Origin of the sequence: Fischerella sp. JS2 (genome assembly GCF_032393985.1) — a bacterium.
Lineage (GTDB): Bacteria > Cyanobacteriota > Cyanobacteriia > Cyanobacteriales > Nostocaceae > Fischerella.
This window is the reverse complement of sequence record NZ_CP135918.1, coordinates 749,731-865,073: the sequence shown is the minus strand read 5'-3', so window position 1 is coordinate 865,073 and position 115,343 is coordinate 749,731. Positions and strand designations below refer to the sequence as shown.

91 protein-coding genes and 4 pseudogenes (2 of these 95 only partly in view) are annotated in these 115,343 nt (G+C 40.4%); 54 read left to right on the top strand and 41 right to left on the bottom strand.

What is annotated here, in order from left to right:
- From RS893_RS03665 to RS893_RS03635, 7 genes are all read right to left on the bottom strand, one after another.
- Positions 1-2,433: the 5' portion of a GAF domain-containing sensor histidine kinase gene (locus RS893_RS03665; RefSeq protein ID WP_315791857.1), read on the bottom strand. It extends 318 nt beyond the left edge of the window; only the first 2,433 of its 2,751 coding nucleotides appear in the window; it begins with the start codon at positions 2,431-2,433; its stop codon lies beyond the left edge, outside the window.
- 670 nt (positions 2,434-3,103) lie between these two features.
- On the bottom strand, positions 3,104-3,298 hold the full coding sequence (locus tag RS893_RS03660; protein WP_315789913.1) for a DUF2949 domain-containing protein: 195 nt from the start codon (positions 3,296-3,298) through the stop codon (positions 3,104-3,106).
- A gap of 510 nt (positions 3,299-3,808) precedes the next feature.
- A complete protein-coding gene (locus RS893_RS03655) occupies positions 3,809-4,351 on the bottom strand; it encodes a DUF192 domain-containing protein (RefSeq protein WP_315789912.1) in 543 nt (180 codons plus the stop codon).
- A 155-nt stretch (positions 4,352-4,506) separates the two neighbouring features.
- Positions 4,507-5,193, bottom strand: coding sequence for a response regulator transcription factor NblR (gene nblR, locus RS893_RS03650; protein WP_016867160.1), 687 nt, complete (start codon positions 5,191-5,193; stop codon positions 4,507-4,509).
- Between the two features lie 363 nt (positions 5,194-5,556).
- On the bottom strand, positions 5,557-6,474 hold the full coding sequence (locus tag RS893_RS03645) for an NAD(+) kinase (RefSeq protein WP_315789911.1): 918 nt from the start codon (positions 6,472-6,474) through the stop codon (positions 5,557-5,559).
- A 123-nt stretch (positions 6,475-6,597) separates the two neighbouring features.
- Positions 6,598-7,578, bottom strand: a complete 981-nt coding sequence (locus tag RS893_RS03640) for an SDR family oxidoreductase (RefSeq protein WP_315789910.1) — start codon at positions 7,576-7,578, stop codon at positions 6,598-6,600.
- Between the two features lie 148 nt (positions 7,579-7,726).
- Positions 7,727-7,834 carry a cytochrome b6-f complex subunit PetM gene (locus tag RS893_RS03635; RefSeq protein ID WP_016867158.1) on the bottom strand — a complete coding sequence of 36 codons (108 nt, stop codon included), beginning with the start codon at positions 7,832-7,834 and terminating at the stop codon, positions 7,727-7,729.
- 252 nt (positions 7,835-8,086) lie between these two features.
- Here RS893_RS03635 and pdxA point away from each other — a divergent pair, with 252 nt between their 5' ends.
- Positions 8,087-9,196 (top strand): 4-hydroxythreonine-4-phosphate dehydrogenase PdxA, encoded by a 1,110-nt coding sequence (gene pdxA, locus RS893_RS03630; RefSeq protein WP_315789909.1) that lies wholly within the window; start codon positions 8,087-8,089, stop codon positions 9,194-9,196.
- 567 nt (positions 9,197-9,763) lie between these two features.
- Here the strand turns inward: pdxA and RS893_RS03625 are convergent.
- Entirely contained in the window at positions 9,764-11,392 is a 1,629-nt protein-coding gene (locus tag RS893_RS03625; protein ID WP_315789908.1) for a TAXI family TRAP transporter solute-binding subunit, read from the bottom strand.
- Positions 11,393-11,846: 454 nt separating this feature from the next.
- Between RS893_RS03625 and RS893_RS03620 the strand changes: the two genes are divergently transcribed.
- Positions 11,847-12,302, top strand: coding sequence for a rhodanese-like domain-containing protein (locus tag RS893_RS03620; RefSeq protein ID WP_315789907.1), 456 nt, complete (start codon positions 11,847-11,849; stop codon positions 12,300-12,302).
- 118 nt (positions 12,303-12,420) lie between these two features.
- Here RS893_RS03620 and RS893_RS03615 read toward each other — a convergent pair whose 3' ends face one another.
- Positions 12,421-13,050, bottom strand: a complete 630-nt coding sequence (locus tag RS893_RS03615; protein WP_315789906.1) for a ribonuclease H-like domain-containing protein — start codon at positions 13,048-13,050, stop codon at positions 12,421-12,423.
- 129 nt (positions 13,051-13,179) lie between these two features.
- Positions 13,180-13,722 carry a CAP domain-containing protein gene (locus tag RS893_RS03610; RefSeq protein ID WP_315789905.1) on the bottom strand — a complete coding sequence of 181 codons (543 nt, stop codon included), beginning with the start codon at positions 13,720-13,722 and terminating at the stop codon, positions 13,180-13,182.
- Between the two features lie 409 nt (positions 13,723-14,131).
- Here RS893_RS03610 and RS893_RS03605 point away from each other — a divergent pair, with 409 nt between their 5' ends.
- From RS893_RS03605 to RS893_RS03565, 9 genes are all read left to right on the top strand, one after another.
- Positions 14,132-14,881 carry a carbonic anhydrase gene (locus RS893_RS03605; RefSeq protein ID WP_315789904.1) on the top strand — a complete coding sequence of 250 codons (750 nt, stop codon included), beginning with the start codon at positions 14,132-14,134 and terminating at the stop codon, positions 14,879-14,881.
- Positions 14,882-15,101: 220 nt separating this feature from the next.
- Positions 15,102-15,407 carry a glutaredoxin family protein gene (locus RS893_RS03600; protein WP_315789903.1) on the top strand — a complete coding sequence of 102 codons (306 nt, stop codon included), beginning with the start codon at positions 15,102-15,104 and terminating at the stop codon, positions 15,405-15,407.
- 168 nt (positions 15,408-15,575) lie between these two features.
- Positions 15,576-17,075 carry a UDP-N-acetylmuramoyl-L-alanyl-D-glutamate--2,6-diaminopimelate ligase gene (locus tag RS893_RS03595; RefSeq protein ID WP_315789902.1) on the top strand — a complete coding sequence of 500 codons (1,500 nt, stop codon included), beginning with the start codon at positions 15,576-15,578 and terminating at the stop codon, positions 17,073-17,075.
- A gap of 116 nt (positions 17,076-17,191) precedes the next feature.
- Positions 17,192-18,562, top strand: coding sequence for a DICT sensory domain-containing protein (locus tag RS893_RS03590; RefSeq protein ID WP_315789901.1), 1,371 nt, complete (start codon positions 17,192-17,194; stop codon positions 18,560-18,562).
- A 97-nt stretch (positions 18,563-18,659) separates the two neighbouring features.
- The gene (locus tag RS893_RS03585; protein ID WP_315789900.1) at positions 18,660-19,535 is read left to right on the top strand and encodes an oxaloacetate decarboxylase; all 876 of its coding nucleotides are present in this window, start codon (positions 18,660-18,662) and stop codon (positions 19,533-19,535) included.
- Positions 19,536-19,731: 196 nt separating this feature from the next.
- On the top strand, positions 19,732-20,907 hold the full coding sequence (locus RS893_RS03580; protein WP_315789899.1) for an AbrB family transcriptional regulator: 1,176 nt from the start codon (positions 19,732-19,734) through the stop codon (positions 20,905-20,907).
- A gap of 361 nt (positions 20,908-21,268) precedes the next feature.
- Positions 21,269-21,934: a phosphoribosylanthranilate isomerase gene (locus tag RS893_RS03575; protein ID WP_315789898.1), complete on the top strand. Its 666-nt coding sequence runs from the start codon at positions 21,269-21,271 to the stop codon at positions 21,932-21,934.
- Between the two features lie 9 nt (positions 21,935-21,943).
- Entirely contained in the window at positions 21,944-22,813 is an 870-nt protein-coding gene (locus tag RS893_RS03570; RefSeq protein ID WP_315789897.1) for a DNA adenine methylase, read from the top strand.
- Between the two features lie 267 nt (positions 22,814-23,080).
- Positions 23,081-23,896, top strand: coding sequence for a DUF1838 domain-containing protein (locus tag RS893_RS03565; protein WP_315789896.1), 816 nt, complete (start codon positions 23,081-23,083; stop codon positions 23,894-23,896).
- A 99-nt stretch (positions 23,897-23,995) separates the two neighbouring features.
- Here RS893_RS03565 and RS893_RS03560 read toward each other — a convergent pair whose 3' ends face one another.
- The 3 genes from RS893_RS03560 to pheT all read right to left on the bottom strand — a co-directional run bounded on the left by RS893_RS03560 (position 23,996) and on the right by pheT (position 27,489).
- The gene (locus RS893_RS03560) at positions 23,996-24,412 is read right to left on the bottom strand and encodes a hypothetical protein (RefSeq protein ID WP_315789895.1); all 417 of its coding nucleotides are present in this window, start codon (positions 24,410-24,412) and stop codon (positions 23,996-23,998) included.
- A gap of 230 nt (positions 24,413-24,642) precedes the next feature.
- Complete coding sequence (locus RS893_RS03555; RefSeq protein WP_315789894.1) at positions 24,643-24,912, bottom strand: YciI family protein; 270 nt, start codon at positions 24,910-24,912, stop codon at positions 24,643-24,645.
- A gap of 141 nt (positions 24,913-25,053) precedes the next feature.
- Complete coding sequence (gene pheT, locus RS893_RS03550; RefSeq protein WP_315789893.1) at positions 25,054-27,489, bottom strand: phenylalanine--tRNA ligase subunit beta; 2,436 nt, start codon at positions 27,487-27,489, stop codon at positions 25,054-25,056.
- An 11-nt stretch (positions 27,490-27,500) separates the two neighbouring features.
- On the opposite strand from pheT, the gene RS893_RS03545 reads away from it, so the two are divergent.
- On the top strand, positions 27,501-27,701 hold the full coding sequence (locus RS893_RS03545) for a hypothetical protein (RefSeq protein WP_315789892.1): 201 nt from the start codon (positions 27,501-27,503) through the stop codon (positions 27,699-27,701).
- A 270-nt stretch (positions 27,702-27,971) separates the two neighbouring features.
- Here RS893_RS03545 and RS893_RS03540 read toward each other — a convergent pair whose 3' ends face one another.
- Positions 27,972-29,363, bottom strand: a complete 1,392-nt coding sequence (locus RS893_RS03540) for a response regulator (RefSeq protein WP_315789891.1) — start codon at positions 29,361-29,363, stop codon at positions 27,972-27,974.
- Between the two features lie 603 nt (positions 29,364-29,966).
- Between RS893_RS03540 and RS893_RS03535 the strand changes: the two genes are divergently transcribed.
- From RS893_RS03535 to RS893_RS03440, 20 genes are all read left to right on the top strand, one after another.
- The gene (locus tag RS893_RS03535) at positions 29,967-30,641 is read left to right on the top strand and encodes a vWA domain-containing protein (protein ID WP_315789890.1); all 675 of its coding nucleotides are present in this window, start codon (positions 29,967-29,969) and stop codon (positions 30,639-30,641) included.
- A gap of 48 nt (positions 30,642-30,689) precedes the next feature.
- A complete protein-coding gene (locus RS893_RS03530; protein WP_315789889.1) occupies positions 30,690-31,472 on the top strand; it encodes a PP2C family serine/threonine-protein phosphatase in 783 nt (260 codons plus the stop codon).
- A 53-nt stretch (positions 31,473-31,525) separates the two neighbouring features.
- Positions 31,526-33,706, top strand: coding sequence for a tetratricopeptide repeat protein (locus tag RS893_RS03525; protein WP_315789888.1), 2,181 nt, complete (start codon positions 31,526-31,528; stop codon positions 33,704-33,706).
- 592 nt (positions 33,707-34,298) lie between these two features.
- On the top strand, positions 34,299-35,072 hold the full coding sequence (gene rfbF, locus RS893_RS03520; protein WP_315789887.1) for a glucose-1-phosphate cytidylyltransferase: 774 nt from the start codon (positions 34,299-34,301) through the stop codon (positions 35,070-35,072).
- 62 nt (positions 35,073-35,134) lie between these two features.
- Entirely contained in the window at positions 35,135-36,346 is a 1,212-nt protein-coding gene (gene lhgO / locus RS893_RS03515) for an L-2-hydroxyglutarate oxidase (protein ID WP_315789886.1), read from the top strand.
- Positions 36,347-36,663: 317 nt separating this feature from the next.
- Complete coding sequence (locus RS893_RS03510) at positions 36,664-37,692, top strand: SDR family oxidoreductase (protein ID WP_315789885.1); 1,029 nt, start codon at positions 36,664-36,666, stop codon at positions 37,690-37,692.
- Between the two features lie 356 nt (positions 37,693-38,048).
- On the top strand, positions 38,049-38,600 hold the full coding sequence (gene rfbC / locus RS893_RS03505) for a dTDP-4-dehydrorhamnose 3,5-epimerase (RefSeq protein WP_315789884.1): 552 nt from the start codon (positions 38,049-38,051) through the stop codon (positions 38,598-38,600).
- 244 nt (positions 38,601-38,844) lie between these two features.
- Positions 38,845-40,158 carry an NAD(P)H-dependent oxidoreductase gene (locus RS893_RS03500; protein ID WP_315789883.1) on the top strand — a complete coding sequence of 438 codons (1,314 nt, stop codon included), beginning with the start codon at positions 38,845-38,847 and terminating at the stop codon, positions 40,156-40,158.
- 950 nt (positions 40,159-41,108) lie between these two features.
- Positions 41,109-42,209, top strand: coding sequence for a glycosyltransferase (locus RS893_RS03495; RefSeq protein ID WP_315789882.1), 1,101 nt, complete (start codon positions 41,109-41,111; stop codon positions 42,207-42,209).
- Between the two features lie 24 nt (positions 42,210-42,233).
- Complete coding sequence (locus RS893_RS03490) at positions 42,234-44,465, top strand: polysaccharide biosynthesis tyrosine autokinase (RefSeq protein ID WP_315789881.1); 2,232 nt, start codon at positions 42,234-42,236, stop codon at positions 44,463-44,465.
- A 1,357-nt stretch (positions 44,466-45,822) separates the two neighbouring features.
- Positions 45,823-46,572: a heterocyst development glycosyltransferase HepC gene (gene hepC / locus RS893_RS03485; protein WP_315789880.1), complete on the top strand. Its 750-nt coding sequence runs from the start codon at positions 45,823-45,825 to the stop codon at positions 46,570-46,572.
- 183 nt (positions 46,573-46,755) lie between these two features.
- Positions 46,756-48,603 carry a heterocyst formation ABC transporter subunit HepA gene (gene hepA, locus RS893_RS03480; RefSeq protein ID WP_315789879.1) on the top strand — a complete coding sequence of 616 codons (1,848 nt, stop codon included), beginning with the start codon at positions 46,756-46,758 and terminating at the stop codon, positions 48,601-48,603.
- 53 nt (positions 48,604-48,656) lie between these two features.
- The gene (locus RS893_RS03475) at positions 48,657-49,484 is read left to right on the top strand and encodes a class I SAM-dependent methyltransferase (RefSeq protein WP_315789878.1); all 828 of its coding nucleotides are present in this window, start codon (positions 48,657-48,659) and stop codon (positions 49,482-49,484) included.
- Between the two features lie 195 nt (positions 49,485-49,679).
- A complete protein-coding gene (locus RS893_RS03470; RefSeq protein ID WP_315789877.1) occupies positions 49,680-50,654 on the top strand; it encodes a glycosyltransferase family 2 protein in 975 nt (324 codons plus the stop codon).
- 280 nt (positions 50,655-50,934) lie between these two features.
- Positions 50,935-51,909, top strand: a complete 975-nt coding sequence (locus RS893_RS03465; protein ID WP_315789876.1) for a glycosyltransferase family 2 protein — start codon at positions 50,935-50,937, stop codon at positions 51,907-51,909.
- 77 nt (positions 51,910-51,986) lie between these two features.
- Positions 51,987-52,871 carry a glycosyltransferase family 2 protein gene (locus tag RS893_RS03460; protein WP_315789875.1) on the top strand — a complete coding sequence of 295 codons (885 nt, stop codon included), beginning with the start codon at positions 51,987-51,989 and terminating at the stop codon, positions 52,869-52,871.
- Positions 52,872-53,072: 201 nt separating this feature from the next.
- Positions 53,073-54,227: a glycosyltransferase family 4 protein gene (locus tag RS893_RS03455; RefSeq protein WP_315789874.1), complete on the top strand. Its 1,155-nt coding sequence runs from the start codon at positions 53,073-53,075 to the stop codon at positions 54,225-54,227.
- Positions 54,228-54,554: 327 nt separating this feature from the next.
- On the top strand, positions 54,555-55,589 hold the full coding sequence (locus tag RS893_RS03450) for a glycosyltransferase family 2 protein (protein ID WP_315789873.1): 1,035 nt from the start codon (positions 54,555-54,557) through the stop codon (positions 55,587-55,589).
- Positions 55,586-56,554 (top strand): glycosyltransferase family 2 protein, encoded by a 969-nt coding sequence (locus RS893_RS03445; RefSeq protein ID WP_315789872.1) that lies wholly within the window; start codon positions 55,586-55,588, stop codon positions 56,552-56,554. Before RS893_RS03450 ends, RS893_RS03445 begins: the two co-directional genes overlap by 4 nt.
- A gap of 188 nt (positions 56,555-56,742) precedes the next feature.
- Positions 56,743-58,170 carry an O-antigen ligase domain-containing protein gene (locus RS893_RS03440; RefSeq protein WP_315791856.1) on the top strand — a complete coding sequence of 476 codons (1,428 nt, stop codon included), beginning with the start codon at positions 56,743-56,745 and terminating at the stop codon, positions 58,168-58,170.
- 55 nt (positions 58,171-58,225) lie between these two features.
- Here RS893_RS03440 and RS893_RS03435 read toward each other — a convergent pair whose 3' ends face one another.
- The 5 genes from RS893_RS03435 to RS893_RS03415 all read right to left on the bottom strand — a co-directional run bounded on the left by RS893_RS03435 (position 58,226) and on the right by RS893_RS03415 (position 63,655).
- A complete protein-coding gene (locus tag RS893_RS03435; protein WP_315789871.1) occupies positions 58,226-59,608 on the bottom strand; it encodes a cytochrome P450 in 1,383 nt (460 codons plus the stop codon).
- Positions 59,609-59,675: 67 nt separating this feature from the next.
- Positions 59,676-61,046 carry a cytochrome P450 gene (locus RS893_RS03430; protein ID WP_315789870.1) on the bottom strand — a complete coding sequence of 457 codons (1,371 nt, stop codon included), beginning with the start codon at positions 61,044-61,046 and terminating at the stop codon, positions 59,676-59,678.
- Positions 61,047-61,244: 198 nt separating this feature from the next.
- The gene (locus RS893_RS03425) at positions 61,245-62,105 is read right to left on the bottom strand and encodes a DUF5331 domain-containing protein (RefSeq protein WP_315789869.1); all 861 of its coding nucleotides are present in this window, start codon (positions 62,103-62,105) and stop codon (positions 61,245-61,247) included.
- A 141-nt stretch (positions 62,106-62,246) separates the two neighbouring features.
- The gene (locus RS893_RS03420; protein WP_315789868.1) at positions 62,247-62,534 is read right to left on the bottom strand and encodes a (2Fe-2S) ferredoxin domain-containing protein; all 288 of its coding nucleotides are present in this window, start codon (positions 62,532-62,534) and stop codon (positions 62,247-62,249) included.
- 146 nt (positions 62,535-62,680) lie between these two features.
- Complete coding sequence (locus tag RS893_RS03415) at positions 62,681-63,655, bottom strand: cysteine synthase A (RefSeq protein ID WP_315789867.1); 975 nt, start codon at positions 63,653-63,655, stop codon at positions 62,681-62,683.
- Positions 63,656-63,910: 255 nt separating this feature from the next.
- Between RS893_RS03415 and RS893_RS03410 the strand changes: the two genes are divergently transcribed.
- The 3 genes and pseudogenes from RS893_RS03410 to RS893_RS03400 all read left to right on the top strand — a co-directional run bounded on the left by RS893_RS03410 (position 63,911) and on the right by RS893_RS03400 (position 68,653).
- Positions 63,911-64,207 (top strand): hypothetical protein, encoded by a 297-nt coding sequence (locus tag RS893_RS03410; RefSeq protein WP_315789866.1) that lies wholly within the window; start codon positions 63,911-63,913, stop codon positions 64,205-64,207.
- 25 nt (positions 64,208-64,232) lie between these two features.
- A pseudogene (locus RS893_RS03405) lies at positions 64,233-66,314 on the top strand (dynamin family protein).
- A 131-nt stretch (positions 66,315-66,445) separates the two neighbouring features.
- A complete protein-coding gene (locus RS893_RS03400; protein ID WP_315789865.1) occupies positions 66,446-68,653 on the top strand; it encodes a dynamin family protein in 2,208 nt (735 codons plus the stop codon).
- Positions 68,654-68,859: 206 nt separating this feature from the next.
- On the opposite strand, the gene RS893_RS03395 is transcribed toward RS893_RS03400, so the two are convergent.
- On the bottom strand, positions 68,860-69,498 hold the full coding sequence (locus RS893_RS03395; RefSeq protein WP_315789864.1) for a peroxiredoxin: 639 nt from the start codon (positions 69,496-69,498) through the stop codon (positions 68,860-68,862).
- Between the two features lie 191 nt (positions 69,499-69,689).
- Here RS893_RS03395 and RS893_RS03390 point away from each other — a divergent pair.
- Positions 69,690-70,082 (top strand): annotated as a pseudogene (locus RS893_RS03390) (DUF3370 family protein); the annotation flags it as partial.
- 22 nt (positions 70,083-70,104) lie between these two features.
- Here RS893_RS03390 and RS893_RS03385 read toward each other — a convergent pair.
- Positions 70,105-70,434: a TMEM14 family protein gene (locus tag RS893_RS03385; RefSeq protein WP_315789863.1), complete on the bottom strand. Its 330-nt coding sequence runs from the start codon at positions 70,432-70,434 to the stop codon at positions 70,105-70,107.
- An 82-nt stretch (positions 70,435-70,516) separates the two neighbouring features.
- Here RS893_RS03385 and RS893_RS03380 point away from each other — a divergent pair, with 82 nt between their 5' ends.
- From RS893_RS03380 to RS893_RS03365, 4 genes are all read left to right on the top strand, one after another.
- Positions 70,517-71,872, top strand: coding sequence for an ATP-binding protein (locus tag RS893_RS03380; protein WP_315789862.1), 1,356 nt, complete (start codon positions 70,517-70,519; stop codon positions 71,870-71,872).
- Positions 71,873-71,896: 24 nt separating this feature from the next.
- Positions 71,897-73,159, top strand: coding sequence for a tellurite resistance TerB C-terminal domain-containing protein (locus tag RS893_RS03375; RefSeq protein WP_315789861.1), 1,263 nt, complete (start codon positions 71,897-71,899; stop codon positions 73,157-73,159).
- Between the two features lie 200 nt (positions 73,160-73,359).
- On the top strand, positions 73,360-74,685 hold the full coding sequence (locus RS893_RS03370; RefSeq protein WP_315789860.1) for an ATP-binding protein: 1,326 nt from the start codon (positions 73,360-73,362) through the stop codon (positions 74,683-74,685).
- An 872-nt stretch (positions 74,686-75,557) separates the two neighbouring features.
- Positions 75,558-75,851: a hypothetical protein gene (locus RS893_RS03365; protein ID WP_315789859.1), complete on the top strand. Its 294-nt coding sequence runs from the start codon at positions 75,558-75,560 to the stop codon at positions 75,849-75,851.
- A gap of 301 nt (positions 75,852-76,152) precedes the next feature.
- Here the strand turns inward: RS893_RS03365 and RS893_RS03360 are convergent, their stop codons facing one another.
- Positions 76,153-78,120, bottom strand: a complete 1,968-nt coding sequence (locus RS893_RS03360; RefSeq protein ID WP_315791855.1) for a tetratricopeptide repeat protein — start codon at positions 78,118-78,120, stop codon at positions 76,153-76,155.
- Positions 78,121-78,699: 579 nt separating this feature from the next.
- Here RS893_RS03360 and RS893_RS03355 point away from each other — a divergent pair.
- The 7 genes from RS893_RS03355 (at position 78,700) to RS893_RS03325 (ending at position 84,105) form a co-directional block, all read left to right on the top strand.
- Positions 78,700-78,912 (top strand): hypothetical protein, encoded by a 213-nt coding sequence (locus RS893_RS03355; RefSeq protein WP_315789858.1) that lies wholly within the window; start codon positions 78,700-78,702, stop codon positions 78,910-78,912.
- Positions 78,913-79,794, top strand: coding sequence for a bile acid:sodium symporter (locus RS893_RS03350; RefSeq protein ID WP_315789857.1), 882 nt, complete (start codon positions 78,913-78,915; stop codon positions 79,792-79,794). It begins immediately after the preceding gene.
- Positions 79,795-80,109: 315 nt separating this feature from the next.
- Positions 80,110-81,864 carry a mechanosensitive ion channel family protein gene (locus tag RS893_RS03345; RefSeq protein WP_315789856.1) on the top strand — a complete coding sequence of 585 codons (1,755 nt, stop codon included), beginning with the start codon at positions 80,110-80,112 and terminating at the stop codon, positions 81,862-81,864.
- Positions 81,865-82,027: 163 nt separating this feature from the next.
- Positions 82,028-82,957, top strand: a complete 930-nt coding sequence (locus RS893_RS03340) for a MarC family protein (RefSeq protein ID WP_315789855.1) — start codon at positions 82,028-82,030, stop codon at positions 82,955-82,957.
- A 69-nt stretch (positions 82,958-83,026) separates the two neighbouring features.
- Positions 83,027-83,194 carry a hypothetical protein gene (locus RS893_RS03335; RefSeq protein ID WP_315789854.1) on the top strand — a complete coding sequence of 56 codons (168 nt, stop codon included), beginning with the start codon at positions 83,027-83,029 and terminating at the stop codon, positions 83,192-83,194.
- Positions 83,195-83,204: 10 nt separating this feature from the next.
- Positions 83,205-83,633, top strand: a complete 429-nt coding sequence (locus RS893_RS03330; protein WP_315789853.1) for a YidH family protein — start codon at positions 83,205-83,207, stop codon at positions 83,631-83,633.
- Between the two features lie 55 nt (positions 83,634-83,688).
- Positions 83,689-84,105 (top strand): YidH family protein, encoded by a 417-nt coding sequence (locus tag RS893_RS03325; protein WP_315789852.1) that lies wholly within the window; start codon positions 83,689-83,691, stop codon positions 84,103-84,105.
- A 130-nt stretch (positions 84,106-84,235) separates the two neighbouring features.
- Here RS893_RS03325 and RS893_RS03320 read toward each other — a convergent pair whose 3' ends face one another.
- From RS893_RS03320 to RS893_RS03290, 7 genes are all read right to left on the bottom strand, one after another.
- Positions 84,236-85,738, bottom strand: coding sequence for an arylsulfatase (locus RS893_RS03320; protein ID WP_315789851.1), 1,503 nt, complete (start codon positions 85,736-85,738; stop codon positions 84,236-84,238).
- A 151-nt stretch (positions 85,739-85,889) separates the two neighbouring features.
- Positions 85,890-86,894 carry an HAD family hydrolase gene (locus RS893_RS03315; protein ID WP_315789850.1) on the bottom strand — a complete coding sequence of 335 codons (1,005 nt, stop codon included), beginning with the start codon at positions 86,892-86,894 and terminating at the stop codon, positions 85,890-85,892.
- A 107-nt stretch (positions 86,895-87,001) separates the two neighbouring features.
- Positions 87,002-89,341 (bottom strand): arylsulfatase, encoded by a 2,340-nt coding sequence (locus RS893_RS03310; RefSeq protein ID WP_315789849.1) that lies wholly within the window; start codon positions 89,339-89,341, stop codon positions 87,002-87,004.
- A 163-nt stretch (positions 89,342-89,504) separates the two neighbouring features.
- Entirely contained in the window at positions 89,505-90,476 is a 972-nt protein-coding gene (locus tag RS893_RS03305) for a formylglycine-generating enzyme family protein (protein ID WP_315789848.1), read from the bottom strand.
- 26 nt (positions 90,477-90,502) lie between these two features.
- A complete protein-coding gene (locus RS893_RS03300) occupies positions 90,503-90,913 on the bottom strand; it encodes a DUF1622 domain-containing protein (RefSeq protein ID WP_315789847.1) in 411 nt (136 codons plus the stop codon).
- A gap of 86 nt (positions 90,914-90,999) precedes the next feature.
- Positions 91,000-91,182, bottom strand: coding sequence for a hypothetical protein (locus RS893_RS03295; protein WP_315789846.1), 183 nt, complete (start codon positions 91,180-91,182; stop codon positions 91,000-91,002).
- A gap of 24 nt (positions 91,183-91,206) precedes the next feature.
- Positions 91,207-91,263, bottom strand: coding sequence for a DUF202 domain-containing protein (locus tag RS893_RS03290; RefSeq protein WP_315791854.1), 57 nt, complete (start codon positions 91,261-91,263; stop codon positions 91,207-91,209).
- A gap of 1,140 nt (positions 91,264-92,403) precedes the next feature.
- Here RS893_RS03290 and msrB point away from each other — a divergent pair.
- Together msrB and bchE are read left to right on the top strand one after the other, a co-directional pair.
- Positions 92,404-92,904: a peptide-methionine (R)-S-oxide reductase MsrB gene (gene msrB / locus RS893_RS03285; protein WP_315789845.1), complete on the top strand. Its 501-nt coding sequence runs from the start codon at positions 92,404-92,406 to the stop codon at positions 92,902-92,904.
- 496 nt (positions 92,905-93,400) lie between these two features.
- The gene (bchE, locus tag RS893_RS03280; protein WP_315789844.1) at positions 93,401-94,984 is read left to right on the top strand and encodes a magnesium-protoporphyrin IX monomethyl ester anaerobic oxidative cyclase; all 1,584 of its coding nucleotides are present in this window, start codon (positions 93,401-93,403) and stop codon (positions 94,982-94,984) included.
- A 113-nt stretch (positions 94,985-95,097) separates the two neighbouring features.
- On the opposite strand, the gene RS893_RS03275 is transcribed toward bchE, so the two are convergent.
- Together RS893_RS03275 and RS893_RS03270 are read right to left on the bottom strand one after the other, a co-directional pair.
- On the bottom strand, positions 95,098-98,943 hold the full coding sequence (locus RS893_RS03275; RefSeq protein WP_315789843.1) for a caspase family protein: 3,846 nt from the start codon (positions 98,941-98,943) through the stop codon (positions 95,098-95,100).
- Positions 98,944-99,457: 514 nt separating this feature from the next.
- On the bottom strand, positions 99,458-100,486 hold the full coding sequence (locus RS893_RS03270; RefSeq protein WP_315789842.1) for a VOC family protein: 1,029 nt from the start codon (positions 100,484-100,486) through the stop codon (positions 99,458-99,460).
- A gap of 472 nt (positions 100,487-100,958) precedes the next feature.
- On the opposite strand from RS893_RS03270, the gene RS893_RS03265 reads away from it, so the two are divergent.
- Positions 100,959-103,151, top strand: coding sequence for a diguanylate cyclase (locus tag RS893_RS03265; RefSeq protein WP_315789841.1), 2,193 nt, complete (start codon positions 100,959-100,961; stop codon positions 103,149-103,151).
- A gap of 188 nt (positions 103,152-103,339) precedes the next feature.
- Here the strand turns inward: RS893_RS03265 and RS893_RS03260 are convergent, their stop codons facing one another.
- Complete coding sequence (locus RS893_RS03260) at positions 103,340-103,828, bottom strand: CHAT domain-containing protein (RefSeq protein WP_315791853.1); 489 nt, start codon at positions 103,826-103,828, stop codon at positions 103,340-103,342.
- A gap of 360 nt (positions 103,829-104,188) precedes the next feature.
- Between RS893_RS03260 and RS893_RS03255 the strand changes: the two genes are divergently transcribed.
- Positions 104,189-104,731: a hypothetical protein gene (locus tag RS893_RS03255; RefSeq protein WP_315789840.1), complete on the top strand. Its 543-nt coding sequence runs from the start codon at positions 104,189-104,191 to the stop codon at positions 104,729-104,731.
- Positions 104,732-104,759: 28 nt separating this feature from the next.
- On the opposite strand, the pseudogene RS893_RS03250 reads toward RS893_RS03255, so the two are convergent.
- The 6 genes and pseudogenes from RS893_RS03250 to RS893_RS03225 all read right to left on the bottom strand — a co-directional run bounded on the left by RS893_RS03250 (position 104,760) and on the right by RS893_RS03225 (position 110,036).
- A pseudogene (locus tag RS893_RS03250) lies at positions 104,760-107,123 on the bottom strand (CHAT domain-containing protein).
- Positions 107,120-107,458, bottom strand: a complete 339-nt coding sequence (locus tag RS893_RS03245; protein ID WP_315789839.1) for a hypothetical protein — start codon at positions 107,456-107,458, stop codon at positions 107,120-107,122. The pseudogene RS893_RS03250 and the gene RS893_RS03245 overlap by 4 nt, the downstream one beginning before the upstream one ends.
- A gap of 138 nt (positions 107,459-107,596) precedes the next feature.
- The gene (locus RS893_RS03240; RefSeq protein ID WP_315789838.1) at positions 107,597-107,776 is read right to left on the bottom strand and encodes a hypothetical protein; all 180 of its coding nucleotides are present in this window, start codon (positions 107,774-107,776) and stop codon (positions 107,597-107,599) included.
- 238 nt (positions 107,777-108,014) lie between these two features.
- Positions 108,015-108,536, bottom strand: a complete 522-nt coding sequence (locus RS893_RS03235) for a POTRA domain-containing protein (RefSeq protein WP_315789837.1) — start codon at positions 108,534-108,536, stop codon at positions 108,015-108,017.
- Between the two features lie 29 nt (positions 108,537-108,565).
- Positions 108,566-108,922 (bottom strand): annotated as a pseudogene (locus RS893_RS03230) (caspase family protein); the annotation flags it as partial.
- Between the two features lie 334 nt (positions 108,923-109,256).
- The gene (locus tag RS893_RS03225; RefSeq protein ID WP_315789836.1) at positions 109,257-110,036 is read right to left on the bottom strand and encodes an MBL fold metallo-hydrolase; all 780 of its coding nucleotides are present in this window, start codon (positions 110,034-110,036) and stop codon (positions 109,257-109,259) included.
- A 46-nt stretch (positions 110,037-110,082) separates the two neighbouring features.
- Between RS893_RS03225 and RS893_RS30205 the strand changes: the two genes are divergently transcribed.
- Together RS893_RS30205 and RS893_RS03215 are read left to right on the top strand one after the other, a co-directional pair.
- Complete coding sequence (locus RS893_RS30205) at positions 110,083-110,208, top strand: hypothetical protein (RefSeq protein ID WP_396336420.1); 126 nt, start codon at positions 110,083-110,085, stop codon at positions 110,206-110,208.
- Positions 110,209-110,484: 276 nt separating this feature from the next.
- Positions 110,485-110,739, top strand: a complete 255-nt coding sequence (locus RS893_RS03215) for a hypothetical protein (RefSeq protein WP_315789835.1) — start codon at positions 110,485-110,487, stop codon at positions 110,737-110,739.
- 142 nt (positions 110,740-110,881) lie between these two features.
- On the opposite strand, the gene RS893_RS03210 is transcribed toward RS893_RS03215, so the two are convergent.
- Together RS893_RS03210 and RS893_RS30200 are read right to left on the bottom strand one after the other, a co-directional pair.
- A complete protein-coding gene (locus RS893_RS03210) occupies positions 110,882-111,352 on the bottom strand; it encodes a DUF4870 domain-containing protein (protein ID WP_315789834.1) in 471 nt (156 codons plus the stop codon).
- 245 nt (positions 111,353-111,597) lie between these two features.
- Positions 111,598-111,774 carry a DUF1822 family protein gene (locus RS893_RS30200; protein ID WP_396336419.1) on the bottom strand — a complete coding sequence of 59 codons (177 nt, stop codon included), beginning with the start codon at positions 111,772-111,774 and terminating at the stop codon, positions 111,598-111,600.
- A gap of 269 nt (positions 111,775-112,043) precedes the next feature.
- On the opposite strand from RS893_RS30200, the gene RS893_RS03205 reads away from it, so the two are divergent.
- A complete protein-coding gene (locus RS893_RS03205; RefSeq protein WP_315789833.1) occupies positions 112,044-112,634 on the top strand; it encodes a fasciclin domain-containing protein in 591 nt (196 codons plus the stop codon).
- 75 nt (positions 112,635-112,709) lie between these two features.
- Here RS893_RS03205 and RS893_RS03200 read toward each other — a convergent pair whose 3' ends face one another.
- On the bottom strand, positions 112,710-115,343 hold the 3' portion of the coding sequence (locus RS893_RS03200; RefSeq protein ID WP_315789832.1) for a CHAT domain-containing protein. 186 nt of this gene lie beyond the right edge of the window; the window shows 2,634 of its 2,820 coding nt (coding positions 187-2,820); its start codon lies off the right edge, out of view; it ends in the stop codon at positions 112,710-112,712.

Genomic DNA, 115,343 nt, shown 5'->3' with positions numbered 1-115,343 from the left:
ATCAATTGCATTACTCAAAATATTAAAAAAGACTTGATTGAGTTTACCCGGATAGCATTCAACAACTGGTAATTCACCATACTCTTTAATAATTTGAATTTGAGGATTGCGATTTTTAGAATCAAGTCGGTGTTGTAAGATTAACAGGGTACTATCAATTCCTGCGTGCAAATCGACACGTTTCATCTCAGCTTCATCAAGGCGTGAGAAGTTTCTTAAAGAAAGGACTATATCACTAATACGTTTCGCACCGACTTGCATGGATTCTAAAATTTTGGGCAGATCCGTTAGCAAAAAATCGAAATCTATTTCTTGCGATCGCTGGAAAATTTCCGAGCCTGGTTGAGGACAATATTCTTGATATAAGCGTAATATCTCTAGAAGATCAAATGTGTATTGATTAGCGTATACTAAATTGCCAGCAATAAAACTAATCGGATTATTGATTTCATGGGCAATACCAGCAACCATTTGCCCTAGAGAAGACATTTTTTCACTTTGAACAAGTTGGGTTTGGGCTTTTTTCAAGTTTTCTAAAGAAACTTGCAGGGCACGTTGAGCAGCTGAACGTTCAGCAATTTCTATTAATAATTGCTGATTGGCATCTTTTAAAGCCTTGGTTCGCTTATCGACTTGAATTTCTAATTCATCCTTAGCCTGAGCCAGCGATTTTTCTGCTAATGCTCTTTCTTGGTGGAGAGCAACTGCTGCTGCTGCTGCTGCCAATAGATCTACTTCTAAGGAATCCCAGGGACGTGCTTCTTGACAATTATCAAAACCTATGAATCCCCAAAATTCACTATTTACCATTAGAGGTAAAACTAGAATGGAGAGAATATGATGAGTAGCCAGTATACCTTGTTCTGGCTGTGGAAATTCAGTAGCAAGACCTGCAACAATATCACCTTTTGCTAACAATTCAATCCAATGGGGAAAAACCTCTGGTAAGGGTAAATTTGATAAAGCTGGATTATTAATACCTCCAGCACACCATACGCCACGTTGATAGGTAAACAACTGTCCTGAGTGATCTCGATAGTTCTCGAACAAGTAAACGCGACTAGCGCCAGAAGCTTGCCCTAATGGTTCTAAAATATGGGTGTAACAACTCCCATCTGTATCATCAGCTAATAATCGTCGCTGTACTTCTACTAGTATTGCTAAATAACGTTCTCGCTTCGCCAAAGCAGCTTCAGTCTGTTTGCATTCTGTGATGTCCATTAACAAGCCATCCCAGAGAATGTCGCCATTTGCTAGTTTCTCTGGACGAGAAGCACCAGAAAGCCATTTCAACTTACCACTAGGACTTATAAAACGTCCTTCCCACACCCAAGGCTCTAAAGTTTCGGCTGAGATAGCGATCAACTCATCTAAACTGTAGCGATCATCAGGGTGAACCTGTGATAGTAACAGTTGTGCATTTTGTTGGATCTGTTCTGATTCTAATTCAAACATTTCCCAACAATAGGAACTGACGTAGGGAAAATTCATCGCACCGTCAGGATGTAAGACAAACTGATAAATCATCCCTGGCATGTGAGTTGTAAGTTTGTGAAACTTGGCTTCACTTTGCCGTAGCGCTTCTTGTGCTTTTTGACGCTGGCTGGCTTCCATTGCCAAGGTTACTAAATCAGCTATACAACCCCCAAAATTTTGTTCTTCAATAGTCCAATGGCGCACACCCCCGGTAAACTCGTGGCAAACTACACCGATCATTTCCCCTTCTAACCAAATGGGTGCATCTAACATAGATGTGACGCCAACCGCAGGCAAATATGCTGTGCCAAATTCATAGGTACGCGGATCGCTATAGGCATCATCTGCGGCAATAGTACGCTCTGTTTGTAAAGCTTGAAAGTATGCTGGATAGTTGACTGCTGCTAGTTCTGCGCCATTGCTGTGGCGGTTGGGGGTTTGTTCGTAGAGGTTAAGGCAGTGAATTTTGGAGCGATCGCGATTGTACAGCCAGACGCTGACACGTTCTACCCCCAAAGTGCTAGCAGCAGTTTCTGTAATTTCATCTAGAGCAGTATTAAAATCGCCTTGTGCCATAGTTTTACTCTTAGCCAGTGCTAACAAAACTTGATTTTGTTGCTCCAAGCGAGTATGAGTACGACGTAGACTAAGTTGACTGCTTTGTTGTTCAGGGAGATGACTAAAAGTACAAATTGTTTGCTCTTTATAATCTTGAGGTTGAGTATTTACCAGTAACCAAATATAACTACCATTTTGGGGATGAGCAATACCTAACACCAAATTTTCTTGTTGCGAAAGCAGTAGTTTTGGATTAGTAAATGCTGTTTCCCCTGCTTGCACAACTTGCCAATTAGCACCAAAAGCAGTAGTTCCCAAGAGTTCTGTTTCTGTGCGATGCAGCAACTTACAACCTAGCACATTGCAAAAGAGAATTTCTGCATTTGCACCCAGTAGCATTAAGCCAACTGGTATTTGCTGGACTAAAGAAGAAGGATTAGATGATAAACACACAGGAATCAACAGGCGTCAAGACACGTAGGCATTAATAGGGATTTTAATTGTACTTTTGTTCCTAGTTCCTTACAAAGGAGGATAGATAGAACAATACAAAACTATGCATATTTATACAGTTTTTACGAAGGAAAAGGCTAGATTAAGTATTTTTAGTTTAATAATACATTCTTTATGACAAATAAATAACCGAAAAAATACGGTTGTTGATAACATTAAAATCAAAAAAAGACCAAATTTTAAATATATTTAAGCAAACCAATCATAAGATCTTCGGTATATTTTCTTACTATCTCATTAGGATCAAAATTTTTATATCCTCTTTTCTATTCTTCTGTGAAAAGAGCAAAGCTTTTCAACAGTTTTACCCTTGCATAAGTGCATTCTTTCAGTCACGGGGATTTTCACCAACAACAACCAACAACCAACCTATAACAAACAGCTAACAAAAAATTATTAAGTAATTTAAAGAGCGGGCTGAATTATCAACCCGCTCTTGTAACTTTTATAAGTGAAACAGTATAAATTACTCAGGCTAGTTTTCCTTATTGCAAGCCTTCGTAAAAGGCAAATTTCATGCCACATATTTTATTCTCCTGAATGATCTACTCCTAATCTATGCCGCAGTCTCCAGCCAGTCATAGATTTGTTCTAACTGTTCAAGGGTTATCAACCCATACTGCCAAAGAATCATTGGCAAAGGCCCAGGGTCTTGCTTACTATGACGAAGCGCAACGTCAATAGAGGCAGTAGAAATTGCCAAATCCTCTTGTAGAAAACGAATTAGTTGTGTGTAGTTAGATGGTAGCATTTTGCAGTTCACCCCCTTACGTATTGTGTATGCTCGCCCCTGAGACTACTGTTTTTCAGTAGATTTTAGCAAGTCTTTGGTAAATCACTAATTTTACACAATCAACAGAGTAAGTGCTGTTTGTGTATATAGTGTTTTTAAAACAAAGTACCTTTGAAGTTACTAATTGTAGCGCTACTTTCACCTTTAAATATCCAGTAGCTGACTTAGCTAAATCGGATTTATCCTTTTTACCTCAGTTGCTTAGCTAAATACACCTGTAGTCAGAAGGATTCCTTAGCTAAATAATCCCTTATTGGCGAATCTTTACACGTACGCCAAAAGATAGATTTTAGTTACAGAATGCTAAAATGCAGGCCCCAGCTTGAAGACGTCGGGGTCTATTTGTTTGACACTGTATTAAATCTTAACGTCACTATTAACTTTTTTACCAGGTACTTGATTATTTTTTGACCAAAAAAATTTAAGTATTATTTTATCAAGATTTTAACATTATCATTTGAATTCTTATCACCGCAAATTTCCTGCCTGCAAGAAATCAATTTTGATACTAGTGCCTTTCTTTAACCCCAGTTCTTCGGCTCGTCCAGAACGTAGTTCAATTACCTGATCTACTTGGGTTTTAGGGCCATACGTGGGACAGGGATCAGCATTGCAAGGTGGAGCAGTAGTAACCATTTGCACAACGCCTTTTCGCAGAAAAACCATATCTAAAGGTACAGGTACGTTTTTCATCCAAAAACTAACTGCCATTGGTGTAGGAAATTGAAACAACATCCCTCGATTTGGACTTAAAGCAGGTCGGTACATTAATCCCATCGCCTGTTGTTCTGGAGTTTGCGCCACTTCCAGATCGATTATGGCGCCATTGGGAACAACAGCCCGAGCAGAAATAGGTAACTGCTGACCCTTGCTTGTATCAATTGATAATTGTTCAGTTTTCACTGATTGAACTTGAGAACTAGGTGTATTTGTAGAAGATTTTACTTGTATGGGAGTTGAACAGCCTATTAGCAGCACACTCAGAAATATTGAAAACATGATTTTAGTCATTGGTCATTAGTCATTGGTTATTTGTCATTCATCAATGGTTATTCTCGGTGAGATATGGTCAATCATCTTTCGCTCCCTAATCCCCACAGGGAACCCCGAGTTCCCCCTTGTCCCCCACACTCCTTACACTCCCTATCACCCGATCTCCCCATTCCTTACGATTCTCTCAAAACATAACCAACACCACGCACTGTTTGAATCAGGCGCTTTTGTCCTTCGTCTTCTATTTTCAAACGTAGGTAACGAATATACACTTCTATCACATTTGATTCACCCATGAAGTCATAACCCCAAACATTTTCCAAAATCTGTTCACGAGTTAGTACTTCACGTGGATGTTCCATAAGATATTTAAGTAATTCAAATTCTTTCATTGTTAGGTCGATCGCCCGTCCATTATAGATAGCGCGACGGGTAGCGATGTCTAAAACCAAATCAGCAAAACGTAACTGTTCTGTCGTGTCTACATCAGGTTTTAAATAGAGGCGAATTAAATTTAAAAAATCCTCGGAACGGTAGGGTTTAAGAAAGTAATCATCTGCTCCTGCTTCTAAGCAAGCTACGCGATCATCAACTGTATCCCGTGCCATTAAGACCAGTACAGGCGATCGCACTCCGGTAGTTCTCAGATTTTTACATAAAGAGAGTCCAGATTCTCCTGCTAGCATCCGGTCGATCACAACCAAAGCTGGTTGGCGATCGCGGCTTTGTTGCAAACCATTTACCCCATCATGAGCCACAACAGAATCATAACCAGATTCTTTTAAGTCAAAAGCGATCTGATTAGCCAGACTCTCATCGCTTTCAATCACCAAAACACAGGGGTTGTGAGCAAGCGTCATATGGATTAGATTTTAGATTTTAGATTTTAGATTTGACAAATGTTCTAATAAACACTTGTACATTTAGATATAAGCGTAATTTACAATTTTTTAGTGATAAATAATATCCTAAAGTTGACACGCTATCTCAAATGTTTTAGCACGTCAAACTATAGGTTTAGCAATAAAAAACTCTACATGCAGAAAATTTAATCTCTTATTTAAGATTTGGGTAACGGGTAATTGGTAATTGGTAATTGGTCAATGGTCAATAGTCAATGGTTAGCAGTTAGTGGTTGGTTGTTGGTAATTTCCAATGCTCAATGCCAACTCACACCCCTCACACTCCCCATCACCCGATCACCCCAATCCCCGATCCCCTGATCATGGCAACTCCACCGACGTAGGTTTAGCAATATGTGGCAAACCCCAACCGAGTTTTTCTCTTAAAACTCGGAAGAATTCTGGCGGTTGCAGGCGGATAAACTTAGCACAATATTGCGATCGCTCTACATTGACGCGATCGTCTGGCAAAACATAACACCCACCATTGCCATCAACTACCATCACCAATCGAGGAGTATTGACTGGGTAAATATTGACTGGTTCCGTATCAGGAAACACCAATGCTCTTGATGCCAAGGAATGGGGACAAATAGGCACTAACTGTAATGCTGGTACACCTGGAGTCACAACCGGACCGCCAGCACTCAATGAATAGGCAGTAGAACCTGTTGGCGTAGAAATAATCACACCATCAGCAGCAATATCAACTGGTGCGTGACGACCCACTGCAATTTCAAAATGGCACATCGAGGTTAGTGGTTCCCGATGTAACACCATTTCATTCAAGCAGAGGGCTTCCCACTGTATTGAATCTCCCCGAAACACTTTGACAGTGAGCATTGCTCGCTCTTCAACTTCATACTTATCCGCCATTAGTTGCTCTACTGCTTGGGGCAGTTGATTGAGGTAAGTTTCGGTCAAAAATCCCATATGACCTGTATTTACAGTCAGCATGGGGATACTACAATGAGCAACTAAACGTGATGCTGCCAAAACAGTGCCATCGCCCCCTAGTACGATCGCAAATTTTGTTTCTGAGTCAAAACCAGGAGGTGTTAAACCCTCAATAGGTGTGTGGCATATAGGACTCTCTGGGGTAGAGTAACCCAACATACCACCGATGCCAGTTGTGATGCAGACATCCCAACCGTGGGCGGTGAACTTTTCTTTAAGTTCGATAGCGACGCGGCCTGCTATCGGTTTCACGTCGTTGTAGATAATGCCTACTTTCGGCACACTCAAATATCCAATCTTTAGGCGCTGCTCTTTATTATGTTAATCGTGACACATTTTAGTCAATTTAGTCATTAGTCATTGGTTGTTTGTTGTTTGTTGTTTGCTACAACCAACCACCAACCACTAATTATCAACTTTTTTAAAAGGAGTCTTTTTCTCTTTTTTCTTTTTATTTTTTTCGTAGTCTAGCTCTTTCAGCTTCTTGAGAATACGGTTGAAGTACTCTTGCAAGTAGCTTTCGAGGGTTGTGGTGTCTTTAGCATCAAAGCCAAAGACTTGGTATGCTTCTTCCATTGGAGCATTGAGAGGTTTGCCACTGGCCAGTACTTCTGTAAATGCCAGCCTGTCTGCTACATTCCATCCCCACTGGAAGAACCGTAGCATTTTGCGGACTGTACGTAGTAAATTGATTGGCATTCGTGTGACTCTAGCTTCTCTGCCTGATAGACGTTCGCACAAGTTAATTATTTCTTCTGCACTCCAAGCACGAGTACCTACAACCGGGAAAGTTCGCTTTTCAGTTTCTGGTACACTTAGTGCCCGAATTGCAAATTTAGCTATATCTTGAGTATCCATGTAGGCAATGGGTGAAGATTCACCTGTTACCCAAACTGGCTGATTTTCTAAAATAGGAATGCCATATTGACCAATCAAGCCTTGCATAAAACCAGCTAGTCGCAATATGGTGTAATTTAAGCCCGACTCTGCCAAATAAATTTCTGTACACCGCTTAATTTCCATCAGTGGTACTTCTGGGTATTTATCGGCATCCAGTATGGAAAAGAATATAAAACGCTCTATACCTGCTGCTAAACACGCTTGAATTAAGGATACTTTGCCCTCCCAATCCACTTGTTTAATACTTAAGGAATCGGTAGGACGGGAGGTAGCCGCATCTATGACTGCGGTAACACCTTCTAATGCAGTTTTTAATGTTTGGGGGTAGCACAGGTCTCCCGGTACAAGTTCCGCACCCCATTCTTTGAGAAATGCGGCTTTCTTAGCACTCCGGACAAGACAACGTACTTTATACCCCTCATCAATGGCACGACGGGCCACTTGTCTTCCCAAGGTGCCAGTGGCACCGACTATTAATAACGTCATGAGGGTTATTTGCGAAACTTAAACTTTTATGAATAAAATCTTAACAGAATCGCATGAACAAACAAAAGTTTACATTCTTTTTAACATGATGACACGAGCGAGAGACTACAGCACAGCCTCTCGGTCTTAAAGGTTTTCAGAGCAAAAATTACTCTTCTTCTGCGCCCTGAACTTTTAGTAACAAAGTACCTAAAGCCCAACCTACAAAAATTAAGCCAAAGGATAGTAGAGCTGCATTGAACATTTCGCCGCCCATTTGTTGTAGTTCTCCTTTACGAATTATTGAATTAAGTTAAGTCTACCAGAGCCTTTCCGAACTGCTGTTAGAATTAAACTAATTATGAAGTATTGTGACACAGATTCTCACAGGATTTGAGATTTTGGATTGTTGAGATTTTGGATTGGGGTATTCGCGTAGCGTCCCGGAGGGAACCTTAAAGCTTTTCAAGATGGATTGGATTTCAATCTAAAATCCAAGATCTAAAATCTCAAATTTCTGGAGTGTCAAATGTCTCAGTCTCAATCTCATCAAAACAACTTTATATCACCACCACAGCAACGTCCACGCCTAGCCCTAACGTTGGGAGACCCAGCCGGAATTGGACCAGAAGTAATTTTAAAAGCTTTAGCAGACCCGGAAGTAAGTAAGAATTTTGATGTGACGGTTGTAGGTAGCCAAGATTTACTTTTGGAAAATTACACCAAAGTTCTTGTCAGTGGGAATTTAGTACCTTTAGCTAATCCAGAAAACTTATCCATTTTGGATGTACCGTTAGAGGAACAAATTAAAAACGAAATTTTGATTGGGATAGGTAATGCGGGAAGTGGTGCAGCTAGTTTCGCCTATATGGAATGTGCGATCGCCCATACTCAAAAAGGTGAATTTGATGCGATAGTTACCGCCCCAATTGCCAAATCTGCTTGGAAAGCAGCAGGATACGATTATCCAGGGCAGACAGAACTCTTAGCTGAAAAATCAGGTACAGACAGATATGGCATGTTGTTTGTAGCGCGATCGCCCCACACTGGCTGGACGCTACGATGTTTACTTGCTACTACACATATACCTTTATGTCAAGTACCTGAAGTATTAACATCAGAATTACTGACAAAAAAACTTGATTTGCTAGTCGAGTGTTTAGAGCAAGATTTTGGTCTTGATAATGGCAAAATTGCGATCGCGGGTTTAAATCCCCACAGTGGTGAACAAGGACAACTCGGACGTGAAGAACAAGATACTATTATTCCTTGGTTAGAGCAAGAACGCCAAAAACGCCCACAATGGCGTCTAGATGGCCCAATTCCACCCGACACAATGTGGGTAGATTCAGGTAAAGCCTGGTACAGTGACGTTGAGTCAACTAAGATCGCAGACGCTTACCTGGCACTTTACCATGACCAAGGTCTAATTCCCGTCAAGTTAATGGCATTTGACCGTGCCGTCAATACATCTATAGGTCTACCTTTTATTCGTACCTCCCCAGATCACGGTACAGCATTTGATATTGCTGGTAAGGGAATCGCCGATGCAACCAGCATGAAAGCAGCAATTAAGTTAGCAGGCGAACTGGCGGGGGTGAGAGTGCAAAGAAGAGGTGGAGTGATGGGGAGTGTGTAGACGTGCCTTCTTCGGCTTAAGGTAAGGGTGGAGTAGTGAACAACCAACAACTAATCACTAACTACATTTTTTATAGTGTTGCTTCATTAAGAAAATGTACCCATGAAGCACCTGAGTTTTTAGCAGCTTTAGCAAGACGTCGATCAGCTGTCCATTTATCTTGCTCTTTCCTACTCAGCAAGAGCAAGATAAATGGACAGAAACTTTATCAGCAATGCTTCGGTGCTTTTCCCAAGTATCACCTACTGGGGGTACTTCAGATAAATTGAGTTTTTTTTAGTTTGTTGATAATTGTTTGGAAGCGGTACGTTGACAGTAACCAAGTTTCTGTTGGAGGTTTGAGCAGACATGAAATATCTCAATGTTTTTCTGTCTCATGGACACTCTAAACTAGCACTTAATTAATACATAATAGTTACAGTGATATTACTTAGAAATTTATATGTGTCTCTGAGATTGCCTCAAAACATTGTAACAGTAACTCTGTTTGAAGAGTAGCGATCGCAAATAATTAACAACACTTCTACATAGTTTTGTAGCATTTTTAAACGCGATCACAAAGTCCTTTTATTTTCGTTCAATCACATCTCTTGTGGTTTTGTATGCTTCCACAAAAGTTCGATAGGATTCTTGAGAAATATTTTCGGCGATTAAGTCACTAGCTACTTGTTCAAGAATTTGGTCTAATTCTTTTTGCAGTAAATCTTTGCTGATAGTTTTATCTTGTAATAATGCTACGACTGCCTTAATATACTCCGCAGAAATTTCTCTTTGTTTTTGCTCAATTTCTTGATAGGAAATTTCTTTTTCTCTTTCTATTGCTTCTCTAGTAGTTTTATAAGCTTCATTAAAAGTACGAAATGATTCTTGGGAAATTCTTTCAGCAATTAAAGCTTGGGCTGCATTTTTAAAAGTATCATCAAGTTGTTTTTGTCTATCTTCCAGCTTACCTATACCTTTATCCATCAATTTGATTGCTCTATTAATATAATCATCAGCCTTATCTTTTTTACTACGTTCCACCCATAATTTTAATTGCCTTAACCAGGAAACTACTAAGAGGAAAATGGTTAAAATTAAAGCTAAAAAATCTGCATATTCCTGGACAAAAGAGGGTTTATCTCGTTCGTAAAAAGTAATTGCCCCTGGATGAATGGGAATACCTGTACCGTCGTTATCTCTAGGACGTCTAATGCTAGCAACTAAAGGTTTGACTTCGACATGATTTTCAGCGATCGCATCTGCTATTTCTTGACGATTTTCAAATATAATGCGTGTAATTTCTCGAATTACATTATTGTCGATTTTTTCGCTAGCCACTAATAGCCGATCTACTGCGACTGTATCTAATTCAGCCAAAGGCATAGGCGGATTACCTCTGTATGCTCCTTGGGGAATTTTCGCACTTTCAAAGGCAGGATACTTGATTTTCATTGCTTGTGCTTGGGCAATTGGTAGCAAGCGCCCATCTTGATCTTGGACAAGCTTGGCAATACCAAGATTACCTAAAGCGCGGACACGAAACAGTGCATCTGCTCTTTTTGATTTAAAATCTTCTTCTGCTTGCCTATCATCGTAATAATTACTTTGCGAACCTAAAATAACCACATCTGGTTTATCTTTTTTTACCAATCCATAATGTTCTGCAATTTTCAAAAAAGATTTATATTGTCCACCTTTAGCAGGTAAAGCAATAGTTTTACCTCGCAGTTGCTCAAATTTCTTAATATTGGGGTCTCTAACAACTAACTGAAACAAATCTTGATACAACACTGCCATAGCCCGTGGAGAGGATTTCATTTGAGTAGTCGCTGAGTGAGATTGACGGCTTTCAATCAGATCCATCTCTTGCCCAATAACATCTGCTTGAGCCGTTACTAAATCAGCTTTTCCTTCCTGTAGCATTTCGAGATTTTGTGTTGTACCGCCTGTTGCAACTAATTTAATATTAATGTTAGAGTTTTTTTCTACCACCTTTTGAATAGCTTCGCTAATAATATAGCTTTCTCCTTCTGGATCTCCCGCAGCCAAAGTAAGTTGGGGAGCAGTGAGGCGGACAATTATATTCCAGATAATAAATAAGACTAAACCAACGCTGGCAAAACCAAGGCTAAGAAATACTAATTTTGATTGGGGATCAAGTTTTTCAAAAAAACTGATAAAACCCAAATGATTAGGATTTTTAGATGTTGCCATACATGTAAAAGTTTATTTAATAAATCATTTGTTTATAAAATATGTTAATGTATTATATTTGACAAATGTTTAAAATTAGGTTAAATATTAAAAATTCTCTATAAACTCACTAACTACAAAATTGCATAAATTCATAGTGCAATTCCTGTACCTAAACCTGCGTCCCTTTGCGTTCTTCTTGGCGATCCTCTGCGTTTAAAAACATAAGGAATTGATGCAAACCAGAAGATATTTTTAAATAAAGCAATATACCTTTAGATAGAAAGGCATAAATTTATCAGCTTCATTCCCAAGAAAGAGAAATTTTAGTAGGTTTTTTAGGTACATTTTGGTCAGTCAATCAAAATACTGCATAAGCACTGGGAAACTTAAATCCAGAGGATGCTTTGTCTGTTAACGTCTTGGCGTTCTCAGGCTTTGGTAATGTGCTTCATCTAATGAACGAGGAAAAATTATGGATAACAAAATTGTAGAAAATATTATTCCTTCCCAACCCCCAATTGAATCACAGTCAGACGCCCATGTATTGAAGTCTCGTTTAGAGTGGGGAGAACCTGCTTTAACAATTCTAGATGTACGCGATCGCCAAGTTCACAACCAAGGTCACATCACAGGTGCGATGCCAATGCCAATGAATGAATTGGTAGATCGGGCAACAGCAACCATCGCAAAAAGCCGTGATATCTACGTTTACGGTAGCAATGATGAAGAAACAGCCCAAGCCGCACAGTTGTTGAGAAACGCTGGCTTTGAACATGTATCTGAACTTAAAGGCGGTTTGCCTGCATGGAAAGCAATTGGTGGTGCAACTGAAGGTTTTGTAGAAGCACAAGTTCCTCCCAGTGCTGGTGCATACAACGTTGTTGATCGGATGAAAGAACACACAGAACAATCAGAAAAAGATGTATAGATATTAGTTGATAGTCATTGGTCATTAGTCATTGGTCAGTAGTCATTAGTCATTGATTAGTAGTCACTACTTCTTACAACAGACAGATGACAAAGGACAAATGACAAATGACCAAAAGTTAATGTTCAAACACATCCTTGAATTGCAATAAATCCAGGGAAACAATAGTAGGTAAACACTGAAAGCATTCTTGAGCTAACTGTAAACGTTCTTCTCGTTCCAGCATCGCGATTAATTTTTGCTGAACTTTGAGTAAGTAGCGCACATCATTAGCAGCATAACTGAGTTGAGCTTCCGTAAGTTGAACAGCATTTCCCCAATCAGAACTTTGGGAGCTTTTATCTAATTCTACTTGTTCTAGTTCTAGTACCACATCTTTCAACCCATGACGTGGTGTGTAAGTACGGGCTAATTTACTAGCAATTTTGGTACAAAAAACTGGATTGACATGAATACTGAGATGGTAACGTAATGTAGCAACATCGAAACGGGCAAAGTGAAACACCTTAACGATATTTGTCGCTTCTAGTAATTGTTTCAGGTTAGGGGCTGTGGTTTGTCCTTTGGCAATCCGCAGAGCAGTAACTTGTCCTTGGCTATTGCACAATTGTACCAAGCATAAGCGATCGCGCTGCGGTATTAATCCCATTGTTTCTGTATCAACAGCGATCGCCTCAGCTTGTAGATAATGGGATAGAGTAGTATCGCTCAGATCGCGATCACAGACTTGAAATTCTTGTAATTCCATGAATTGTTACAACAATAAATGCAGTGTCTGCTGGAGAAAAACCCCATTAGACACTACATTATTGTAGTTGTTGGTTAGTACAGACGCGATTAATCGCGTCTGTACATTAATCACCAACAAAGCAACCATCTATCGATTCCGAATGAAAATTTGTGTCAAATAGACTTCACCTTTACTATTGGTCGCAACACCAATTCCAGTCAAATTATAATTGCCTTTAATGTTGATCAGATGGTCAGGACTTTTAATCCAGCCACTAACAGCTTCTGCTGCTGGATCGCTATATCCTTGGTTATAAGCAACATTTTCGGCTGCACTTGTGTAACGAAGAGAAATTGCATTAACTCGTTTTTCAAATCCTTTATGGCTAAATGGGACTTTACCTCTAGCCATATTTTGACTATGAATTCTTGCTTGTTTAGAGATATTCGCATTTAGAGTTAGTTTTTTTAGACCTAGAGAAATTCGATAGCGATTAATTCGATCAAAAACTGATTTTTCCAAATCAGTGGTTTTGAAAGTCACAGTAGATGCAACCTGAGATGATGGACTCAGTAACGCTTGACTTGCGAGTAATTTTTTGGTTGAAGTGTGGCCTAGTGAAGTGGTTGTTAACCAACCAGCAAGGACAAGCATACTTAAAGCAGTGCCAAAAGCAGACTGTCGGATCATGAACGATTACTTAAGTAGTGTAATAGAGTTATGAGACACGCACCCTGGAATTTTGTTTCTTGATATACTCGTATATTTTTCAGTATTCAAGAATTTTCCATATGTTTGCCTATCCCGATTTTGGCGTTAATTACAGTTAATTACAATCCTATAACTGTAAAGTAATTCCGAATCAAAAATGAAAAATTCAAAAAGTTCAATAAACACATAATTTTATTCCAGTATTTGCACTTAATTAAATCTACTGTTTTTTCTACATCCTTATATCCTTATACCTTTACACCTTTTTTATTGAAAATTAAATAACTCTTAAATCGTTTCAATACTTACTATTGAAAGCTGGAAAAGTTGTTATCTTCCTGAGCAAATAAAGCTTTAAGCTGGTAGATTCCATTATTGAGCTAAATGAATGAGTCGAATTAATGGATTTGTTGGACGTCGTCATTTCCTAAAACTGGCAGGCATAGGAAGCGTTGGGATGATGGCCAGTGTTGCTGGTTGTGACATTTCTGCCAACTTCAAGCAAGCGATCGCCCCCAAAACAACTTTGGCTGATGCCATAGCAGCCAATCGCAATCCAGTTAATCCTGAACAAGCTTTAAAACGTCTACTGGATGGAAATCAACGCTTTGTACAGCAAAAGCGTCAATATCCCGATCAATCTCTAGAACGCATACGACTGGTTGCTCAAGCCCAGTATCCCTTTGCTGCTATATTAGGCTGTGCAGATTCTCGAGTCCCGACAGAAATTATTTTCGATCAAGGATTGGGGGATTTGTTTGTAGTGCGAGTAGCTGGCAACGTTGTCTGTGACATAGTTATAGGCAGCCTAGAGTATGCCACCGCAGTCTTGGGTTCTCAACTAATTGTAGTTTTGGGTCACAAAAGATGTGGTGCAGTTGAAAAGGCACTTCAAGAGCAACCCATTTCTGGCAGAATGAGCTTAATAGTTGAAGGTATCAAACCAGCTGTAGAAACAACAAAATTTACTACAAAAAATTTACAAGATAATGCAGTTATAGCTAACATCAAATATCAAGCAAATAAACTACAAGAATATTCCACAACCTTATCTAGACTTGTTCGTCAAAATAAGCTTAAAATTGTTGGCGCTCGTTATGATCTCGATACTAGTAAAATCTCTATTGTTTATTCTTGATCTCTTCTCAGACTCCAAATAAAAATAACTCCAGCTAAGAATCAAAGTCTTACCAACTAAGTAAAACGTTTCATGAGTTCGTAGCGAAAAAATACTCAGCGTCCCTCTGTGTTTTAGTTGCAACTGAAATATCAAGATTTTTTGAATTTTGCAAAATTAATTCTAGCAAGCACAATAATAAAAGTTTGTTGCTTGGGAATGTCAAAATTGGTAAAGACAAATGCGACTAATTTTATATAGCAAGCCAGAATGCCATTTATGTGAAGGATTGCAGGAAAAGTTAGAACAAATTGTAGAGATGGGAAATTTTCCTTCTTTACAGCTAGAGATTCGAGATATTACTACCTGTGAGGATTGGTTTGAGGCTTACCAATATGAGGTTCCGATCTTGTTTTTAGCCCATCGATCAAATAGCGCACAGGATGCCCATCCCACCAGCACACAAGAGAGTATGCAACTCATACCCCGTCCTTCTCCCCGTGCATCAGTGCAGCAGTTGGAAAATTTACTCCGGAAGTATCTATAGCTCTTTGTATAAAAGGGAAAATAGTGCAGAATAAAGCGCAAGCTATGGGTTAGGAACTTGAAGCTAGAGGCTAGAAGCTAGCAATTTGGGATTTTGAATCAATCCAAAATCCCAAATCTAAAATTTCTTTCCCTAGTCTGTAGTCCCTTTTTTGAAGAGGTTCACAACATGAAACTGCGGGAGTTATTAGCTACTGTAGAAGGGATTTTGCATTTACCTGAACATCCAGCAATGGATAGTCAGGTAACAGGATTAACAACAAATTCTCATGCAACCAGTCCAGGAGATTTGTTTATTGGTATGCCCGGAACACGGGTTGATGGTGGGGACTTTTGGCAAAGCGCGATCGCATCTGGTGCTGTAGCGGCAATTATATCTCCTCATGCAGCCCAAAAACACCCTCCCACACCAGAGGCTTGTGTAATTACTGCTACAGATATGACAAAAGCCTGCGCCCAAATAGCCAAAGTTTTTTATGACTATCCAGGGCAAAAACTTAAACTTGTGGGCGTCACAGGTACAAACGGTAAAACCACAACTACCCATTTGATTGAATATTTCCTTAACCAAGCAAATAAACTTACAGCTTTAATGGGTACTCTCTATACTCGTTGGCTAGGGTTTACCCAAACTGCTGTTCACACCACACCATTTGCAGTCGAACTGCAACATCAGCTAGCAGCAGCGATCGCTGCTGGTAATGAGTATGGTGTGATGGAAGTTAGTTCCCACGCTTTGGCCCAAGGACGAGTCATGGGTTGCCAGTTTGAAGTCGGCGTATTTAGTAACCTTACCCAAGATCATCTTGACTTCCACCGCGACATGGAAGATTACTTCGCGGCGAAAGCTTTACTATTTAATTGTGATTATCTCAAAGGGCGGGCAATAATTAACGCCGACGACGCCTACGGACAGCGATTAATTGTATCTTTAGATGCAGATAAAGTTTGGAGTTATAGTGTTAGCAATTCTACTGCTGATTTATGGATGAGTGATTTAAGTTACGAACCAAATGGTGTTAGCGGGAAACTCCATACACCAAAAGGTGATGCCACTTTTCGTTCGCCCCTAGTCGGTCAATATAATCTCGAAAATCTTTTGGCAGCAGTAGGAGCAGTTTTACACTTAGGTTTAGATTTAGAATTGGTGGTATCTACAATACCAGAGTTTCCGGGGGTTCCCGGACGCATGGAAAGAGTACAGGTGAATCCACAACAGGACATCAGCGTCATCGTAGATTATGCTCACACTCCTGATAGCTTAGAGAACTTGCTCAAAGCTTCGCGTCCGTTTATTCCTGGTAAGATAATTTGTGTGTTTGGTTGCGGAGGAGATAGGGATAGGACTAAGCGCCCGAAAATGGGTAAAATAGCCGCTGAACTAGCTGACGTAGCAGTCGTAACATCCGATAATCCCCGTACTGAAGATCCAGAACGGATTTTGCAGGACATCTTAGCAGGAATACCGGAAACAGTTCAGCCCATAGTAATCTGCGATCGCGCTACTGCCATTCGTAGTGCTATTTTAGAAGCACAACCCGGAGACGGTGTTTTGCTAGCTGGTAAAGGTCACGAAGATTACCAAATTCTCGGAACTGAAAAAATCCACTTTGATGACAGAGAACACGCACGCGACGCACTAGACGAAAGGCTAAGGGCTATAGCTTAGAAATTAGGGATTAGGGATTGGAAGGAGGACAACTAATCAGTTATCAGTTATCAAATTAAACTGGTAACTGTTAACTGATTCATGCTCAATGACAAATGACAAATGACAAATAACAAATGAATGTTTCTCTAGTTCGGGAACTATCAATATATCAACTGGCTTTGGATGTACAAACGCCTCCTTCGGTTTCATCTGTTACTCCTGCTAATTTGCTATCACTATTGAAGTCACAAATTGACTTACTAATAGAACAGCAAATTCCCGCAACTTTATGGGTAAAGCTGCCACCAGGAAAAATTTGGCATTCAGAAATTCAGCGTTACCAACAGCGTATTGATAATGCTGGGGTTGTTTATCATTGCCATGTTGGAGAGGTAGGAATAGAGGGAGTTGATAAAGAAAATCTCAAACCATATTCCCCATCTCAACAAGGTCTGCGATTCTTACCAAATCAGAAGCGGCGAGAATATTTTTTAATAGTTTTATCAGTAAACTTTTGCAGCTTAATAGTTACTGAACGAGCAATTAAAAATCATAAAACTTTATTGACAATATTTACTTTTGATCCAAAAATTATCCAACAGGTATTAGATAGTATTAAACAGGCAATAGTGCCAGAAGATTCGGCGATCACACCAGATCATTCGATTTGTGCAAGTGTGTCTGAACCAGCACTGATGAGTCAATTGCTGACAAAACAACTCCAATGCCAAGAAGAAATCAACCGTCAAATTATTGCTAAACGGATTGCCAAGATAGAACAGCAAAAACAAGCACTACACAATAGTTTGCAACTTAAAGATGAATTTTTAAGCAATGTCTGTCATGAACTGCGTACACCTCTGACGCACATGAAGACTGCCTTAAGTCTATTAAATTCGCCTAATCTCAAAAATCCACAGCGTCAGCGCTACTCCCAAATGCTCAGCACCCAATGCGATCGCCAAAATTCACTCATTCATGGTGTATTGGAACTGGTGCAAATCGAACGCAATTTGGAAGCAATGAACTTAGAAGCAGTATGCTTAGCAGACATTGTACCTGGAGTAGTTAGTACCTACCAGCCTCTAGCACAAGAAAAAGGCATTATGCTAGCCTACACCGTACCTACAGAACTCCCTGCTGTTTGGTGTGTCAGTGGAGGACTGAGGCAAATTGTCATTCATCTACTTTCTAATAGCATCAAATACACTCCCAATGGAGGTCAAGTTTGGGTTTGGGGAAGGCTTCAGGGCGACTATGTTCAATTAGAATTTCGTGATAGTGGTATCGGTATTAGCGAAAGCGAAATTCCCAAAATTTTTGACCGCTTTTATCGTGTGCGTCCCCTACCTTCAGAAGACCCTGGTGGTGCAGGTTTGGGTCTAACAATTGTACAGCAACTACTACGAGGCTGTGGAGGCTCTATTTCTGTCAAAAGCAAACCTTCCGAAGGTTCCACGTTTACAGTTCAGTTAGCGGCTGTCGTTGAAAAATATAGTAAGTAGAGGAGGGAGGTGGAGACATGGAGGACAAGGGAAATAAGTTACTATATTACTCCTCACACTCCCCACCTCCCCACCTCCCCTACCCCCATATAAACTTATGTCTTCTGGAAAAAAACTACGAGATTTGCTAAAGAGCCCAGGTATTATGATCATTCCTGGCGTTTACGATTGTTTGGGAGCTAAATTAGTAGAAAAACTAGGCTTTAATGTTGTAGCAACTAGCGGTTTTGGTATTGCCGCATCTACTCTTGGACTGCCTGACTATGGTTTTCTAAGTGTGACTGAAATGCTCTATAGTGTAGGGCGAATTGCTAAGAGTGTGAGCATTCCTCTAATCGCAGATATGGATACTGGCTATGGCAATGTCTTGAATGTGATTCGCACAGTTCAAGATGCGGTGCAGTTGGGACTGGCAGGGATAATTTTAGAAGACCAAGAGTGGCCAAAAAAGTGCGGTCACTTTGAGGGTAAACGAGTGATTCCGATGAAAGAACATGTCGGAAAAATTCAAGCAGCATTCCAAGCGCGGGGTGATAGCAGTTTGGTGATCATTGCTCGCACTGACGCTCGCGCTCCTCTAGGATTAGAAGAAGCTATGCGGCGTGGTCGTGCTTACGTTGAGGCTGGGGCTGATGTGTTATTCGTAGAAGCACCCCAATCTGTGGAGGAACTGCAAACTATAGCTTCTAATTTTGGTGATGTGCCTTTGGTAGCCAATATTGTTGAAGGTGGCAAAACTCCTTCACTTTCTGCCTCCGAGTTAGAAAAACTAGGCTTTAAGATAGTGTTTTTTCCACTTACAGCCTTACTAGCAGTCACAAAGGTAATGACTGCTTGTTTGAGTCAGTTGAAGGAACAAGGAACCACAGCTAACTTCCATGAGTTAATTAGCTTCCAGGATTTTCAAGAACTCATGGATGTTCCTAAGTATTTGCAACTTGAGCAGCAGTTTGGCATGGGGAAGGGAGTGTGAGGGGTGTGGGGAGTGTGTAGACACGTAGCGGCTTAAGGTAAGGGTGGAGTCTGAGGGGTGAGGAAGATAAGGGGGACACGGGAGAAAACCAACAAACAACCAACAACCAACAACCAACAAATAACAATTTTCACAGATGCATGTATTGTACGATCGCGCTAGTTTGGTTACTAGTCGATTTAAGAAACACTTTTTAATGAATCAAAATTTAATTGTTGTTCCTCATCAGAAAGATAGTACGACAACGAATCCCATTGTTAGCCAACAACAGCTATTTATTAAGCAACTCCAGATCCTGATAGCAGAACTACTTTTGGCAATACCCTTTGGTTTAGCTTTGTTTCGCTTCAATTTTGGTGGTATTTCTTGGATTTTTGGCGGAATTATTTCTGGTGCAGCGATATTCCAGACATCCCGAGTTATTTATAACTATTTGCCTAAACCTAACCGGACTGCTAGAGAGATTGGAATGGTATTAGTGGGCATAACTATCGGCACTTCTAATGCCCATGCTAATTTAGCTAGTATTAGTGCTGGTGTTCCAGTTTTTGTTTGCCTCACCTTGTTTTTACTATTATGTGGAGGTTGCATTGGCTACATTTATTCCAGTTTGAGCAAAACCAATCTTTTGACAGCAATGCTAGCTACAGTTCCTGGCGGTGTAGGGGTAATGTCAGCTATCGCCGCAGATTACAATAAAAATGTCACTTTGGTAGCATTAGTACAGGCACTGCGGGTAACAAGCGTAGTTTTTCTCATACCCTTAATTGCTAAAGCCACAAATCATACCTCAGTTCAATCACCGATATCCTCTACTGTCGAGTCATACTCTTTTGAGTTACTCTTATTGGTGTTGGTTATCAGCGCATTAGCAGTTTATATAACGAAATTACTGAAAGTTCCTGCTGCCCCTTTTTTTGCATCATTACTAGTAGGAATAGCATTTAATCCTATTCTCAATTGGCTATCTTTTGTAGATGATATCTCGTTTACCCCACCAGTTGTAATCAAGTTACTCGGTCAAATGTTGCTGGGAATTACTATCGGTGAGTATTGGGGTGAAAAACCTGCTTTCCCAAAACGAACTATAGGATACGCTATCATTTCAGTCGCGATGACTCTTGCTGCTGGGGTAGCCGCGACTTTGCTTGCCATGCAATTAACGTCTTGGGACTGGCTAACTTGTCTGTTAGTAACAGCACCTGGAGGATCTGCGGAAATTATCTTAGTTGCTTTGACACTAGATCATAATGTAGAAATTGTGACAGCCGGCCATGTTGTGCGACTAATCGCTATTAATAGTTTTCTACCGATTTGGATTTTTCTATTTCGTCATTTTGACAATAAAGAAGACAGGAGAGAAACCATATAAAACCAAGTATTTGTTTGTGTTTGAATAACATTAACAGATGACATAGCCGCATCCCTGTAAATTTATCTGTATTCATCAGTGTGTATCTGTGTACATCAGCGGTCATTTTTTAAAACATAATTACGCCTAACGTGAATTGAAAAAGCAATATAAGGGTTTTTGGCAAGTGTCCAGAGTTTGATTTGGTTAACGAACACCGATGAACACGGATGAACACAGATAGATTATCGGTGTGTATCTGTGTTCATCTGTGTACCCTGCACCGAAGCCTATGAGCGCGTCTACGATTCTAAAAACATGATTTTTGCCATAGTTTTAATTCACATTAGGCGTAACATAATTTTAAACGTCAATTGGAACAATGGAAAGAACAAAAATACCAAGAGTCAAGATTTGCTGTATCAACAGCATTGAGGAAGCATGGACTGCTATTAATTGCGGTGCATCTGCTCTTGGTTTAGTTTCAAAAATGCCTAGTGGCCCTGGTATTCTCACTTTTGAGAAAATCGCAGAAATTGCCGCTTCAGTTCCACCACCAATAGCTACCTTTTTGTTAACTTCTAGCCAAGATGCCCAGGAAATTATAGAGCAATCAAGATACTGCGGTACAAATACTGTGCAGATATGCGATCGCTTAGCATCTGGAACTTACCAAGACATCCGCCAGTCTTTGCCTGGAATCTCGATAGTGCAAGTTATTCATGTGAGTACCGAAGAATCTATCCAAGAAGCGATCGCTGTCGCAACTTATGTAGATGCGATTCTTCTAGACTCTGGCAACCAATCATTATTGGTGAAAGAATTGGGGGGGACAGGACGCATCCATAACTGGAATTTAAGCGCCATAATTCGTAAAAAACTAAACGTACCAATCTTCTTAGCAGGAGGATTAAAACCTGAAAATGTAGCTTTGGCTGTTCAACAAGTCGGCCCATTTGGATTAGATGTGTGTAGTGGGGTTCGCAGTGATGGTAAATTGGATGCGAATAAACTCAAGCGGTTTTTCCAAGAGTTAAAAATTTACTGATAATATTTTATGTTGAAAAGCCCGCTACGTTACCCTGGTGGCAAGTCCAAAGCACTAAATAAAATTGCTGAGTACTTACCAGATAATTTTTCGGAATTTCGAGAACCTTTTATAGGTGGTGGTTCTGTATTTATATACCTAAAACAAAAGTTTCCAAACCAGAAATTTTGGATTAACGATTTAAACCCTGAACTATACTGTTTTTGGAAAGTTGCTCAAACAAATTTACCTCAGCTAGTTCAAGAAGTCTGTCTGATAAAAGATAAATATACAGACGGTAGATTATTATTTCAAGAATTGATCAGCATAGAATCTACAAATAATTTAACTGAACTTGACAGGGCGGTACGTTTTTTTGTCCTCAATAGAATTACCTTTTCTGGCACTATTGAATCAGGTGGATTTTCACAAGAAGCTTTTCATAAAAGATTTACTTACTCATCAATTGAAAGTTTAGAAAAATTAGAAAATATTTTAACAAATGACGTTAAAATTACTAATTTAGATTACAGTGACCTTTTAATCCCAGAAGGAGAAGAAGTATTTCTGTTTTTAGATCCTCCTTATTTTGTTGCTACTAAATCAAAACTTTATGGTAAAGCTGGAAACTTACACACTTGTTTTAACCATCAAAAATTTGCTGAAATAGTGCAACAATGCCATCATAATTGGCTGATAACTTATGATGATTCTCCCACAATCAGAGATAATTTTAAATCAAAGAATATCTGTGCATGGGAATTACAGTATGGAATGAATAACTACAAGCAGAGTGAAGCAGCCAAAGGAAAAGAATTAATTATAACTAATTATCAACATCCAAGAAAAAATATCAATTCAGCCTCAACAGTTGAGCTTGAGTTTATCGAACTAACTTAGTCAGATATTAGACAAAAAATTAGTTAACATCCGAAACTCTGCGACCCCACCGAAGCTTTGAGCCTCGCTATCGCGAGGATCTTACGCTAACGGAGGAAACCTCCGCACCCTTCGGGAAGCCGCGCAAAGCGCGTCTACAAACTTCTCTCTGCGCTTACCTTTGCGTCCCTGGTGCGTTTAAAAACACTCAAGTTGTACCCAAAAGTCTTCTGGAACAAAACCTTCACCTAAAAAGGTATTGTTTAATAAGTAGTCAGGAGCCACAAAATGGTTGCCCAAAATCAAGAATTAGAAGCCTCATACTGGGTGAAAACTCGCTCTTCACTTGATCCTGCTGAATCAAGCTTTTTAAGCTGGACAGGTAAAATATACGCTTTTGTTCCAGGTGAAAAACGCACACTCTTATTTAAAATGGTTGGCATGAGTGTGAGCAGATGTATTTCCACTGAAGCGGGTTGCTGGGATTTTACCTCTAGAGAATTGACTTATTACCTCAATCCCGAAACAGAAGAGATTTTGCATACATGGGATAATCCCTGGACGGGGGAAACAGTTCCAGTAATGCACGTTGCGAATAACCCAGTGCAAGGTCATTTTAAAGGCAAGTTTCCAGCCCAAGTAGATGATGAGAGTACAACTTTTGTATTTGATATCTTTCCTACTTATCCCAACCCCTTACTAGAAGATGAGAAATTAGCTCAATATAGTCCCCAACCCACTTATCAAGCCGCAGAGTTATTTAAAATTACTGTTCCCACCACAGATTTATTCAATTTGGAATTACCTTCGGTTTTTCAACTGAGACTGAGTTGGGATAGGATTGGCCAATGGCTACCTTGGATGAAAATGGGCGATCGCTCTGGTTATCTCATCTACAGTGCTTATGGTAGCAAAGTCAAAGGCCTCGACGAATTACCGCAACTACTCAAAGACGAAATTAATACTCGTGTTCCTCTATACAAAAATGCTCCGAAATCCTTTTTAGATGTCGAAGACATGACTTCTTGGCTTTACTTCCAACAAAATTTAGATGCTTATTTAGCTGGTGAAAGATTCCCTCTACCAGCACCAGAAGAATACTAACACCAATTTGAATTATGTAGTGTTTACCGTTGCCGAAAACAGAGAAATTTTGTGGAGCGCACGGCTGTGCGCCCCTACTTTAAGTATGTAATTTTTGAATTACTGCCTTTTGCCATTAGTGAGGACATTGATTGCTCCACCTGCGGCTGCACCATCAATGGCATCACCAACAACATGTCTGGTGTTACCACGAAGGATTGTGCCAGTTACTGCACCCGCAGCTGCGCCGACTCCAACATCTTGAACCACGTTACGGTTTTGACGGTTTTTGTACTGACGTCTAGTACCATGAACGGCGTTGACAGCAGCCCCAGACGCCGCCCCCTTGATGGCATTGTTGACGACAGAACCACGTCCTCTAATAGCGCCAGAGACTACACCAGCGCCGGCTCCAATACCAATGTCTTGTAGTATGTACTCATCAGCAGCAGCAGGTTTAGCAGGAACAAAACTAGCACCTACTAAACTTGTAGCCAATAAGCCGGGTAAAACTGTGCGTTTAAAAATTTTGTTCATAGACCTACCTTCTCAACTCAATATTTAGTGATTTACAAACAGTCAAAGTTGAGACAGTTTTGTTTGACCATACTTTTAGTCTAGGCAATAGCAAGTTTTTTTGCATGAGAAATCTTTCATGATAACCGTACAAAAAACTGAGGTAGTAGAAGAAATTTAGACATTATTTGTTCCTGCATCTTTTGTATTTTTAGGAATACAGCCCTGTCTACTACCTTTTGCCATAATATCTAAAATGCCTGAATCCACTCTTTGATAGAGTATTCAGTCCAAATTCCGTTTTGCCAATAAGGATCATTTTCTACCAATTGACGCACAGCATCTTCGTTGTCAGCTTCGTAAATACCAAAAACTTTTGTTAAATCTTTGGTGGGGCCAATAGTAATTAGTACACCAGATTCTTTTTGTTTTGCTAATCCATCTAGATGAGCTTGACGATAAGGGGCACGTTTCTCAAGGACATCTTCACAGTAAGTTCCCCACATGATGTATTTAGTCATATTTTTTCTATTCCAAAGATTGTTAGTAGTTAGTAGGTAATGGGTAATTGCTAATTGCTAATTGGTAATGGGTGATTGGTAATTGATCGTTGTTATTAGCCATCAACCACTATCCACTAACCACTAACCACTAACTAATAATTAACTTCTCAAAGCAACACCAAATTTTTCGACCAATGTATCACGGACTTTTTGATGCACGGGTTCAACTTCTGCATCAGTGAGAGTGCGATCGCTAGCTCGATAAATGAGGCGGAATGCTAAACTCCGTTGTCCTTGCGGTACATGTTCGCCCCGGTATTCATCAAATAGTTCCACAGATTCGAGTAAATCTTTACCTGCTTTAGTAATTGCTTTTTCAATTTCGGCAACTGTCACTTTCACAGGTGCAAAGAATGCAATATCTCTATCTGTAGCTGGATAGGTAGAATAAGGTTTAAAAGTAGGTACGATGATTTCATCTTGATCTAGTGCATCCAACAGCACATCTAAATCTAGTTGAAATACGTAAACTGCTTCTGGCAAACTTCTTTCGTGTCGCAGTTGGGGATGTAACTGCCCAAAGATACCCAATCTGTTACCCCGAATCCACAAAGAGGCGGTTCTACCTGGATGCAAACGCTCGTCACGGCAATCTGGTTGATATTCCACCTCCAAACCCAGGCGCTGAAATACACTATCCAAGATGCCTTTGGCTTCGTACCAAGTCATGGGTTGCTCACGCCCACTACTTGTCCACTTGCTAGATCTGCGATCGCCTCCTAAAATCCCTGCTATGGCATCTGCTTCCTGCAAGCCGTTTTCTTCTTGCCAAAAAATTCGCCCAACTTCAAATCCATTGAGCGCCCCATTGCCTTGTTCTAAATTATACACATAAGCATCAATCAACCCAGAAAGCAAATCTGTGCGTAGGGCTGAATACTCTACAAATAAAGGATTTGCTAATGCTATTTGTCTATCTTCTCCTGGCTTCACTAAGGAGTAGTGCATTAATTCTGTTAATCCTTCACCCCGGAAACATGCCCGCAACTGACGCAGTATGTCTACATCAAAAGGCAAATAACCTGCTCCTGACTTTTCTGGCAGAGTGTCGCAGAAACGATTATAGCCATAGAGACGGGCAATTTCTTCGATTAAATCAATTTCCCGTTCTAAGTCACGGTAACGGTAGGGTGGTACTGTCACTGTCCATTTGCGCTCACCGGCACTCTTGAGTTGACATCCTAATGCCGTTAGAGTACGCTCTACATCCTCAGCTTGTATTTCTCCGGGTTGTTCACCTAAATCAACAGGCCCCAACACCTGATTCACCCGATCTAAACGTAGTTCAATCGAACGTGTCCAAGTTGATGGATCAGGGCGGCTATCCGAAATTTCCTGAGTTACGAGACTTCCTTGGGTAAGTTCGGTAATCAGAGTTAAGGCGCGGCGTGTAGCTATTTCCAAGCCTGCACTATTTATACCCCGTTCGTATCGAGATGAAGATTCACTTCTTAACCCCACACTGCGAGAAGAACGGCGAATGACTACGGAATCAAACAAAGCTGCTTCTAGTATCAGATTTTGCGTACCTTCATGGACTTCGCTTTCTTCACCACCCATCACACCAGCTAAAGCAACTGGTTTATCGTTAGCGGTAATCAGCAAGTTCTGGATGGAGAGGGTGCGAGTTTGTCCGTCTAGAGTTTTGAGGGTTTCTCCGGCGTTAGCAAAACGCACACCAATAGCTAGTTTTTCACTTCTGGCTATAGAAATAAGGCGATCGCGATCAAAAGCGTGTAGTGGCTGTCCCCATTCCAACAATACATAATTAGTAATGTCCACTACATTATTAATTGGTCTAACTCCCGCAGCCCGCAAACGCTGTTGTAACCAATCAGGAGAAGGGGCAATTTTTACCTGTTCAATTACTGTACCAATATAGGTAGGGCAAGCTTGCGTATCAGCTACTTTAATAGCTAAATTTCCTGCACCTTGGGAAACCGAAACTTCACCAGGTTCAGGAATCGTCAGTTTTGCACCCGTCAGCGCTGCAACTTCCCGCGCTATACCCACCATACTTAAAGCATCAGCACGGTTAGCAGTAGCAGTCACATCCAAAATGACGTCATCCAAACCCAACAACGGACGCACATCACTACCCAATTGCAGATTCTCTTGGGTAAAAATATGAATTCCGTCTACATCGCTTGGCAAACCCAGTTCTTTTAAAGAACAAATCATGCCATTAGATGGGACGCCACGCAGTTTTGCAGGTTTAATTTTTAAATCAATATTTGGTAGATAAGTACCTACTGTAGCAACTGGTACATAAATATCTGCCCGGACATTGGGGGCGCCACAGACAATATTTAGAGTTTCTCCTGTACCGATATCAACTTGACAAACACTTAATTTATCAGCATTGGGATGGGGTTGGCGCTCAAGCACTCTCCCAATCACAACACCATTAGCCCAAGTGCGGCGATCTTCAATATCTTCTACCTCAAACCCTGCCATTGTCAAGGTTTGAGCTAATTCTTCGCTTGCTAGTTTTACCTCAACTAGTTCCCGCAGCCATTTAAGAGAAATACGCATGGAATGTGTGCTTGTGCGAAATCAGATCTGAAATTCAGAATGCAAAGACTATTTTAGAATTAATCGACAGGATTCCTCATCCATTAGCAAAAGCAATTGCGTTTGATTTGAAAAATGGGTGTGGGGGAAATGAAGATATTTTGGGGAGTTTTTACGTAAATCCTGGCGATCGAGGAGCAAATCAGGAGCAAACTCATGATCCATCTGTGTAGCCTTCGGGAGCTACTTGCACGTCTACATCAGTGTATATCTGTGATATCTGTGTTGATTCGATTTTTCATCTAATGTAGATGGCTCAATCAAAGATAAGTTTACTAAAGTAGACTTAAGCTATCAGTTCCAAATTTATTTGATACCAATCTGATTATGTAAGTTTAGTTTTGAAAGTGGGTAATGCTAGCCTTGTCAAGGTATAACCATCAAAATCAAATTATCTTTATATCTTTTCCTCAACAAGAGTGCGTTCTCTATAATTTTGTGCTTCAAGTCAAATGCATAAACACCATTTTGAGTAAATCTGCACGCGTAAATGGTTTAGTTAAATATCCCGATGCACCTACAAATCTAGCTCTAACTTTATCTATAATTCCCTTGCTACCTGTAACCATCACAATCGGAGTCTCTTTAAACATGGAGTTATTACGGATAATGCGACATAATTCATAACCATCAATTCCTTCCATGTTGAGATCCAATAAAATCAAGTCTGGTTTGTGTCTAATTACTGCCATGACTGCTTTGAGTGGATCGCTGATTGTCACTACAGAAAATTTTTCTTCTTCTAAAAAACGACTAATTTCTTTTAGAAATGTTGGACTATCATCTATAGAAATAATTTTATATTTTTTGCGGATATTTGCAGGAGCAGGAATAGCTTGTTGTAGAGTAGAGTTGATGTTAATTGGACTTGTGAATTCTTGTAATTTTTTTCTTCTCGCCTGAGTAATGTGTGCTAATTGTTGAGAATTTGTTTGAGTTTTTGTATTACTATTTTCTATTAATGATGTATCTACTAATTCTTGATTTTTTAATACAGTTATACGATTATTTTCTATTACCTGCTCAAAAGTTTTCGGTAATTTATCAAAAGGCGGGTCTGGTTCATGTAATAAAATTGAGCCATTTAAAATGTAAGGATACAAAGTTTTCAGCACATGTATTTCATCTTGGTTGATAATTACTGCGAGATGACGTAGGCTAAAACCTTTGATCCATTCACTTATATTTTGCTGTATTTCTGGTAAATTTGTTTGTGAGGTTAGAGTTTTTACCCGCAGATATGGACGCTGATAAGGTGATGAAATATGCGGTGCAAAAGACTGCCAATCTTGCAACCTCCCTTGACAACGTTCTATCAGTTTCCCAACATCTAGTCTACAAATGATTGGCATTCGCTCTGGATTTTCTTTTAATTCATAATTACCTTGTTTAATTAATAAAAAGGATTCAATTACTTCTTTTGCCAATTCTTGAATCAATACGGCTGCTTGCGTAGGGTTAAGATGTTTTTGACTAACTAACCAGCAAATAGCTTGATATTCAGAAGGACGTTGATAACTGATAGATTCTTCAGAATTTGAACTATGGTATTCTATGGACTGATTATAAGAATCAGGTTCAAATTGTAGACGTAATTGGACACGAGTTTCACTACTTAGGGTAGGAATGCGATGACTGAGGCGACGCAAATGACGTTCGAGTCTATCGAAGGGTTCGATGGAATGGGTAGCAAATGTAATTTTGCCTTGGTCAATAAAAATAGACCAGGTAACTGAGTTACTCAAGGCTTGTAAATAAGTACTGTCAGAACAGTTGGATAATTGTCTTAACAAACTTAGAGGATGTAGATTTGTGAATGTGCCGTAATTATTCATTTCCTTAGAGAATTTACAGGAAAATAGCAGTTTGCTTGTGCATTCGCATTCTTCGGCAAATGTTGCATCTTGTTATTTCTAATTTCTTTACAAAAATATTTTCTTGACTTGTCATGTATATCTTACAAGCTAGAAAAGCTACTCTCAGGAGAGTTGTTAAATTTTGTATAAGTAATAGAACAAGTGTTTTATATTTTTGTTTTGATTGGTTCTGTATTTTTATACAAATTTCCTGAATATTGATGAGAACGCTAATAATGCTTAATTACTTTTATCTAAAATATGAATCTTCTACATGAAATCTTTAAATTATCCCGTTAGCTCAGTTACGCAGTTATTGTATTCTGTAAATTATACGTATAAGTTATTTTAAATTAAGCTTCTACAGACAATGCCAAAGCTCAATAACTTCTCTTTTTCTCCACTAACTCCGAGGGAGTATTTTTGAAAAAATTTACGTAATTTGGCAGTTGCGAATTGTTTTATAACTAGTAAACTATCCAAAAATCAAAAGACATCTAGGTAGTCTTACCAACTCTAGAAACTATATACTTTGAGATCCAGGAAAATAATAGTTTGAAGCTAAATATAACACGAAAAGTTATGACCGATACATTAAGACTTGATGAAGTCGTTGAGTTTGCTGAGAACCCAGAACCCCGTTGTCCTTGCGTGTTACTACTTGATACCTCTGGCTCAATGCAAGGTATGGCAATCAATGCCCTAAATGAAGGATTACTAAGTTTTAGGGATGAGTTAATTAAAAATTCCTTAGCTTCCAGAAGAGTAGAAGTAGCAATAGTTACTTTTGATAGCCATATCAATGTCGTACAAGACTTCGTAACCGCTGACCAGTTTAATCCCCCCATCCTAACCGCACAGGGATTAACAAATATGGGTGCTGGTATCCACAAAGCTTTAGACTTGATTCAAGAACGCAAAGCTCAGTATCGTGCCAATGGGATTGCTTACTATCGTCCTTGGGTATTCATGATTACTGATGGAGAACCACAAGGCGAAGCAGATAACTTAGTAGACCAAGCAGCAAAAAGACTACAAGCCGATGAAGTAAACAAACGTGTTGCTTTTTTTACGGTAGGTGTGGAAAATGCTAATATGGCACGCTTAAGTCAAATTGCTGTGCGTACCCCCTTAAAGCTAACGGGATTAAACTTTGTTGAGCTGTTTGTCTGGTTATCTGCCAGTATGTCAGCGGTTTCTCATTCTAAAGTAGATGAGCAGGTGGCGCTACCTCCGATTGGTTGGGGTTCTGTTTGATGTAAGATTGCATCTTTTGTACTTACACAGCTGTTAGAAGATTAGTTTATGAAAACTTCAACAAAGACACCTCAATGGCGGGTAGTTGCCGCATCAGTATGTGGTACAAGCCATATGAAAAACAAGCAGCTGTGTCAGGACGCTCACCACTTTGTAATATTGCCTGATAATGTCTTGGTGGTGTCAGCAGCTGATGGCGCGGGTTCAGCGATTTTAGGGAAAGTCGGGGCAATGGTTGCAGCAGAAACGGCAGTAGCAACCATCTGTACTCATCAAGAAGTTTCCCGACGCACTTTGGTTGAGGATGCTTTTGTGCGATCGCTCTTAACTGACGCTATAATAGCCGCCAGAAAAGCTGTAGAAGCAGAAGCTATTGCCTGTAATAAACAACCCCAAGATTTAGCCAGCACCCTAATTGTTCTAGTCGCCACACCAGAAATTGTGGCAGTGGCACAAGTAGGCGATGGTGTGGCAGTAGCAAAGGATCGCATCGGCAACTTGATTGCCTTAACTATGCCTGACAACGGCGAATACATGAATGAAACCACTTTTTTGGTTTCCCCAGGCGCGATGGAAAAAGTCCAGGTCAAGGTGTGGCGTCAGTCAGTTGTCAACATCGGCGTCCTCACTGATGGATTGCAGTTGCTGGCAATGAATATGGCTGTTAGTGCGCCTCACAAACCCTTCTTTCTTCCTTTGTTTGACTTTGTTGCCAGTGCCGAAGATAAAATTATCGCCAAAGAGCAACTGGTGAAATTTTTGCGTTCAGACCGGATCACCCAACGCACAGACGACGATCTAACGTTAGTTATTGCGGCGTTAACCGATTAGCAATATTATTGCTATTTAAAATTACATACACCTTCCCTATCATTAAATATATCATGCAGGTACTACGTTATCTTCCCAACCAAAAAATTGTTCATCTTAATCTCACCGTCAGTTTAGGACGTGGTGGTGAAGCATGTATTTATACAGTGCCAACTGATGCCAGTGCAGTGGCGAAGGTTTATCACAAGCCATCTGAGGTGCAAGCACGGAAACTGGAGGTGATGCTCAATCACCCGCCAGAAAACCCCACGGCTAGTCTCGGACACATCTCCATCGCTTGGCCTACAGAACTTTTAAGAGCAGCAGATGGTAGCGATCGCATCGTCGGCTTTTTAATGCCCCGAATTCGGGGGATGCGTCCGATTATCGACTTTTACAACCCAAGAACCCGTCGCCAACACTGTCCCCTATTTAGCTATCAATACCTGCTTCGCACTGCTCGTAACTTAGCAGCAGCCTTTGCAGCTTTACACGCTAGCGGCTATTGTGTGGGTGATGTAAATGAGTCAAATATCCTCGTCAGTGACACAGCTTTAGTTACAGTTGTGGACACAGACTCATTCCAAGTTTACGACCCGGATCATGATTTCGTGCATCGTTGTCCCGTTGGTAAACCAGAATTTACCCCCCCAGAACTACAGAATAAAACCTTTGCCAAGTGCGATCGCGCTGTTCCCCATGATTTATTTGGTTTAGCAGTGCTAATCTTTCAACTGTTGATGGAAGGTACTCATCCATTTTCTGGGATCTACCAAGGCGCAGGTGAACCACCACCCTACGAAGCACGCATCGCAGCTGGTCATTTTACCTACAGCCAAAACCGCAGCATACCCTACGTACCCACCCCAATTGCTCCTCCTTGGAAAATTCTTCACCCCAGCTTGCAAGAACTATTCCTGCGTTGTTTTGAAGACGGTCATAGCAACCCTCTGTTACGTCCCAGCGCTCAAAGTTGGGTATTGGCCTTAGCGGAAGCTGAAGATGCTTTGATTAGCTGTAGCACTAATCCCCAACACCGTTACAGCAATCACCTAGAAATTTGTCCCTGGTGTGAACGTAGCCTGCGATTAGGTGGACGTGACCCCTTCCCATCTCCACAGGTAATTGCTACAAGAGAACACCTCAAACCCCGCATTACCACTAGAAGGCGTACTTCCGATACTCGTCGTTTTCCCCAAACAGCAGCGATTTCATTCCAGCAACATAACTATTACACTCCAATACCTCCACGTAAGGTTCGTGTTTATAAATCATCTAATAAGGCTGGGTTATATTCTGTTATTTTTGCCTTGCTTGGCATTGGTACGTTCTTTTATTTGGACTTAACCAATGATTTAACCAGTAGTTATCTACGTAAAGATTCTTTAGCTCAACAAAGTTTGATTGAGTCGCGTGACAATCATCTGAATTTGAGTTTTGCTGATTACTACAAACAGGGTCATGCTGCTTACAAAGTCAAAAAATATGATCAAGCAATTGAAAACTTTACCCTCGCAATTAAGCAGCAACCTCAACACGCCAAAGCCTTTGTCAACCGGGGGAATGCTCATTACAATCTCAAAGATTACGACGCCGCGATCGCTGATTACAATCAAGCAATTAAAATAAACCCCAAAGAAGTAAAAGCTTATGTTAATCGTGGCAATGTTTATTACATGCAAGCTGAATATAGCACCGACCAAGATAAAAACTATAATTTAGCCCTTGCTGATTTTAATAGTGCCCTGCGTTTAAATCCTAACGAAGTTGAAGCTTATATCAGAAGGGGTATTGTCCGCGCTCAAAAGGCCAAATATAGCGGTGACTCGCAGCTAGATTATCAAAAAGCGATCGCTGATTTTAACCAAGCAATTAATCTCAATCCATCCAGAGCAGAAGCTCATTATCAGTTAGGACTTGTCCGCTATCAAATTGCCCAATATAGCAGCAACTTTGAACAAGAATACACCAAAGCAATTTCTGACTTTAGCAGAGCATTAAACATCAATCCGCGATTGTCAAAAGTTTATCTGAAGCGAGGAATTGTCTACCATGAACTTGCTCAGTATGGTGGGAACGAATCTCGCTCCCAGCAAAGCAAAGCAGTAGAAGATTTACAAATGGCTGCAAAAATTTCTCTTGAGCAAGATGACGAGGAAAGTTATCAACAAGCACTAAGCAGCATTTGCATAGTTGTTGAAAATAAATGTGACACTATGTTCCAGAATGCAACTTTTTCCCAGAAAGCTCGTTAATAACAACTTCAAAAATAATATAAAATAGCAGCCGATTTGGATTTAGAGAGAGGAAAGTTTTTTCTATACAAACGGCAGCTATATTATTCAGCTATTAAGCTTAAAAAATTTGGGCTTTTAGCTAATCTGTGGTTTTTATGACTACCTTAATCCTATTAATCTTATATTCGCTGGAATACTTAATATTGTCGCGTAGGCTGGTAATTGGTAAAGGAAAAACCAATGACCAAAAGCAAAACATAATATTGTAGGCAACTATCCAAATGTTATATAAAAAACAGAAATACAGAAAGTAATCTATTTATTTTAGCCTATCTAGACTCTTCAAATATGCATTAATTTTTACTATTTTAGGCTAGACATTTTATGTTTTTATGGGGATTTTATTCAAAAATATAATTTGTCCTGATAGCTACGAGCTTTTCCATTTTTTTACACATACAAGCAGTTAATTTACCTGACCTTCATACTTATCTAACAAAATACGGTTAGATTGTATACTGAGAAAAACAGCAATAAATAATGCTTTGTCTTCACTGGGAAACGTTTGAATATCTAAAATTCATCTACCTAAAACTTTAGAGGCTATTGCATGAAAGCAGTAATTTTGGCTGGAGGACTTGGTACGCGCATTAGCGAAGAAACCAGCATCAAACCTAAGCCTATGGTGGAAATTGGTGGTAAGCCAATATTGTGGCATATCATGAAAATCTACTCTGCTCATGGTATTAATGATTTCATTATTTGCTGTGGTTATAAAGGATACGTAATTAAAGAATATTTTGCTAATTACTTTTTACACATGTCAGATGTGACATTTGACATGCGCTTTAATCAAATGAATGTACATTTGGGTAATGCTGAACCTTGGCGTGTCACTTTGGTAAATACAGGTGATAACACCATGACTGGTGGTAGATTAAAGCGAGTCAGAGAACATATAGGTAATGAAACTTTTTGCTTCACCTACGGTGACGGTGTCAGTAATGTAAATATTACAGAATTAATCAAATTCCATAAAGAACAAAAAACTTTAGGAACACTCACTGCTGTACAACCACCTGGACGATTTGGTGCAATTGTTTTGGGAAGCGAACAAACCAAAATCACCAGTTTCCATGAAAAACCAGAAGGTGATGGTGCTTGGATTAATGGTGGTTTTTTTGTATTAGAACCAGAAGTCATCAACTTTATTGCTGATGATTCTACGGTGTGGGAAAAACAACCATTAGAAAAACTGGCTGAGATGGAACAGTTGTCTGCTTTTAAACATGACGGCTTTTGGCAGCCAATGGATACCCTCAGAGATAAAAATTATTTAGAAGATTTATGGAATAAGAACAAAGCGCCTTGGAAAATATGGTAGATGATCTCAACTATGAACAAAAATCAATTCATAATTCATAATCCATAATTCAGAAAATACCAATGTACGATTTTGCAATTATAGGTGGAGGCATTGTTGGTCTTTCCACCGGTATGGCCTTAAGCAAAACCTATCCTAAAGCCAAGATTCTAGTATTGGAAAAAGAAAAGCAATGGGCTTTTCATCAAACTGGTAACAATAGTGGTGTCATTCACTCTGGTATTTACTATAAACCAGGGAGTTTTAAAGCGAAATTCTGCCGTGATGGTTGTCAATCTATGGTGGAATTTTGTCAAGAACATAGGATTGATTATGAAGTTTGTGGCAAGGTAATAGTTGCTACCAATGAAAGCGAATTACCAGGCTTAGAAAATTTATACAAGCGTGGTTTAGAAAACGGCATTAAAGTTAAGAGAATTAGCCCCGAAGAAGTCAAAGAATTTGAACCTCATGTTACCTGTGTCGGTGGAATTTACGTATATTCTACAGGTATTGCTAACTATAAGCAAGTTTGTCTCAAGTATGCGGAAATAATTGCTCAACAAGGAGGAGAATTACGACTCAACACAAAAGTTGAAAAAATAGTTCCCAGTGGTAATAATCAAGTACTAGAGACAAATAACGGTACTTTTGAAACTCGGTTTGTAATTAACTGTGCTGGTTTGCATAGCGATCGCATTGCTAAATTAGGTAAAGTAGACCCCCAGGCTAAAATAGTACCTTTCCGGGGTGAATATTACGAGTTAATACCGGAAAAACGCTATCTTGTCAAAGGTTTAATATATCCAGTTCCTAATCCCGACTTTCCTTTCTTAGGCGTTCATTTCACTCGGATGATTGATGGTACTGTCCACGCCGGACCGAACGCCGTTTTGAGTCTCAAACGGGAAGGTTATAAAAAGACTGACTTTGACTGGCGTGACTTTGCTGAAGTCATGACCTATCCTGGTTTTTGGAAACTAGCAGCTAAACACGCTGATGAAGGAATCAAAGAAATTGTTCGTTCCTTTAGTAAAGCAGCCTTTACTAGAAGTTTGCAAAAACTAATTCCCGAAGTTCAATCAGAAGATTTAATTCCCACCCACGCTGGAGTTCGCGCCCAAGCGTTAATGAATGACGGTAAGTTAGTCGATGACTTTCTGATTATTCATGGACAAAATACCGCCCATGTATGCAATGCACCTTCCCCAGCGGCCACTTCTTCGATTGAAATTGGTAAAGCCATAGTTGCTCAAATTCCTCAACCGCAGCATCTTCAAACCACATTAGCCTAGTCACATAAGTGCTTATTCCCGTAAGGTTGGCAAGGTGGCAAACCAATAGACGTAACAGTGGCTTCAAGTTAGAGTAGGTTGGTGATTTTTTATCAACCACTCAGACTCTCAGACACAAAAAATTTTGGCATTGCATAATTGCGGGATACGAGTTGGAATTTGTGCCAACACTAATTACTGGGTCTGGGCGTCATCGTGTCAGCCTCAATCATCTTAATTATTCAGCAATGCCAAATTTTTTATCCCTTTTGCTGTATTCGCCTAAGTTATTTCTAATCGTATCAAATCATCTAATCAACACATAAGGACTTTTCACAATGAAGATTCTTGTCACAGGAACAGAAGGTTATCTCGGTTCATTATTACCTCCTTTGTTAATTCAAAAAGGGCATGAAGTTATCGGTGTAGATACTGGTTTTTATAAAGTAGGTTGGTTATATAACGGAACTGAACTAACAGCTAAAACCCTTAACAAAGATATTCGTCACATCACCTTAGAAGACTTGCAAGGTGTCGAAGCAGTAGTTCACATGGCGGAACTCTCTAATGATCCAACTGGACAGCTAGCACCGAATATTACGTATGATATTAATCACAAAGGCTCAGTTCGTCTTGCTAACCTAGCAAAAAAAGCAGGTGTACGTCGGTTTGTTTACATGTCTTCCTGTAGTGTTTATGGCGTAGCAACCGAAGGAGACGTCACTGAAGAATCTCCTGTGAATCCTCAAACAGCCTACGCAGAATGTAAAACCCTAGTAGAACGAGATATCAAACCACTTGCTGATGATGACTTCTCTCCTACCTTTATGCGAAATGCTACCGCCTTTGGTGCTTCCCCCAGAATGCGCTTTGATATTGTTTTAAATAACTTAGCAGGTCTAGCGTGGACTACTAAAGAAATCAAAATGACTAGCGATGGTACACCTTGGCGTCCGCTAGTTCATGCCTTAGATATTTGTAAGGCTATTGTTTGTACTCTGGAAGCTCCTCGCGATATTGTACACAACCAAATTTTTAACGTCGGTGATACTGCTAACAATTATCGAGTTAAAGAAATTGCGGAAATTATTGCCGATACCTTTCCTGGATGTAAATTAAGTTTTGGTGAACAAGGAGCCGACAACCGCAGTTATCGAGTTTCTTTTGAGAAAATCAATAGCATCTTACCTGGCTTTAAGTGTGATTGGAATGCTCAACTAGGCGCTAAACAATTATTCGATTTGTTTAGCAAAATTGACATGACTGAGGAAGTTTTCTTATCTAGAGGCTTTACTCGGTTGAAGCAACTAGAGTATCTGATTCGTACACAACAAATTGACCAAGATTTCTTCTGGACTAAATATTAACTAAATAATTTGATTGGTAAGATAAAATACTTGCAGATTCTGAATCAAATAACTTTGCTTGGTTCTGCAAATTTTACCAATCATTTTTTTGTAGAAATATTAGATTATGTGTATCTCTAGAAAATCGTATAGGAAAGACTATACGCTATCCCTATCTATAATCGGGCAAATTTGTTAGCTCAGCAATTCAAATCAAATGGCTTGCTGGCTAAACGACTAAAGCTTTCTACTTTATTACTGATATGATACTTTTTCCAAACCAAAGTTATTAAACATATCATAATTAGTTGGTAGTCAGTAGTCAATTACTAATTTACTATCCACTAACCTACTTTATTCACTCTACGAGGTTGCTCATGATTTTCACCAAAACTGAACTCAAAGACGCATACATTATTGATTTAGAAGAAAAACACGATCACCGTGGTTTTTTTGCCCGTACTTTCTGTGCTAAAGAATTTGAGGCACATGGTTTAAAGCCAGTTGTGGCTCAATGCAATCTTTCTTTTAACCACAAAAAAGGAACTTTGCGGGGAATGCATTATCAAGTTCCCCCAGCAGCAGAAACAAAGTTGATTCGTTGCACTAAAGGCGCTATCTATGACGTAATTATTGATATGCGTCCGGAATCTCCTACCTTTTTACAACATTTTGGTGTAGAACTAACCGCAGAAAATCATTGTGCTTTATATGTACCAGAGATGTTTGCTCACGGCTATCAAGCACTTACCGATGGAGCAGAAGTCACATATCAAGTTGGTGAGTTCTATACTCCAGGATATGAAAGAGGTTTGCGCTATGACGATCCTTTCTTTAACATTCAATGGCCTTTAGAAGTGACAGAAATTTCCAAAAAAGATTTGAATTGGCCTTTAATGTCAATGATGAGCGTTGGTGGTTCTAAATAACAAAATTTATGTTTGATGGTAATTGCAGCTGACCAAACAATCATTTTTTATAAATCGACCACCAATCAACACCGATGCATACTAATAGACATATAGATTTTCTATATGCATTTAATGTTATTTGTTGGTGACTGCTTTTTTAAATAAAATTGGTTTGTTTAGTTTTTCAGTTATATCAGACATAATTTTGTCCAATTTTTATCTGGCGAAAGTAATACAAAAGGATTAGCAAGGAGTTTAGGTAATGATTATTGTTGATCGCGCTTTAGCTGCTCGTGCAGAAGCAGGTAACCCCGTAAAAGTAGGTATGATTGGTGCAGGTTTTATGGGTCGGGGAATTGCTAATCAAATTGCTAACTCTGTTCCTGGTATGGAGTTAGTAGCTATCTCCAACCGCAACATTGATGCAGCGAAGCGGGCTTATTCAGAAGCAGGTATTGAAAATTTTCAAGTCGCGAATACTGTGACGGAATTAGAAGATGCGATCGCGAATGGAGGCTATACAGTCACCGAAGATGCAATGTTACTTTGCCGCGCCGAAGGTATTGATGCCTTAATAGAAGTTACTGGCGCTGTGGAGTTTGGCGCTCATGTAATCATGGAAGCGATCGCCCATCGTAAACATGTGATTATGATGAATGCGGAACTTGATGGCACGGTGGGCGCAATTTTGAAAGTTTACGCTGACAAAGCTGGTGTGATTCTCACCGCCTGCGATGGCGACCAGCCAGGGGTACAAATGAACCTCTACCGCTTTGTGAAAAGTATTGGTCTGACTCCTCTGTTGTGTGGTAATATTAAGGGCTTACAAGATCCTTATCGTAACCCCACTACCCAAGAAGCATTTGCCAAGCGTTGGGGGCAAAAAGCCCACATGGTTACTAGCTTCGCCGACGGCACAAAAATTTCCTTTGAGCAGGCGATCGTTGCCAACGGTACAGGCATGAAGGTTGCTAAGCGGGGAATGCTGGGATACAGCTTTGATGGTCATGTCGATGAAATGACCAAAATGTATGACGTTGACCAACTTAAGGAACTTGGCGGTATCGTTGATTATGTAGTTGGTGCAAAGCCAGGTCCAGGAGTATTTGTATTTGCGACTCACGATGATCCCAAGCAACGTCATTACCTCAACTTGTACAAATTAGGTGAAGGGCCTCTATATAGCTTCTATACTCCTTACCACCTCTGTCACTTTGAGGTGCCGTTGTCCGTGGCTCGGGCTGTTCTGTTCCAAGATTATGTCTTAAGTCCCTTAGGCGCTCCCATTGTTGATGTTGTCACCAATGCCAAAATAGACCTAAAAGCAGGTGAAACCTTGGATGGCATTGGTTATTACATGACCTATGGACAGTGTGAAAACTCTCATGTAGTTCAACAGCAAAATCTCTTACCAATGGGTTTAGCTGAAGGATGCCGTCTCAAACGAGATATTCCTAAAGATCAAGTCCTGACTTACGATGATGTGGAGTTGCCAGAAGGTAGACTTTGTGACAAACTTAGAACTGAGCAAAATGCTTATTTCGCTTCGTCTAAAACCTTGACAGCTGTTGGGTAATTAAAGTAGCGCCAAATAAAAGCAAAATAAAAATATTGTTTTGTTTATGTAAAGACGCGAAACTTCGCGTCTTTGCTATACAGGTAAGAATATTGCGATCGCTTCTCTAAACCATGTGAAGTACCTACAGACTGCGCTTATACCATTTCCCTTGTCTTGTCCTCCTTGTCTCCCTGGCTGCCAAATAAATCTCTTGCAAAAGTCTAACTAACCCTCTCAATTACTCCAACTAACCCTCTCAATTACTGCGCAAGGTGGTAATAAATCTTACTCCCTCCCTGAAATGGGAGGGTTAAGGAGGGGTTATTTTTATTTTTGCAAGAGGTCTGTTAATGAAATATCTGCAAAAAGAATAAAAATTTATAATAAACGAATGTATTCTTAGTGAATATCCCCTCCAACATAGGGTAAATTGGGGTATCTCATTAGTAAATCCCACAAAAATTAAAGTTTTTGTAAACAAGATCATATAATACTAAACTTTTTCTCCCATTTCAAGGAAAATCTCGGTATGAACACTTTAAAAACACCAATCAAAAAATCACTGATGCCAATTTTCAATAAATTACCACTAAAGCTACTTGACAAGCTAGTAAGGTACTCCTTAGAAAATTCTTTGAATTGGTCAATCGGTAACAATACAGTTAAAAAAACATCATATATCCTTATTATCTAGATAAGCACAATGCATAGCTCGTCTAACTTGAGGGTGAAGTCCTAGAAACCCTTACCCAAGCGATCGTTTCTTGTTTGTACAGGCTAGGGAACTTCATCAAAAATTTATAAAAACCGGAATTTACAGGGAACTTTTAAAACTTGAAAGTCATATCAGGATTTTCTTATGCACAGATTGTATTTAAAGATGTGTTAACGAATAACTAAGCATGAGTATGGTGTTAAGAATTTATTTTTCAGTTAATGCTGTTGTATAGACTCAACTTACAAAGAATATGAAAGTAGCTTTAGTCCATGATTACTTAACCCAGCGAGGGGGCGCAGAAAGAGTCTTTGAATTACTTTGTAAACGCTACCCCCAAGCAGACATCTACACGTCTTTGTATGACCCCCAACAAACAATCGATTTGGGTGAACGGATTGTCAATACAACTTTTTTGCAAAATATTCCTGGCGCTGCTAAATATTTTCGCCTCATGGCTCCTTTTTATTTTCCAGCCTTTCGTGCTTTAGACTTACAGGAATATGATTTGATAATTAGTAGTAGCACTAGTTTCGCTAAAGCAGTGCGAAAAAGCCCTTCAGCAAAGCATATTTGCTTTTGTCATAACATCACTCGTTTTTTATGGGATACAGAAACATATTTACGGGAGTACGGAGATTATAGATACTTTGCTCCTTTAATCGAACAAGTTTTTCAAGTGATGAGAAAGGTGGATCTTGCATATGCACAAGAACCAGACCTTTACATAGCAAATTCCAGCGTTGTAGCCCGTCGTATTCAAACTACTTACGGCAAAAAAGCTATTGTTATTAATTATCCTATTGATACTAGTAAATTTGTTTTTACAAAGTCCAAAGAAGATTACTATCTAGCCTCAGCTCGGATGATCAGCTACAAACGTCTTGATATAATAGTCGAAGCTTTTAATTGGCTGGGATGGCGATTATTAATATCAGGAGATGGTCCAGAGCGAGAACGCTTACAATCGAAAGCTCTTAGTAATGTAGAGTTTTTAGGACACGTCCCAGATGCCCAACGTACACAATTGTTCGCTAAAGCTAGCTCCATTATAGTAGCAGCTCTAGAAGATTATGGATTAGTTCCAGTAGAGGCAAATGCTAGTGGCACACCGGTAATTGCCTATGGAGCAGGTGGAGTATTGGATACTCAAATACCTGGTAAAACTGGTGTATTTTTTAAGAGGCAAACACCTGAATCCATTCAAGCAGCTCTACTAGAAGCCAGGGAAATTGATTGGGATTACGAAGACATTCGTAATCATGCAGTGGCAAACTTTTCAGAGGAAGCTTTCTTTAGTAAAGTTGACCAAGTTGTTGATCAAGCTTGTAATTTAAACATTTCACTAGTTTGACTTGTTAGCTGAGGGATAGTAAACGTGATTCAATCCAGTCTGAGTCCCCATGTAAATCCAGTTAATGAAACAGAACCGGGTTATGGGCAAATCTTTGCGGTACTCATCCGCAGACTTCCTTGGTTTTTAGTAGTATTTATCACTTGTATTGCTGGTGCGGCTTTGATCACCAAAAGAACACCACCAACATACAAAAGCTCAATGCAACTGTTGGTGAAACCTAACTATGAAGGTAATACACAAGGAACACCAACTACAGGAAGTTCTTTTACCGATTCTAACGTTGTAATTGATACTGCGACTCAGTTGAATATCATGCAAAGCTCGGTGCTTATTCAACAAGCAGTTGACAAACTCAAGCCAGAGTACCCAGATATAACAGTAGACGAGATTCAGAGCGCTTTGGTATTAAATCAATTAAGAACAAGAGAAGACAATCTTGCCACCAATATTTTTCAAGCGGAATATACCGATACAGATCCAGATAAAACACAAAGAGTTCTAAATGCAATTAGACAAGTATATTTGGAATACAACCAACAACAACAAGCTGAGCGTTTAAGAAAAGGTCTAAGAGTTGTCCAACAACAGTTAAGAGACACCGTAGAAGAAGTCAATAGAGCAGAAGCAAACTTACAGCGCTTTCGTAGAAATCAAAATTTAATTGACCCAGAAGCACAGGCAAAATCTCTAGAAGATAATTTAAACGCTATTCTTCAGGACCGACGCACAACTCGCGCTCAATATGAAGAGGCAAAAGCTCGTTATGCATCTTTGCAACAACAGTTGCAAAGTACTCCACAAAATGCCCTTGTAGAGGCTCGTTTAAGTCAGTCTACCCGCTATCAAGCATTACTCAACGAAATCCAAAAAACGCAATTAGCCTTAGCACAGGAACGCTTGCGCTTTACTGATCAAGCTCCCAGTGTGATCAAGCTAGTAGAACAACTGCAACAACAGAAAGAATTGTTGCAACAAGAAGCAGGAAATACTTTAGGAGCACAACAGGCTAATGTCAATGCCTCAGGAGGTAATCTGCTTAACCAAGGGCAGAAGAGCGAAATTGACCTGACTCTTGCTGGTCAGTTAGTAGAAACACAAACCAATTTACTCGCCTTGGCAGCTCGTGACCAAAGTTTAGCCCAAAAAGAACAACAGGTACGTGATGAACTCAAAGGTTTTCCAGCCAAATTAGCTGAGTACAGTCGCCTACAACCTCAAATTCAACTTGGTCGTGAAAGACTGCAAGAACTGTTAAAGGCACAACAACAGTTACAGCAGGAACTTGACAAAGGAGGATTTAACTGGCAAGTTGTAGAGCCACCCCGCAAGGGTATCTTTATGGGCCCCAACCTCAAGCAAAATTTGATGTTGGGTGCAGTTGTTGGGCTGATGTTAGGAGGTGTTGCTGCCTTTATTCGTGATGCATCTGATGATTCTGTTCATACTACTGCTGAATTAGAAAGGCAGACTGCTTTACCAGTATTGGGAACTACTCCCAAACTGCCACCTGCTAAAACTAGAGAATCAGTCTTCAAGTTACCCTTTGGTAAGCCAGAGGTACTTGCACCTTGGACAATTCAGGTTCTGCAATCCCCTCCACGTTGGGAATCACTGGATCTGATTTATAAGAATATTGAACTTTTAAATTCAGTTTCCACCTTCAAATCTTTGATGGTGACTTCGGCGTTACCTGATGAAGGTAAATCAGGTTTGGCTTTGGGTTTAGCAATGAGTGCTGCTCGTTTACACAAACGAGTATTACTCATTGATGCTAACCTACGCGCTCCCAACTTGCACAAACAACTCAATCTTCCTAACGAACAAGGACTTTCCACTTTACTGGTGAGTGAGTCTACTCTACCCAATCAAATTAGTATTCCTTCTGCTGGCTCATCCTACATAGATATTTTGACAGCTGGTCCCGCACCAGCCGACCCAGCTAATTTGTTGAGTTCCCCCCGCATGGAAGAATTGATGGCTGCCTTTGAAGAGAACTATGATTTGGTAATTGTAGATGCTCCTCCGGTTCTCGGTTTAGTAGATGCTCTACTCACAGCCTCAGCTTGTCGTAGTGTGGTCATGGTAGCCAGTATTGGTAGAGTCACAAGGACTCAACTAGCACAAGCTACAGCTATGCTTAGTAGATTAAATCTCATTGGTGTTGTAGCAAATGGAGTATCAGATTCTGGCAGCACCTATGTACCTTATGCAAAACAACACTCACTTGCATTGCAAAGAGCAATAGAAGAATAGCCAATCGAAATTAATGGTTCACAGTTAGCGCTACTTAAGGGTAGCGCTAATTTTTCATTAGATCTTTTCAGAAAGGAATTATAACTTGTCCATTGGAATACTTGTATAGAGTTCGGTTAATCACTAATAACAAAAAACCTCACCCCTAGCCCCTCTCCTTGGTAAGGAGAGGGTTGACGAAGGCTATTAATTTTACATCTAGCTCGAAAATAGGGATTGAGGATTAACTTAACAGCAAACCGATAATCTATCGGTGTCCATCTGTGTTTATCTGTGTTCGTTAATTTTTCATCCCCTCGTTGTGGGCAATAGCCCGTGTAGTTCTAGCTTGAAAATAAGGCAGAGGGCATAAGGGATAAGAATTTTCATGTTTAGTTGTGTACCAATATTCATGATTGACTGTTTTGCAAATGGTTGTAGAGGTGTAGGAGTTAAATTTTTATTTCCTTGTCATAAGCATAATTGCCTATGGAGCCTAGTTAGCTTTTAGCCCTAAATTTATTTGAGGGCGGGATATTTGCTTTGCAAGACAGATATGAAGCGAGTACTTGCGATCGCGAGTGCGTGCTGCAACAGATGCAATAAACACAATTTTTCTCCTACACCCTTACACTCCCATACCCCCTTTTTGAAAACAGGTGCACAGGTGGCGATCGCCTGAATGGAACAAACAAGTCAAATCCGTCAAATCCTCACCTCTTCTGCCTCCTGCCCTCTGCCTTCTTACTTAAGAGTACCTAACTGTATTACTCTATTACTCTCAAGCCTATCGTCCTCCGTGTGTAAATGCTGACCTTAACATTTTATGTAGTACGTGAACTAAAACTTCCAAATTAAGCAATGCTTTCTCTGCCTGAAATTATATTTGTTCGTAATAATTAAAATTTTGTGAATTGCTAAATTATTTTTCAAGAAAAATCATTTACGTAGTTTCATCACAGAAGAAATTCATAGTAACTTAATATTTTTTTGTGAAACACGCAATCTCTTTAAAGAGTAAATAAAGAATTTATTTTTATGACCGCGATTCTTACTGAGTCTTATATCCTAGATATTGAAGCACATTGATTCCAAAATTAAAAGTACAAAATGAAAAAAAAATTCAAGTTTAAAAACGTATTTTTTAGATCAATCAAAAGATAAACGATATCTTTAACTTCTTATAAATATCTAGCTTATCAAACAGGAATTTAATAAACAAGATGTGTAGATGTCTATATGACAATTCATCTTGTTTTTTAATTAAATAATCCCTAGTTTGATTCTAAATAAAAGAGTGAGAATTAAGATCAGATTCTTTGGCGCAAAGGCCTTTGATATCAGGTCAGTAATCTACCATAAGTATAACTTAAAACATATGACTACTTCAATAATTTCATCTTTAGACACTTGCTACGGTGAAACTCAAACACAAAGAGATGATCACCACCCATACTGCACACTTGTATGGCGACGGGATCAGTTGTTAGTAAAGCCTTTAGGAAAATTAAAGCAACCATATCTGCCTGTATTAGATAATGAGCAATTACTAGTAGAATGCTTAAAACATTCTTCAGTTAAGTTAGTTCGTATAGATCCAAAACTAGGGGAAGCGAAGCTGAACCTTTGGGCTAATGCCTGTGAGCAAGCATCTAAGCCTATATACTTACGTATAAACTCTGGTAAAAATTACTATATATCAGAAAGTCCTCTATTGAAAGCCTTGAAGCGGCTAGGAGATAGGATTGTCGCCTTATTGTTGTTGCTAGTAATAAGTCTGATCGCATTAGGATTAGGATTATTAATGCAGCTGTCTTCCTCAGAACCGATTTTGGAGAGGGAGTGGCACGTTGGCGAACGGGGTAGGTTATTTCGGGGATTTAAGTTTCGCACCACACCAGTAAGTAAAAAAACAGGATTACACAATCTGCCATTGATATTAAATGTACTACGGGGTGAAATGAGTTTAACAGGACCCCGTTGCTGGACATTAGCAGAAGCGCTAGAGCTAAGTGTCAAAGAACAACAACAGCTAAATCAACTACCAGGAGTTGTGGGTTCATGGCAGGTAGAGGAAGCAGAGTCCAATCAGTTGATTTTGGATTCAGTAAATAGCTTTGAACTGTAATGTTCGTATACTTGCTGGTCTATGTAGAGTAGGATGTAATCATCCTACTTCTTACTACATCTAGAACTAGGAAAATGACATAGATATTCTCTAATATTTCTCATCCGCTTGATAGTTGCTTCATGCTTGAGTGCTAAAGATTTAACGTGTATGCGCTACTATCCCGAACTTTTATAGAAAATTATGCCCCGACAAATATCTCTGTTAACCCGTAGGTTAGTGCAAGCTACTAGTTTTTGGAAAAATAACCGCTTCATTTTACGAGAGTTTAAGCATTTCCGACGACTTGTAATTGCTGCTTTGGTTTTCTCGTTTTTGGCAGCAACTTTTGAAGGCTTCGGTTTGGGTTTTTTACTTGCTTTTCTACAAAGTTTAACAAGCCCAAATGCCGAACCTGTAAAAACAGGTATTCAATGGTTTGATGTCTCTATTTTAGGAGTAAATGCTTCTGCTACAGAACGACTATATAGAATATCAGCATTAATCATCTTTACTACTTTTATACGTATTTCCTTAAGCTATACTGCCCAGATTTGCAACCAGTTTTGTGAAGTTCATTTGGCAGATAACTTATGTAAACGTATTTTTGAACAGTTACAAGCTCAAAGCTTAGTCTACTTTGCCAAAAAGCGATCTGGTGAATTAATCGATATTCTGACTACTGAAATTTTAAGAGTGAGACAAATTTTTGGAGGTCTAGCTTTTCTGACCACCAGGGCTTTAACTCTACTGATTTATTCTATATCGCTGTTTGTCTTATCATGGCAATTAACAGTTGTTTCATTTCTATTATTTAGTTTGATAGGAGTTGGTGTTTCCACACTGAACAAACGAATTAGAGAAATTAGTTTTGGTATTTCTATTGCTAACGGCAAATTTACTGCAACTTCTTTAGAATTTCTCAACGGTATTCGTACAGTTCAGGCATCTTCGACTCAAGACTTTGAGCGCAAGAGATATTATCAAGCTAGTGAAAACGTCGTCAAAGCGTGGAAAAAAAACTTTTTAATTTCTAATATTCCTAAACCAGTAGCAGAAGCTTCATCGACAATGATCATGGTTAGCATGATTATTTTTGTCGTGACCAGTGGCTTCATGCAAATTGGCGAATTATTAACTTTCTTTTTTGTGCTATTTCGGATCATCCCGATTATTCAAGACTTGAATGGAACGACAGCTTTTATCAGTAGCCAAGGAGGAGCAATAGATAATATTCAAAATTTGCTTAAACCTGATGATAAAGTTTATTTTCAAAATGGCAAAATTGAGTTTCGGGAGTTGCAAAGAGCAATTGATGTAGTTTCTGTAGATTTTGGTTATGATCGCGAGAATTTAGTCTTGCATAACATCACACTTTCCATCGAAAAAGGCAAAATGACAGCACTGGTTGGATCTACTGGTGCAGGAAAATCAACCCTAGCTGATTTAATCCCTCGCTTCCACGATCCCACAGAAGGAAAGGTTTTGGTCGACGGAGTTGATGTACGAGAATTTGAAATTGATTCTTGGCGACGCAAAATGGCCGTAGTCAGTCAAGATACATTTATTTTTAATACCTCTATCCGCAACAATATTGCCTACGGTACACCAGGGGCAACCGAAGCAGAAATTCGAGAAGCCGCACGCTTAGCAAATGCACTTGATTTTATCGAAGAAATGCCCGAAGGTTTTGATACAGTGTTAGGCGATCGCGGTGTGCGGTTATCCGGAGGACAAAGGCAACGAATAGCCATTGCTAGAGCTTTATTACGCAATCCCCAAATTCTCATTTTAGATGAAGCCACAAGTGCTTTAGATTCAGTCACAGAGAGGTTAATTCAAGAATCTCTGGAAAAACTTTCTGCTGGTCGAACAGTGATTGCGATTGCTCACCGCCTTTCTACAATTGCCAAAGCAGATAAAGTAGTTGTGCTAGAACAGGGTCGAATTGTAGAACAAGGCAAGTATCAAGATTTACTCGAGCAACGTGGTAAACTCTGGAAATATCACCAGGCTCAGTACGAGTCTAATCAGGGTAGCTCTACAACTTAGTCTGAATTTAGTAAATCCCTGCTATTTATATCAATCCCTATATGGAGCAACATATGGAGCAACTATCTACAACTCAAACTTCTCAAGTAGAAAATTCTGACTATCAAACACAAACTCTCCTGCAAACCAGCATCGCTGCTGGGCATTTGGGAGCAAATGCGATCGAATACAGCAAGGAGATGTCTGATGAGGAAGAACACCAGCAATTTCAATGGGCTAGTCAAAAAATTTCCTTGCTGATTGAAACACTCAAGCAAATACCCAACCGCAAACGGGTAGCAGATATTGGGTGTCGTACTGGTGGACAAGCAGCCTACTACAAAGCCCAAGTCGGTGAGATTACCGAAATGCATGGCTTTGACATTTCCGAAGCGCCCTTAGAGGTAGCTAAAAGAGCTGGTATCCTTACGCATGTTTGGGTAAGTGGAGAATCTGCTTGTCCTGTAGAAGATAACTTCTTTGATGTGATCATTGCTGGTGACATTATTGAACACTTAATGGACACCGACGTATTTTTACAAGAATTGCGGCGTGTACTTCGTCCAGGTGGATATTTGCTGATCACTACTCCCAACATCGCTTGGTGGTGGAATCGTATCCGTCTGTTATTTGGTAAAGTTCCTGCTAATATTGCTTCAGTTTCTTTTCGGGCTTCTCTTGATCCAGCTGTAGACTGCAAGCATCTACGCGTCAGTGTTAATAGCGAATGGTTGCACCTATTTGCACTACATGATTATGAGTGTGTATCAATTACTGGGTACAACTATCCTAAATTATTGCGCTGGCCTTTCAACTTTTTTGATCATCTGCTTCAGCGCGATCCCTCGCTGGCACACAGCAATCTGTTTGTGTTGAGAAAACCGCTTTCCCAAAGCTGCTAAAGCAGGATTCAATCTAGCCTTCTGTAAATTTCAGGAGGCTTTTATAAAAATCAGTGTCTATATTGACATTTGCCCAAAAAAGTAGAGTTGGCTAGATACTGACTCTACTAATAAATAAAACCTCACTGCTCCTGAAAATTTTGCTAACAAATTAACCCATCTATAAGCTTTAAACCCTAATTTATACAACTAAAAATGTTAGTTACCGTAATTATTTCTAACTATAACTACGCTCGCTACCTATCTGCGGCAATAGAATCGGTTTTGGCACAAACTTACACAAACTTTGAAATCATTGTTGTTGATGACGGTTCTAAAGATCATAGCCATGATGTCATCAACCAATACGAACAGCGATCGCCACATCAGGTGAAAGGTATTTTTCAAGAAAACCAAGGACAAGGTGCTGCATTTAACACAGGATTTGCAGCAGCAAGAGGTGAGATCATTGCCTTTTTGGATGCCGACGATGTTTGGAAGCCCAATAAATTACAACGTATTGTTGAGGCATTCCAAGACTCAAACACAGTTGGCGTCATGCATCAATTGGAAAGTATCGATGCTGAAGACAAATTACTAGATACAAATTATACAAGAGGTCGAGTCCCCAATATAGAATTAGCACAATTGATCCTAGATACAGGTAATGCTTGGTACTATCCTCCCACTTCTGCCTTAGCTTACCGTCGCAATGCTTTAGCAAAAGTAATGCCAATCGATACAAAAACTTGGCGGTTGTGGGCTGATGGTTGTCTCGTTTATTGCACTGCTTTTTTAGGTACAATTCAATACCTCAAAGAAGTTTTGGGTAGTTACCGCCTACATGGTAAAAACTATCACGCTAGCCAACAAAATCCGGTGTTAACTAGTGAAGAGCAAGCTAGTTGGCAAGCGGCAATGGAGACTACTAACCAAGGGGTAAATGCCTTTTTAGAGCGTATAAATTATCCTGCTAGAGTCAACCTGATGCGGAACCTTGACTACCGACGTACTCTTTATTACTGGCAAGGCAAATGGAATGCACGGGAAATGCTGGCTATTTCTAGTATGATTATGCGCTATCCTTTCTACACTCCTACAGAGCGAGTATATTTCCTTTTGCGATTTCTACTCAAGAGTATAGGCTTGATAATGCGACCGCATTCCCAGTTAGAAAAAATATCAACTTAGTAGTAAAAGATACTTAATCAATAACACAGTAAAACTACCATCAGACTATTTACTAAACATACTTAGCAATATTTCCCAGGGACACCAGTAGTTCGTAGTTTGCTCACGCAAAAAACCCTTCAGTAAATCTTCACATTTTTGCTCAAATTCAAGCAGCCCTCACCTATAGTCAATGCCTTCGTGTTGTGCGATCAGCTTCTCGCTTATTCTTATTAAGAAGTACACTTTCGTTACTACGAAAAACCACACCTGATACCTAATTGCATACATAGTTAAAACTATGAATATCAATTCTCAATCACAAACTCCCTTAGTAAGCATTATTACCCCGACCTACAACCGTCCAGATTACTTAAAGCAAGCTCTCAAAAGTGCTATCAGCCAAACCTATCAAAATATTGAAATTATTGTTTCTGACAATTGCAGTCCGGAAAATCCCCAAGCAATTGTGGAATCATTTAATGACCCACGTATCCGTTTCTCCCGCAATGAAACTAACTTAGGTATGCTCCCTAACACCATTAAAGCTTTTAAAATGGCACGGGGAAAATATGTTGCGGCTTTGCTTGATGACGATTTATGGGAAGAAGATTTTTTAGAAAAACTTGTTCCTCCATTAGAAGCAAATCCGAATTTAGTCCTAGCTTTTTGTGACCATTATGTAATTAATGCTGATGGCACAATTGATTATGAACTGACAGAACATTGTTCGCAATTATTTAAACGGGCGGAGTTATCTGAAGGTATTTACCAACCTTTTTATAAACTTGGTTTAGTAGATCAAGCAGTAGCTTCAGCAATGGCTGCTGTTATTCGTAAAGATACCATAGATTGGGATAGTATTCCTCCAGAAGTAGGTGGATCATGGGATGTTTATTTAACTTATTTGTGTTGCCGTACAGGCATGGGAGCCTACTATTGTCCTCAAAAATTAACCAGATACCGCAGGCATGATCAAACAGAAACAATGCAAAGCGGTAAACGCAATTACCAAGCGAAAATCCGTAAATCTCAGGCAGATATATTTTGCTTGGAGATATTTATGCAAGATGAAAATCTCCAAGAGTTTAAAATCTATTTTCAACAGCAATGGGTAAAAGTCAGTACAAGCTTAGGAATTGGCTTATTGCGAGCTGAACAAACTAAACAAGCACGTCCATATCTTTGGCGTTCCTTACGTCAACAGTTGAATTTACGGACTATAGCTGCATTGATGCTGAGTTTTACTCCTCCGAAAATAGCCGCTAAGTTTTAAAAAAATACGGAAATATTTCTGGCTATTTGAATATCTAAAACATGTAGTTATTTATTAATATATAGAGGTAAAAATAAATGCGAGTTTCCGCTTGCGTCACAACTAGAAATCGTACAGAATCATTAGATATTTGCCTACAAGCACTGTGGAATTCTCAAATCAAACCCCATATGGTAGTTGTTTCTGACGACTCTACCGACCCTGAAGTACAACAGGCAAATTACCAAGTTGTGCAGAAATATCCAGGCACAATTTATATCCAAGGGCCTCGTCGTGGTGTCTGTGCCAACCGCAACAATGCAGTTAATGCCATCCCAGAATCGGAAACTGACTTTGTTGCTTTTGTTGATGATGATATTTTGGTACAGCCAGACTTTTTTAGTTTGGCGATCGCAAAATATTTGCAAATGTCAACACAAGAGAAAAATTCAACTATTTTAACAGGTACTAGCAAAAACGACTCCGTCCAATTTTTTCCAGCTAGACTCACATTCCAAGGGCATTTTTTACCCACTCATGATACTCCTCAAACTGTAGTTATTCACGCGACTTTATTCCCCAAACAATTTTTTACCCAAGAACAGTGGGATGAAAATATATTTTTTGGTTACGAAGATGCTGAACTCGCTTTGCGAGCAATTAAGCGTGGTTACAAGATTTTATATTGCCCAGAATTACAGGCAGATATTAATCCAGTAGAAAGCGTTTTAGCAACGGGTACAATTGCTACTGGTATTGGTGGAATTAACAATTATGATTTACATGTCGAAGCAGCTCGACTTTATATTGGCATCAAACGCTATAAAGATTTGTTCCCCAATCCTTTGAAATTAATAGCATTTGTGTTCATATACTTTTTACAAATGTCAAAATACTTGTTAGAACACAAAGCTATCCATGCTTGGCCAGAAATTGTGCGTCGTTCTCATATCCAAAGATTATTACTGCCATCTGAAACTTGAAAATTATTAAAGAAGGCAGAGGGCACAAAGAAGCTCACAGTGTAGGTTTTTCATACAAGGGTGAGCTAGAACTCTTATTTGAGGGCAGTTATAAGCTTTTTCTTCCTTGTCCTTCTTGTCCCGCTTCCAAGGTTTTTATAAAAAACCTACACTTGTCAGCGTTCCCCGTTCCCTTTTACTTTTAGAGGATAGTTAAACATCGTGAAACTTTGCATTGTTACCCACAATGTTGTTAAAGGTAATGGTCAAGGTCGGGTCAATTATGAAGTCGTCTGGGAGGCAATTCGTCGGGGTTATCATGTGACTCTAGTAGCCAGTGAAGTGGCATCATCGTTACAGCAGCATAGCCAAGTGAGATGGATTTGTGTTTCAGTTCAAGGCTGGCCGACAGAAATTCTTCGCAACATGATTTTCTCTTGGCGGAGTGGTAACTGGTTGCGTCAACATCGTTCTGAGTTTGATTTAATTAAAGCCAATGGTGCAATTACAACCTTTCCGGCTGATGTAAATGCAGTGCATTTTGTACATAGTTCTTGGCTGAAATTCTCCAGTAAGGGAACTATGCCTAAGTCTGTGAAGAATATATTAAATCCACGCTCAGTTATATACGGTTTTTACCAATGGCTATACACAGCTATGAATGCACGTTGGGAAAAATTAGCTTTTCAGCAAGCACAGGTAGTTGTAGCAGTCTCTGATAAAGTTGGTAAGGATTTGTTGACAATTGGTGTACCGCCAGAACGCTTACAAGTAATCGTCAATGGCGTTGATCTGCAAGAGTTTTCACCCGGAGTAAGCGATCGCCAAAAATGGAACCTCCCCCAAAATGTACCTTTAGCGCTGTTTGCTGGGGATATTAGAATTCCTCGTAAAAATCTGGATACGGTCTTACATGCCTTGGTCAAAGTACCAGATTTGCATTTGGCAGTTGCGGGAATTACTGAAGGTAGCCCCTATTTGCAACTGGCGGCATCTCTGGGGTTAAATGAGCGAGTGCATTTTCTGGGACTTTGCCGTGATGTCCCGGAGTTGATGAGAGCAGTAGATTTTCTGGTCTTTCCTTCCCGCTATGATCCTTTTGGATTAGTAGTGATTGAGGCTATGGCTTGTGGATTACCTGTGATTACGGCCGTGACTACAGGTGCAGCAGAATTGGTGCAGCCAGAAGCGGGCATTGTGCTATCAGATCCTAATGATACCGAAGCTTTAATACAGGCACTATCGTCTTTAACAAGCGATCGCACCTTGCGGAGTCAAATGGGTAAGGCAGCCCGGACTATTGCTGAACAACATAGTTGGCAGTTGATGGCAAAGAGTTACGTAGATTTATTTGAAGAGTTAGTTAAATCAATTTAAAGATCAAAAAAAGTAGTAGGAAATAGCACTGTTGAACATGAATATTGACTTGATATATTTCTAACAACAAGATATCTATATTAATGAACCACAAAAGGTACAAAAAACGAAGGATTTAACAGTTGATTTTTAATTGGTAATACCAATCCTCTATAAACTTGCACTTCATGGATAACTCTGTCTTCGTTTGCGTTCTTGGCGCTCTCGGCAGTTCTTTATAAATATTAAGTGCATCTTCAATAAAGAAATAGTATTAGAGGGTAATTGAGTTACTTTCACCCTCTTTACTTTTAGCTTATACACTTTTACTTTTTAAAATATATTCCTATGCCAGAATTACCATCAGTTGCTATTTGTATCCCTACCTATAACCAAGCTCAATATCTGCTAGAGTCTGTAGGTACTGCCGTAGCTCAAACTTATCCAAATGTAGAAGTCTGGGTTGCTGATAACGCCAGTACTGACAATACACCAGAGGTAATGGCACAGTTATGTCAGCAATTTCCTCAAATTCGATATTATCGTCATTCTGAAAATCTGGGAATGACCCCTAACTGTAATTGGGTTTTGAGTCAGCCCAAAACCGATTATGTGATCCGCCTTGATTCAGATGATGCGATCGCACCTCGTTATGTAGAGACTTTAGTAACTCTCATGCAAAAATATCCAGAGGCTGGCTGGGGTCATGTCGCCACTCAGGAAATTGACGAACGGGGCCAAAAACGAGCCATCCGTAGAGTCGTAAGAAAGCATGAGTTTCAAAGTGCAGATGATGCACTACAAGCATCAGTTTCGGGACTGCGGACTGCTTCTAGCATTTTTATATTTAAAGCTCAAGCTTTGCGAGAAGTTGGGTTTTATGGCGATGGCAGCCTTAAGTACAGCGAAGACTATGATTTAGCAGTGAGAATGTCCGATGCTGGATATGGCAATGTCTACTCGGATGATATCTTAGCTGAGTACCGCGTTTGGACAGATACCCAAAAAATACGTCCCAAGCGCAAAGGTGATCAACTGCAAGCTTATGTTTGGATTTACAAAAAAAGCTTCATGCCTGCCTTTCAAAGAAGAGGTTGGGATACCAAAGTTATTGATAAATGTCGGCAAAAGATGGCATTGATTCATGCTGCTGCTTGTTTTTCTCCGATTTTCACAACCGCAGAAAGAGCAGAACTAATTGCTTTATTAAAAGAATTGGGTGATTCGCCGGCATTGCGGTTGCGTATTTTTGCTTGCTCCTTTGGTCTTGGTCCGATGTTTGATTGGCAACATCACATGGAATTAAAATTAAAAGGTATGGTTAAAGGCTGGTTAAGTTGGCTCAAAAGTTCTTCAAAAGTTAGCGCAGGTGTCAGCCCATGATGATAATCAGCGTCATGATTCCTACCTACCGTCGTCCCCAGGATTTGGCGCGGTGTCTGGAAGCACTAGAGCAACAAACTCGTCAACCCGAACAAGTTGTGGTAGTGGTGCGTGACACAGATACTGATACTTGGTCTTTTCTCCAAGATTATCATCCCCAAGCCTTCAGCTTAGAAGCAGCGACAGTAAAAGTCCCTGGTGTAGTTGCCGCAATGAATGTAGGTTTAGATGCAGCCAGGGGAGATATGATCGCCATCACCGATGACGATGCTTCACCCCATCCAGATTGGTTGGCACGCATAGAAGCCCACTTTTTGTCTGATACTCACATCGGTGGTGTCGGTGGTCGGGATTTGGTGTACGTGGGTAATGAACTCATCTATAAAGGTGAGTCAGAAGTAGTAGGAAAATTACAGTGGTATGGACGTGTAATAGGCAACCACCACAAAGGTATCGGTGCAGCGCGAGAAGTAGACGTACTCAAAGGTGTGAATATGGCGTATCGTCGTAGTGCGATCGCCGGGCTACGCTTTGATGAACGTATGCTTGGTACAGGAGCGCAGGTACACTTTGAATTGGCATTTAGCCTAGCATTGCGGAGTCAAGGCTGGAAACTCATTTATGATCCCCTGATAGCTGTGGATCACTACCCAGCCCGGCGCTTTGATGAAGACCAACGTAATAACTTTAATCACCTTGCCTGGAAAAACGCTGTACACAATGAAACCCTAGCCCTACTGGAATACTTACCACCTTTGAGGCTAGTGATATTCATACTTTGGGCTACAGTTGTTGGTACACGTACGGCTTTTGGTTTGCTACAGTTATTGCGATTTTTGCCCCAGGAAAAAACCTTAGCATGGCAAAAATGGCTGGCATCTATGCAAGGACGCACACAAGCTTGGCAAACTTGGCTTTCTCGTCAAAGCTTCACATCATCAGCGAAAGCCCAGCAAGCTTCATGAAGGCAGAAGGCAGAGGGCAGATGGCAGATGGCAGATGGCAGAGGGCAGATGGCAGAAGGATAAATACTAATACTTCATACTTCACCCTACTCTACGAGAAGCCGAAGAAGGCGCGTCTACATACTTCATACTTCACCCTTCCCCCTTTACCGACTTCTGTAAGAAGTCTATTATGTTGGAGAACCCCGGTGACTTACAGGCAGGCTAATTTGACTAGTTACGCAACAACAAGCTCACAGCAACAACAACCACTACTAGGTTGGTTAGCAATTGTAGGGCTAGTGCTGGTTGTAGTAGCATCTACTTTTGCTGCTGGTGCGGCTGCTCGCCCAATTTATGTTGTGGGTACTTTAGGTGTAGGGATTTTCCTGTATCTGCGGTATCCCTTGCTTTATATTGGCTTGGTTTGGTGGATGTGGTTTCTTACACCCTTTATTAGTCGCCTTATAGATTACCGCAGTGGTTTTGATGCTAGTCGCTTTTTATTAGTATCACAATATTTAGTAACCCTCCTTACCTTACATACCGCCTTAAAAAATCTTCCCCAATCTTCTCGTAAAGGTGGAATGCCCTTTGTACTAGCGTTTTTGGGTGTATTTTATGGCTTCTTAATCGGATTTGTGAAAACTACACCCTTCACCGCAGCTAGGGGTATGTTAGATTGGTTAACCCCACTGAGTTTTGCTTTCTTTATATTTATCAAGTGGCGAGAATATCCCCAGTACCGTCAAAGCATGATCCGTATATTTCTCTGGGGAGTTTTGGTGACAGGGATTTACGGCGTTTTCCAGTTCATGACTGCTCCAGAGTGGGATAAGTTTTGGTTAGAAAGCACAAAACTCAAAAGTTTTGGAGATCCTGAACCTTTTAAAATTCGTGTTTGGAGTACGATGGCGTCGCCAGGACCTTTTGCCAGTATGATGATGACTGGCTTGCTGTTGCTATTTACTAGCACTGAATTTATACGTATTCCAGCCGCAGCAGCAGGTTACTTGGCGTTTTTGCTGACAATGGTGCGGACTTTGTGGGGATGCTGGGTAGTAGGAGTATTATCCCTGCTGTCTTCACTCAAACCAAAAATTCAAATGCGTCTGATGGTAACTGTTTTGGTTATGGCTATCTGCGTTGTGCCGTTGACTACTATGGAACCATTCTCTGAAGCAATTGCCACCCGCTTAGAAACTCTTAGTAATCTCGAAGATGATAACAGCGCTCAGGTGAGGCAAGGGATTTATCGAGACGGATTAACCAAAGCAATGACTAATATCTTGGGGAATGGCATCGGCAATACTTTCGTTGTGAATGAAAAAGGCGTCTTAGAACCAATTGTGATTGATAGCGGTATTTTAGATATGTTTTTTACGCTGGGTTGGTTTGGCGCTATTTTTTATTTGGGTGGATTAATTTTGCTGTTGTTTCAGGTATTCCAATTTACAGAACCAAGTTTTGATCCTTTTATGGCTGCTGCGCGTGCCATTGCTCTTGCTGGTTTTGCGAGTCTCCCACTTGGTAGTGCAATGCTCGGAGTTTCTGGTATGATGCTTTGGGGATTTTTAGCTATTGTCTTGGCAGGACACAAGTATTATGTAAACCAACGCAATCCTGGGGTAAACTAATCGGCTTTAACAGTTAACAGTTATCAGTTATCAGTCAAAAGTGATCAATTACTGATCACTGTTCACTGGTAACTGATTGAAGCTGTTTACTAGCGAGCGAGTTTTTGTCTATCACTATCATCGGCACACCACCAGTAGGTGTAGTAGCAACGCCACGACGGACAGGACGTATAGGACGATGATTTACCAAATCTAGTTGCCAGTGTGACAAAATATTTGCCAAGACAAGTTTCATTTCAAACAGTGCAAAAGCCATACCTATACAGCGACGGCTACCACCACCAAAAGGTAAAAATTCGTAGGGTGAAAATTGTCTCTCTAAAAAGCGTTCTGGTTGAAACTGCTTTGGTTGTGGATAGATATCCTCACGGTGATGGGCTAAATAAATACAAGGTGCGAAATACGTACCCGGCTCAAAGTTGTAACCCATTAGCTGCAATGGTGATTTTAAAATGCGAGTAAAAGTAAACAGACCAATGGGGTATATACGCAGTGTTTCTTGGCAAACTGCCGTGAGATAGGGTAACTTAACAATCTCGCTAGGATCTGGATGATCACCAATGCTTGCCAGTTCTTGTAAAAGTTTTTCCTTGACTGTCGGTTGCTTATGAATCCAATATAAAGCCCATGCTAAAGCAGAAGCGGTAGTTTCATGACCTGCCAAGAGTAATGTCATTAATTCGTCGCGCAATTGTTGATCTGTCATTGTTTGTCCAGATGCATCACGCGCCGACATCATTAAACTCAAGATATCTTCACCAGATGAGTGGGATTGCTGACGGCGTTCTTGAATTTCGGCATAGATTAGTTTGTCCACTTGCTCTCGCTGGCGGATAAAGCGTCCCCAAGGACTCCAAGAACCTAAATCTTTTTGCAGTACCTTCAGAAACAAGAAACTCGACTTAATTGGTGAGTCAAAAGTATCGAGTATCTTGCTCAGAAGTCGCTGCAACTCCTCGAAACGTTGTCCTTCATCCACACCAAAAACAGCACGGAGGATAACTCGCAGGGAAATTTCTTGCAGGATGGAACGGGCGACGAAAGTCTTACCGATAGTCCAATGAGCAGTAACTTTCTCGGTGATGTCACAAATTAACTGACCGTAGGTTCGCATTCTCTCCCCATGAAAAGGAGGAGTCAATAAACGTCGCTGACTTTGGTGGCGATCGCCATCCATTAATAACAGCGAGTAATCACCTACTAAAGGATGTAAAATCTGATTAGCTTGTCCAGCATCAAACGATTTGGAGTCAGCAGTCAAAATTTCTTGAATTGCCTGGGGATGACTCACAACAACTAATGGCGGAAACCCAGTTATGCGAGTGGTAAAGCAGTCTCCGTAACGCTTGGCGTTTTCTTCTAAAGTTTCTAGAGGACGAAGCAGTACATTGATAAGTTGTACTAAGGGTAGTGTACGTGGGCCATCAGGGAGTTTCATAATAGCTTTTTTAAAACAGTTTAGATTTAGACAGTTTTACAACCACCATTACCTAAACTATCAAAATTCATCCAGAAATAGCTTCTGGTATACGAGACTCGACTTGACGCTGATTGTTCACAACCATTTGAATGGGACGATCTGGCCCTGTTACCAAGCCTCGACGCTTTGGTTTAACATTAGAGTTATCTACTAGTCCTAATTCTAAACGTGAAAGAATTGTCGCTAGTATTAATTTCATTTCAAATTGAGCAAAAGCCGCACCGATACAACGCTTTGCACCACCACCAAAGGGTAAAAATTCGTAGGGTGAAAATTGTCTCTCTAAAAAGCGTTCTGGTTTAAATTGCTTTGGTTGTGGGTATAAATCTTCACGTTGATGAGTGAGATAAATAGATCCTATTACCCGTGTACCTGGTTCGAGTTCGTATCCACATAAAGATAAGGGTTGCTGAACTACACGGGGAAAAGTCAGCATTCCTACAGGGTAGATACGCAAGCTTTCGTTACACACTGCATTGAGATAGGGTAACTTGAAAATACTATTAGAGTCAGAGCGATCGCTAACACTATCAAGTTCTTGTAATAGCTTTTCGCGTACTGCTGGCAATTTGTGAATCCAGTATAATGTCCAAGTTACGGCTGTAGCAGTAGTTTCATGACCTGCTGTTAACAAAGTCATTAACTCATCACTTAACTCTGCATCGGTCATCGGTTGACCTGTTTCATCCCGTGCTGCAATCAATAAACTTAGGACATCTGTATGTGAAGAGTTAGCTTCTTCTCGCCGTGCTTGAATTTCTTCGTGTAGAAGTTGGTAAACTCGCGATCGCCGACGTAGGAAGATTCCCCAAGGAGTCAACGGGCCTAAATCTTTTTGTAAAGCCGGAAAATAAAGCATCAAAGCCCGTAAAGGCGAACTGCCGCCGCGATTGAGCATTAAAGTCAAAAGTTCTTCCAATTCTTGAGCGCGGGGACTATCATACAATCCAAACACTGCTTGCATGATAATCCGCATTGTGATCGCCTGCATGGCAGGATGGACATAAAATGTTTGACCTATTTGCCACTGGCTAATAATTTCTTCTGTAACCTTGGTAATTACTTGAGCATAGGTTCGCATTCTCTCACCGTGAAAAGGAGGCATCAACAACTGACGTTGACGCCGATGCACTTCACCACTAACAGTAATTACAGAATTCTTACCGACAAAAGATTCAAATAACGGATCGCCGGGGGCTGCAAATTCTTTAGTATCGCTAGTCAAGATCTGCTGTAGCGCTTGGGGATTACTCACAAAAACTACAGGGCCTGTTAACTGTAATGTAAAGATATCTCCATAACGCTGAGTACAGTCTTCCATATATTTCATAGGACTATTGATCCACTGAAACATCTGTACTAGCTGAGGGGTTTTTGGGCCGTTTGGTAGTTTCATACGCTTTTTTTGCTGCATTGCTGCTTTATGCCACTGCTATTAAGTGTAGTAAATTCAGGGCTAATGCGAGTTTGGCAAATTCAGGTGTATGAGCAAGCGATCGCAAACTAATTACATATCACACTACCCTTCATCGTGTAATGTTAAGTTGCACTCAAATGAAAAATTTTGCGACCCTGATGATTTATAAAAAAATACTTAAAACCGAGTGTAAATAGCTTCGTCATTCTCCCATCCAACACCTTGGCAAAAGTCATCTACCCAGGAGGTGAGTCGAGATTTTTGCTTCGCAGGTACTTGATTAACACGATCTGTCAGGTCTTGTTGTGGTATATGTGCTAACTTAGGTTTGTTGTCCACCCTACTGCTAGCAATTACAGATGATACTGGCTGACTTTCCTTTTTAATATTACTAATAAGTAGGAGCGATCGCACAGGTTTACTAATTTTTTCGGTTTTACTAATTACTGTCAGCAGTGGCACAGACTTACTATTGCTTTCAGCTTTAGCAATAACTGCAAGTGCAGGTAAAGCTTTGACGTTGTTGGTTTTATCAATGACTGCTAAAGCAGGTACCTGCATACTTCTACCTTCAAATTTACTTACCACACTCAGCAATGGTACAGATTTTTTTGGATTTTGTATTTGTGTATTTTCTATACCTTCTTGGGATGAGGGTAACTTCCCTGATGCAATTGTAGTTTGAGGTTGGGAATCAACCTTTCCATTAGTTGAGGTTTCGGTAAGTATTTTCTGCTGGACTATATCTGTATCGTTATGGTCTTCTGCAATTAAATGTAATTGTTCTTCAGGATTAAAATTCAAACCCAAAGCTGTAACTATTTTATCGGGGTTATTATAGAGTTCCGAAAGCAAAGGCAAAATTTCATCTAGTTCTGGTTCTAAAACTGAAATAGTTGCCAAAATAAAGCCAGAGGAAGGGCGACGTTGTCCATCGTAAGTTCCCCAGATTCGTATTTTTACTAACCAGGGACGATTTTGAAAATAATATTTTACCCACTTTAGTTTTAAGGATTCACGTAGCTGTTGAATATTCATGAAATGTCTCGCTTCAGTCAACAAAAGTGCTGGCAGAAATTCCTACAGGTAATGAATAAAACTTATTTGTTAAATTTCTTGCACAAATTATTTTTTACCCCACCCTAACCTTCCTCGCAAGCGGGTAGGGAAGAACTAAATTTATTGTTTTTGTCCCTGAGAATGAAACCGATGATAGAGCATCTTGGTGACAACTTGATTACCCAACAAATGCTGTTCAACTATTAAAGGTACTTCACTAGGACGAACGCCACTGTACCAAACCATATCTGGCAATACCAACACCATTGGCCCATTGCCGCATTGTCCCAAACAACTGCTACCGATTACCATTACACCAGGCATAGCTATAGCCTTAAAAGCAGCTAATACTTTGGCAGATCCTTGCTTACGACAAGTACGATTTTGGCAGACGCGAACACATTTCATTTTTGATAGTGGTTAGTGGTTAATGGTTAGTAGTTAGTGGTTGTTTCAAACAAAAATCTAAGGGAGACGCTGCGTGTAGATGCACTCTGCACGGCTTCAGTACGTCTATACCCAACTACTACTAACTACTAACCACTAACTACTAACTATTCAGGTAAAAGTCCCTTTGATTGTAACCATTCACGGTTAAATATGCGTGACTGATAGCGGGAACCACTGTCACACAAAATGGTAACTATAGTATGTCCTGGCCCCATCTGTTTTGCTAAAGCTACAGCTGCGGCTACATTGATACCTGTAGAACCACCCATAAATAAACCATCTTTTCGCAGCAGTTGATAAACTACCCGTAAGGCTTCTTCGTCATGAATTTGAATGGCATCATCAGCTGGTGCGCCTTCCATGTTAGCGGTGATGCGACTATTACCAATACCTTCTGTGATGGAATTGCCTTCCATCTTGATTTCGCCTGTTTTGATATAGCTGTAAAGTCCGCTACCCATCGGGTCAGCAACTACACATTTAATATCTGGATTTTTTTCTTTGAGGAACAGCGAGACTCCTGCATAAGTGCCGCCAGTCCCGGTTGCTGCCACCCAACCGTCTATTGTACCGTCTGTTTGTGTCCAAATTTCTGGGCCTGTGGTTTCGTAGTGGGCGCGACGGTTGGCTAAATTATCAAATTGATTTGCCCAAATCGCATTTTCCATTTCACTAGCGACTCTACCAGATAACTTAACATAGTTATTGGGGTCTTTATAGGGTACAGCAGGGACGGGACGAACTTCTGCACCTAATGCCCTCAAAGCATCCATTTTTTCTTGAGACTGGGTATCAGGAATGATAATCAGGCATTTGTAGCCTTTGGCGTTACATATGTGTGCTAATCCAATACCAGTATTGCCTGCTGTTCCTTCTACAACTGTGCCACCAGGTTTCAGTAAGTCTTTTTCTTCTGCATCTTGAATAATATAAAGTGCAGCGCGGTCTTTCACAGAACCACCGGGATTGAGAAATTCGGCCTTACCCAGAATTTCACAGCCAGTTTCTTCACAAAAGCTATTTAACCGAATCAGTGGTGTGTTGCCAACAGTTCCTACAAAGCCGTTTTTAATATCCATATCTGAATTTACCTGAGTTCTTATAAAAATTTTTACTTATAGTGGTGCTAGTTCTAAGAGTCATTCTTTTTTTTGCTAAGTACTGCTGGCTTCTAATCCGGAATTTAAATACGAGCTGTTGAATCTACGTTCAGAAATAAATTGAAAAAACAAATAGTAATTGCACTGTTGACTCAGTTATATTAGTAATTTAATTTACAAATGTGTACCGAGGAGAGTTGACATGATGTTACTATTGCAAATGGAGTAAGCTAAGTGGAAAATCCAGAAGATAAATATAAGTATCTTGAATGCATAGAGCGTCAACTCCAAGAAAAAGAAGCAAAACTACAACTTAAAAAATCAGAAGCTGAGGTTCATCAAACTGTTAAACATCAACATGAAGCTTCGGGTAAACTTTGGCAAAAAAAACTTCTTCTTGGACTAAAGTTATTTGCTTTAGGAATTATAGCAATTGTCGCTGTCAAAGTCGCGTCATTTCTAGCTGGAGTAATTATTGTCGGAACACTCGCATTCGTTGCATACAAACTATTTACTAGTTCTCAGAAATAACAATATTTGCTAGAAACTAATCAAAATGAATAATCAAAACACCACAGATAGCTTACTCCATGATTTAGAGCATGTTTTCCAAGTCCGCTCGCAAGTGGCTATTTCTTTAGAGCAAATAGCCGAAACTATAGATAAAGCAGAATTGGCAGGAGATACTGCTTCAGGTAAACTAAGTTTAGAACGTGATATAGAAGATATTAAAGTTGCTACTAAAAATCTCCGTCAAGGTGTATTTCGTCTCTTGATTTTAGGAGACATGAAGCGAGGTAAAAGTACATTACTTAACGCTTTAATAGGTGAAAAAGTTTTACCGAGTGATGTTAACCCTTGTACGGCTTTATTAACAGTTTTACGTTACAGTTCTGAGAAAAAAGTTACAGTTTATTTTAATAATGGTAAAAGTCCACAGAATTTAGATTTTGATACATTTAAACATAAGTATACAATTGATCCAGCCGAGGCTAAAAAACTAGAGCAAGAAAAAAAACAGGCATTTCCTGATGTGAGTCATGCAGTGGTTGAGTATCCTTTAGCACTGTTAGAAAAAGGCATTGAAATTGTTGATAGTCCTGGATTAAATGATACAGAAGCACGCAACTAATTGTCTTTAGGTTATATAAATAATTGCCATGCGATTTTGTTTATGATGCGAGCATCTCAACCTTGTACTTTAGGTGAGCGGCGTTATCTGGAAAACTATATTAAGGGTAGAGGATTGTCAGTTTTCTTTTTAATTAACGCTTGGGATCAGGTACGTGAAGCCTTGATTGATCCGGAAGATGAAGAGGAGTTAAAAGAAGCTGAACAAAGACTGCGACAAGTTTTTAAAGCGAATTTAGCTGAGTATTGTATTGTAGACGGTCAAGATATTTATGACGAGCGAGTATTTGAAATCTCTGCAATTCAAGCTTTACGCCGACGCTTAAAAAAGCCTCAAGCTTCTGTTGAAGGAACCGGTTTCCCTAAGTTTATGAAAGCACTCAATACCTTCCTCACCAGAGAAAGAGCGATCGCAGAACTCAGACAAGTACGCACCTTAGCCAGACAAGCGTGCGATCGCACTCGTGAAGCAGTTAAAAGGCGCATTCCGTTACTAGAACAGGATGTCAAGCAATTGCGGGAACACATTAACTCTGTTGAACCAGAATTTAATAAACTTACCAGCATCCGCGATCAATTCCAGCAAGAAATCAGAAATACCAGAGATACTCAAGCTAGAAAAGTTGCTGATTCATTCAAAACCTACGTTTTAAACTTAGGTAATACCTTTGAAACAGATTTTCTTTGCTATCAACCAGAATTAAACTTACTCGATTTCCTCAGCAGTGGTAAACGAGAAGCATTTAACGCCGCACTCCAACAAGCCTTTGAACAATACATCACTGACAAATTTGCAGCTTGAACTTTAACAGCTGAACAAGAAATCAATACAGCTTTTACTCAACTATCAAGAAGCGCATCAAAATATGGCGCTTCTTACAATCAAGTAACTGATAGCATCACAGAAAAATTAACAGGAGAAAAAGTTAAAGTTAACACAACCACTACCACAGAAGAAGATAATTCTCCCGCCTGGGCAAAATGGGCGATGGGATTATTATCATTATCTAGAAGAAACTTAGCTGGTTTTGCTATGGCGGGTGCTGGATTTGATTGGAAAAATATCCTGTTGAATTACTTTACTGTTATTGGCATTGGTAGCATAATGACCGCAGTCACAGGAATTTTTCTTGGCCCCATTGGATTTGCTTTATTAGGTTTAGGTGTAGGCTTCTTACAAGCAGATCAAGCACGCAAAGAATTAGTCAAAACAACAAAAAAAGAGTTAGTCAAATACCTGCCACAAGTTGCAAGCGAACAATGGCATACTGTTCATAATGCAGTCAAAGAATGTTTTGATTCTTATGAAAAAGAAGTAAGTCAGCGGATTAACGATGATATGAATGCTCGCAAATCTGAGTTAGATAATTTGCTTAAACAAAAAGAAACTCGGGAAATTAATCGCGATGCAGAACTTCAGCGTTTGCAAACTCTAGAAGAAAATGTCTTTGAGCATTTGCAGAATGTTGAGTCTGCATACAGCAATTTATTAGCTTACTACAGCTAGGTTGAACTAAGAATTTTACTTAGTGTCTTGGTGTCTTAGTGGTTAAAAAATACCTTCTTCACCACAAAGACACTAAGACACAAAGGTAATAATTTATTTTCCCACTCAGTTTGGGAATAAGGAAAAGATAGATGAGTAATGATTATAAACTATTTATAGATATTCTCAAATCTGCTGCTAAGTTATTAGATTTGCATCCAGAATCACAATTACATCAAGATATTATTACTATATCCAATTATCTTACTAATCCCAATTTTCGGATTGCAGTATTTGGCCCTTTTAATCATGGTAAGTCAACTTTATTAAATGCCATATTGGGAACTCGGGCTTTACCAATAGATTTGATTCCCACCACAGGCCCGGCTATTACTATGAAGTATGGTACTGATTTACGTAGTCGTATTACTTTGGTAAATGGTACAGAAATTTATCGTAGTGGTACAGAAGTTTTAAAGCAATTTGCCATTCTAGATAATGACAGGCGGATGCGAAATGATGTTGCATATGTGGAAGTTTTTTGTCCGCATCCTTTTTTAGATACGGGTGTAGAATTTCTGGATTTACCAGGAACTAATGACACAGAAGAACAAGATAATTTAGTGCGATCGCAACTATTAGGTGCTGATTTAGTTGTGCAGTTACTTGATGCACGCAAGTTAATGACTTTAGGTGAACGAGAAAATTTACGAGATTGGCTGTTAGATCGTAATATTAAAACTGTGATTTTTGTTGTTAATTTTCTAAATTTACTTGATGAAGGAGAACAAAAAGAAGTTCAAAATCGTCTACGCTTCGTTGCTGAAAGTTTTCGAGCTGATTTACTATCAGGATTTAGCAATTTATATCGTGTTGATGCTTTACCAGCGTTAAGAGCAAGATTAAAGGGAGATGTAGCAGCAGCTAATACTAGCGGTTTAGTAGCTTTTGAAATAGCTTTACAAAATATCGTCGCAATCCTGCAAAAAAATCACAGGAGTGTACGTTTACCAAGAATAAAGTTTATTACATCTGAAGTTCAACACTCATTAAAAGCAAAGATTGTTACTTTGCAGAGTGAAATTAATGATTTTGAAAATAAATGCCAGGAAAAAAATAATCTGAAACAACGTGCAGTAAGCATCATTAAACAGGGTTTTAATAATAGTTTTGAGAAATTACATGCTTGGTTGAGTTTAGCAAATTTAAGAGAAAAATATCAAGCTGATGCGGCGATCGCTTTGGCAGAGAATCTATTTATAAGTTGGGAAATAAATAATATTAAAAAAGACTTTAACGAGTTGCGATCATCTTTAGTAGAATGGTTAGAAAAAGCATACAATTTTTTTCAGGAACAACAACCGGAAAACTTATTAATTTCTTTTCCTCCTCAACCACAAATCACTATACCTCCTAAACCAAATCATACTAATGATTTAGGTGATCCTGGAACTATTGCTGTTGGTGGTAGTATTGGTTGGTTATTGGGTGGGCCTTTAGGAGCAGCTGTTGTTGGTAGTATTACTTATTTAGTCAACAAGAATATACAACAAGATGAAAAGATAACACGAGAATCCTATCATCAACAAGTAGCAAAAATATGTATAGATGCTGTTGATGTTTATTTGAGTAGCTTCAGCATTCAAGGGTTATCAGCTTTAGCTAATTATGAGAAGCAAACTGAACAAGTGATTAGATTTACCCCTGAATCAGAACCACAAGAAGTAACTCAAAAACGTCAAAAATTACAAGATTGGCAAAATAGCTTAAACCAGTTAAATCGAGAATTAGAAAAGACCTTGGGAATTTCTATCCCTCGTGAATTAGAAGTAGAAATCAAAATACCAACAGCAAAAGCAAGACAATCAGTATATAGTTTTTCAGGAGTAGGTATTAAAGAGGATGTGGGGACACATCGACAAACACAGACAAGAAAACAGGAAAATACAACTCAACAAACAAAAACTAAAAATTCTTCTGCATCTGTTCCACCTCCACCCAAACCAGAAGACTTAGAGGCAAAATTTCGTGCTTGGGAACTGGATCAAGAAATAGCACAAATGAAAGCGGAAATGCGATCGCCTAATTCTCAAACTAGCAAGCAGCATCAAAATCAAAGTCAACAAGCACCCCATCAATCTAAAACCCAAGCAGAAAAAGATAAAATCACTCGCGCTTACACGAGTTTAGGATTACAACCGAGTGCTTCCTTAGTCGAAAAAAAGCAGGCTTATAAAACTTTAGTCAAAAAATGGCACCCAGACTTGTTTGTGGACAAACCGCAATTGCAACAACAAGCACAAGATAAAATGCGATTGATTAACGAAGCTTACAAAATATTATTGGAAATTAGTAACTAAGTCTAACGTGAATTAAAACTATGGCAAAAATCCTGTTTTTAAAGCCATAAAAGCGTAAGCGGCTTTCAGCAGGGTACACAATGCCACTGATAATCTATCTGTGTTCATCTGTGTTCATCTGTGTTCGTTAAACAAAATCAAATTTTGGACAATTGCCAAAAAACCCCACCTTCTCAATGAAGGCGAGGTTCATTCAATCAGTCCAATTATTTATTTGGCTGAGGAGTCATCCGCAAATAAGGCTTAATTTCCTGATAACCTTTGGGGAATTTTTCCTTCAATACTTCTGGATCTTTGAGTGAAGGAACAATTACGCAATCGTCACCATCTTTCCAATCAGCTGGAGTGGCGACGCTGTAGTTATCAGTTAGTTGCAGCGAATCAATCACTCGCAAAATTTCATCAAAATTGCGCCCAGTGCTGGGAGGATAAGTCAGGGTAAGACGCAACTTCTTGTTGGGGTCAATGATAAATACCGTCCGTACCGTCACGCTAGCGTTGGCGTTGGGGTGAATCATATCGTAAAGATCAGAAACTTTACGATCAGCATCTGCCAGAATTGGGTAGTTTAGTTTAGTGTTCTGTGTTTCTTCGATGTCTCCTACCCATCCTGTGTGGGAGTCAACATCATCAACACTCAGGGCGATTACTTTCACATTGCGCTGATCAAATTCTGGCTTGAGTTTGGCAACGGTTCCTAACTCAGTTGTGCAAACTGGTGTATAGTCTGCGGGATGGGAGAACAGCACTACCCAGCTGTCACCCGCCCATTCATAAAAGTCAATATCGCCATCTGTGGAGGCTTGGGTAAAGTTCGGTACTGTATCACCTAGACGGAGAGCCATGCTTGATTCCCTAGTGGATAAAAAAGGATACGTGTTCTATTTTGCCATGATGACATAGAACACCGGTTCTCCGATAGAGCTATTGTGGTTCGCAACAAAATTTTAGGTAACTAAATCACAATTTAGCTAAACGTTAAGCATATACGTGAGTAATTTTAAAGTCCTTAATAGTCTCTGAGTAGATAAAATTTTATATCGGGGTAATTCTATATAATCCTGGTCAACAACCAGTCACAGTAGACGTATTACAAGCGGCGAGTTATTTAATGCAAGATACACCGTTTTTTACCCTACCGCCTTTCTTAGATAATAATGATGGCAAGGTTTACTCAGGGCCGGGAAATCGTGCTGTCAGTGATGTACTGTGGAGGACACGCTAAACTGATTTTCCAGCCAAGCTAGTGATTCCCCGAGGTCAAAGCCGGATGTTGCTCAATCATCCTATACCAGTACGTAATTTAGAAAAACCTGTAAATGGTCGTTCTAGTTTTATGCGGCTGCGGAGTAGTAATAAAATATACGCAGCTAGCTTAGCAATTTTTGCCAAGAAAAACCCTGATGGTAGCGATCGCGCTGAATCACTGGTAACTGATAACTGACTATCTCCTACCTAGTTGATGTCATAATTTGAAATTGATTTACAATCAGGGCTAATGTCAACATACCTAAAATTGTCATCAACCCCGCAGGCATGAACTTACGCGTTTTAGCTAATCTAAATGCAAAAACAACTATTAATACAGCTGTAACAATAGCTGCTAAAGTCAAACCCCAACTTTGACCTTGAAGTTGTACAAAAGCCGAAAAGATAAGTATTAAACCACTGATACTACCACTAAAAAGTGAAATATTACTACCAGCTGTTATGTAACCTAAAATACCACCTAATATTGACAAGATGCCGTAAGCAAGGGCGGCAAGAATACCTATATTCATATACCTATGTAGATTCTGATTTTCCTACAAGCCTCGGCAGACAATTTAGCATAGCTGTTTAGCCAAGTAACCCAATTGATTGATGGATAATCAAGTGATGCCTACGGCAAGCAATTCGTCTTACGCTAAGGTTCAATTTCTCCAACGTCAAGCAGCTTCTCTTTTACTCTACCAATCTGTCCTACAAACAGAAGTAGGTGTAGCATTTGTTGATCTGTTGCAAGCTATTCGTTATAGTGAAGCGGATGCTAGAAGTTGCCTGCAAGCTTATGGCAGTTACTTTAGAGCTTTAGCAGCGAAAAATCAAAACTGGGAAGAATATCTGATTACTCAAATTCTCAAAGCTGAGAATCCTTTTACAAAACAAGCTCAACAGCAAGAGTTTGAGAATTTGCCGATCGCTTTGGTAGCAGCTGCAAAACATGATTTACTAGCACTACAACATTTGTATGAATGTAGTAGTGCTGTTTTGAGTGAATGGGTACAGAATATCGCTCATTTACCTGTCTCACCCGTAGTCTGGTATCTAGAACAGTCTGGTACAGCAGGTATAAAAACACAATTTATTACTTATCTACAACAGTTAGAAAATTGGGCAGATGCTGTAGAAGATTTGGCCGCATACTATCGGCAGTATGGCACGGGTTTGTTTGCCCAGTATCAGGCCCTACGTTGGCAAGATGGTCAGTTTTTGGGTATACCTTATCCTGATCCAGTTAAATTAAGCGAACTTGTGGGTTATGAGTCGCAAAAAGAAGCTTTGTTGAAAAATACAGAATTTTTATTGTCAGGACAGACAGCACTGCACGTATTACTATATGGTAGCCGTGGTTCTGGTAAATCCTCTTTAGTTAAAGCTTTACTGAATGAGTATGGAGAATCTAACCTGCGATTGGTGGAAGTGACAAAATCACAACTGCAAGATTTACCAGTGATTGTGGAACATTTACGAGGAGAACTACATAAATTTATTATCTTTGTTGATGATCTTTCCTTTGAGGAAGATGATGATGCTTTTAAGGCTTTAAAAATGGTGTTAGAAGGGAATTTAACGGCACGTCCCCAAAATATCGTGGTGTACGCTACTTCTAACCGTCGTCACTTGGTGCGAGAGTTTTTCGCTGATCGACCTGCTCCCCGCGATCATAATGAAGTTCATGCTTGGGATACAATGCAGGAAAAACTTTCCTTTAGCGATCGCTTTGGTCTGACACTCACTTTTGAGGGAGCTGATCAGAAAACTTATCTCAAAATTATCCGGCATCTTGCAGATTTAGCAGGAATTAATATCAGTCAGTCAGATTTAGAATACAAAGCTTTACAATGGGCAACTCGTCATAATGGTCGTTCTGGAAGAACAGCACGGCAATTTGTAGATTTTTTAAAAGCAGAGATGACTGTTAGTGCACTCCAAGTTAAAAGTAAAAAAGAAAAATAGAGAAAAATGCTCAAAACCAGCAATATGCAATCAGCAATAGTAAGTAATCGACTTATTCTCGGTGTAGTTGCCTTTGGTGCGAGTTTTGGTCTTGGTTTAGTCTTTAGTTGGGATCTCAAAAATGCCTTCCTCACAGGCATCATCACCATATTTTCCACTTATCTCGCAGCCTTATTTATAGATAAGCGACGCCGAGCCAGTGAAATGCTAGTTCTAGATTCTCTCCATAGACGTATTAAAGAATTGGAGGGTTTGAAATCTCGTGTAGTTGCAGAGGTTAATCAACTAGAGGCTCATCACTCCTTATTGTATCAAGAATCTAATAAATTACAAAATCAAATAGTTGAACGCCGAAATCAAAGAGATAGTCTTAACCGAGAGTTAAGCAGTTATATTATTGAAAAAAAACAGTTGGAAGCACAAATTAACCAATTGCAAAATGAAATTCAAGAATTAGAAAAAGCAAAATTAGAACAGAATAATTCCCTATCTGCGATTAATGCTGAAAAACGTCGCTTGGAATTGAATTGTAGTGTATCTAAAGCTGAAATAAATCAGTTACACAATCAACTGTGTGAACTGTTGCAGCAAAGGCAAGATTTAGAAAGCAATTTAACTCTTCTAGAAAGACTTAAACCCCAACTAGAAGAAAAATTATATGAGATGAGACTTCAAGTTCAAGAACTAGAAGCAGCAAATCAGCAACAAAATCAATTGTTGATAGACAAAAAACTAGAAACAGAAAATATAGAAATTAATCTAAATTCTTTAAAAGCACAAGTAGCAGAACAACAAAACCAAATTCAACAATTACAAAGTCAAATTTCCTTGTTACAAGATGAGCGCGATCATTTACAAAGCCAAGTATGGGAATTATTACAACAGATAGAAAGTTTAGAATCAAATAACGTATTAGAAAAAAATCAAGAAGAAGATGTAGATATATTTCCTTTTGCTGATTTGCTGGACACAGTAAATGATATAGATGTATCTCACAATTTAGAAGAACTACCATCAGAATGGAGTAATTTTCTCGATAAAATCTCTGAGTCCGAAATTCAAGCATTAAAAGCGATTATAGAAGATGAGAATCCTAATGGTGCTATAAAAAAAATAGCTGAAGCTAATATTACTATGCCAAATTTATTAATTGATTCGATCAATGAAAAGGCTAATAACACTATTGGTGAATTGATCATCGATCCCAACACGGCAATTCCAGAGATTTATCCAGAATATCAAAGTGATGTGAAAAGAGCGATCGCAACTTATAAAATCATTAAGTAGAAGCTCAGCATGTGGGCGATAATTATAGTATTTTTCTGAAAAAATTACTCAATAAAACCCTAACTTAGCTGCTTTCTTTCCCATACACCCCTATACCCTTATCCCGCTACACCCTTATTTCTTGATATTTCTTGACGCTACTCTCTATGAAAGTAAAGCTCACCTTCGAGCTAAAATACATGGAGGTGAGGTGAATTTACATGGCAAAGCTCAAAATCTCGAAAAAAGTCTCCACTGCGATCGTCAATTCTCTTGGTGCGGGAGTTGTACCAAGGGTAGGGCTAGAACATATAGCAGTAGGTCGGGAAAAAGAACTACAAAGCCTATTACAAAACCTCAATGACATTGCAGAAGGGGTAGCAGCTTTTCGCTTCATAATTGGGAACTATGGTTCAGGTAAAAGCTTCATGCTACAGTTACTTCGCAATCATGCTATGGAACAAGGATTTGTAGTTACTGATGCTGACCTATGTTCAGAACGTCGGCTTGCAGGAACCAACAATGAAGGTTTAGCAACTTATCGAGAATTAATGAGTCGCCTTGCTACAAAAACTCGCCCTGATGGCGGTGCTTTAGTAGCAATTTTAGAGGGATGGATTAATAAAATTCAACAAGAAGTTGCCAAAGAAACTGGAATGCGTCCTAATGATGATGGTTTTGATGACCAAGTAGAAGAGAAAATAAGGGAAGTAATTAAGTATATAGAAGACTTAGTTCACGGTTTTGATTTTGGCAACGTGATCATTGCTTATTGGCGCAGTTACCGTCTAGATGATGATGAATTAAAAAATGCTGCATTGCGTTGGCTACGAGGAGAATATAGCACTAAAACAGAAGCTAAAGCAGCTTTAGGAGTGCGAGTTATCATTGATGATGATAGTTGGTATGACTACGTTAAACTCATAGCTAAATTTACTGCTGAAATTGGCTATAAAGGACTTCTAGTGTTGTTAGATGAAGCCGCAAATATATATCAAATTCCTACGACTGTAACTCGCGAAAAAAATTACAACAGGTTGCTAGGAATCTTCAACGATACTATGCAGTGCAAAGCGGAACACTTAGGTATTTTTATAGGCGGAACAACAAAATTTTTAGAAGATCCAAATCGTGGACTGTTTGCAGATCCTGCTTGGCGAAGACGCACAAAAGAAAGTCGTTTTGTCATACAAGCTGGCGTACAAGAATTTTTAGGCCCTGTGATGCGGCTCAATCCCTTAAGCCAAGAAGAAATTTTGTTGCTTCTGCAAAGAATAACAGAAATTCATGCCTTTAATTTCGGATATACACAGACTTTAAAAACTGCTGATTTAAAAGCATTTGTACAAGAAATAGTCAATCGCTTGGGTGCAGCAGCGTTGCTAACTCCAGGCGAAATTGTTCGGGATTTTATCAGTGTATTGAATATACTTTACCAAAATCCCGGCAAGGCTTTCCAGGAATTAATTCATGGTGCTGAATTTAAACCTACTGTTGTGGGTAAAGACTCCGATACAGATGATGACGTTGCAGAGTTTAGTCTCTAATTAAGTGATAACAGTGCGATCGCGCTTTCAGCCATCCGTGGACTTGTCTGGTTAGCGATCGCTTACAACTTGAGTCATCGCTAATGGGTCAATTACCAATTACCCATTATCTATTTATACCAATTCAAATAATGTTTGCGACAGATAACCCCACCTACTTAACGGCACCCCCCTTGCTAAGGGGAGGGTTGGGGTGGGGTCTTATATAATCCATGTGTTGTATTCTTTTTTTAATTGGTATTAGTTATTTTCACTTACTTACTAGCCATTTAACCCTCTGATTTCCGTTGTATTACTGATGGCTGCTGGCAAGAAATTTTGGTTAATCTAGTAAAACTATATTACTTTGAGGCACAGTATCATTATTGGGGAATATGAATTCCGACAGACTAAACATAAGTTTTGTCTACTTTCTTTGTAGGACTGAAAAAAAGTAGAAAATCTGTAAATCAAATTTACATTGAATCTATCGTCTAAGCTTCTGCCTTTGGGTATAAACTACCCATTTATTCAAAGGTTATATAGGCTACGTTTTTTATTGATAAATTATGCCAAAATATACAAGGCAAATAATTGTACACTGTACACCCTATGGCTAAATTTAAAGTCTTTACGCCTCAATACCTTTCAACTTAGCCTTGATCCCTGAATGGTTTTAGCTAAAATCAAGCCTGGGTAAAGTTTGATTACTATGTATCACATTGTTAACAAAATAATTGAAAAAGATAACACAAAAATAAAATAAATCTAAAGCAAAATCCTTCTTGGGGATCGCTATAACCTATATATAAATATGCTTTTTGGTACAAAACAGCATTGATATGTGTATGCAAAATTAGATCATGTGAATAAGCCTTAGAAGGCAACTATATATGAAAAACATTAAATACTTAACTTCTGCTTGTAAATATTGTCGATATTACCAGCCTGAAGGACGTCGTGGTGGCATGTGTCAACAGTTGGGAGCGCCAGTACAAGCTTCTTGGAAAGCTTGCTCTCTAGCATTACCACCATTTGCTCCTTCTTGGGAAAAATTGGAAGATGTTTGGAGTTTACCAGATGCTACACCAGCTTTAATATCAGAAATAAATAAAACTGTAACTCTCACAGAGGAAGTAGTTAGTTGTACTTCTGAACAACCAAAAGTAAAGGTAATGATCCATTAGCTTTTGCCAGTGAGTTGGAAGCAATCAAGTAGTGGAAGCACAACATATTTAACACATTCATCAAGGTAAAAAAACAGAGCCCCCTTTAAATTCGTCTTTTTAAATTGTGGTGTAGAAAAAGTGAGTAGCTGTGGGTAGAACTTTGGTAAGTCCAAATAAAATTTGCTTTTAATGATTATGGGTCTAAAAAAACCTTGATATTCAAAAAAATCGCTCCTTGATCAAAGGAGCGATTTTTTATAGTTTTAAAGTTAGTTGTTATTTACCCCTCACACTCCCTACCTCTTCATCTCCCCATCATTTACTGCTCCAGCTTTCTAATCTGGATGAGTGTATCCTCATAATAATTATTATTGTTTTGTTGCCGATAAAGCTCTGCGGCTTGTTTAAAATCAGCCAGAGCGCCTTTTTTATCTCCTAAATCACGACGTGTCAGCGCTCGATTGTAGTAAGCATTGGCATACTTGGAATTAATTTTGATAGCTTGATTGAAATCAGCAAGTGCTTGTTGCAAATTCTTCAAGTCAAAGTAGGCTATACCTCGATTGTAATAAGCTTTGTCATAGTCGGGTTTATACTTGAGTGCTTGGTTGTAGTCTGCGATCGCTCCTTGTTTATCTCCTAATTCAGAGCGAGTTAAACCCCGGTTAAGGTAGGCATTAGCATATTTAGGATTAATCTTGAGTGCTTGATTATAATCAGTTAGGGCTCCTTGCTTGTCTCCTAATTCATAGCGGGTTAAGCCCCGATTATAATATGCTTTGTCATAGTTGGGACTAAGCTTGATCGCCAGGTTAAAGTCATTGAATGCCCCTTGTTTATCCCCCAAATCATAAAGAGTCAAACCCCGGTAAATATAGGCATCAGTGTAATCGGGTTTGAGTTTGATAGTTTGATTGAAATCATCTAGTGCCTTTTGCGTTTGTCCTTTTTCAGAAAGAGCTATCCCCCGATTGTAGTAGGCAAGGGCATAATTGGGATTAACCTTAATAGCTAGGGTGTAATCATCAATTTCTCCTTGTTTATCTCCTAATTCGTAACGGGTTAAGCCTCGATTGTAATAGGCCTTGTCATAGTTGGGATTGAGCTTAATCGCTTGGTTATAATCAGCGAGTGCCCCTTTTTTATCACCTGATGCAGAGCGGGCTAATCCCCGATTGTAGTAACCTTTGTCATAGTTGGGATTGATCTTGAGGGCTTGGTTATAATCCGCCATTGCGCCCTGTGTATCTTTTAATTCATAGCGTGCTAAACCTCGATTGAGGTAAGCATCTTCAGCGTTAGGATTAATTTTGAGTGACTCGTTATAATCAGCGATCGCTGCTTGGTAGTTTTTTAATTCATAGTAGACTAATCCCCGGTTGTAGTAAGCATCGTCATGTTTGGGGTTAATCTTGACTGTTTGAGTATAGTCAGCAATCGCCCCTTGTTTGTCTCCAATCTCAGAGCGGGCTATACCCCGGTTATAGTAGGCATTAGCATATCTTGGATTAAGACGAATTGCCTCAGTATAATTTGCGATCGCTCCTTGATAATCTTTATTGCGATAACTATCGTAAGCTTTGATAAAGAAATCATCAGCTTTTGGCGCAGTGGGAATAGTATTATTTCTGGTATATGAACGCCCTCCTACATCTATCCCAACTGCTACCATCTTTTGTAAAGCCACGTTAATGGTTGTACCTATACCAATTTCTTGTTCATCAGCCCTACCGTGAACACCCACCAATTCCCCTTTTTCATTTAGTACAGGGCCACCACTCATACCATTGAGAGTCTTGTTTTCATAAATCAAGTTATAACCATCACGCTGGGCTGCACCGTTAGCATTTACCTGCCCCTTGTTGAAAGAAAAGTAAGGATTAGAAATGGCTGCTGTTTTGGCTGGGAACCCGCCTACATATACAGTTGTGGTAGCTGTAGCTAGATCAGAGTCACCGATTTTGGCAGTGCTGTAAGGTTTGCTACTACTAAACTCAACTAACGCCAAGTCTAGACCTTGTAAGTGTTTGACATTGTTAACTGTATAACTTTGTTGATCAGGTGTAATTACTTGATATTTTTTACCTTCTTTAACCACATGATAAGCAGTCAGAACTGTGTAACTATTACCAGAACGTCTGATAATCACTCCTGAACCAGTAGCAGGGGGAGTTTGATCGTCCACAATCTGTACTGTAATCTCTTTGCCTATCCTTTCTATTTCTTGAGAGGATAGGGCAACTGCAATGTGTGGCTGCATCAACATGATAGATGCACCGATGAACATGGACGAAACTGTGTAAAAATACTTAGTATTCATAGCCTAATGAAATTAAAGGTCTTTTTATTTACATATTTGCATTAATTGACCCTCTCCGTCCAAGTGATTAAACGGTTATACAAGTACTGTAATAGCAGCAACTAATACCCAAGTAAAACTGTCTTATCTTTAATTGGCTTAGTAAAAATTCTGCTAACTGGCTTATCTGGGATTGAACCAGGCAAACATTAATGAAATCCTGATATAAAGCCGTCTATATAAAGATTGAATTTCAATTTATTTTTCTTATTTTTGAATGCTCGGTAATTGCTATTAGGCAATTTAACTTTTGTAACTAACCAACTTCTTCAATTCAAATCCTTCAATATCAATTAACAGTAGGATGACAAAACTTTTGTCTTTGTAATTTCCATACTGTCGAGAGTGCTAGGCGCAGCTTCATGAATAAAAGCCAAGCTTCAGTTCAGTTCTACATCTTTAGGACAAATCACAACCTTATGTCCGCTCAAAAAACAGCTGTGAGAATTTCATTAAAAATTCTATCTGTTCAAGCGAAGTATGATTACCCTCGACTAGGCAGAAAGTATGAAATTTAGACGAATTATCTCTGTTTCCAGGCGTAAATTTTTGGAGGGGACACTCTTGACAGGTGCGATCGCCACTAAGACCGAAGCACTTGTTGATCCCCGCGAGTCTACTGGGCCTTATGTTCTTCCGGGTAATGGCTCTGTTGATAGTGAAGCCGTCGTCACCGCCAAAGCGAAATCAAATGAATGGCAAGCGATTGGGGGATGCTAGATGAGCGAAATCCTTCAAGTCATTACCAAGTTAGCGATACTTGTTTTCGTTATAGCCAGTATGCTGAGCATGGGCTTGAGTCTGACTGTACGTCAGATACTCGTACCACTCCGCAATACCGGCTTAGTCCTTCTATCTCTGGTCGCAAATTTTATTCTTGTGCCGCTTGTGGTGTATTTGCTGCTGCAAGTAGTACCACTGAGCAAGCCGTTTCAGGTTGGTCTAATCATACTTGCAACTGCTGCTGGCGCACCTTTTCTACCTAAACTTGCCCAAGTAGCAAAAGGTAATACGGCTTTTTCGGTGGGATTAATGGTGTTGTTGATGGTTGGCACTATCATCTATATGCCCATCGTTCTGCCTTTGGTTCTTAAAGGTGTGCAAGTCAACCCTTGGGATATTGCCAAGCCACTGATTTTCTTAATGCTTGTTCCGCTTGCTTTGAGCTTATTTGTCAAAGCGCGTTACGAAGCGATCGCTGCCACTCTCCAGCCAATCATGACACAGACTTCTAGTTTTGCGTTGATGCTGGGTCTGGTAATCGGTCTAATTCTTCAATTCCGTACGCTCATCGGTCTATTTGGGACGGGTGCGCTGATTACTTCCGCCGTCTTTATTGTTGTTGCATTTATTTTAGGCTACTTTCTCGGTGGGCCAGGTAGCGACACGCAGCGAGTGTTAGGACTAGGTACGGCTCAGCGCAATATTTCTGCCGCTTTATTAGTTGGTGCAAGCAACTTTGACGATCCAAACGTAGTAATTATCATCCTTGCAGCCAGCTTGTTAATGCTTGTCATCCTCATGTTTATGGGTGGAGAACTAGGACGACGGGCTGAAGATTCAAGGCAAGCATCCATTCCAGTTGGCAAGACTCAACGATGAATTGCATCTATCCAAGGATAGAGATGTGTTATTGCAAAATTTTTAACCGATCTACCTATTCTACAAGTTGCCAAAGCGATCGCCATGTTCTTGGTTTTGCTAGTGTTACCCGATGACGTTAGCTACGGGCAAACAGGCACCTTTGGTAGTCCCATTCCTACTCAACCTTTTCTTAGTTTTTCTTTATCCTTCTTCGTGTACTTTGCGTACTTTGCGGTTCGTTAATTAAATCACTCAAAATTAATGCGATGAACCACTAGTTTCAAACAATTAACAAGCTTACTTACTAGCGATCGCATAAATCACAAATATGCCATGTTACTTCATAAAAAAATAAATCGACTGCTTCGGGCAATTATTATCGCTATTTTTGTGGCGCTGTTAATTATAATCACCCCTATTTCTACCTTTGCTCAAAGTCCTTCTTTGAGCGAGACACCAACGAAAGGAGTAACTGTTAAGCTGGAAGACAAAACGTTATTTGTGATTCAAGATAAGTTATTTTCACCATCAATTAATCAACGTGCAGAGGGAATTTCTTCCAGAATTCAGCAAGTAGCAGATAATCAGACCATTCCAGTTGATGCATTGAGAATAAGTAATCTTGAAACAGAAGCAGGCACAAGCACAATCATTTATGCTCAAGACATTGCTATTTTGGCAGTTTCAGATACAGATGCCAAAGCTGTGAAGCTAACTCAGCAAACACTTGCCAATCAATACTTACAAACTATCAAAAATGCAATTAGCCAGTATCGAAAAGAACGTAGTACCATCTACTTAATCCGTGCAGTGATTACGTCTGTCATTAGCACTATTGTATTAATATTAACATTACTTGTTCTGTGGAACGTTATACCACGGTTTTACTACTGGTTAGATACTTACCATGAGCAATGGATTCCTAACATCCGTATCCAAAATATTGAACTGTTATCGTCTCAACAAATTTCTGCGATTATCCAAGGCTTGACGAGAATTTTGCACTTCGTAAGTGTAGTAACTCTTCTCTATTTTTATCTGTCATTGGTCTTGAGTTTGTTTCCTCAGACAAAGCAGTTCGGAGCAAGTTTATTTGCTAATTTGCAAGCGGCGTTAATAGCAATATGGCACGGATTTTTAGGATATATGCCAAAATTACTAACAGTTGCTTTGATTGTCTTATTAACTCGCTATATTTTAATTTTTTTAAAATTTATTTTTACAAATATTGAACGAAGGACACTCGTCATCCAAGGGTTTTATCCAGAGTGGGCAAAACCAACTTACCAGTTACTTAGCTTTGTGATCATTGCTGTAGCCACTGCTATTGCCTTTCCTTATTTACCAGGTTCTGATTCTCCCGCTTTTCAAGCTATTTCTATTGTTTTGGGCGCGTTGGTGTCCTTCGGTTCATCAACTGCGATCACCAATGCTGTTGCAGGGTTTTCGTTAGTGTACACTCGTGCGTTTCAAATTGGCGATCGTGTCCAAGTTGGTGATGTCATGGGTTTTGTGGAAGAGAAACAGCTTCTAGTAACTCGGATTCGCACCATAAATAATATTTTAGTATCGATTCCCAACTCAGCTTTGTTGTCAAGTAACGTTATTAACTACAACACATTGCTCAAAGATCGGCGAACCCCAGTGATTGTACACACAACAGTAACCTTGGGCTATGACGTTCCTTGGCGAACTGTGCATGAAACCCTGATTGCAGCAGCTGTTGCAACTACTGATATTTTGTCGCAACCCCTTCCATTTGTGTTCCAAACAGCACTCAACGACTTCTATGTAAGCTACCAGCTAAGAGCCTACACAAACAATCCAATGAAGTTAGAAAGAATTTATTCAGAACTACACCAGAATATTCAGGATAAGTGTAACGAAGCAAATATTGAAATTTGCTCACCCCATTACTCTGCAATTCGTGACGGCAATCAAACCACCATTCCCAGCGAGTATCTATCTCATGAATATACTGCTCCTGGTTTTCGAGTTAATCCGCTCTCGACGCTGTTCAATTTTATCAAGCCAAATTCGCCTTCTGTGAATTCTCAATCTTCGTCTGTGGATCAAGCCTCGGAATAGAACGAACTAATCTCTTTGCAGGAGGGGAATCGATGATGTAACAGCTATGCATAAAAAACCTCACCCCGTCCGTTCAAACACCCCTCTCATTGAGAGGGGCAGGGGGTGAGGTTATTTTCAAGACAGCTAATTACGGGAAAAACCACAATGCAAACATGAAAACATGACTCTTCCTACACCCCTACACCCTTATACCCCCACACCCTTTTTCAAGCTAGGGATTGCACTTTTAGCAATTTGGCTCAACTTTACCGAACTAGTATTTGCATCTCCACACCTGATGATGACGGGTTGTACCAACTTGGTTTCAACAGCAGATCGATCAGTGTGCAATGACCATATTATCGCCCAAGTAACAAATATACCTACACCTGTTTCCACTCCGTCTCAACCCCAGGTGTTGTCCCCCTCTTTCAAGCAGCAAATTGCCACAAAAATTGCCAAGCTTCCCCTAGAGTCCCAGTTTAAATTTTTCAATTTGTTCATCATTTTCTTTGTCACCTTAGGACCACTCAAGATCATTCCAGTATTTGTGCAACTAACTGAAAATACAGATCAAACACTGCGTCAACAATTGGCTTTTCGCAGTGCAGCAATCTCGACGATCACGATCATTCTGGTGGCCATTATTGGTCAGAATATCCTAAATGTTTGGAGAATTCAGTTACCAGCATTAATGATTGCAGCTGGGATTCTGCTGTTTTTGGTAGCCCTGCAAATTGTTATGGCTCAATATGCATCTCCTGCCAAAGTTGAAATTCCTGAACAACCTTCTCTGAAGCAAGCGGTTACTCCCCTGGCTTTCCCGACAATTTTGCCACCCTTTGGCATTGCCATTGCTCTAACAATGATGGTCATAGCTGGTCTGGTCGGTATCAACCAGAGTATTGTTGTGTTGTTACTATTGCTGGTGATGGGGTTAAATCTGGTTTGTATGCTAGCAGCCAGACAAATTATAACTTTTATCAAACCCGTTATTCTACGCATATTAGGGTTTGTGCTTGGGGTTATGCAGCTAGCATTGGGAATTGAACTGATGGTGTCTGCTATTGAGATTGAAGTTCTTGTGATCAAGCAATTGTTAGAGCCTTAGCTCGTTTCTTCCTATACCCTTACATTGGGAGTAACTATCCTGCTATTGTTGCTGTCTGTGAACTGTGTGTTGGCTATTTTTATTGCAACTATTAACAAGCAAGCTAAATTAGTTCCCGTGATTGTCGCCCTTTTGATTGTGAGGATTGTGGTTGAGCTTCCCTACTCGGTGTGGATGAAGCGCAAAGTTGCTCAATCTCTGGCGCAAACAATCGAGCTATTAGTTGTATCTTCATAAGGAAGCAAGAATGAACGATCCCTTCCCTCATCGTCAACCACCTAATATTCAAGCCGAACTTGCCAAAGAGCGTAACCGAGCTGCCGCCGAGCGCACCCTTATGGACTGGGTTCGTACTAGCCTTGCCCTCATTAGCTTTGGCTTTGGAATTGATGCGATCATTAGTGCCATCCGCAGTTTTCAAGTGGCGCAAGATATTAATCCAGTGCGTCTTTCTCGCATTCTCGGTCTTGCTTTCATTGCTCTGGGTATTTATGCCATGATTGCGGCAACGATCCAACATCAACAAGAACTGCTTCACATTCGGCGTGAAGAGGAATATTTCTATACTCCTCGTCGCTCCTTGGCGTTGATAGTTGCGATCGCACTGATTTGCATTGCTGTCTTTGCCTTTATTGGAATTTTAGTGAGTGCATTGACTCGAAAAATTAGTCTATAGGCTGTTTGTCAATTCTCAAAAACCACTGTCAATCAAGCTTAGCCAGAGGTCAATCGTGAGTTCTAGCCCTTCCCAGAAATCGACTTCTACCACTAACGAATTGGCAAAACAGCGCAATCGCGTTGCTGCCGAACGAACATTGACAAGTTGGATTCACAATTGCTTATCTGTGATTGGTTTTGGTATCGCGTTTGATCGCATTTTTAATGCCTTGAATGAGTCGGTTCCTGAGGATAGTTTACACATTCACATGCAACTAGCTCACATTATTGGCTTGAGTGTGATCGCCTTTGGCGTTTTTCTGTTAGTTCTAGCAATGATTGCATACCTAATTAAGGTTAGATCGCTAGAGCGAGAGGAGTACTTGTATAAACCACCGCAAATATTTAATTTATCTATCTTCATCGTTTCTGTCGTTTTATTTGGTTTGATAACGCTAGTCGCTGTTTTTACCGTGATTTCCTGGCAATAATACGCAACTTTAAATCTCCTCTGTTTTGCAAGAGAACTGATATCTTCTCTGTGCGATCAATCAAACGGTCAGATAGAACAGCGATCGCTCTTTTGCTTAAGAGAGCGATCGCCAAGATGAGCCTACACTCTTAGGTACTCGTAATGCCCGCTTCCAACTTCTCCATCACCTGATCGATGCTGAAGCTAGCAGCTTTCTGACGCGGTGGATAGTCTTTAAACGTCTCCAAGAACTCTGCTACAATTGCCTGTGCCGGCACCAACATGAAAGCATGGTCGAGTAGCCAGTCATAGTAAGTGTTAGACGTAATATCGGCGCGCTCGTAAGGGTCGCTCAGCAAGTTGAAAATTTTGGGTACTCGCAGAGGTACAAACGGTTCTGCCCAGATTTGGAGTGTACCTGTTGCCCGTTGTTCCATGAATACAATTTTCCAGTTGTCGTATCGCAGCCCGGTGAGGTCGCCGTCATCGGAAAAGTAGAAGAACTCCACCCGTGGACTCTGATCGGTTTTACCCGTCCAGTAGTCCAGCATGTTGTAGCCGTCTAGGTGAATTTTAAAGTTTTTATTGCCCACCTGATGACCGTCGAGCAGTTTTTGCTTAATGTCGGTTTCTCCAGCTGCGGCTAGCAGGGTGGGCAACCAGTCGAGGTGGCTGACAATACCGTTACAAACTGAACCTGCTTCAATCTTACCAGGCCAGCGCACCATTGCTGGAACCCGATATGCCCCTTCCCAATTGGAGTTTTTCTCATTGCGGAAGGGCGTCATGCCCGCATCGGGCCAGGAGTTCATGTGGGGGCCATTATCGGTGCTGTACATTATGATCGTATCTTCGGCCAGCCCCAGTTCATCTAGGTGATTTAGCAAGTCACCCACCACCTTGTCATGGTCGATCATGGTGTCGTGGTATTCCGACTGCCAGCGACCTGCCTGTCCCTTGCTCTCTGGCTTGCAGTGGGTGCGAAAGTGCATGTGGGTGGTATTGAACCAGATAAAAAACGGCTCATTGACGTTTTTGGCATCGTCAATAAAGCGTTTGGTTTTGACCAACACCTCATCATCAATCGTTTCCATCCGTTTTTTAGTTAACGGCCCCGTGTCTTCAATGCGTTGTCCACCTTTACCATCGGCCCAGCAGTGCAGCACCCCACGCGGACCATATTTCTTTCTAAAATCAGGAAAGTCCTCTGGCTTGGGATAGTCGGGGAGTTCTGGTTCTTCCTCGGCGTTCAGGTGATAGAGGTTGCCGAAAAATTCATCAAACCCATGCATCGTTGGCAGGTGTTCGTCGCGATCGCCAAAGTGGTTTTTGCCAAACTGACCCGTGCGATAGCCTAACGGCTTCAACAGTTCGGCAATACTCGGATCTTCCGCTCTAAAGCCAAGGGCCGCACCGGGCATACCGACTTTGCTCAACCCCGTGCGGAAGACACTTTGTCCGGTAATAAAGGCGGCTCGACCTGCCGTACAACTTTGCTCACCGTAGTAGTGAATAAACCGCATCCCCTCATTGGCGATGCGATCAATGTTGGGAGTGCGATAGCCCATTAGTCCATCGCTGTAGCAGCTGAGATTACTGATACCGATGTCGTCACCCCAGATGATCAGAATGTTGGGTCTACCATTCGGCATAGATTTCATCTCCTTGGTTGTTTGCAAAAGTGGTTAGTTTCCTCCCACGATTCATGGATTTGGTTGAATTATGTTAATGAATGCAGACAATGTGAGTTCCGAGTAGCAATTGAGAATAGAGAATAAGTTGTAGCGTCAGGAGTGATTGAAATTACTCTTGAAATGAGAACACGGTTTGCCAATCTTTTTTGATGCTGACAACCTGCCAGCCATTTGCTGCTGCTGCATTGAGCGACGCATTATCTGGTTCCTGGTAGGCAAATTCCCGATTGCCATCATCGTGATTGATCAGCAGTTGAAACGATAGCGGTTGCTGTTGCGAATAGTTCAGCATGGCGATATCACCACCTGATCGCTCATTGCCTGCCGCGAAGATAGGACGTTCACCAATGTGTAAATCAATGCCGATCGGTTTGCCCTCCTTGTCATTAATCCGACTCAGTTCTGGTAATTTCCAGATGACATACTCACCGTCCTGTTCGATAAATTCTTCTTTACCCGTAGTGCCAATTACCTGCTGTGGGGGAATGCCATAGAGGGACTGCGAGATCTGCCGCACGAAATCAATACCGCCACCGGAACAGATCCAGGTTTGGAAGTTGTTAGCCCGCAGATAATCTAGTAACTCACGCATCGGTTTGTACACAATTTGAGTCACAGGCACGTTAAATTTTGGATAGATTGCGGTGTCAAAAAATGATCGCACTTCAGTATCAAACTGATCCTGGGTAATGTTGCTGTGGGTGATTGCTGCCAGTTCTACGATCACCGCTTCACCTGCCTGCCGAAAGTATTCCACATCTTTTTCCAGGACTGCTTTATAAGGCTGCTGCCCTTGCAAAGATGGATCGGCGGCTGCCATTGCTTTGATTTTATCCAGGACAAACAAGCCCTGCACCAAAGGCTGCTCTGCCCATAGTGTGCCGTCGTTATCAAAGGTGGCGATCCGGTCTTCCACATGCACAAAATCGCGACTGTTGGCACTGGTAACGCGGGTGACAAATTCCACGATTGCCTGCTTAGTTGCGCCATCCTTCCAGGAAGGCAGTGGGTCAGATGGAGCCATTTGAGCTGGAGTTGCGCCAGTCCACCCCGCCAGCCAAATGACGGCGATCGTCATGAATGCAGTTAGCAACAGATAAATGCGTTTTTTCAAAAGACTATCCTTTACAGACGTGCCATGTTGTTTCTATTGTTTTTTTTTAGATTAGATGGGCGATCGCTCTCTCTTACGAGAGTGATCGCCGAACCGACTAAACGTGCCTAGTCAAGAGCCAGGGCGGCTGCCGCCTGCTTCTCCAGGTCAAGGTACTGGGTTTGTTCAACGGTGACACCGACAAAGTCGATCGTCCCTCCTGTGAACTTGAACTCCCCAGACTGCTGGTATTCCTGGCTAACCGCATCCCCGCTATCTCGTCCAATGCAGAGTCCATCCCCCGACAGCGTGAAATGACCGGGCTGCGTTTTCATCGACCCTTCCGCCACCACTTGATCGTTGATGTAGAGTTTGGTCTTACCCAAAGATTCCTGGTATTGTCCCGCTCCCTCGCGGGTGAACTCCATGCCCAGCGTGTATCTGCCAGGGCTGAGTTCCTGCGGCGAAATAAACTGCTGTTCCGGTTTGATGCCGAGGAAGTTGTACACGTAGTAAAGCTTGCGGTTCTTAATGAACAGCGAGTGACCGCCAAAGCGCGATCCGTGGGCAAAAATGACACCGGAGCAGTTGGGGTCAGCGATCTCCACATTTGCCAGAATTTTGTACGAGCGACCGCGCGTGTTGACAGCAACCCCTTCCGGCACGGGGGACGTACCTGGATAGTAGATGTAGTGATCGCGGGGTGGTTCGTCAGAGGGCCGTTCAACAGTCAACAATTCTCTGGCAGAGCGATCGTCTAGCGGCAATACCAGGTTCTTGTCTGCTTCTTCAAACCACGCCTGAATCAAGGCTTGCAGTTTTTCAGGATGCTTGTTCGCCAGGTTCTTAGACTCGGAGCGATCTTCATCCACATGGTAAAGTTCCCACTGATCTTGATCGAAGTGACCCTTGCTAACTAGGGGAGCGTGGAGAGCTGCTGCCTTCCAGCCATTCTCCCAAATGCCTCGCGTCCCAAGCATGGCGTAATACTGTCGCTGCTTCTGGGTTGGCGCATGGGGTGCAGCATCAAAGGTGTATCGCATCGAAACCCCAGAGAGGGGGTATTGCTCTACACCGCGATAGACTTTTGGCATTTCCAGTCCACAGACATCCAAAATCGTCGGTACAATATCGGTGGAATGGTGATATTGGTGCCGTACCTCTCTCCGTGCCTTGATGCCTTTGGGCCACGAGATCACTAGCGGGTCGCAGGTGCCACCCGCATATTGGGAGTAGCGCTTGAACATCTGGAAGGGAGCTGAGAATGCCGCCGCCCAGCCCGTAGGATAATGGTTGTAGGTTTGTGGACTCCCCAGCACATCCAGGTATTTCATATTCTCAGACAAATCGTCCGGGTAGTTGTTGAAGAACTTGTTTTCGTTGACTGAGCCATTGGGGCTACCTTCCCCGGATGCCCCGTTGTCAGCGCAGTAAAAGATCAACGTGTTGTCGATCTGACCGCTTTGCTCTAGGTAATCGATGATGCGACCAATCTGTACATCGGTATACTCCGAGAATCCAGCAAAGACCTCCGCCATCCGCGAAAATAGCTTTTTCTCATCAGCATTGAGGGAATCCCAGGGACGCACGGCATCGCCTGGGTTTGCTACATCCTCTGGTAGCGGGTTAAATGGGGTAAGTTGGGTGCCTTTGGGTAAAATACCCTTTTCAATCATGCGCGGTAGCACCCACTCTCGGTAGGCATCGTAACCGTCGTCGAACATGCCCTTGTACTTATCGATGTATTCTTGGGGGCAATGGTGCGGGGCATGGTTCGCACCCGGACAGAACCACATAAACCAGGGGCGCGATGGATTACTGGCTTTCTGGTCGCGAATCATGCCAATGGCTTTGTCCGCCAGGTCTTTCGATAGGTGATAGCCTTCCTCTGGGCTATAAGGCTGGTCAATGAAGTGATTATCTTCTACAAGGTCGGGATACCACTGGTTGGTTTCGCCACCCAAAAAGCCATAGAAGCGGTCAAACCCCATCTGAAGCGGCCAGTGCTTATGGCTGGCACCAGGAGCGATATCTTGTTGAGGAACGAGGTGTTCCTTACCCAGCCAAAAGGTACTCCAGCCTGCATCTTGCAGGATATGCGCCATCGGGGCGCATTCATCCGGAATTCGTCCACTCCATCCGGGAAATCCCTGTGACCCCTCGGTAATGCAAGACATGCTGTTGAGGTGGTGGTTGCGTCCCGTCAGGAAGGTGGAACGGGTGGGTGAACACAGGGCGGTTGTATGCCATTGCGAGTAGATCAAACCCCGATCAGCCAGCTTCTGTAAGGTCGGCATATTGACCCGACCTCCAAACGGCGACCAGGTTGCAAGACCCGTATCATCAAACAAAATAATCAGAATATTAGGTGCCCCTTCAGGTGCTTGAGGAGGGGTGTACGGTTCCCAATCTGGAACTGAATCACGGACATCAAGCTTGATTGTACCCTTAAAAGGTTTGGTAGGCATAGTTTTGATTTCCTTATTTTCCAGAAAGGTTGAAATTCAAGTGGAGGCGTAGAGGACATAGCCTGGAAGGCTCCTCGTTGCTGATGTTCAAGCCTACTTGGGAGACTCTGCAATTAGATAGCTGACAAGCTGCAATTTAAGCTTTTCTTTGCTTCTAAATTTTTTAGCGTCTCACGAGCAACCGAAAACCCACATGTCCCGTGCTAGTGTCGATCGGTTGAGCAATCCGCGCCGCCGGACGATAACGCAGGCAGTAATTGGGCGCACAGAGATAGGAACCGCCTTTGAGGACTTTGCGCGGAATGCGAATCTCTATCAGATTAGGATCGTAGCTTTGCTCCATCGCTCCACCTTTTGGGTTGACGCTACCACAACAGGCTTCGGGTAAATGGCGATCGCCATACCAATCTGCTGTCCATTCCCAGACATTGCCCGCCATTTCATACAGCCCATAGCCGTTAGGCGGAAATGACCCCACAGGGGCAGTTCGTTCATAGCCATCGGTGAGCAGATTCTGAACGGGGAACTCGCCTTGCCAAGTATTTGCCATCATCTTCCCGTTAGATGCAAATTCATTTCCCCAAACGTATTCTGCTCCGTCCAGTCCACCCCGCGCCGCAAATTCCCATTCCGCTTCCGTTGGTATTTCCTTACCAATCCACTTCGCATACGCTTCCACGTCTTCGTAGGCAACATGAACGACTGGATGCTTCTCGCGTCCTTTGATCGAACTGCCTGGTCCTTCCGGGTGTCGCCAATTTGCCCCAGCAACATATTGCCACCAGTTGCAAATGTTCTGCATATCCACAGGATGGAGCGGTTTCTGAAATACGATCGAGGAGGGCATCAGCATCGCTGGGTCGGCACCCGGATAATCTTCTGCTTTCGGTGCTTTCTCCGCAAAAGTGACATAATTAGTGGCTTTGACAAACTTTTGAAACTGCTCGTTGGTGACAGTGTACTTGTCCATCCAAAAACCGTCCACGGTGACACGGTGAGCAGGTGCTTCTTCTGGGTAGTGGTGGTCAGACCCCATCTGAAATGATCCGCTAGGTATCCAGACCATGTCTTTTGTTGGTGGACGACCGGGGGATTTAGGCTGATTGCTGCTAGATTTGCGGGTTGTGCTTGTCATGACTGGTTTGAGTTAAATTCCTGATTCTAAGCCATCGGATCTTCATGAGTCGTTCTTGATTCTGTAGGTAGCATCGATTTTTCTTCTAATTCATATTCAGTCTCTAGTTCTTTACCAAGGAAATAGTTGAGCAACGTCCGCACGACGGCAATCAGTGCCAGCTTGGCCAATTCTTCAAATGAGGGTCTGATCGTGGTCGCCAAAATATCAGCCCCTAGCTGAAACTCTAATGCCAGAGCCAGCCAGATACCGAAGCGAAGCCGAATTTTGTTGAAGGGATAAGGGGTATTACGACGGCGGCGAGCAAAAACAATCGCCAATTGGCTTGTTTTAATGAGCCCAGCAATCACACACAAGACCGAAATTATTTCTAGAACAAACTGAGTGACACTCACCAACCCTTCCAGGCTTGTTTTTAGCGGTTCAAACCATTCCATGCCTTTCTCCCTCAATCCACTCAGCACGATTTACAGCAAAAGATCTCACACCAAAATACTGATGAAGGCAAATAGCCCTACTAAAATCAAGGCAATTGCCACCACAAACTAAGCGACTGGTGCGAGGCATAGGTAAAATTTCCTCGCTCAATACGCTGGAGATCTTGGTGACGGCTGATGGTAGCCGATAGCAATGCCAAGGCGTCAATGGTGACAAAAGCAAGTCCTAGAGTGCGAGAGAGATTCAGAGGGTTAATCTTATCGCCCATTGCTTTATGCACAGCCGCGACAATTTAGTCAATGCTAAACCCAAAGCTAATCAACGATAGACTGGTGCGAATCCACGCCATTAAGGTGCGCTCAGCTGCGTCTCGGTTGTACTCTTTCGCGAGTTCGTTGAAGAAACTCATGATGATTTTGAGAGAATATAACGAATCATCTACAGTGACAAATTAAACGGCAGCAAGACAAATTTGTGTTATCAAGCAAACCCTTTCTATTGCAGGATTGCAAAAAAAATTTCTACTAGCGAGCTATAATTTAGAGTACTCCAAAAAATAAATTATCCAAAAGCTGGGATACTAAGACAAACAATTAACTTGCTATATTTGCTATATATTTGATATCTCCAGAATTTCTGATCTAACTAACTGATAACATTTAAAGGTGATTATATATAAAGACAGCACAAAAATTCAAGGGAAGTGAACGACAACAATTTATGATCGAAGTCGATTTTGCAGGAAAAACAATTACTCCAGCGAGAACTGGAACTGTATCCTTGAGTTTACTCACTAATTTCATTTAACAGTTCAATTGGCTTACTATCCACAGTTAGATCATGGTGCTTTTCATTTCAGCCAGACTCTTGTGATATCAGAAAATATCATTCTCTTGTTTCAATCGACCCATATACACAAGTGAATACAATTGAAAGGTTATGGGAGGAAATTAAAAGGTATTTGATTTGGGAATGCTTTGAAACTTTAGATGAGTTAAGAAAAGTTATTTGGCAAATTTTGAAACATTAAACACATTGATTGTTGCTTATATTACAGGTTAGGGTTTTATTCTTGATGCTTTATTTGTATCAGGCTTTTCGTGAAATGGTACTAGTGGTCTGGCAAACTAACAAATTAGTTCCCGTAATCATCGTCCTTTCGATTGTGGGTATTGTGGCTGGGCTTCCCTACTCGGTCTAGATGAAGCGCAAAGTTGCTCAATCTCTGGCGCAAACAATTGAGCCATCAGTTGTGTCTTTATGAGGAAGCGAGAATGAACGATCTACTCCCTAAATACGATCGCTTATTGATTGCTGTGGGTGCGATCGCAATTAATCCCTCTTTCCAAGGACTTCCAATTAATTTAAGTTGAGTCTCAACTTCTCTTCAGCATTGGCATTTATCGTAGCGATAGAGTGACGTAATCTCTATCGAAGCTAGACGGTTTGCCTCATTGTTAAATTAATAAAACTTCATAAATAATAGAAGATGAAAAGAAGACTGCTTTTAGAAACAGGTGGCGTCATCATTGGGGCGCTATGGTTGTCAAATTATTTAACCAGGAGACCAGGATTTATGGCAACTTCAAATAGTGAAAAATTTGAAATTAATAAAACTGAGGAAGAGTGGCGCAAAACCTTAACACCAGAACAGTTTCGTATCCTGCGTAAGCATGGTACAGAACGGGCTGGCACAAGTCCACTAGATAAAAATTATGCTGATGGCACATATGTATGTGCTGGTTGTGGACAGCCACTATTTACATCAGAAACCAAATTCAATAGTCGTACTGGCTGGCCGAGTTTTTACGCACCCATTGAAGGCGCAATTAGCACAACAGTAGATAGATCATTTTTTATGACTAGGATAGAAGTGCATTGCAGCCGTTGTGGTGGACATTTGGGTCATGTATTTGAAGATGGCCCTGCACCAACTGGTCAGCGCTACTGTATGAATGGTGTGGCGATGGAATTTGTTCCAGAAGCATAAAAAAACTGTGGTGTGTTTGAACGCAGAGAGACACAGAGTTCAAAGAAGTTCTGAAATTATCACTTGAACGTTAATGAATAATCTATCTGCGTCCATCGGTGTTTATCTGTGTGCATCGGTGTACCCTGCATCTAAGCCGCGTAGGGAGCGTCTACGCCAGATAAAAAATATTTTTGTCACAGCTTTAATTCACATTAAAGGTCAAAGATAATTTGCTGCTTGTAGTAAGAATGCTTATTACAAGCATTTTTTTGCTCAAAGCCAATTCCAGATTAAGTTTTGAAAATCTTGCTTTTTTTTACAAAATTAATCGTTTTAAAGTTATATAAAAATTAAGTTGCAAAACTAAATCAAGAATAATGGTTTAGTTAGCAAATGATTAAGAGGGGAAAAACAACTGTGATTATGCAATTCATGTATCAATTCCAACTTGTAATTAATGATTGCCAAAGCAATTTAATTTGCTTGTCATCTGTCAAAAATAAGGAGGCAGATTATGCGGATTATGATGATTCAACCCAACTATCATTCTGGAGGTGCGGAAATTGCGGGAAACTGGCCACCTAGTTGGGTTCCGTATGTTGGTGGGGCGTTGAAGACAGCTGGCTTCAGCAATATCCGTTTTGTGGATGCCATGACAGATTATATTGCCGATGATGCCTTAGCTGAAATCATCGCCCAGCATCAACCGGATGTAGTGCTAGCAACGGCGATTACGCCGATGATTTATCAATCTCAAAAAACCTTAAAGATTGTTAAAGAAGTTTGTCCTCAAGCTAAGACAATTATGGGTGGGGTTCACCCTACTTACATGTACAATGAAGTTCTCAACGAAGCACATTGGGTAGATTATATCATCCGAGGAGAAGGAGAAGAGATTACAGTTAACTTGCTGCAAGCTATTGCTAATGGTACAGATGAGCGCGATCGCCGTCATATTTTAGGTATTGCTTTCCTCGAAAATGGGCAAGTCGTCGCCACACCAGCCCATCCTCCCATCGCCGATTTGGATAGCCTCACCCCAGATTGGAGTTTATTAGACTGGAGTAAATATATTTATACCCCTCTCAATGTGCGAGTTGCGGTTCCTAACTATGCTAGAGGATGTCCCTTCACCTGTCGTTTTTGTTCTCAGTGGAAATTCTGGCGCAAATATCGTTCTGGTACTCCCAAGAGGTTCGTCGATGAAATTGAAACCTTGGTGAAAAAACACAAAGTCGGCTTTTTCATTCTTGCCGATGAAGAACCAACCATCAACAAATCAAAATTTATCGCTTTGTGTAACGAACTAATAGAACGCAACTTAGGCGTTTACTGGGGAATTAATACACGGGTGACCGATATTTTGCGGGATGAGCAAGAACTACCACTCTACCGCAAAGCCGGACTCGTGCATGTTTCCTTAGGCACAGAAGCAGCAGCGCAGTTAAAGTTAAATTTGTTCCGCAAAGAAACCACCATTGAACAAAACAAGCGTGCCATCAAACTATTAAATCAAAACGGCATCGTTACAGAAGCTCAATTTATTATGGGTTTGGAAAACGAAACCCCGGAAACAATCGAACAAACCTATCAAATGGCCTTGGATTGGAAAGCAGACATGGTGAACTGGAATATGTTTACACCTTGGCCATTTTCCGAATTATTTCAAGATTTAGGCGATCGCGTCGAAGTTCGTGATTATTCTCAATATAACTTTGTTACTCCGATTATGAAGCCAAAGGCTATGGAACGGGAAGATGTTCTCAAAGGAGTACTGAAGAACTACGCCCGTTTTTACCTACGCAAAACCTTTGAGTATTGGTTTGTCAAAGATCCTTTTAAACGCAAGTATCTTTTAGGTTGCTTAAAGGCATTTGTGCAAACAACTCTCAACAAGCGCTTCTACAATCTCAAACGAGTCAAGTACAATGGACTACACACCAAGATAGAACTAGGTTTTGATGAGTCGAAGATTCTCACCCGCGAACAAATTGCCCAGCGTCAGCAACAACATCCCGAATTGATGGCGGATGTAAACTTCACAGGCAACATTTCCGCTTGCGGCGCACCCAATGATCTGCCGAGGTATGATGATTAATAGGAAACAGGGAAGACAAATACCACTTAGTCACTCACGCATAATCTATCTGTGTGCATCGGTGTGTATCGGTGTACCCTACACCGAAGCCGAAGAAGGCGCGTCTACGACTACTAAAAACGACTGTTGTCAAGGCTATAACTCACATCAAAACCTAATTGACTCTTTCTTTGCTGATTATCTGGTTTTTGCTCTTGAGTCCGATTCCAGATAATCAAGCCAGCAATTGCTACTAGCAACAAAGCAATTACCCAGATGACAGGGCCATTCACCGTAGAACGATTTTCTGTTGGTTGATTTCTGGCTGATGATGGGCTGGGAGCAGTATCGGGTATGGGGTCACGTGGTGTACCTGGTGGGATAATCATGGTGATATCTTCGTAATTCACCCTACTATGACGCATAGTTGGGAGTTGTAGCTGTGGTTGAGAAGTTCTGGGACTGAGTGATTGAGAAAGCGCTTTGGCTAGTGCTTCTAACCCAGCTGGATGATTAAAATAGGTGAGGTGATCACAGGCTGGATTTGGTGTGAGTATCTGAGGCTGGGGTGAACGGTTGGAACTCACGCTTTTGATACTGGCGAGAGTTACAGCGATGTCGTTCGGTTGTTCAAAGAAGACTAAGTTCACTACTTTATCTACACCTTGACCAAAAAGCTTAGACATCAACCTTTGTAAGGGACTTGATTGTTTTTCTGGTTGAGTTTCTGTAGCTGCGGGAACAAGGGAGCGATCGCCTGCCACGATTGTATAGTGAACACTAGGATCGGGATTTTGGGCTAGTTGTTTGAGAAATTCTGAATCTGGATGCATTTGCTCAAGGGAATAATTGTTGGTCTCCAGATATTCCAATAACTTAGCTACTACTTTTGCAGGCCAAGCGATCGCTGCAAGTTGATTCAACCCAAACACCAATATTGTAAATACCAAATCTTGTACAGCAGGCCAAGGAGAACCAGCGTTGGGTGTACCTAGCATGACTAAATGTTGCACTATTTCCTGGCCGCCTTCTCGTTCTATCAACCAGCGAGACACCAAGCCACCCATTGAGTGAGCAACAATATGTAACTGTTTGCCGTGATTTTCTCCTAAACCGACTGCTTGCAATCGCTGTTTTAAAAGTCGGGCGTTTTCTTCAATGGTAGTATTGAGATTTTCGTAATCAAAGGTCAAAACTAGGTCGTATAATTCTTTGATGGGACGCTGTTGTCCATCTACTGTAATTGTGGCTTTTTCAATACTAGGAACTAGAGATTCTGTATCACCAATAATACCATGAATGTAGAGAAGAATTCGCTGAGCTTGAGCAACTTTTGCTGTGACTGATTCGATATTTTTGTCATATATTACTTGCTCGTTTTCATCAACTGTTGCTGCTGCTAAAATCGGGTATTCAAATGTTTGTCCAACTTTGGTACAGATGACTTTTTCAAAAAAGATGCGGATGGAACCTTGTAAAGAACGGCTACTTTGTGTTGGTACAGGTAATCTTTCGATAGTAATTTCTGTTTTACTATCCGGAGTCTTTTTACCTTTTCCTAAGGGTAAGAAAAATTCCCCATCATAACCTATAGGTAAAAGGTATTCGTTGTCTGCAATTTCTCGGTCAACTAGTAATTTCAGAGGTGCTGCTTTTGTGATGACAGTGTGGTCTACCACGTTACTTAATTCTAAACCACTCAAGCCAGGATCACTAGCTCGGCTGGTAGTGAATTGAAATGGTTCGGTAATAGATAATTGTTGTAGAAGGGGAGGTAAGATGACATTTCCTATGTCTCTGCTTGTTTGCGGTACAGTTGTCAGGTTAACTTGTGCTTGCAAACTTGGATGGGGTAATACCTCCACTAAACCATTTTGTAATAAAACGGGGCGATCGCTGTGCAAATTTTGAGCATCTTGGGGACGGACGATGGTGACAGCAATTTCCTGTGTCAGCCAGTCATCATTGTTACCTCTGGCTTTCACCCTGACGGCATTACGATCGCCAGTCTCCTGCATTAAACTCTCTAGCACACTCCTTCCCCCAATAGAACGTTTGGTTGAAGGTGGGTTTAAACCATCTTGCTCTAACAAACTTGCATCAAATTCCGAAGTGCTAACAATCAACTTCAATATATCTTTGTATTCGGTAATCCCCTGTGCCAAAAACTCATCGGGAATCACAAAACCCAAGTCAGTAAAACTTGTAACACTAACACTATTTTCACTACTTGTTGGTGCTAGGCGAATACTACTTTTTTCGGGAAAAAATGGTAATTCCACGCCATAGTTTTCCGTGAGATTGAGAACATTGCAATAAAGGGTTTTATCGCTGTTATTTGTAAGTCTAAGTTGAATAATTGGTGGTGTCCATTCGCCATTGTCATTAGTATACTCTAACCGCATTTCCGCACCTGAATTAGATTCTTGTCGTCCAGATAAGACGATAATTTCCATTTTGATATCATCAGGTTGAATGCGACTCGTCGCGGGACTTTTGAGTTGCAAAATGTTTTGCCAACGGGCAATATGTTCTAAACGCTGAACAGCTTTGTTAGCAAAGTAAGGCATATAGCCAGCCTGAGTTGATTGTTCGGGAATGGGAGCAACTACAGGACGTTTACTAGCAGGAAGTACAATCCAATATTGATTTTTATCTGCAAGCAAGTGGTAATCTGCATCTTCTGGTGTTGCAACTTGCTGCACATACAAAGAACCAGTGTGTGCCAGTGTTTGACGCGCCAATTCCACACCTGTGGCTTGACCGTCGATATACACTTTTAACGGGGGCAATGGTAGGCTTGTGATTACTGCCCAATAACTGGTATTTTCCAATAAGCGATCGCTACCATCAATAATTTCTACTTTACTCCGTTGCGGTAACACCTGTGTCAAGCGTGCTTCGCCTCCAGCATTTCTTAAATCCCCTAACTGTTCAACAGGAGTACCAGCCGGGAAAATTGCCAGGAGAGTATCTCCACCATTAGTAGTTTTTGGGATACCATGAACAGCGCCAGCATCAATTATCCAACTATTTTCATTTTCGCTGTAGGTCAAAGTAAAGTAATGAGAGCGCTCTTGAATTGCACCACCTAAAAATGGCTGATTTAACTCCTGTGGGTCAGTGGTGTCAATTTGTGGTGATTGTTCTTTAAGTTTGCCACTAATTAAAGCATTCAGATTTCTAGCTAAATCTCGATAAGTGATATTACCATTGGTTTTTTCCAAGGTTTGTAGCAAAAAGTAAGAAAAAGCACCACGAGATTTACCATCTTCAGCCTTATACTCTTTCGCCTGTTCGTAATCTCGACACGCAGATAACATTACGTGTCTACCCTTTGGTAATACTACTCCTGTAAATTTTTTATCTAAACTGCGAGAAGCAGGTAATTCTTCGACAAAATTTAGATTATCTTCTGCAAAAATGTAGCTACTTAAAGGGCGATCGCGATAATCTGTAGGAGCCTGACGCACATTGACTTCTATGTCTCTAGTCCCGGAACCCGAGTGACAACAGTCGAGAATTACGACAACATGAGGATTTTTTTGAGCAACTTGACTCAGGAGATAAGCTATTTCTTTATCGGCTAAATCTCGACTAGTTGCTGTCCGACTATCGTAACAAACCAAAGTTTCATCCAAATGGTCTGGCTCTAAACTCCAAAATTCCTGGGGTGACTTTTGTTGTGCGCCATGACCAGCATAGTAAAACAGTACAACATCTTCACTGTCAGCATTGCACAGATGTTGTCGAAAGCCATCAATAATTGCCTGACGAGTGGCATTTTGATTGAGCAGTATCCAAGGCTGATTGGTTGGTTCTACCAAATTCCATTCGCGATCGCCAGCTACACGCTCCCGCAGATATGATTCTACGGCGCTGATGTCGTTAACGCAACCCCGCAAAGATGGTATAGGTGGAATAGAGGCAGGATCATATTCATCAATACCGACTAGTAGCGCGTAAATGTTTTTAGCCATAATTACTCCACTCAGTCATCCGCTAACAGGATTTTAGATTTTGGATTTTGGATTGACCCCACGGTCTATACCATTTTCTTGAGGGTTTTAGATTTTGGATTGACCCTACGGATAAATCCGTTTTCTTGTACCATCAAGCATTATTAGTCAGGCTGTTTTCAATATTTTGATGTCTTAATCTAGTGATGGTTCAGGCAAATAAAATTCAAAAAATTTTGTCTTAATAATTAGATAATTCAAAAAAGTTTTTATCCACCAAGCACAAAAATGTCAAAATCCACCTATTTATTGTAAAAATTAACAGTATTATTTACATATAAAAACACTAACGCAATTCATAATACATTATTGTTGGAAGTTGATTGTTGGTTGTTAGTCAATAGTCAATTGTTAGTGGTTAGTAGTTGGTTGTTGCTAATTTCCAATGCCCAACACTCACCCCTCATACTCCTCATACTCCCCACACTCCTCACACTCCTCATACTCCCTACCTCCCCATCTCCCCATCCCCCAACTAACATCCAACTAAATTCCAAAAATACCCATCTGGTGCGACAAAAGAAAAACTGGGTTCTTCAAATTCGTTTTCGGCAATATTTGTAAATTTTTGTATAGAACTAGCTTTTATGCGATCGCAAAACTGATGAAATTCTCGTACTCTGTAGGTGTACAAACACATTCCCAAACAACCTGGTTGTGCTGCTTCATAGCGGGAATCTAAATTTATTGAACTAGGGAAGCGAATAATATACAGTCTGCCACTACGTGTTGCCATCATGTTAGTCGTAGAAGAACGCGGATCATCAAAGGCGGTGACAAAAAACTTTTCACCTGGTTGCAGGTCAAAAATTTCTCGGCCAGCTAGAGATGATTCATAGCTAGTCTCGACATCATCACGCACCCGCAACAATCCCAAAACTTCGTCATAAAACTTTAATGTTTCTTTGCTGTCATCTTGAATTACCATTCCCATGTGGGTAAACTGACTGGTCTTGAAAGGAGAATTGATATTAATGTTGCCGTAATCGGGGAGTGTGTAACCAAATCTTTGAAAAAAAACTTGTCGTGTTAATGGTTGTAGCAACAGCATTTCTCGCACTCCCACCATAGTGTCAACAAAAGGACGGTTTTTCCTTTCTTTTTGATAAATAACTTCCCAATGGGGACGGGTGAACCAAAGTGGCCAACCAGCTGCTTTTGCCTCTTCTACGTGATTTAAGATATTTATAATATCGGCGGTTAAAGTTGTTGCCCAACGATTACCCTTAACTTTCATTGATCCTATTTTTAACCCGTTATTTATAGGGTTTTGCCAAATCATCAGACGAATCAAACCATGATCTGCATTTTGGTGATAAAGGCGAATTGAGCGTAAAGCTGAGTCAACACCATACAACTGCTTCGCTACAGTTGCTGGTAATTTACCTTCTTCACCAATGCAATAACCAAATTGCTCCCAATACTGAATCGCCGAGATTGGTTCTGGAACGCCAATACATACTTCATAGATGCCTTCTATTATATTTTGTTTTCCCTGATGCATATTTTTATATACCTATGCAACAAATAGTTAACTTGAATCAACCTTGAGCAAAGATACCTGGGTTTTTTTTAAGTTGGGCTATTTTGAGCTTTAAGGTGTCATTTTTATTGTCGCTGTTATCTAATCTCCAGCAAGTTCTGATACCATTTCACAAAATTATTGATACAAATTCTCTCCCTTGTCTTTCTTGTCTTGTCTTCCAGTTCGCCAAGTGTATCAGACTTATAGTGAAACTATAGTAAGGCAATGTGTTTTCGTTAGTTTCTCCATTTTCCCTTAGTATCCTCAGCCTACATTGTAAACATTAAATTTTTCTTAAGCTAACTACTGGATTTTCCCTAAAGAAAAGGTTAAAAAATTTACATGTAGATTTTTCATGAGGATAAAATCTACGCATCTACCCTAAGAGTGATATTTCGGCTACAGAGTTCTTAACTATTTTTCTAACTCTCATGAAAAAAAGGTACGGGCGGTGTATCAGCAATACGGGCATTACTACCTATGTCAAGCAACATTGGATTGGCTGGATATTATCTCAGACTCTGCGATCGCCTTTGCCTATTACTTAATTCCGATCATGGTTGTTTATTTTGTTCGTAAGCGGCAAGATTTACTCTTTAGTTGGATACACCGTTTAGTTACAGCAGTATTTGTAGTTGGTAGCACCATTCAAATGATAGAGGCTTGGATATTCTGGCGTTCGGAGTATTGGTTGCTCTCTTTGTTCAAAGCGATTATGGCTTCTGGGTCATTGGGTGCAATGTTTCTATTAGTGCGATCGCTTCCCAAAGTTCTGACTTTGCCTAACTTCATAGAACTAAAGCAAGCCAATCACCAACTTGAGTTGGAAATCAAAGAACGCCATTTTGCAGAAGAAGCATTACGGGAAAGTAAAGAGCGCTTTCACAACGCCTTTGACTATGCTGCTATTGGTATGGCGTTGGTGGGGTTAAATGGTAGTTGGCTACAAGTTAATCATTCTTTGTGTGAAATTGTTGGTTATTCAGAAGCAGAGTTACTTTCTAAGACTTGCCAAGAGATTACCCATCCAGACGATTTAGATACTGACTTTGACTACGTGCGTCAATTACTGACTGGTGAAATCCGCTGTTACCACATGGAAAAGCGATACATACACAAGCTTGGACACGTGGTGTGGATTATGTTAAGTGTATCGCTAGTATGCGACATCCACGGTCAACCCTTGTACTTTATCACTCAGATTCAGGATATTACTGAGCGCAAACGAGTTGAACAAACTTTACAGCAGCAGGCTTATATTTTTGAAAATATCTCGGATGGCATAATTGTAACTGATTTATTAGGTCGTGTTATAGACTGGAACCGAGCTGCCGAAAAGATGTTTGGCTACGGCAAAGCAGAGGTATTAGGTAAAACTCTCGGCATATTGCACAAACCAGAAGAGTCTGCTGTACTTACACAACAAATCATAGACGAGTTGCACACTGCCAATCGTTGGGCTGGTGAAATAAATTTTGTTCGCAAGGATAGAACAGAAGGAGTATGCGAAACAGTATTTGTACCACTGTATAACGAACATGGTCAGCCTAGCGCCACCATTGGCGTCAATCGCAACATCACAGAACGTAAACAAGCAGAAGCCGCTTTGCAAACAGCTAATGAGCAACTTACCTCTTGGGTACAGCAACTTGAACAACGCAACCATGAAATTGCTCTACTCAGTCAGATGAGTGATATTCTCCAAGCTTGTCTAACAGTAGAGGAAGCATATAAAGTAATTGCTCAGTTAATCCAACCCTTGTTTCCTCAGACCTCAGGTGGAGTGTTTATTATTAGTTCCTCCAAACATTTAGTCGAAGCTGTGACTACTTGGGGAAACTCAAATCTTGTGAGTAAAAAAGTATTCTCACCCAAAAACTGTTGGGCTTTACGACGGGGGCGATCGCATTTTTCCACAACTGACGATCATAGTTTACACTGTAGCCACATTGAAGAAGACTTATTTGGAGGCGAAGCTCTTTGTGTACCAATGATGGCTCAGGGTGAAGCCTTAGGTATGCTGCATTTCCATTCCCCACAAACAGGACAACTGACAGCAGCCAAACAACAATTAGCCTCTGCGGTTGCTGAACGTATCGCCTTAGCTTTAGCTAACTTAAGACTCACTGAAGCTCTACAACAGCAAAGTATTCGTGATCCTCTCACAGGTTTATTTAATCGCCGCTACTTAGAAGAATCTTTAGAACGAGAAATCAGCCGAGCCGAACGCAGCCAGAAACGTGTAGGCATCATTATGATGGATGTCGATCATTTTAAAAGCTTCAATGACAAATTTGGTCATGAAGCAGGTGATATTGTATTGCGCGAACTTGGTGGATTTTTAAGAAAACAAATTCGCAAAGCAGATATAGCCTGTCGCTACGGCGGCGAAGAAATAATGTTGATTTTGCCAGAAAGTTCTTTAGATGTTTGCCAAGAAAGAGCCGAAAGAATTCGACAAACAGTGAAGCATTTGGACATACAACATCAACGTCAGAAACTTGGTTGCATTAGCTTGTCATTAGGAGTAGCCATGTATCCAGAACATGGTATAACAGGTGCGGCAGTGATTGAAGCTGCCGATGCTGCCTTATATATTGCCAAAAAAACCGGACGCGATCGCGTCGTCATGGCTCAATCTTAGGTGAGTGTGTATTGAGCGTTAGGGAAACAAGGGGGACAAGAATTCGTAGCTAATAATCATTGAAAACACTCTGCGTTTCTCCGCGCCTACTCTGCGTTCCTTTGCGTTTAAAAACGCTACTTAGGTGAATCAATCAAAGTAAAACCAGCCCAATCTCTGAAGTTAGGATTTTCTCGTTTCATCTTTAATCATGCTTGACGCAAAGCACCAGCCGCATCACCAGTTTTTTGTAACTGGCGGTAAAACTCCATCATAAATTTAGCAGTCGACTGCTCTGACACAGACCATAACGTACCTATGATATTAGTAGCTCCAGCTGCCATGAGCGATCGCACGACTCCAATTACACCGTCTTCGGTAATTTTACTTAGTGCCGTACGCTCACCACTGAGAACCACTAAATCTGCTTTTAAGTGCAACTTCTGGATTTCCTCACCTGTGAGTAAACCATCATCTTGAGCAGAAGGTGCTAACACAATCACACCCGCTTCCGGTAACACATGGGTTGCTAGATGAATAATCCTAGCCTGGCTTAACCTTTGTACAACCGCCATTTCCGTTGCTGCATCGCCAATCAAAGCCTGAGTATGCAGCAACTCAGCAATACTTATTGCTTCCTGTTCTGCTCCTGGTAGAGGCAAAAAATAAGGCGATTTAGGATTACCGACTACTAAAATTTCTCGATTGCTATAAGATTCTTAGTTTTGTCCAGTAGGAGTTTGCGCTAACGCAGGCGATAGAAAATTCCATAAAAGAGTAGTATAAACAAATACTTGAAATTTCTTCATAGCAAGTAGTTATATTATGTTCGCTTGAATACTTATACTGTCGCATAGGCTGGTAATAGGTTATGGGAAAAACCAATGCCCAACAACAAGGCATAATATCATAAGCAATTAGCCAAACTTAATATTAGTGGTTAGCAGTTTTTGACTACTATTTTATAAAGTTTTGTGAAAAATCTGAAATAAGTCCAATAAATAGTGTAGCTACCTTCAACACTCCCACCTAGTCCTTTAGGTGGAAGGAGGTAAACAATGAACATTCGTCAATCCTCAATCAAAAATGCTTTGCTCAGCTTTGGATTATTGCTTTTTGCTAGTACTTTGTCCTTAGCTGTTTCAACAAGCGTCTCTGCTGGACTCGACAAGGATATTTCACCTGGTGATATTACATCTCCTTTTCCTTTCTGTCCCAGGCTTCGTAATACTGACAACATTCCTCTGGTTAATCTGATTCCAACAAAAGTTCAACTGAGAAACAAATCTAACGAATTTGGCTCTGGATCTCAACAAACATTGTTTATCAGTGTGAGAAATGAAGGAAGCCGCCCATATTCTCCACCTAAAAATGCATTAATTGAGGTGATCGTCAACGGAACACCTTACACAGGAATTGTCTACGGATCAGCCGCAGCGCAGTACCAACTTGGGGGCGCGATCGCTCGGTGCGAAACTGGCGGAATTGAGATCAAAGATACATTTCCAACTGGAACGTTTCAAATAGGTCAAAAAGTAGGGGTTAGGATTCCTAGCAATAAGAGTAACAGTACTAATGAAGTCACTCTTACGATTGAGTAGTCGCGATCAAGTCCCTTGTTCTCTACATTCACTCCGCTTCCCCAATCAGAGTAAACGCCGCCCAATTCTTCGGTGTATCAGGATACTGTTTCACAAGCTTGAGCATTGCATCTCGTAAGGATTGGGCTTTATGATTATTTTGCTGTAGCTGGCGATAAAACTCAGTCATTAACTCGGCTGTGGGTGCATCAGGTACAGACCACAAAGAAACTAACACACTTTCCGTTCCTGCCGAAATAAACGAACGAGATAATTCAATCACGCCATCACCGGAGATTCTACCCTCTCCAGTACTGCATGTACTCAAAACAACCAGTTCAGCATTGAGGGAGAGATTGATAATTTTATCAGCTGTTAATAAACCATTATCCCTCTCATCTCCCCCCTTACTAAGGGGGGAGGAAGGGAAGTGGGTGTTGGGAGTAAGAGCAAGCGCCCCCGGTATACCCAAATCTTCCCCGTAGCTTGTACCATTTTGGCTACCGTATTCCAGTAAGCCGTGGGTAGCCAAATGTATAAGTCTTGCTTTGGGTAATTGTTTAAGTATGTTCGTTTTGGTTGCTTGTCCGCCAATCATCGCAGGTGTTTGCAACAGTTGTGCGATCGCCTTGGCTTCTTTTTCTGCTTCTGGTAGCAATTTTAATTTTAACTGAGGTAATGTCGGTATTGGTGCGGGGTTGCCTACAATCAAAGCAGATGATTGAAACCTTTTGATTGAAACATTTTCCCCTCTATCTTTATTTCTTCTCTCCCTGAGAGTTCGTGTTAAATATAGCACTTAGATTGAATGTGCGGTGAGAATAGTATGCTGTTCAATCAAGTACTTACCATTTTGATCTTGTAGTGCAGGGAAGGGAGCTAGAAATAAAGATTCTTGGGGAATAAAAACGACATTAGCTTTAGGATCTGATGGTAGTAAATCAGCAATGGGCGAAACTAGAATTTCGTGGAGTTGTTGTAACTGTTTTTTCTGACTTTGTTGATCGACAGTTACCTCTGCGGAAATAATACCGCGACTATCGTTAACACCCATAAATTTGCGACTATTTTTAACCAGGTTTTCTAAAGACTTGTATTCTGTTTGCCATAAAAACTTCAACTCACGCCGTCGGAAGTCAACTTTACCATTTGGCTGCACTACCCAAATAAATAATTCTTGTTCTCTACCCCGTTGTTTGCCGCGAAACTTAAAATCATCATCGGGAATGATTGTGTATTCTACAAGTGTGGCGTTTTGCTGACGGGCAATTTGCCTAATTTTCTCAATATTAGGTGCAGCATTAACAGATGAACTATAAGCAACTGATTTTACAGATGAGTTAGCTTTAACAGTATCTGTTGTTAACTTTCTAGCCAGCAACTCAGCAAAAGCACGGGCGCGTCCTTGTTCGGAAACTTCCAAAGCTGCTTCGGGTTTTTTGGCAGTGATCAGGATTTGTTGCAGCAGGTTGTAGGTAAAAACTTGCGTATCGAAAATCGAGACTTTGTAGGTGTCGCTGAGTCCCAAACGCAGATTATCAAGTAGCTTGATAGAATTACGCAGTTGTGATTCTGCTTCATCCAATTTACCAGCACTGAAAAAAGCATGTCCCAAATTGTTGAAAACCATCCCTTGGGCTGCTGGATCACCGATTTTCTGAAAAATTGCCAAGCTTTGCTGTTGATGTTGAATAGCTTGGGGGTACTGTTGCAAATCTTCATAGGCTAATTCCAAGCTACCTAAAGCTTCGGCTTCTAATTTGTTATTCTTTGCGGCTTTGGCAAATTCTAAAGCTTGTTGATAATAACTCAGGGCTTTCGTGCGATCGCCCAACGAATAATAATTAGATCCCAAGTTAATTAAAGTGCTAGCTTTTCCCGCAGCATCATTGATTGACTCACTAATTTTTAGACTTTGTTCATGGAAAGCAATAGCCTGATCATACTTTTGTTGATCAGCAGCAGCACCTAAGTTTCCTAACGCAATAGCTTCCACTGCACTGTCTTTAATTTCCCGTGCAATCTGCAAACTCGCTTGAAAAGACTTAAATGCACTATCATAATCGCCCAACGACTCGTAAGCATTACCGAGATTTATTAATATTTTCGCCTCTGTTTTACGATCTTTTAACGTTCGCAAAATTTGCAACGCTTTTTGATTTAATTCTATCGCAGTGTTGTATTTACCTAATATGCGATATGCCTTTGCTAAATTACCTAAAATAATTGCTTCTTCTAAACTTTGCTGAGAATTGCGAACAACAATTAAACCTTGTTGATAATATTCAATTGCTTTAGCATAATTTTCTTGCTGTACATAAATATCTGCGATCGCTACTAAAGCCGCTTGCTCACCTTGGCGATCACGCAACTCTCTTGTTAAATTCAGGTATTGTTGTAAATGAGCGATCACTTGCGGATAATCAGCGAGTTCGTGTAAACCGCACTCAGATTTTTCAGCGTCGTTGCTTCCCCCGGACGGTCTTTGAGAGTACGATAAGCAGTAAGCGCTTGTTGCCAAGATGTAATTGCTGACTGTAATTGCTTTGCTTTGTACTGTTCTACACCTTGTTTAAAAATGCGATCGGCTTGTTGGCGAGTGATTGTTTGAGCAATGAGTGAAGCAGAAACAGTTGTAGAAGCTGCGTTAAAAGGTACAAAGCCTGTTAACAAAGTGATCAAAAATATCAGATTTATAAATTTATATCTCTTCAACCTTGAAGACAAACCATCATTTTCTTTTTGCATTTTCTCCTCCCTTCCCACTCTTACCTCTGTGTTCTCTCTTGCCTCTGTGGTTTAATAAATTATTTTTTAACCGCACTAGACACAGAGGACGCAGAGAATAAATATGAGTACAGGCGTTAAGCCCTAAATTGGCAATCATTAATTCCGATTAATTTCTGATTGCGGTACAAGATTTAAATTAATCGGAAGAGGTTGCGTTCGATTATCTCGAATAATCCGCAGAATGTTGTTACCTGGAGTTACTTCTTCACAAGCATTTGCACTACTTGATTCGGGAATATCTATAGGAATTCCACGTGCTTGTTTGAGCCTTTGCACGAGGGTAAGGCTTGTATTTGTAGGTTGACAAACGTCGTTGTGGGTTGGTTGTTTTGTTAACTGACGTTGTGCATCATCGGGAATGTCTTGATCTGGAAGAGGTGGCGGAGGAGGTGGTGGCGGTTGATAAACAGAACTTACATTAATACTGTTACTAGAATCAAGTTGTGTATCTTGATAAACACCTGAGAGTATTCCATTAGACCCGTTTTGAAGAACAACTAATCCACGAGTATAGCTAGTATTTGCAGAAACAATGATTTAGCCGTCGAGTCCCCTCGATTTCGATTTTTTCTAAAGAACCTTCTATTACCAGGATTTTAACGACACCATTGGTGATCGTTTGTTCTCCTAAAATTGCTCTAGAGGTAAGGTAGCCTTGATTTAAATAAAGTTGAGTAATGCTATCTGCAACGCCTTGGAGTTCTTTGAGAGTTACTGATCGTCCCTCGAAAGGTTTGGTAATTGCGGCAATTTCATCTTGAGTAAGGATAGTGCTGCCTACAACTTCAATTTTACTGACGGGTATGCTGACGTTTGGCTGTTCTGGTGTTGATGTTGGCGGTGGTACTGGAACAGTTGGTTGTTGTTCTTCGCTGGGTGGTAAAGGTTGGGGAAAACAGTCTATATTCGGATTTGGTTTAGTGTCGGTGGGGACGGGAGTTGTTTGGGCGATCGCACCTGAGTTCAGAAGGCAGAAGGTAAATATGATATTGGTAGCGATCGCATGATTTCCACTGTCAATTATCTTTACAGTCAAACCTCTCAACCAACTTGTTGCAAATCTTAATCCCCTGGCTTAGCTTGCTTAATTAAATGTTTTTCAAAGGCTGTTAATATATTGTTGCGGGTTGGTTGCTTGTCAGAGGGGTCACTCGTCAACCTGAGAATATCACTTTTGTTAAAACCAAAACGGTGAATCAGTAGTTCTTGTTGTAACTCTACATTAGTAACGCATCCTTCTAAGTTGGTAAATCTTTGACTAGCTGGATACTGATTAATACCCACTAACAATGCTAGTTTACGCGGAGTGCTTTGTGCCAAAACCTGAGCGTAACGATTTCCTTGTTGAATAATATCTAAATAGCTCAAACCAAGTGTAGTTAAAGCTGAGCCAGCAAATTGGAAAAAATGACGGCGTCGCATTAATAATATTGAATATTAAACAATAATTTGTCAAAAATTAACCTATATTTAGGTTAATCTGAACTAAAAAGCCGAGTTTTTTAAGATATTTGGCTGTGATTATACATTTATTTCTTAAGACTGATGCATAAATAATCATGTATTTTTTATTCAAAATATAATGAGGGAAATCCAGATATATTTATGCAGCGATCGCACTTTTGATCACAAAAAATTTTTACCTAGATACATAATTATTTGCATAAGGATTGGTGGTGATACCCTTTACCCAATCCGTACCCTTGGCAATTTCCGCTTCTGATGCGATCGCCAAATTTAAATATAATGCCGTGACTTACACCTCTACACCCTTTTTCTGTAACTGCAACTCTATGCGATCGCCTGATTTGGGTTCTATTACCTGGGTGGAAAGATTGTTTTTTGCCAGTAAAGAACGAAATTCTTCAATACTTCCCTTGGTTTGCAAGAATTTTGTTAGGAATCCTATAAACTTTACATCACCTCCAGCTGCTGTGGGTAGCATAACTTGAGGTTGCAACCACTGGGCTAATTCTAAAGCGTTTTTACCACCCCTGATAAATGGCCCAACTATGGGCAAAGTCAAATCAACAAGTGGAGTAATAACAACATCAATGGGGGCTGATGCTTTCAGCGACGGGGAATGATATCCGTGTGGTTCGTAGTAAATAGTCAAGTTGCTTGCTAATTCTTTGAGGAGATAACCATTTTCTACCAAAGTGGGGCCGATGGGTGAACCAGGAAATGCTTTAATTTCTACACTTGTATTTAAAGTAAAGGTTTCCCCATGAGTCAGTACTGTAATTTGGGTGTAACCTAGCTGCTGTACTACCTTGGCAGCGTTAGGAGAAGCTACCACTGGAATATTATGATCAAGTTGCTTCAGTGTTGGGGGATGGGCATGATCTTCTAACCCCTGAGACAGCAAGATTAGGTCTATGTTTTCTGGGATGGGATGATCTTGAGTTCGATAACCTTTAAAAAACCAATCTTGATTACCGAAAGTTAATGTATCTACTAGCCAAGGATCAAGTAGTATCCGTTGTTCTCCAATTTCGATCAGCCAGCTGTTACTGTCTAAGTATGTTAATTGCATGTTAATTGCACGACTTCTATAAATTAATACTTGTCTTTAATCTATTATGAATCGTGTGTTTCGGCGGTATCATCGCCAGATTGCGATCGCTTTGTTTTTGCCTTTATTTTTGACAATGCTTACAGGTGTAGGCTATACCATTGTTGATAAATGGTTCAGTCAAGGGCAATGAGGTGCATTTCTCCTCAGTCTATTTTGGAAATTATTCATTTAGAAAAAATTTATCCTCTTTTGAATGGTTTAGGATTACTAGGATGATTTCGTAAAAGTTCAGATAGATGAGGGGATTGGGGACAAGGGAGATGGGGAGTGTAGGGAGTGTTATCAAATTCTATTACTCAGTGTTAACTGTTCACTGTAGCCTGCGAAGCCGCTACGCGTCTACACTGATTCCTAACCATTAACCAATGACAAATGACAACTGACAAATGACAAATGACTATTAATTATGTCTTCTGACATCTACGCGATCGCGCATATTGGTGATTTTAAACTTTTTGTTGGGGAAGCCAGCAAACTCAGCCAAAAGTGGCCGCCCATGCTTACTCAACTTAATAGCGGTACATTTCCTCATGCTGTGTTGCAGCAGGTATGGGACATAGAAGGTGGTAAGCGCCACTTTTCGTTTCACACGAAAGCAGAGATTATTAATGATTGGGATATTTTGGGTATAGAAGAATTTTTGGCAGAAGCTGCAAAATAGCTAACACGAATTGTATACACTAGAACAACCTTCATTTTAGGTTAGTTGGTGTGTGCAGGAGTTCCCGAGGGTGGTTTTGAGTGCGCCTGCATCTGAAGTGCAGAGGTTCGCAGAAAATAGGCGTGACCCACTATAATAATACTCAATTTCTCAAAAATCTAATTGTAAAGGGATAACGGTAATGCTGACCTTTATAAGCTTTGATGGAAGCAAATATTACTAAAATTAGTTGGACTAATAATAATATTGTTACCAATATAATTAACACTATTAATAAAGTATTTAAGGTAGATTCTAGTTGTTTAGAAGTCACATTGTTTGTGAGGGCAACACCACAGGTTGTAAAAACCAAAAACAAGGAAATTATGATTACAACTAAGGTATAAACTGTCAGTGACAATTGAAAGTTTAAGGATTCTTTGCCTTGAAAATCTATCCACGGGTCTTGTGATTTTTTCCATTGCCAAACTACTAACGGCCCAAGGATATTCAGCAAAGGTAGATATACGGGTATGCCTATAAATACTAAAAAAATTAGTGGAATCCACAACAAAGCCGAAAGATGACACAGCATAGCCCAAATACGTATTTGCTTGTTGCTGTTTTCTCTCATGGTTATTGACTTGATGTGGATTTATATAAACAACTTATCGGTGTATATCTGTGTTCGCTTTCTTACAAACAAATATCTTGCTTTACAGAATGAGTCCACATTAGAGGTTATATGTAAAAAAAGTCAAGGCTCAAATCTAAGGATTTCTGGTTTATAGCTGCGGAACTTGCAATTCCCTAGTATTTATAGGAACCAACACAAAATGCTTATTATTCTAGTATGAGTATGCTTCCATTATCCAGTCCCTAAAAGCTGGGTAAACCAGTGGTTGTTGTCCAAAGCTTTGCTTGAGGTGCAAAATCTTCTTGTAACCACAGTAAAACTGCACTCAGGCAAAGTTTATTGAGATAAAGACCGACTGAAAAGCCAAGCTTGGTTGGGATTGAAACCTGTGAAGAATTTCTTGATTTGTGCGATCGCAAGTCAATATTTATGTTTCATGACACATTTTTCTTTTTAATTATGTCTAATAATTTGAAACCAGGATGCTGTTATTAAAAATTTGACAAATCAAGGCTCTACGTATAAAGCCAAGATAGGAGGAATATAAAGTTAATTCACTATTTTTATGCTGTTGATATGATGATATTAGCTTCATGATTATTAACTCCAATATTATATAATTTTTTCCGAAAATTACCATTGAACTCCTGTAGTATTAGCATAAACTTAGAGTTACCAGGTAAGTCTTATGTTTCCTCAAAGATTTCATGCCTTAACTGGCAAAAAATGGTTTGTCAAATTGGCTTGGGTGATGGGGATTATTGGTGTCACAACCATGATTAGTTCTCCTGTGTTAGCTAGAAGATTCTATGGCTTTGCCTTTCTGCAACCTTCTGCTTATCGCAACTATCCTTATCGCAACTCCAACAGTACCATTGCTGATACTCTTTCTAAGGATGGGAAATATGCCAATTTAGTTGATGAATTGAAAGAAGCTGGTCTTTTCGACACACTGAAAAAGCCAGGTTATTTCACAATTTTTGCTCCAACTGATAATGCCTTTAATTCTTTAGATAGTAATGTCTTTAAGCAATATAGCCAGCCCGAAAACCGTGTTAAAGTTTTGAAATATCACGTGATTGTTGGCGAAATCACTCGTGAGCAGATCGAAACTGGAGTACTCAAAACTCTAGAAGGCAGTGAACTTAGAATTACCCAAGACGCTAATGGCGAAATCAAGGTAAATAACGCTAAAGTCTACCAACCTGCCACACGTACTACAAATGGTGTAATTGCACAAATTAGCGGACTACTCATACCTTCTGATGTTAACTTCTAAGCTTTAGCAAATTTTGCTTCATATCATTAGACCGTCCCCCAGCTTAGTTTTTCGTAAAGCTGGGGGATTTTTACTTTATTGCCAGTTGCCTACAACAACAAATGGTGCCCAGAAATGAGGATTGCTGTATTGCTGATCCTTAAGCAAAGCCAGTTGTGCTTGCTGGAGTGCTTGCGCTTTGTTGATTTTAGTCTTTTTAGCTTGTTCTAACTGACTATACAAATTACCCATGAATTTGGCAGTACTTTCATCTTGCACTGACCATAATGTTGCCATTGTACTGCGTGCGCCAGATCGTACTGCTACCCCTGCTAGTCCTAAAGTAGCGCGTTGATCACCAATTGCTGTTTCACAAGCACTGAGAACTAATAATTCTATTGGTCTACGAGAAGTTAGTGTATTGTTTCGCAAGAGATTACCTAACTGTTTCACGTTCATGCGTTGATCCCAAAATAGAATAAAAGTATCGTCAGCGATCGAACTAAATTGGGCATGAGTTGCTAAGTGAATGATCGAAACATCAGAGTTGAGAATTTCGTTTTGAATCTCTTTGGTAGTAAATTTGTCATTGAGGAGTAACTTTGTTGCTACTCCTAAATCTTCAATTTGTTTAAGCTCTTGTTTTACTTGAGGTAAACCTTCAAAACCTTCACGTGGTTCACTTATTCCTGCTGTGATGGCTTTAATATTAATCTCTGTTAGTGGTTTTGGGTTAATTAGCTGCAAACCAGGAGTTAAGGCGATGGCATATTTTTGTAATAAATATTGTTTGCCATCGTGCAATACAGACATGGGAATGTTTCTTAATTTTTCATCTAAGACAAATACTAAGGTTTGAATTTTGTTGTTTTCTAAGTCTTGTCGAAGAGGTCGAATTAGCCAGTCATATACTTTTTGGTAATAAGGCAGGGAGTGTTCAAGATCAGTTTCAGGAGATTTGAGAAAAGCCTGGATTTGTTCTACAGTTTCTTCTAATTCTTGTTTTTTAAGGTTGGTAGTGTAAAGACGTGGAGGTTGATTTGGTAGGCTGAGAATTACTTCTAATTTTTCTATATTTGAATTTGAGTTTTGTTGATTGGACAAAATAATTGGATAAACAACTGCGGCGCTAGTGTCTAATTTATCGATTGGCTGGGGATTCGCTTCTACACAGGCTTCACGGAAAAAGTTATTGAGTTCAGCCAATTGTAGAGATTCCAGCACGTTTCTCGCTTGAGTTAATTGTTTCTGGCTTTCCTCTGCTTTTTTATCTGCTTTTAAGGATTGAGCATATTCTAATTCTAGTTCGACTAGTTGGCGATAAACTGGTTCTACACTAGATCGAAAAGAAAACTGTACTTCTGGATTAACTGCTACTAAATCACTACGTAATGATTGGAGGGCGTTATAAGCTTTGGTGTAAGCAGCGATCGCATCTGGTATATCCCCTTGGGCTTTACGTATCCTGCCCAGTTGCCAGAAATACTGATAGGATATGTAGGGCGATTCTAGGTTAGAAACTACATTCAAAGCCTGTCTAGTAAATTTTTCGGCTTGAGATAAATCCTCTTTACTACCTCTTTGCTCATACAGCGCACCACGATTTCCTAGTGCATAGGCTTCAGCTTGTTTATCTTCCAAATTTTTGGCTTGGGTAGCGGCTTCGGCTAAAGTTTTGTCAATTTCGTCAAAACTTGGCAGTTGTGAGTCTTGCTTTTGCTGGGGATTTTCAGGTTGAATTAATTCTGTTAAGCTTTGAGCATAGTTAATTTGCTCATAAACGCCTGTCCGAGTAGGAGAAAATTTTAGTTCTTGAGGATTTAGAGATAACCAAAAAGCTTTTGCCTCTTGATATTTTTCTGGATCAGATTTTGCCTGTTTTAACAATAGGCTAAGCTGATTTAGTTGTGCTTGTTGCCGCGTAGTTGGTAAAGTTGTCAGCTTTGCTGCTTGGCTATAAGCATCTACTGCTTGTTGGTAATAATTTTCTCTTCTGCGGCGTACCCTTTCATTTTCAGCTAAGGTTTTAGCTGTGTTACCTATACTTAGATAAGTGGCTGCTTGCTCTTGAGGAGAATTTAATTTTTGGGCTAAGTTTAAACTGCTGGCTAAGACGAATTGAGACTGTTCTGGCTGACCAATAAAACGTAGTAATTCACCCAGGCTTCTCAAGCCTATTAATTTAGTTACAGAAGGGGATTCACTGGTAATTTTTTGGAGTTTTGCTGTTAATTCTTCTGATGATAATTGGTTCAACTCTTGACAATTGCTAACTCCAATTTCTTGATTGAATACTTCTAATAAAGTCTTGCAAGCACGGGGAAAAAGACCCATATCTTGCATAACTTGACTCTGGTTGATTTTATTTTGTGCTAACTTTGCAGGTTCTTTAATCTGACTGTAGATTTTGGCAGCTTCTTGCCAACTTTCAAGGCTTTGTGTAAATTGTCCAACTTCTTTTTGCAAATAGCCTTGAATATCTAAGGCTTGTGCCAAAATTTTCTGTTTGTCCTGACTTCGGGGCTGAGTTTCCAGCAACACTAAACTTTGTTGATTGGCTTTTGTGGCTTTTTCCCACTGTCCAAGTTGTTGATAAGTCAATGAGAGATTACTCAAAGCCATCGCTTGATTTAAATTATCCTTATGGGCAGAAAATGCAGACACTGCTTTTTCCCACACAACCGCCGCTTCTTGCCACTGACCAGAACGGTATAATTGAGTAGCTTGGTT

Coding starts and splice junctions, on each gene's coding strand:
- RS893_RS03215 (WP_315789835.1), top strand. CDS start 110,485: ATGTCTTCTGACATCTACGCGATCGCGCATATTGGTGATTTTAAACTT.
- pheT (WP_315789893.1), bottom strand. CDS start 27,489: ATGCGTATTTCTCTTAAATGGCTGCGGGAACTAGTTGAGGTAAAACTA.
- RS893_RS03395 (WP_315789864.1), bottom strand. CDS start 69,498: ATGGCTCTCCGTCTAGGTGATACAGTACCGAACTTTACCCAAGCCTCC.
- RS893_RS03525 (WP_315789888.1), top strand. CDS start 31,526: ATGCAGGTACTACGTTATCTTCCCAACCAAAAAATTGTTCATCTTAAT.
- RS893_RS03470 (WP_315789877.1), top strand. CDS start 49,680: ATGTTAGTTACCGTAATTATTTCTAACTATAACTACGCTCGCTACCTA.
- RS893_RS30205 (WP_396336420.1), top strand. CDS start 110,083: ATGAATCGTGTGTTTCGGCGGTATCATCGCCAGATTGCGATCGCTTTG.
- RS893_RS03210 (WP_315789834.1), bottom strand. CDS start 111,352: ATGAGAGAAAACAGCAACAAGCAAATACGTATTTGGGCTATGCTGTGT.
- RS893_RS03655 (WP_315789912.1), bottom strand. CDS start 4,351: ATGACTAAAATCATGTTTTCAATATTTCTGAGTGTGCTGCTAATAGGC.
- RS893_RS03435 (WP_315789871.1), bottom strand. CDS start 59,608: ATGAAACTCCCTGATGGCCCACGTACACTACCCTTAGTACAACTTATC.
- nblR (WP_016867160.1), bottom strand. CDS start 5,193: ATGACGCTTGCTCACAACCCCTGTGTTTTGGTGATTGAAAGCGATGAG.
- RS893_RS03510 (WP_315789885.1), top strand. CDS start 36,664: ATGAAGATTCTTGTCACAGGAACAGAAGGTTATCTCGGTTCATTATTA.
- RS893_RS03340 (WP_315789855.1), top strand. CDS start 82,028: ATGACTCTTCCTACACCCCTACACCCTTATACCCCCACACCCTTTTTC.
- RS893_RS03370 (WP_315789860.1), top strand. CDS start 73,360: ATGGCAAAGCTCAAAATCTCGAAAAAAGTCTCCACTGCGATCGTCAAT.
- rfbF (WP_315789887.1), top strand. CDS start 34,299: ATGAAAGCAGTAATTTTGGCTGGAGGACTTGGTACGCGCATTAGCGAA.
- RS893_RS03415 (WP_315789867.1), bottom strand. CDS start 63,655: ATGGATATTAAAAACGGCTTTGTAGGAACTGTTGGCAACACACCACTG.
- lhgO (WP_315789886.1), top strand. CDS start 35,135: ATGTACGATTTTGCAATTATAGGTGGAGGCATTGTTGGTCTTTCCACC.
- RS893_RS03610 (WP_315789905.1), bottom strand. CDS start 13,722: ATGATCCGACAGTCTGCTTTTGGCACTGCTTTAAGTATGCTTGTCCTT.
- RS893_RS03300 (WP_315789847.1), bottom strand. CDS start 90,913: ATGGAATGGTTTGAACCGCTAAAAACAAGCCTGGAAGGGTTGGTGAGT.
- RS893_RS03465 (WP_315789876.1), top strand. CDS start 50,935: ATGAATATCAATTCTCAATCACAAACTCCCTTAGTAAGCATTATTACC.
- hepC (WP_315789880.1), top strand. CDS start 45,823: ATGACTACTTCAATAATTTCATCTTTAGACACTTGCTACGGTGAAACT.
- RS893_RS03345 (WP_315789856.1), top strand. CDS start 80,110: ATGTTACTTCATAAAAAAATAAATCGACTGCTTCGGGCAATTATTATC.
- RS893_RS03500 (WP_315789883.1), top strand. CDS start 38,845: ATGATTATTGTTGATCGCGCTTTAGCTGCTCGTGCAGAAGCAGGTAAC.
- RS893_RS03400 (WP_315789865.1), top strand. CDS start 66,446: ATGAGTAATGATTATAAACTATTTATAGATATTCTCAAATCTGCTGCT.
- RS893_RS03275 (WP_315789843.1), bottom strand. CDS start 98,943: ATGGCTAAAAACATTTACGCGCTACTAGTCGGTATTGATGAATATGAT.
- RS893_RS03560 (WP_315789895.1), bottom strand. CDS start 24,412: ATGAACAAAATTTTTAAACGCACAGTTTTACCCGGCTTATTGGCTACA.
- RS893_RS03570 (WP_315789897.1), top strand. CDS start 21,944: ATGTTGAAAAGCCCGCTACGTTACCCTGGTGGCAAGTCCAAAGCACTA.
- RS893_RS03350 (WP_315789857.1), top strand. CDS start 78,913: ATGAGCGAAATCCTTCAAGTCATTACCAAGTTAGCGATACTTGTTTTC.
- RS893_RS03255 (WP_315789840.1), top strand. CDS start 104,189: ATGAACATTCGTCAATCCTCAATCAAAAATGCTTTGCTCAGCTTTGGA.
- RS893_RS03580 (WP_315789899.1), top strand. CDS start 19,732: ATGAATCAAAATTTAATTGTTGTTCCTCATCAGAAAGATAGTACGACA.
- bchE (WP_315789844.1), top strand. CDS start 93,401: ATGCGGATTATGATGATTCAACCCAACTATCATTCTGGAGGTGCGGAA.
- RS893_RS03600 (WP_315789903.1), top strand. CDS start 15,102: ATGCGACTAATTTTATATAGCAAGCCAGAATGCCATTTATGTGAAGGA.
- RS893_RS03575 (WP_315789898.1), top strand. CDS start 21,269: ATGGAAAGAACAAAAATACCAAGAGTCAAGATTTGCTGTATCAACAGC.
- rfbC (WP_315789884.1), top strand. CDS start 38,049: ATGATTTTCACCAAAACTGAACTCAAAGACGCATACATTATTGATTTA.
- RS893_RS03360 (WP_315791855.1), bottom strand. CDS start 78,120: ATGTTCATCGGTGCATCTATCATGTTGATGCAGCCACACATTGCAGTT.
- RS893_RS03555 (WP_315789894.1), bottom strand. CDS start 24,912: ATGACTAAATACATCATGTGGGGAACTTACTGTGAAGATGTCCTTGAG.
- RS893_RS03330 (WP_315789853.1), top strand. CDS start 83,205: ATGAACGATCCCTTCCCTCATCGTCAACCACCTAATATTCAAGCCGAA.
- RS893_RS03355 (WP_315789858.1), top strand. CDS start 78,700: ATGAAATTTAGACGAATTATCTCTGTTTCCAGGCGTAAATTTTTGGAG.
- RS893_RS03430 (WP_315789870.1), bottom strand. CDS start 61,046: ATGAAACTACCAAACGGCCCAAAAACCCCTCAGCTAGTACAGATGTTT.
- RS893_RS03420 (WP_315789868.1), bottom strand. CDS start 62,534: ATGAAATGTGTTCGCGTCTGCCAAAATCGTACTTGTCGTAAGCAAGGA.
- hepA (WP_315789879.1), top strand. CDS start 46,756: ATGCCCCGACAAATATCTCTGTTAACCCGTAGGTTAGTGCAAGCTACT.
- RS893_RS03660 (WP_315789913.1), bottom strand. CDS start 3,298: ATGCTACCATCTAACTACACACAACTAATTCGTTTTCTACAAGAGGAT.
- RS893_RS03540 (WP_315789891.1), bottom strand. CDS start 29,363: ATGAATAATTACGGCACATTCACAAATCTACATCCTCTAAGTTTGTTA.
- RS893_RS03375 (WP_315789861.1), top strand. CDS start 71,897: ATGCAATCAGCAATAGTAAGTAATCGACTTATTCTCGGTGTAGTTGCC.
- RS893_RS03615 (WP_315789906.1), bottom strand. CDS start 13,050: ATGGAATTACAAGAATTTCAAGTCTGTGATCGCGATCTGAGCGATACT.
- RS893_RS03605 (WP_315789904.1), top strand. CDS start 14,132: ATGAGTCGAATTAATGGATTTGTTGGACGTCGTCATTTCCTAAAACTG.
- msrB (WP_315789845.1), top strand. CDS start 92,404: ATGAAAAGAAGACTGCTTTTAGAAACAGGTGGCGTCATCATTGGGGCG.
- RS893_RS03635 (WP_016867158.1), bottom strand. CDS start 7,834: ATGGGCGGCGAAATGTTCAATGCAGCTCTACTATCCTTTGGCTTAATT.
- RS893_RS03425 (WP_315789869.1), bottom strand. CDS start 62,105: ATGAATATTCAACAGCTACGTGAATCCTTAAAACTAAAGTGGGTAAAA.
- RS893_RS03535 (WP_315789890.1), top strand. CDS start 29,967: ATGACCGATACATTAAGACTTGATGAAGTCGTTGAGTTTGCTGAGAAC.
- RS893_RS03310 (WP_315789849.1), bottom strand. CDS start 89,341: ATGCCTACCAAACCTTTTAAGGGTACAATCAAGCTTGATGTCCGTGAT.
- RS893_RS03595 (WP_315789902.1), top strand. CDS start 15,576: ATGAAACTGCGGGAGTTATTAGCTACTGTAGAAGGGATTTTGCATTTA.
- RS893_RS03445 (WP_315789872.1), top strand. CDS start 55,586: ATGATGATAATCAGCGTCATGATTCCTACCTACCGTCGTCCCCAGGAT.
- RS893_RS03475 (WP_315789878.1), top strand. CDS start 48,657: ATGGAGCAACTATCTACAACTCAAACTTCTCAAGTAGAAAATTCTGAC.
- RS893_RS03225 (WP_315789836.1), bottom strand. CDS start 110,036: ATGCAATTAACATACTTAGACAGTAACAGCTGGCTGATCGAAATTGGA.
- RS893_RS03365 (WP_315789859.1), top strand. CDS start 75,558: ATGAAAAACATTAAATACTTAACTTCTGCTTGTAAATATTGTCGATAT.
- RS893_RS03460 (WP_315789875.1), top strand. CDS start 51,987: ATGCGAGTTTCCGCTTGCGTCACAACTAGAAATCGTACAGAATCATTA.
- RS893_RS03585 (WP_315789900.1), top strand. CDS start 18,660: ATGTCTTCTGGAAAAAAACTACGAGATTTGCTAAAGAGCCCAGGTATT.
- RS893_RS03270 (WP_315789842.1), bottom strand. CDS start 100,486: ATGCATCAGGGAAAACAAAATATAATAGAAGGCATCTATGAAGTATGT.
- RS893_RS03205 (WP_315789833.1), top strand. CDS start 112,044: ATGTTTCCTCAAAGATTTCATGCCTTAACTGGCAAAAAATGGTTTGTC.
- RS893_RS03495 (WP_315789882.1), top strand. CDS start 41,109: ATGAAAGTAGCTTTAGTCCATGATTACTTAACCCAGCGAGGGGGCGCA.
- RS893_RS03640 (WP_315789910.1), bottom strand. CDS start 7,578: ATGACGTTATTAATAGTCGGTGCCACTGGCACCTTGGGAAGACAAGTG.
- RS893_RS03530 (WP_315789889.1), top strand. CDS start 30,690: ATGAAAACTTCAACAAAGACACCTCAATGGCGGGTAGTTGCCGCATCA.
- RS893_RS03620 (WP_315789907.1), top strand. CDS start 11,847: ATGGATAACAAAATTGTAGAAAATATTATTCCTTCCCAACCCCCAATT.
- RS893_RS03320 (WP_315789851.1), bottom strand. CDS start 85,738: ATGCCGAATGGTAGACCCAACATTCTGATCATCTGGGGTGACGACATC.
- RS893_RS03625 (WP_315789908.1), bottom strand. CDS start 11,392: ATGGCAACATCTAAAAATCCTAATCATTTGGGTTTTATCAGTTTTTTT.
- RS893_RS03245 (WP_315789839.1), bottom strand. CDS start 107,458: ATGCAAAAAGAAAATGATGGTTTGTCTTCAAGGTTGAAGAGATATAAA.
- RS893_RS03590 (WP_315789901.1), top strand. CDS start 17,192: ATGAATGTTTCTCTAGTTCGGGAACTATCAATATATCAACTGGCTTTG.
- pdxA (WP_315789909.1), top strand. CDS start 8,087: ATGTCTCAGTCTCAATCTCATCAAAACAACTTTATATCACCACCACAG.
- RS893_RS03305 (WP_315789848.1), bottom strand. CDS start 90,476: ATGACAAGCACAACCCGCAAATCTAGCAGCAATCAGCCTAAATCCCCC.
- RS893_RS03295 (WP_315789846.1), bottom strand. CDS start 91,182: ATGGGCGATAAGATTAACCCTCTGAATCTCTCTCGCACTCTAGGACTT.
- RS893_RS03385 (WP_315789863.1), bottom strand. CDS start 70,434: ATGAATATAGGTATTCTTGCCGCCCTTGCTTACGGCATCTTGTCAATA.
- RS893_RS03380 (WP_315789862.1), top strand. CDS start 70,517: ATGGATAATCAAGTGATGCCTACGGCAAGCAATTCGTCTTACGCTAAG.
- RS893_RS03565 (WP_315789896.1), top strand. CDS start 23,081: ATGGTTGCCCAAAATCAAGAATTAGAAGCCTCATACTGGGTGAAAACT.
- RS893_RS03450 (WP_315789873.1), top strand. CDS start 54,555: ATGCCAGAATTACCATCAGTTGCTATTTGTATCCCTACCTATAACCAA.